Annotated in this window: 108 protein-coding genes, 20 tRNA genes, 3 rRNA genes, 2 pseudogenes and 5 riboswitches (1 of these 138 cut by a window edge); of the genes and pseudogenes, 96 read left to right on the forward strand and 37 right to left on the reverse strand. The window is 43.4% G+C overall.

Annotated elements, in window-relative coordinates:
• Positions 1–154: 154 nt before the first annotated feature.
• The 5 genes from ACXAD1_RS00530 (at position 155) to ACXAD1_RS00550 (ending at position 4594) form a co-directional block, all read left to right on the forward strand.
• Complete coding sequence (locus ACXAD1_RS00530) at positions 155–385, forward strand: excisionase family DNA-binding protein (protein WP_035331742.1); 231 nt, start codon at positions 155–157, stop codon at positions 383–385.
• A gap of 92 nt (positions 386–477) precedes the next feature.
• Positions 478–1038 carry an FAD-dependent oxidoreductase gene (locus ACXAD1_RS00535; RefSeq protein WP_206845376.1) on the forward strand — a complete coding sequence of 187 codons (561 nt, stop codon included), beginning with the start codon at positions 478–480 and terminating at the stop codon, positions 1036–1038.
• Positions 1039–1235: 197 nt separating this feature from the next.
• Positions 1236–2636 (forward strand): M28 family peptidase, encoded by a 1401-nt coding sequence (locus ACXAD1_RS00540; protein ID WP_474909170.1) that lies wholly within the window; start codon positions 1236–1238, stop codon positions 2634–2636.
• A gap of 198 nt (positions 2637–2834) precedes the next feature.
• Positions 2835–3803 carry a DMT family transporter gene (locus ACXAD1_RS00545; protein WP_206845422.1) on the forward strand — a complete coding sequence of 323 codons (969 nt, stop codon included), beginning with the start codon at positions 2835–2837 and terminating at the stop codon, positions 3801–3803.
• A 113-nt stretch (positions 3804–3916) separates the two neighbouring features.
• The gene (locus tag ACXAD1_RS00550; protein WP_206845372.1) at positions 3917–4594 is read left to right on the forward strand and encodes a DUF421 domain-containing protein; all 678 of its coding nucleotides are present in this window, start codon (positions 3917–3919) and stop codon (positions 4592–4594) included.
• A 29-nt stretch (positions 4595–4623) separates the two neighbouring features.
• Here the strand turns inward: ACXAD1_RS00550 and ACXAD1_RS00555 are convergent, their stop codons facing one another.
• The 4 genes from ACXAD1_RS00555 to ACXAD1_RS00570 all read right to left on the reverse strand — a co-directional run bounded on the left by ACXAD1_RS00555 (position 4624) and on the right by ACXAD1_RS00570 (position 8712).
• Positions 4624–5586, reverse strand: a complete 963-nt coding sequence (locus tag ACXAD1_RS00555; protein WP_474909171.1) for a D-2-hydroxyacid dehydrogenase — start codon at positions 5584–5586, stop codon at positions 4624–4626.
• A gap of 195 nt (positions 5587–5781) precedes the next feature.
• On the reverse strand, positions 5782–6129 hold the full coding sequence (locus tag ACXAD1_RS00560; RefSeq protein WP_009335932.1) for a hypothetical protein: 348 nt from the start codon (positions 6127–6129) through the stop codon (positions 5782–5784).
• 110 nt (positions 6130–6239) lie between these two features.
• On the reverse strand, positions 6240–7058 hold the full coding sequence (locus ACXAD1_RS00565; protein ID WP_474911266.1) for an MBL fold metallo-hydrolase: 819 nt from the start codon (positions 7056–7058) through the stop codon (positions 6240–6242).
• 187 nt (positions 7059–7245) lie between these two features.
• On the reverse strand, positions 7246–8712 hold the full coding sequence (locus tag ACXAD1_RS00570) for a TerD family protein (RefSeq protein ID WP_206845362.1): 1467 nt from the start codon (positions 8710–8712) through the stop codon (positions 7246–7248).
• Positions 8713–8910: 198 nt separating this feature from the next.
• Between ACXAD1_RS00570 and ACXAD1_RS00575 the strand changes: the two genes are divergently transcribed.
• Positions 8911–9630, forward strand: a complete 720-nt coding sequence (locus tag ACXAD1_RS00575; RefSeq protein WP_206845359.1) for a glycerophosphodiester phosphodiesterase — start codon at positions 8911–8913, stop codon at positions 9628–9630.
• Between the two features lie 223 nt (positions 9631–9853).
• Here the strand turns inward: ACXAD1_RS00575 and ACXAD1_RS00580 are convergent, their stop codons facing one another.
• The 3 genes from ACXAD1_RS00580 to ACXAD1_RS00590 form a co-directional block, all read right to left on the reverse strand.
• A complete protein-coding gene (locus tag ACXAD1_RS00580) occupies positions 9854–10294 on the reverse strand; it encodes a hypothetical protein (RefSeq protein ID WP_474909172.1) in 441 nt (146 codons plus the stop codon).
• Between the two features lie 9 nt (positions 10295–10303).
• Positions 10304–10654: an ASCH domain-containing protein gene (locus tag ACXAD1_RS00585; protein ID WP_206845352.1), complete on the reverse strand. Its 351-nt coding sequence runs from the start codon at positions 10652–10654 to the stop codon at positions 10304–10306.
• 127 nt (positions 10655–10781) lie between these two features.
• Positions 10782–12473 (reverse strand): glutamine--tRNA ligase/YqeY domain fusion protein, encoded by a 1692-nt coding sequence (locus ACXAD1_RS00590; protein WP_206845349.1) that lies wholly within the window; start codon positions 12471–12473, stop codon positions 10782–10784.
• A 302-nt stretch (positions 12474–12775) separates the two neighbouring features.
• Between ACXAD1_RS00590 and ACXAD1_RS00595 the strand changes: the two genes are divergently transcribed.
• The 5 genes from ACXAD1_RS00595 to ACXAD1_RS00615 all read left to right on the forward strand — a co-directional run bounded on the left by ACXAD1_RS00595 (position 12776) and on the right by ACXAD1_RS00615 (position 21884).
• Positions 12776–13537 carry an alpha/beta hydrolase gene (locus ACXAD1_RS00595; RefSeq protein WP_206845348.1) on the forward strand — a complete coding sequence of 254 codons (762 nt, stop codon included), beginning with the start codon at positions 12776–12778 and terminating at the stop codon, positions 13535–13537.
• 183 nt (positions 13538–13720) lie between these two features.
• Positions 13721–14923, forward strand: a complete 1203-nt coding sequence (locus tag ACXAD1_RS00600; RefSeq protein WP_474909173.1) for an MFS transporter — start codon at positions 13721–13723, stop codon at positions 14921–14923.
• A 340-nt stretch (positions 14924–15263) separates the two neighbouring features.
• On the forward strand, positions 15264–18011 hold the full coding sequence (locus ACXAD1_RS00605) for a dynamin family protein (protein WP_206845346.1): 2748 nt from the start codon (positions 15264–15266) through the stop codon (positions 18009–18011).
• Positions 18012–18191: 180 nt separating this feature from the next.
• Positions 18192–20987: a response regulator gene (locus ACXAD1_RS00610; protein ID WP_206845345.1), complete on the forward strand. Its 2796-nt coding sequence runs from the start codon at positions 18192–18194 to the stop codon at positions 20985–20987.
• Between the two features lie 81 nt (positions 20988–21068).
• Positions 21069–21884, forward strand: a complete 816-nt coding sequence (locus tag ACXAD1_RS00615; protein ID WP_370223507.1) for a CheR family methyltransferase — start codon at positions 21069–21071, stop codon at positions 21882–21884.
• A gap of 65 nt (positions 21885–21949) precedes the next feature.
• Here the strand turns inward: ACXAD1_RS00615 and ACXAD1_RS00620 are convergent, their stop codons facing one another.
• Positions 21950–23092 carry a SpoIIE family protein phosphatase gene (locus ACXAD1_RS00620; protein WP_206845343.1) on the reverse strand — a complete coding sequence of 381 codons (1143 nt, stop codon included), beginning with the start codon at positions 23090–23092 and terminating at the stop codon, positions 21950–21952.
• A 348-nt stretch (positions 23093–23440) separates the two neighbouring features.
• Here ACXAD1_RS00620 and ACXAD1_RS00625 point away from each other — a divergent pair, with 348 nt between their 5' ends.
• From ACXAD1_RS00625 to ACXAD1_RS00645, 5 genes and pseudogenes are all read left to right on the forward strand, one after another.
• Entirely contained in the window at positions 23441–24805 is a 1365-nt protein-coding gene (locus ACXAD1_RS00625; protein WP_474909174.1) for an aspartate kinase, read from the forward strand.
• Between the two features lie 297 nt (positions 24806–25102).
• Positions 25103–25741: a glycosyltransferase gene (locus ACXAD1_RS00630; RefSeq protein WP_474909175.1), complete on the forward strand. Its 639-nt coding sequence runs from the start codon at positions 25103–25105 to the stop codon at positions 25739–25741.
• A 135-nt stretch (positions 25742–25876) separates the two neighbouring features.
• Positions 25877–27065, forward strand: a pseudogene (locus ACXAD1_RS00635) (MFS transporter).
• A 189-nt stretch (positions 27066–27254) separates the two neighbouring features.
• Positions 27255–27354, forward strand: a riboswitch (glycine riboswitch).
• Positions 27355–27501: 147 nt separating this feature from the next.
• Positions 27502–28368, forward strand: coding sequence for a formyltetrahydrofolate deformylase (purU, locus tag ACXAD1_RS00640; protein ID WP_474909176.1), 867 nt, complete (start codon positions 27502–27504; stop codon positions 28366–28368).
• Between the two features lie 81 nt (positions 28369–28449).
• Complete coding sequence (locus ACXAD1_RS00645; protein ID WP_019380090.1) at positions 28450–28575, forward strand: FbpB family small basic protein; 126 nt, start codon at positions 28450–28452, stop codon at positions 28573–28575.
• Between the two features lie 558 nt (positions 28576–29133).
• On the opposite strand, the gene ACXAD1_RS00650 is transcribed toward ACXAD1_RS00645, so the two are convergent.
• Entirely contained in the window at positions 29134–29445 is a 312-nt protein-coding gene (locus ACXAD1_RS00650) for a hypothetical protein (protein WP_370223511.1), read from the reverse strand.
• Between the two features lie 324 nt (positions 29446–29769).
• On the opposite strand from ACXAD1_RS00650, the gene ACXAD1_RS00655 reads away from it, so the two are divergent.
• From ACXAD1_RS00655 to ACXAD1_RS00675, 5 genes are all read left to right on the forward strand, one after another.
• A complete protein-coding gene (locus ACXAD1_RS00655) occupies positions 29770–31524 on the forward strand; it encodes an alkaline phosphatase D family protein (protein ID WP_474909177.1) in 1755 nt (584 codons plus the stop codon).
• 15 nt (positions 31525–31539) lie between these two features.
• On the forward strand, positions 31540–31746 hold the full coding sequence (locus ACXAD1_RS00660) for a twin-arginine translocase TatA/TatE family subunit (protein ID WP_206845324.1): 207 nt from the start codon (positions 31540–31542) through the stop codon (positions 31744–31746).
• A gap of 166 nt (positions 31747–31912) precedes the next feature.
• On the forward strand, positions 31913–32908 hold the full coding sequence (locus tag ACXAD1_RS00665; protein WP_206845323.1) for a hypothetical protein: 996 nt from the start codon (positions 31913–31915) through the stop codon (positions 32906–32908).
• Positions 32909–33226: 318 nt separating this feature from the next.
• Entirely contained in the window at positions 33227–33352 is a 126-nt protein-coding gene (locus tag ACXAD1_RS00670) for an FbpB family small basic protein (protein ID WP_197204417.1), read from the forward strand.
• Between the two features lie 14 nt (positions 33353–33366).
• A complete protein-coding gene (locus tag ACXAD1_RS00675; RefSeq protein ID WP_206845320.1) occupies positions 33367–34149 on the forward strand; it encodes a TerC family protein in 783 nt (260 codons plus the stop codon).
• 55 nt (positions 34150–34204) lie between these two features.
• Here ACXAD1_RS00675 and ACXAD1_RS00680 read toward each other — a convergent pair whose 3' ends face one another.
• Both ACXAD1_RS00680 and ACXAD1_RS00685 read right to left on the reverse strand, forming a co-directional pair.
• Complete coding sequence (locus ACXAD1_RS00680) at positions 34205–34753, reverse strand: GNAT family N-acetyltransferase (RefSeq protein WP_206845317.1); 549 nt, start codon at positions 34751–34753, stop codon at positions 34205–34207.
• A gap of 78 nt (positions 34754–34831) precedes the next feature.
• Positions 34832–35323, reverse strand: a complete 492-nt coding sequence (locus ACXAD1_RS00685; RefSeq protein WP_244671319.1) for a DUF2269 family protein — start codon at positions 35321–35323, stop codon at positions 34832–34834.
• A gap of 323 nt (positions 35324–35646) precedes the next feature.
• Between ACXAD1_RS00685 and ACXAD1_RS00690 the strand changes: the two genes are divergently transcribed.
• Both ACXAD1_RS00690 and ACXAD1_RS00695 read left to right on the forward strand, forming a co-directional pair.
• Entirely contained in the window at positions 35647–35784 is a 138-nt protein-coding gene (locus ACXAD1_RS00690) for a hypothetical protein (protein ID WP_206845312.1), read from the forward strand.
• Positions 35785–35914: 130 nt separating this feature from the next.
• Complete coding sequence (locus ACXAD1_RS00695) at positions 35915–36760, forward strand: TVP38/TMEM64 family protein (protein ID WP_370223500.1); 846 nt, start codon at positions 35915–35917, stop codon at positions 36758–36760.
• A 62-nt stretch (positions 36761–36822) separates the two neighbouring features.
• Here ACXAD1_RS00695 and ACXAD1_RS00700 read toward each other — a convergent pair whose 3' ends face one another.
• Positions 36823–37194, reverse strand: a complete 372-nt coding sequence (locus tag ACXAD1_RS00700) for a PaaI family thioesterase (protein ID WP_206845308.1) — start codon at positions 37192–37194, stop codon at positions 36823–36825.
• A gap of 188 nt (positions 37195–37382) precedes the next feature.
• Here ACXAD1_RS00700 and ACXAD1_RS00705 point away from each other — a divergent pair, with 188 nt between their 5' ends.
• The 3 genes from ACXAD1_RS00705 to tenA all read left to right on the forward strand — a co-directional run bounded on the left by ACXAD1_RS00705 (position 37383) and on the right by tenA (position 40344).
• Positions 37383–38492, forward strand: coding sequence for an alpha-hydroxy-acid oxidizing protein (locus ACXAD1_RS00705; protein WP_206845306.1), 1110 nt, complete (start codon positions 37383–37385; stop codon positions 38490–38492).
• 124 nt (positions 38493–38616) lie between these two features.
• A riboswitch (TPP riboswitch) is annotated at positions 38617–38733 on the forward strand.
• A 112-nt stretch (positions 38734–38845) separates the two neighbouring features.
• Positions 38846–39334 carry an energy coupling factor transporter S component ThiW gene (gene thiW / locus ACXAD1_RS00710; protein WP_206845303.1) on the forward strand — a complete coding sequence of 163 codons (489 nt, stop codon included), beginning with the start codon at positions 38846–38848 and terminating at the stop codon, positions 39332–39334.
• Positions 39335–39493: 159 nt separating this feature from the next.
• Positions 39494–39595: riboswitch (TPP riboswitch) on the forward strand.
• Positions 39596–39654: 59 nt separating this feature from the next.
• Positions 39655–40344: a thiaminase II gene (gene tenA, locus ACXAD1_RS00715; protein WP_474909178.1), complete on the forward strand. Its 690-nt coding sequence runs from the start codon at positions 39655–39657 to the stop codon at positions 40342–40344.
• A 20-nt stretch (positions 40345–40364) separates the two neighbouring features.
• Here tenA and ACXAD1_RS00720 read toward each other — a convergent pair whose 3' ends face one another.
• On the reverse strand, positions 40365–41072 hold the full coding sequence (locus ACXAD1_RS00720) for a DUF1287 domain-containing protein (RefSeq protein ID WP_474909179.1): 708 nt from the start codon (positions 41070–41072) through the stop codon (positions 40365–40367).
• A gap of 105 nt (positions 41073–41177) precedes the next feature.
• On the opposite strand from ACXAD1_RS00720, the gene ACXAD1_RS00725 reads away from it, so the two are divergent.
• On the forward strand, positions 41178–42011 hold the full coding sequence (locus tag ACXAD1_RS00725) for a TIM barrel protein (protein WP_474909180.1): 834 nt from the start codon (positions 41178–41180) through the stop codon (positions 42009–42011).
• 135 nt (positions 42012–42146) lie between these two features.
• Entirely contained in the window at positions 42147–42983 is an 837-nt protein-coding gene (locus ACXAD1_RS00730) for a DUF6843 domain-containing protein (RefSeq protein WP_474909181.1), read from the forward strand.
• 80 nt (positions 42984–43063) lie between these two features.
• On the opposite strand, the gene ACXAD1_RS00735 is transcribed toward ACXAD1_RS00730, so the two are convergent.
• The 8 genes and pseudogenes from ACXAD1_RS00735 to ACXAD1_RS00770 form a co-directional block, all read right to left on the reverse strand.
• Positions 43064–44209: an MGDG synthase family glycosyltransferase gene (locus ACXAD1_RS00735; RefSeq protein WP_370223496.1), complete on the reverse strand. Its 1146-nt coding sequence runs from the start codon at positions 44207–44209 to the stop codon at positions 43064–43066.
• A 16-nt stretch (positions 44210–44225) separates the two neighbouring features.
• On the reverse strand, positions 44226–44813 hold the full coding sequence (locus tag ACXAD1_RS00740) for a DedA family protein (protein ID WP_206845291.1): 588 nt from the start codon (positions 44811–44813) through the stop codon (positions 44226–44228).
• Positions 44810–45516 (reverse strand): annotated as a pseudogene (locus tag ACXAD1_RS00745) (polysaccharide deacetylase family protein). The gene ACXAD1_RS00740 and the pseudogene ACXAD1_RS00745 overlap by 4 nt, the downstream one beginning before the upstream one ends.
• A 277-nt stretch (positions 45517–45793) precedes the next feature.
• Positions 45794–46615: a manganese catalase gene (locus tag ACXAD1_RS00750; RefSeq protein ID WP_474909182.1), complete on the reverse strand. Its 822-nt coding sequence runs from the start codon at positions 46613–46615 to the stop codon at positions 45794–45796.
• A gap of 149 nt (positions 46616–46764) precedes the next feature.
• Positions 46765–47772, reverse strand: coding sequence for a FecCD family ABC transporter permease (locus tag ACXAD1_RS00755; protein WP_206845285.1), 1008 nt, complete (start codon positions 47770–47772; stop codon positions 46765–46767).
• A complete protein-coding gene (locus ACXAD1_RS00760; protein ID WP_206845284.1) occupies positions 47769–48779 on the reverse strand; it encodes a FecCD family ABC transporter permease in 1011 nt (336 codons plus the stop codon). Before ACXAD1_RS00760 ends, ACXAD1_RS00755 begins: the two co-directional genes overlap by 4 nt.
• A 188-nt stretch (positions 48780–48967) precedes the next feature.
• Positions 48968–49894, reverse strand: a complete 927-nt coding sequence (locus tag ACXAD1_RS00765; protein WP_206845283.1) for an iron-hydroxamate ABC transporter substrate-binding protein — start codon at positions 49892–49894, stop codon at positions 48968–48970.
• Positions 49845–50690, reverse strand: a complete 846-nt coding sequence (locus ACXAD1_RS00770) for an ABC transporter ATP-binding protein (protein WP_206845279.1) — start codon at positions 50688–50690, stop codon at positions 49845–49847. Before ACXAD1_RS00770 ends, ACXAD1_RS00765 begins: the two co-directional genes overlap by 50 nt.
• Positions 50691–50901: 211 nt before the next feature.
• Between ACXAD1_RS00770 and ACXAD1_RS00775 the strand changes: the two genes are divergently transcribed.
• Positions 50902–51951, forward strand: a complete 1050-nt coding sequence (locus ACXAD1_RS00775; RefSeq protein WP_474909183.1) for an NAD(P)/FAD-dependent oxidoreductase — start codon at positions 50902–50904, stop codon at positions 51949–51951.
• A 177-nt stretch (positions 51952–52128) separates the two neighbouring features.
• Here ACXAD1_RS00775 and ACXAD1_RS00780 read toward each other — a convergent pair whose 3' ends face one another.
• Complete coding sequence (locus ACXAD1_RS00780) at positions 52129–53343, reverse strand: MFS transporter (RefSeq protein WP_206845275.1); 1215 nt, start codon at positions 53341–53343, stop codon at positions 52129–52131.
• A gap of 141 nt (positions 53344–53484) precedes the next feature.
• On the opposite strand from ACXAD1_RS00780, the gene ACXAD1_RS00785 reads away from it, so the two are divergent.
• Positions 53485–53820 carry an antibiotic biosynthesis monooxygenase family protein gene (locus ACXAD1_RS00785; protein WP_474909184.1) on the forward strand — a complete coding sequence of 112 codons (336 nt, stop codon included), beginning with the start codon at positions 53485–53487 and terminating at the stop codon, positions 53818–53820.
• A gap of 61 nt (positions 53821–53881) precedes the next feature.
• On the opposite strand, the gene ACXAD1_RS00790 is transcribed toward ACXAD1_RS00785, so the two are convergent.
• Positions 53882–54913, reverse strand: coding sequence for a FecCD family ABC transporter permease (locus tag ACXAD1_RS00790; protein WP_474909185.1), 1032 nt, complete (start codon positions 54911–54913; stop codon positions 53882–53884).
• Complete coding sequence (locus ACXAD1_RS00795) at positions 54914–55948, reverse strand: FecCD family ABC transporter permease (RefSeq protein WP_474909186.1); 1035 nt, start codon at positions 55946–55948, stop codon at positions 54914–54916.
• Between the two features lie 139 nt (positions 55949–56087).
• Here ACXAD1_RS00795 and ACXAD1_RS00800 point away from each other — a divergent pair, with 139 nt between their 5' ends.
• The 8 genes from ACXAD1_RS00800 (at position 56088) to ACXAD1_RS00835 (ending at position 65936) form a co-directional block, all read left to right on the forward strand.
• Positions 56088–57635 carry a helix-turn-helix domain-containing protein gene (locus tag ACXAD1_RS00800; protein ID WP_474909187.1) on the forward strand — a complete coding sequence of 516 codons (1548 nt, stop codon included), beginning with the start codon at positions 56088–56090 and terminating at the stop codon, positions 57633–57635.
• Positions 57636–57803: 168 nt separating this feature from the next.
• Positions 57804–58751, forward strand: coding sequence for an ABC transporter substrate-binding protein (locus tag ACXAD1_RS00805; protein WP_370223487.1), 948 nt, complete (start codon positions 57804–57806; stop codon positions 58749–58751).
• A gap of 139 nt (positions 58752–58890) precedes the next feature.
• Positions 58891–60717, forward strand: coding sequence for an IucA/IucC family protein (locus tag ACXAD1_RS00810; RefSeq protein ID WP_474909188.1), 1827 nt, complete (start codon positions 58891–58893; stop codon positions 60715–60717).
• Entirely contained in the window at positions 60689–62410 is a 1722-nt protein-coding gene (locus tag ACXAD1_RS00815) for an IucA/IucC family protein (protein ID WP_474909189.1), read from the forward strand. The genes ACXAD1_RS00810 and ACXAD1_RS00815 overlap by 29 nt, the downstream gene beginning before the upstream one ends.
• A gap of 215 nt (positions 62411–62625) precedes the next feature.
• Entirely contained in the window at positions 62626–63861 is a 1236-nt protein-coding gene (locus ACXAD1_RS00820) for an AMP-binding protein (RefSeq protein WP_474909190.1), read from the forward strand.
• Complete coding sequence (gene asbD, locus ACXAD1_RS00825; protein ID WP_370223482.1) at positions 63858–64136, forward strand: petrobactin biosynthesis protein AsbD; 279 nt, start codon at positions 63858–63860, stop codon at positions 64134–64136. The genes ACXAD1_RS00820 and asbD overlap by 4 nt, the downstream gene beginning before the upstream one ends.
• Positions 64129–65112, forward strand: a complete 984-nt coding sequence (locus ACXAD1_RS00830) for a DUF6005 family protein (protein WP_370223481.1) — start codon at positions 64129–64131, stop codon at positions 65110–65112. The genes asbD and ACXAD1_RS00830 overlap by 8 nt, the downstream gene beginning before the upstream one ends.
• A complete protein-coding gene (locus ACXAD1_RS00835; RefSeq protein ID WP_474909191.1) occupies positions 65109–65936 on the forward strand; it encodes a sugar phosphate isomerase/epimerase family protein in 828 nt (275 codons plus the stop codon). The genes ACXAD1_RS00830 and ACXAD1_RS00835 overlap by 4 nt, the downstream gene beginning before the upstream one ends.
• 134 nt (positions 65937–66070) lie before the next feature.
• On the opposite strand, the gene ACXAD1_RS00840 is transcribed toward ACXAD1_RS00835, so the two are convergent.
• Together ACXAD1_RS00840 and ACXAD1_RS00845 are read right to left on the reverse strand one after the other, a co-directional pair.
• Entirely contained in the window at positions 66071–66289 is a 219-nt protein-coding gene (locus tag ACXAD1_RS00840; RefSeq protein WP_206845272.1) for a hypothetical protein, read from the reverse strand.
• A gap of 178 nt (positions 66290–66467) precedes the next feature.
• Positions 66468–68201 (reverse strand): ABC transporter ATP-binding protein, encoded by a 1734-nt coding sequence (locus ACXAD1_RS00845; protein ID WP_206845269.1) that lies wholly within the window; start codon positions 68199–68201, stop codon positions 66468–66470.
• A 125-nt stretch (positions 68202–68326) separates the two neighbouring features.
• On the opposite strand from ACXAD1_RS00845, the gene ACXAD1_RS00850 reads away from it, so the two are divergent.
• Positions 68327–68944: a DUF3298 and DUF4163 domain-containing protein gene (locus tag ACXAD1_RS00850; RefSeq protein WP_474909192.1), complete on the forward strand. Its 618-nt coding sequence runs from the start codon at positions 68327–68329 to the stop codon at positions 68942–68944.
• Between the two features lie 407 nt (positions 68945–69351).
• Here the strand turns inward: ACXAD1_RS00850 and ahpF are convergent, their stop codons facing one another.
• Together ahpF and ahpC are read right to left on the reverse strand one after the other, a co-directional pair.
• On the reverse strand, positions 69352–70881 hold the full coding sequence (ahpF, locus tag ACXAD1_RS00855) for an alkyl hydroperoxide reductase subunit F (RefSeq protein ID WP_370223477.1): 1530 nt from the start codon (positions 70879–70881) through the stop codon (positions 69352–69354).
• Positions 70882–70895: 14 nt separating this feature from the next.
• Positions 70896–71459, reverse strand: coding sequence for an alkyl hydroperoxide reductase subunit C (ahpC, locus tag ACXAD1_RS00860; RefSeq protein ID WP_009335870.1), 564 nt, complete (start codon positions 71457–71459; stop codon positions 70896–70898).
• Positions 71460–72066: 607 nt separating this feature from the next.
• On the opposite strand from ahpC, the gene ACXAD1_RS00865 reads away from it, so the two are divergent.
• From ACXAD1_RS00865 to ACXAD1_RS00880, 4 genes are all read left to right on the forward strand, one after another.
• Positions 72067–72396 (forward strand): PadR family transcriptional regulator, encoded by a 330-nt coding sequence (locus tag ACXAD1_RS00865; protein ID WP_474909193.1) that lies wholly within the window; start codon positions 72067–72069, stop codon positions 72394–72396.
• A gap of 3 nt (positions 72397–72399) precedes the next feature.
• Positions 72400–73182 carry a hypothetical protein gene (locus tag ACXAD1_RS00870; RefSeq protein ID WP_474909194.1) on the forward strand — a complete coding sequence of 261 codons (783 nt, stop codon included), beginning with the start codon at positions 72400–72402 and terminating at the stop codon, positions 73180–73182.
• Entirely contained in the window at positions 73175–73516 is a 342-nt protein-coding gene (locus tag ACXAD1_RS00875; RefSeq protein ID WP_206845261.1) for a zinc ribbon domain-containing protein YjdM, read from the forward strand. The genes ACXAD1_RS00870 and ACXAD1_RS00875 overlap by 8 nt, the downstream gene beginning before the upstream one ends.
• Positions 73517–73670: 154 nt before the next feature.
• Positions 73671–75299, forward strand: a complete 1629-nt coding sequence (locus tag ACXAD1_RS00880; protein WP_474909195.1) for an ATP-binding protein — start codon at positions 73671–73673, stop codon at positions 75297–75299.
• Positions 75300–75330: 31 nt separating this feature from the next.
• On the opposite strand, the gene ACXAD1_RS00885 is transcribed toward ACXAD1_RS00880, so the two are convergent.
• From ACXAD1_RS00885 to ACXAD1_RS00895, 3 genes are all read right to left on the reverse strand, one after another.
• Positions 75331–75843 (reverse strand): hypothetical protein, encoded by a 513-nt coding sequence (locus ACXAD1_RS00885; protein ID WP_474909196.1) that lies wholly within the window; start codon positions 75841–75843, stop codon positions 75331–75333.
• A gap of 620 nt (positions 75844–76463) precedes the next feature.
• Positions 76464–77297 carry an aldo/keto reductase gene (locus ACXAD1_RS00890; protein ID WP_474909197.1) on the reverse strand — a complete coding sequence of 278 codons (834 nt, stop codon included), beginning with the start codon at positions 77295–77297 and terminating at the stop codon, positions 76464–76466.
• Between the two features lie 20 nt (positions 77298–77317).
• The gene (locus ACXAD1_RS00895) at positions 77318–78517 is read right to left on the reverse strand and encodes an MFS transporter (protein ID WP_474909198.1); all 1200 of its coding nucleotides are present in this window, start codon (positions 78515–78517) and stop codon (positions 77318–77320) included.
• 288 nt (positions 78518–78805) lie between these two features.
• Here ACXAD1_RS00895 and ACXAD1_RS00900 point away from each other — a divergent pair, with 288 nt between their 5' ends.
• Positions 78806–79135, forward strand: coding sequence for a winged helix-turn-helix transcriptional regulator (locus ACXAD1_RS00900; protein WP_009335863.1), 330 nt, complete (start codon positions 78806–78808; stop codon positions 79133–79135).
• A 53-nt stretch (positions 79136–79188) separates the two neighbouring features.
• Here the strand turns inward: ACXAD1_RS00900 and ACXAD1_RS00905 are convergent, their stop codons facing one another.
• Entirely contained in the window at positions 79189–79512 is a 324-nt protein-coding gene (locus ACXAD1_RS00905) for a hypothetical protein (protein ID WP_370223471.1), read from the reverse strand.
• Positions 79513–79641: 129 nt separating this feature from the next.
• On the opposite strand from ACXAD1_RS00905, the gene ACXAD1_RS00910 reads away from it, so the two are divergent.
• The 31 genes from ACXAD1_RS00910 to ACXAD1_RS01060 all read left to right on the forward strand — a co-directional run bounded on the left by ACXAD1_RS00910 (position 79642) and on the right by ACXAD1_RS01060 (position 94190).
• Positions 79642–80580: an alpha/beta hydrolase gene (locus ACXAD1_RS00910; protein ID WP_474909199.1), complete on the forward strand. Its 939-nt coding sequence runs from the start codon at positions 79642–79644 to the stop codon at positions 80578–80580.
• A 350-nt stretch (positions 80581–80930) separates the two neighbouring features.
• Positions 80931–82480, forward strand: a 16S ribosomal RNA gene (locus ACXAD1_RS00915).
• Positions 82481–82685: 205 nt separating this feature from the next.
• Positions 82686–85621 (forward strand): 23S ribosomal RNA (locus ACXAD1_RS00920).
• 202 nt (positions 85622–85823) lie between these two features.
• Positions 85824–85940: ribosomal RNA gene (rrf, locus tag ACXAD1_RS00925) — 5S ribosomal RNA — on the forward strand.
• The 16S, 23S and 5S rRNA genes sit together here with 20 tRNA genes alongside, the layout of an rRNA operon.
• A 23-nt stretch (positions 85941–85963) precedes the next feature.
• Positions 85964–86038 (forward strand) — tRNA-Glu (locus ACXAD1_RS00930).
• Positions 86039–86042: 4 nt separating this feature from the next.
• A tRNA-Val gene (locus ACXAD1_RS00935) sits at positions 86043–86118 on the forward strand.
• A gap of 174 nt (positions 86119–86292) precedes the next feature.
• Positions 86293–86368: transfer RNA gene (locus ACXAD1_RS00940), tRNA-Lys, on the forward strand.
• A gap of 15 nt (positions 86369–86383) precedes the next feature.
• Positions 86384–86468, forward strand: a tRNA-Leu gene (locus tag ACXAD1_RS00945).
• A gap of 8 nt (positions 86469–86476) precedes the next feature.
• Positions 86477–86551: transfer RNA gene (locus ACXAD1_RS00950), tRNA-Gly, on the forward strand.
• A gap of 7 nt (positions 86552–86558) precedes the next feature.
• Positions 86559–86635: transfer RNA gene (locus ACXAD1_RS00955), tRNA-Arg, on the forward strand.
• 5 nt (positions 86636–86640) lie between these two features.
• Positions 86641–86717 (forward strand) — tRNA-Pro (locus tag ACXAD1_RS00960).
• Positions 86718–86738: 21 nt separating this feature from the next.
• Positions 86739–86814 (forward strand) — tRNA-Ala (locus ACXAD1_RS00965).
• Between the two features lie 18 nt (positions 86815–86832).
• A tRNA-Met gene (locus tag ACXAD1_RS00970) sits at positions 86833–86909 on the forward strand.
• A gap of 23 nt (positions 86910–86932) precedes the next feature.
• Positions 86933–87025 (forward strand) — tRNA-Ser (locus ACXAD1_RS00975).
• Between the two features lie 185 nt (positions 87026–87210).
• Positions 87211–87284, forward strand: a tRNA-Met gene (locus tag ACXAD1_RS00980).
• A gap of 3 nt (positions 87285–87287) precedes the next feature.
• Positions 87288–87364, forward strand: a tRNA-Asp gene (locus ACXAD1_RS00985).
• Positions 87365–87534: 170 nt separating this feature from the next.
• Positions 87535–87610 (forward strand) — tRNA-Phe (locus tag ACXAD1_RS00990).
• Between the two features lie 22 nt (positions 87611–87632).
• Positions 87633–87716, forward strand: a tRNA-Tyr gene (locus ACXAD1_RS00995).
• Between the two features lie 7 nt (positions 87717–87723).
• A tRNA-Trp gene (locus ACXAD1_RS01000) sits at positions 87724–87797 on the forward strand.
• An 11-nt stretch (positions 87798–87808) separates the two neighbouring features.
• Positions 87809–87884 (forward strand) — tRNA-His (locus ACXAD1_RS01005).
• Positions 87885–87912: 28 nt separating this feature from the next.
• A tRNA-Gln gene (locus ACXAD1_RS01010) sits at positions 87913–87987 on the forward strand.
• Between the two features lie 7 nt (positions 87988–87994).
• A tRNA-Cys gene (locus ACXAD1_RS01015) sits at positions 87995–88068 on the forward strand.
• 14 nt (positions 88069–88082) lie between these two features.
• A tRNA-Gly gene (locus ACXAD1_RS01020) sits at positions 88083–88156 on the forward strand.
• A gap of 6 nt (positions 88157–88162) precedes the next feature.
• Positions 88163–88239, forward strand: a tRNA-Ile gene (locus tag ACXAD1_RS01025).
• Positions 88240–88593: 354 nt separating this feature from the next.
• The gene (locus tag ACXAD1_RS01030) at positions 88594–88734 is read left to right on the forward strand and encodes a cytochrome c oxidase subunit 2A (RefSeq protein WP_206845226.1); all 141 of its coding nucleotides are present in this window, start codon (positions 88594–88596) and stop codon (positions 88732–88734) included.
• 12 nt (positions 88735–88746) lie between these two features.
• On the forward strand, positions 88747–89211 hold the full coding sequence (locus ACXAD1_RS01035; protein ID WP_474909200.1) for a cytochrome c oxidase subunit II: 465 nt from the start codon (positions 88747–88749) through the stop codon (positions 89209–89211).
• A gap of 11 nt (positions 89212–89222) precedes the next feature.
• The gene (locus tag ACXAD1_RS01040) at positions 89223–90920 is read left to right on the forward strand and encodes a cbb3-type cytochrome c oxidase subunit I (RefSeq protein WP_474909201.1); all 1698 of its coding nucleotides are present in this window, start codon (positions 89223–89225) and stop codon (positions 90918–90920) included.
• 59 nt (positions 90921–90979) lie between these two features.
• Positions 90980–91612, forward strand: coding sequence for an SCO family protein (locus ACXAD1_RS01045; protein WP_474909202.1), 633 nt, complete (start codon positions 90980–90982; stop codon positions 91610–91612).
• Entirely contained in the window at positions 91609–92169 is a 561-nt protein-coding gene (locus ACXAD1_RS01050) for a hypothetical protein (protein ID WP_206845216.1), read from the forward strand. Before ACXAD1_RS01045 ends, ACXAD1_RS01050 begins: the two co-directional genes overlap by 4 nt.
• Before the next feature lie 131 nt (positions 92170–92300).
• Complete coding sequence (locus ACXAD1_RS01055; protein ID WP_206845213.1) at positions 92301–93089, forward strand: DUF2935 domain-containing protein; 789 nt, start codon at positions 92301–92303, stop codon at positions 93087–93089.
• Positions 93090–93320: 231 nt separating this feature from the next.
• On the forward strand, positions 93321–94190 hold the full coding sequence (locus tag ACXAD1_RS01060) for a cation diffusion facilitator family transporter (RefSeq protein ID WP_474909203.1): 870 nt from the start codon (positions 93321–93323) through the stop codon (positions 94188–94190).
• Positions 94191–94228: 38 nt separating this feature from the next.
• Here ACXAD1_RS01060 and ACXAD1_RS01065 read toward each other — a convergent pair whose 3' ends face one another.
• Positions 94229–94648 carry a hypothetical protein gene (locus ACXAD1_RS01065; protein WP_474909204.1) on the reverse strand — a complete coding sequence of 140 codons (420 nt, stop codon included), beginning with the start codon at positions 94646–94648 and terminating at the stop codon, positions 94229–94231.
• A 228-nt stretch (positions 94649–94876) separates the two neighbouring features.
• On the opposite strand from ACXAD1_RS01065, the gene ACXAD1_RS01070 reads away from it, so the two are divergent.
• Positions 94877–95413, forward strand: coding sequence for a DUF3267 domain-containing protein (locus ACXAD1_RS01070; RefSeq protein WP_474909205.1), 537 nt, complete (start codon positions 94877–94879; stop codon positions 95411–95413).
• Positions 95414–95771: 358 nt separating this feature from the next.
• On the opposite strand, the gene ACXAD1_RS01075 is transcribed toward ACXAD1_RS01070, so the two are convergent.
• The gene (locus ACXAD1_RS01075) at positions 95772–97406 is read right to left on the reverse strand and encodes a bifunctional metallophosphatase/5'-nucleotidase (protein WP_206845205.1); all 1635 of its coding nucleotides are present in this window, start codon (positions 97404–97406) and stop codon (positions 95772–95774) included.
• A 153-nt stretch (positions 97407–97559) separates the two neighbouring features.
• Here ACXAD1_RS01075 and ACXAD1_RS01080 point away from each other — a divergent pair, with 153 nt between their 5' ends.
• The 8 genes from ACXAD1_RS01080 to ACXAD1_RS01115 all read left to right on the forward strand — a co-directional run bounded on the left by ACXAD1_RS01080 (position 97560) and on the right by ACXAD1_RS01115 (position 104628).
• On the forward strand, positions 97560–97844 hold the full coding sequence (locus ACXAD1_RS01080) for a hypothetical protein (protein ID WP_474909206.1): 285 nt from the start codon (positions 97560–97562) through the stop codon (positions 97842–97844).
• Positions 97845–98032: 188 nt separating this feature from the next.
• A riboswitch (TPP riboswitch) is annotated at positions 98033–98147 on the forward strand.
• Positions 98148–98274: 127 nt separating this feature from the next.
• On the forward strand, positions 98275–100059 hold the full coding sequence (gene thiC / locus ACXAD1_RS01085) for a phosphomethylpyrimidine synthase ThiC (RefSeq protein ID WP_474909207.1): 1785 nt from the start codon (positions 98275–98277) through the stop codon (positions 100057–100059).
• A 23-nt stretch (positions 100060–100082) separates the two neighbouring features.
• Positions 100083–100189, forward strand: a riboswitch (TPP riboswitch).
• 88 nt (positions 100190–100277) lie between these two features.
• The gene (locus ACXAD1_RS01090; protein WP_474909208.1) at positions 100278–100886 is read left to right on the forward strand and encodes a thiamine phosphate synthase; all 609 of its coding nucleotides are present in this window, start codon (positions 100278–100280) and stop codon (positions 100884–100886) included.
• Positions 100886–102025 (forward strand): glycine oxidase ThiO, encoded by a 1140-nt coding sequence (thiO, locus tag ACXAD1_RS01095; RefSeq protein ID WP_474909209.1) that lies wholly within the window; start codon positions 100886–100888, stop codon positions 102023–102025. The genes ACXAD1_RS01090 and thiO overlap by 1 nt, the downstream gene beginning before the upstream one ends.
• Positions 102022–102225 (forward strand): sulfur carrier protein ThiS, encoded by a 204-nt coding sequence (thiS, locus tag ACXAD1_RS01100; protein ID WP_206845199.1) that lies wholly within the window; start codon positions 102022–102024, stop codon positions 102223–102225. Before thiO ends, thiS begins: the two co-directional genes overlap by 4 nt.
• Position 102226: 1 nt before the next feature.
• Positions 102227–102994, forward strand: coding sequence for a thiazole synthase (locus tag ACXAD1_RS01105; protein ID WP_206845197.1), 768 nt, complete (start codon positions 102227–102229; stop codon positions 102992–102994).
• Positions 102991–104010 (forward strand): MoeB/ThiF family adenylyltransferase, encoded by a 1020-nt coding sequence (locus ACXAD1_RS01110; protein WP_474909210.1) that lies wholly within the window; start codon positions 102991–102993, stop codon positions 104008–104010. Before ACXAD1_RS01105 ends, ACXAD1_RS01110 begins: the two co-directional genes overlap by 4 nt.
• Positions 104011–104124: 114 nt before the next feature.
• A complete protein-coding gene (locus ACXAD1_RS01115; protein ID WP_206845192.1) occupies positions 104125–104628 on the forward strand; it encodes a VOC family protein in 504 nt (167 codons plus the stop codon).
• A gap of 50 nt (positions 104629–104678) precedes the next feature.
• On the opposite strand, the gene ACXAD1_RS01120 is transcribed toward ACXAD1_RS01115, so the two are convergent.
• Positions 104679–105056 carry a VOC family protein gene (locus ACXAD1_RS01120; RefSeq protein ID WP_206845189.1) on the reverse strand — a complete coding sequence of 126 codons (378 nt, stop codon included), beginning with the start codon at positions 105054–105056 and terminating at the stop codon, positions 104679–104681.
• Between the two features lie 142 nt (positions 105057–105198).
• Between ACXAD1_RS01120 and ACXAD1_RS01125 the strand changes: the two genes are divergently transcribed.
• On the forward strand, positions 105199–105558 hold the full coding sequence (locus ACXAD1_RS01125) for a hypothetical protein (RefSeq protein ID WP_474909211.1): 360 nt from the start codon (positions 105199–105201) through the stop codon (positions 105556–105558).
• Positions 105559–105583: 25 nt separating this feature from the next.
• Here ACXAD1_RS01125 and ACXAD1_RS01130 read toward each other — a convergent pair whose 3' ends face one another.
• Positions 105584–105715 (reverse strand): hypothetical protein, encoded by a 132-nt coding sequence (locus tag ACXAD1_RS01130; protein ID WP_280516127.1) that lies wholly within the window; start codon positions 105713–105715, stop codon positions 105584–105586.
• Positions 105716–105961: 246 nt separating this feature from the next.
• Here ACXAD1_RS01130 and ACXAD1_RS01135 point away from each other — a divergent pair, with 246 nt between their 5' ends.
• Positions 105962–106777 carry a serine hydrolase gene (locus tag ACXAD1_RS01135; protein ID WP_474911267.1) on the forward strand — a complete coding sequence of 272 codons (816 nt, stop codon included), beginning with the start codon at positions 105962–105964 and terminating at the stop codon, positions 106775–106777.
• Between the two features lie 25 nt (positions 106778–106802).
• Positions 106803–106973, forward strand: a complete 171-nt coding sequence (locus tag ACXAD1_RS01140) for a hypothetical protein (RefSeq protein WP_474909212.1) — start codon at positions 106803–106805, stop codon at positions 106971–106973.
• A 158-nt stretch (positions 106974–107131) separates the two neighbouring features.
• Here the strand turns inward: ACXAD1_RS01140 and ACXAD1_RS01145 are convergent, their stop codons facing one another.
• Positions 107132–107326 (reverse strand): hypothetical protein, encoded by a 195-nt coding sequence (locus ACXAD1_RS01145; protein WP_206845178.1) that lies wholly within the window; start codon positions 107324–107326, stop codon positions 107132–107134.
• Positions 107327–107559: 233 nt separating this feature from the next.
• Between ACXAD1_RS01145 and ACXAD1_RS01150 the strand changes: the two genes are divergently transcribed.
• The 9 genes from ACXAD1_RS01150 to ACXAD1_RS01190 all read left to right on the forward strand — a co-directional run.
• Complete coding sequence (locus tag ACXAD1_RS01150) at positions 107560–108228, forward strand: response regulator transcription factor (RefSeq protein WP_370221423.1); 669 nt, start codon at positions 107560–107562, stop codon at positions 108226–108228.
• A complete protein-coding gene (locus tag ACXAD1_RS01155; protein WP_474909213.1) occupies positions 108225–109586 on the forward strand; it encodes a sensor histidine kinase in 1362 nt (453 codons plus the stop codon). The genes ACXAD1_RS01150 and ACXAD1_RS01155 overlap by 4 nt, the downstream gene beginning before the upstream one ends.
• Before the next feature lie 324 nt (positions 109587–109910).
• Complete coding sequence (locus ACXAD1_RS01160) at positions 109911–110822, forward strand: ABC transporter ATP-binding protein (protein ID WP_206845174.1); 912 nt, start codon at positions 109911–109913, stop codon at positions 110820–110822.
• Positions 110819–111529 carry an ABC transporter permease gene (locus ACXAD1_RS01165; protein WP_206845173.1) on the forward strand — a complete coding sequence of 237 codons (711 nt, stop codon included), beginning with the start codon at positions 110819–110821 and terminating at the stop codon, positions 111527–111529. The genes ACXAD1_RS01160 and ACXAD1_RS01165 overlap by 4 nt, the downstream gene beginning before the upstream one ends.
• Positions 111530–112261 carry an ABC transporter permease gene (locus ACXAD1_RS01170; protein WP_206845172.1) on the forward strand — a complete coding sequence of 244 codons (732 nt, stop codon included), beginning with the start codon at positions 111530–111532 and terminating at the stop codon, positions 112259–112261.
• Positions 112262–112385: 124 nt separating this feature from the next.
• Positions 112386–113051, forward strand: coding sequence for a YknW family membrane protein (gene yknW / locus ACXAD1_RS01175; protein ID WP_206845170.1), 666 nt, complete (start codon positions 112386–112388; stop codon positions 113049–113051).
• Positions 113052–114170, forward strand: coding sequence for an efflux RND transporter periplasmic adaptor subunit (locus tag ACXAD1_RS01180; protein WP_474909214.1), 1119 nt, complete (start codon positions 113052–113054; stop codon positions 114168–114170).
• On the forward strand, positions 114167–114859 hold the full coding sequence (locus ACXAD1_RS01185; RefSeq protein ID WP_206845166.1) for an ABC transporter ATP-binding protein: 693 nt from the start codon (positions 114167–114169) through the stop codon (positions 114857–114859). Before ACXAD1_RS01180 ends, ACXAD1_RS01185 begins: the two co-directional genes overlap by 4 nt.
• Positions 114856–115343 carry the 5' end (the start) of an ABC transporter permease gene (locus ACXAD1_RS01190; RefSeq protein WP_206845164.1) on the forward strand. It continues 706 nt past the right edge of the window, so 488 of the gene's 1194 nt are visible here — the first part of the coding sequence; the start codon lies at positions 114856–114858; its stop codon lies beyond the right edge, outside the window. The genes ACXAD1_RS01185 and ACXAD1_RS01190 overlap by 4 nt, the downstream gene beginning before the upstream one ends.

Here is a 115343-nt window from a genome sequence, read left to right on the forward strand (position 1 = left end):
GTCAAATAAGTATTTTTTCGCTGTATAATAAAAGAATATAAGTTGCATATACAAATTATTTACAGTTTCTATTCTATATGATTTTAGTAGAGTCTTCTAGTGCCTAGAAATTAGTAAAACCATATTATAAGGAATTAGAAAGGGAAGAACAAGCATGTATCTTACTATTAAAGAAACCGCAGAATATTTATCTTACCCTGAATCATATGTAGAAAGCTTGATTCAGCAAAAGAAAATACGTGCCATATATGACGGAGAACAGTACTTAATATACAAGGAACAGTTTAATGCTCATTTGAAGCAGGTGGAAAAATACAGGGAGCTGGTGGAAGAAATTCTAAATGAGCCGATACCGGAGGATCGGGATATCAAAGATGAGGACTAAATTGGACAATTTTCCTTAAATCACATTATTTTACAATTATTATCAGTTTGGATAAACTATAAGTAAATAATGTGTTAAAGGAGGAAGTATGGATGTTTGATATCTTAATTGTGGGTGCAGGCCCTGCTGGTGCAAGTGCTGCGCTATTTGCTGCAAAAGCCGGCAAGAAGGTAGTGGTTGTGGATAATGATAAAAGCATGACTAAACGGGCGTGGGTTGAAAATCATTATGGAGTTATGGAAATTACTGGACCGGATTTAATCGAGACTGGCAAAAAGCAAGCCGCTAAGTTCGGGGCAGAGATTGTAGAGGCAACAGTTGAAAACATTGAAAAAGCTGATGAGAGTTTTAGTGTAACAGCGGGAGAAAAAACCTATTCAGCAAAGCAAGTGATTATAGCAGCTGGCGTATCTACCGATTTAGCAGAAAAAGCCGGTTTGAAGATCAAAGCAGGTACTGAGCCGCGCATTAAAACGGTTCTGGATGTTGAATCCGACGGAAAGACGAATGTCGATGGCATTTGGGCAGCCGGAACAATTGCAGGAGTCAGCGTCCATACAATCATTACAGCCGGAGACGGTGCAAAAGTTGCCATTAACGTAATCAGCGAATTAAACGGCGAGCGCTATGTGGACCATGATATAATGAAATAGTAGGGAAAGAAGGCTAACCGGGGGTAGCCTTCTTTTTTTTGTCTATTTTTCCTATTAGGTATTTACTAATATTAACAATTTAACCAAAATATAGATGGTTGTACCTAGTGTACTCTAGTATCTTGTACCCTTATAAGAGATTTCGAAACATTATAAAATTTAATGAGCGGAATCTATTATTCTATTGGAGGTACTAGATGAGAAAACCAATTATAAAAGTGGCATTGGCTTCGACTCTTATCTTTGGAGCTATTGGGACACAGGCAGTTTTTGCACATCCAGCAGACGTTAAACAGACTCAGCCGTTAAATGTATTCGACAAGAAGGTAGTCAATAAAATTAATGCAGAAAATATTTATAATAATATTGATTATCTTTCACAAACCCCGCGTGTAGCCGGTACGGAATCGGAGTATAATGCGGTTCAGTATATTAAAAGCCAATTCGAATCCTATGGCTATGAAACAGAGATTCAGCCATTCACGTTTTATGGATATACTCCTCCGAGCAGTATGGAAGTGACCATTGATGGCTATGAAGGAGACCTGCAGCCAAGATCCTTTACCTATTCAGTCAATGGGGATGTAAGCGGGGAGCTCGCATTTGCTGGGCTAGGCACACCGGAAGAACTGGAAGGCGTTGATCTCACAGGCAAAATTGCTCTTATCCAGCGCGGTTCCATTTCTTTTGGCGAGAAAGTTTTAAATGCAGCAGAAAAAGGGGCTGCCGGAGTAATTATTTTTAATAATGCAGAGGGTCCATTAAGCGGCACGCTTGGAGCTCATAATGAAGAATATGTTCCGGCGTTAGCCCTGTCAAAAGCAGAAGGTGAGGCAATTCTTGCATTGATGGAGAGCGGTGAAACTTTAACAGCTTCCCTATCCATTGAAGGTGCGGATGCAGGAGAAAAAGTTTCCCACAACGTGATTGCCACAAAGAAACCAACTAAAAAAAAGAAAGCAAACGACGACATAATTGTGGTTGGCGCACACCATGATTCTGTAGCAGGGGCTCCCGGAGCGAATGATGATGCTTCCGGAACAGCGATGACATTAGAGCTGGCACGCGTATTTAAGGATATTCCGACCGATACAGAGATTCGCTTTGCAACATTCGGAGCAGAAGAGCTGGGATTGATTGGGTCTTACCATTATGTTGACAGTCTTTCCGACGACGAGATCAGCAGAACCATTGCAAACTTTAATCTTGATATGGTGGGAAGCAAGGATGCAGGCGATTTAGTAATGATGACTTTGGATGGAGAAGAAAATCTTGTAACGGAACTTTCTCAAGCATCCAGTGAAAGGCTGAACGGTGAGCCGACCCCAGTATATCAGGGAGGCAGAAGTGACCATGTGCCTTTTGCGGAAGCAGGCATTGCAGCCGCTTTATTCATTCACAGCCCAACTGAACCATGGTACCATTCTCCAGAAGACACGATTGATAAAATCAGCAAAGAAAAGCTTCAGGATACAGCGGAAATTGTGGGAGCTGCCGTTTATGATAAGGCGCGTTTTGATAACATGGGCCAAAAGCCGAAAAAGCAGCATAAAATGAAAGCAGCACCTGAGATGGTTCACGAGTTAGATGTAAAATAAGCAGAAGAGCAGCCGTTCCTTTGATGGGAGGCTGCTCTTGCTATTATACAGTTTCTTTGCTTTTTTTCACGGTTATTCATCCGCCGAAAAACCCTGGTTTGCCTATAGGCCAGCAGGAAAAGGTTCAGAAGGTTCATGCCCGCCACTTACATATTTTAAAGCTTTAAAAAGACATATTACCATTTGAAATATGATAAAATGATACAAATTATGAACTTGGATTTTCTGGAAAGAAGGATCGATGTGAATAATATAAAAACATACATTCTCCTCACTTTCATCATGGCTTCATGGGGATTGAATGTGAGCATTATAAAAATACTTGTCAGTTATTTTCCTCCGGTATCGATTACTTCTTTGCGAATACTAACTGCAGGTATAACTGTATTTTTGATATTAAGCATAATGGGAAAAGTGAGAAAGCCGAGCTTGAGGGAACTCTCGTACATAGTATTTGGCGGCCTTTTAAGTGTTGTCAGCCACCATCTTTTTCTGGCCATAGGCCTAACGGGAACAAGCGCGGTGAATGGAGGACTTATATTAGGTGCCGGTCCGCTCTTGACAGCCATCCTGTCTTCTATTTTGCTGCGTCATAAGCCTACAGGCATTCAGGTGCTTGGTTTTCTGCTTGGCGGTTCAGGCGTGACTTTTATTGTCCTTTCAGGGAATAAAGGGATATCGAGCTTAACTCCGGGAGATTTCTTTGTGTTCCTTTCCATTCTTTCACAGGCTCTTAGCTTCATTATAATCAGCAAGGCTTCGAAAACGCTAGATCCGCGATTGCTGACAGGCTATATGCTGGTTTTTGGAGGAGTGATCCTGTTTGTAATGGGCAGCATAATGGAACCTGGCGGACTTAAGGGTATAATCGAAGCCCCAGCCTATGTTTGGGCTGCGTTTGCCGCATCTGCCGTATTGGCAACAGCTATCGGCCATATGGTTTATAACACAGCCATCCGTAATATCGGGCCAGCAGAAGCAAGTATCTTTTTGAACCTGAATACCTTTTTCTCATTGGCAGGCTCAGCGTTCATACTTGGTGAAGTAATTTCTGTAAACCATATGCTCGGGCTGGTTCTTATTGTGGGAGGTGTCCTTTCAGGCTCTGGGGCATTGGAGGATTTAGTATTCAGGAAGCGGAGAAAAGAGAAAAGCCAGTATATGTAAAGTGATCTCTTGACATAGAGATCATTTTTTTTGCAAAAAGTGGAATAGTGGAAAAGGTGTATTTAAAGACCGCTAAGGGGAATAGAGAGGCTATAGAGAGAGGAGGAGCATTGATGTATTTATCAATAACAGTAAAAATGGCTGTTGGACTGGTAACGCTGTTAGCTGTAACCCGTATTCTTGGAAAGAAGGAGCTTTCACAGGTCACCCCTTTTGATTTTGTCTATGCAGTTGTACTTGGAGGGATTATTGAGGAAACCATTTATGATGACAAAGTAACAGCGCTGCAAGTGATCTATTCGGCTTTATTATGGGGAGCATTTATTTACATTATTGAAATTCTGGCAAAAAAGAAAAATATATTCAGGGCGATTTTAAAGGGAAGGGAGTCGATCCTTGTCAAGGATGGCAAGCTGAATGTAAAGGAGATGGAGAAGAACCATCTTGAAATGGAACAGCTGAGAACCATGCTGCGCCAAAAAGGAATATTCAGTATGAATGAAGTTAAATATGCTTACCTTGAGACCAATGGGGGCTTAAGTGTAATGAAATACCAAAAACAAGAGCCTGTCACTCCTGAAATGATGAAACTTGAGGTAAAAGAAAAGAAACCTTCAACTTTATTGATTGATGAAGGAGAAGTAGTAGAAGGCGGACTGAAATTACTGGGGAAAGATGGAAATTGGCTAAGGGAATCTATTAAAACGGAAGGCTGGCAAAATATCAAAGATATTTTCTGTGCAGAGTGGTCGGAAGAAGAAGGGTTTTATATCGTAGCGTATAAAAAATGAGCCTTGCGAATGCTGCAAGGCCCTCTTTATTAATATCCCTTTATATAATCTACTTGATTAATGCCGGGAGTACCGCTGTTAATGTACTCCTTTAAATTAGGTATGAATATATCTTCAATTACACGCTTGGTATAGTATTCCGTGGAGCCGGCTGTATGCGGAGTAATGATGACATTATCATGTTCCCATAACGGGCTGTCTTCAGAAAGCGGCTCCTTTTCAAATACATCCAGGCCTGCACCGGCAATCTGCCCGTTCTGCAGTGCGGCAATCAAATCTGTTTCTTTTACAATTTCACCCCGGCCGATATTGATGAAGAAAGCAGAATTCTTCATGCGGGAAAACTGTTCGGCTCCGAATAACTGCCGTGTTTCCTGTGTAAGCGGAAGTGTGACGACAACATAGTCACAAAGAGGAAGCACCTCATTCAGCTGGCCGGAAGTGTACATTTCATCTATATACTCTTCGGGTTTTCCGAAGTGCCGAACTCCAATCACCTTCATGCCGAATGCTTTGGCAATCCTGGCGGTTTCCTTCCCGATAGCGCCTGTGCCTATCAAGCCGATGGTTTTATTATGAATTTCAAGCTTCATTCCAGAATGATGCCATACCTTGGCTTGCTGATTTTTTACATATGTATGGATTTTGCGTGTGAGCCCAAGCATTAAGGCGAAAATCGTTTCTGAAATGGGGTTTGCATGTACGCCATTTGCGCTGGTAATCTGGATGCCCTGTGATTCCATTTCTGCCAGGGGCAGGGAATCAACCCCGGCACTCCAGGACTGGAACCAGCGGAGGCTGCTGCTTCCCTCAAGGACCATCTCTTTTAAATCCTTTTTCCAGCCGGCGATCACTTCGGCTTCTTTCATCTCATTGTACCAGTTTGCTGGATCTTTTCCGGAAATGAGCTCCCAATCGGGGATGACTTCTTTAATTTTATCAATCTGTGAGGGTTCCAGATCATGTGTGACAATACAGGTTCTTTTTGACATATGTGTTCCTCCGGTTTTTATTTTTTTGAAAAGTCGGTAAATATATCATAGTCTATAAAACAATAAATGTGAACTTTTCTGATGAAATGAAAAATAGCATAGAATAGCAATGATACGATAAACAAGTTAGTTTATGCTGATCGATACGAAAACAAAAGAGCCCCCGGACGCTGGAACCGGGGGCTAAACTATCTATTAAGAGGGCTGAAAACCTATTAATTTTGCTTTCTTATCAACGCCGAGTGTCTGTTTATCCGGGAAGGTAATGACAGAACTGATATAATCCCATCGGATTAAAAAATGGGTGACGCAATCCTCTTCCTTTTGCTGCTCTTCCGGGATGTCGGTACCGTCTTCCTCTTTGACCATAGTACGTTTGAAGCAAGGATTCTCAACCCAGATTCCCATGCTTTCTGTCTTGATCAGTTTAACAAGATACCATTCATCGGGCTGATAAATGCCTGTGATGGACCCGACGAGATCATTTGGAAAGTTCTTGAATTTTATTTGGATTTTTTGTCCTGTAAAATTTTCAAGATGCATATATGAACCTCCTGAACTATTAGAATTCGTTTTTATACTCTTCCTTTTTTGGATTGTTTTAAACATCAAAAAAGCAAGATTCACACGATTTGGTGAACCTTGCTTTTTTTCTAACGTTCTCCGTCTACATATTTTCCATGGTCAGGGACGGCAATTTCATCAAATTCATTTACGAGCCTGGCGAGGCTTTCCTTTAATACAGCGGCAGCCATTGGAATGCCATGGCCAGTGATGGCTACATCTGGCTGAAGGGCTTCAAGTTTCTGTACAGAAGTCCGGGCAGCATCCCAATCAGTTGTCAGGTAGCGGGGCGGGCCGCTGATTTCCTGTTCCTGGGTGAGCACACTGTATAAGGACTCCTGCTTCACTGTTACAAAAGCATCTCCTGCAATCAGCACGCGATCCGACTCTCTGAATAGGGAGACATGGCCGGGAGTATGACCTGGTGTGTGAATCCACTTCCATCCTTCCATTAAGGGAACATTTCCGTCATCAGGTAATGGCTGAACATGGGTTCCGAGATCAATGCCTTCATGCGGAAAAGTGGGGGACATCTTTGCGACAAGTCCGCCTTCAACACTCGCATCAGGCTTTGGATAATTCTGCTGTCCCGTTAAGAATGGCATTTCCAGTGTATGAGCGTATACAGGAACCTGCCAGCGCTCAACCAAATCGATAATTGCACCAACATGATCAAAGTGGCCATGTGTAAGAATAATGGCTTTCGGTTTGGCATTCTCTCCAAAGAGTTCTTCCGCCGCATCCATGATTTTCTCTGCAGATTTTGGCATGCCTGCGTCAACCAGAACCCAGTCGCCAGGCTTCTCTGATGTTCGAACAAAACAAACATTCACAATCTGTACTGTAAGGCAGTAGACTCCATCCGCTTCATTAACAATCATTCCGCTCGTGGAGGAAGTCATGGGCATATATCGTTCCGTAGACGAACTTTCCTTCAAGGATATTACCTCCTTAGTAATTTTAGAAATAACAGGGCCTTTATCTTTTTGAGTATACCCGCAGGTGAACTATGTATGCGGCATATTCAGGAGGAGAAGGGAATAAATACAAAAAAAAGCTCTGCCGCATTTTGACAGAGCTGAGGAATTTCACATATTAAGATAGGAATTCATGAGGGTTTAATCCGAGTTCCATGCAGATCTCTGTAACAGCCTGTTTTTCATTTTGATCAAAGTTCCCATCAGCATAACCGATCGCGATGCAATAACGGGCTACAAGGCGGGCAATCTCAGGCTTATTTCTTACCCGGCCAACTGCTTTGAAGGCTTCGGCCCGGCCGATGATCGGATCCATCTCAATCCGCTGGACGAACATATTGAATTGCTGTATCACTTTTTGCGTATCAAATACTTTTAATTCCTGGCTGCTGTTTACAAACTCGACCATCTTTTGGCGTTCAGATGGATCAAGCCTGCCATCTGCCATGCCGACAAGAGCACATGAAGCTACAACGGCGTCCATGACATCCTGGCTCTTGAATCGTGTAAACAGCTCCTGGGCACGCCGCTTTTGATCATTTGCCCACTGTGCGTAATCTGTCTGATTAGGCGACCATGAATTGCCGCAGGAATTACAGGTGAGCTTCAGCTGATTTTTTCCAATAAAGCCGCCAAGAAGTCCTACAGGCCCAAGGATGAGTCCTCCAATCGCCGCTTTTCCAAGGCCAAATCCTTTTTGGCCGGTGCGGATGTTAGTGGATCCACAGCGGGTGCAGGCAATATTTCCATCAGTATAGGATTGAGCCTGAACCGGCTGCCCAATACCTGTCTGCCCTCCAAATGAAGATGGCTGCGAAGGTGGAGTGTTATAAGAAGCCTGATTGTAGGCAGGCTGGCCAAAGGACGACGGGCTGTAGCCTGATTGTGCCTGCTGGCTATATGGCTGCTGGTTTTGCTGTGGACTGAATCCTTGAGCTGGCTGTCCAAAATGGGCTTGCTGCTGATATTGACTCTGGCTGAATGACGCCTGCGGACTTGAAGCGGGCTCATCATCTACGGAAACGCCGAAATTGCGGCAAAGAGCAGCTAATCCGCCCTGGAATCCGCTTGCAATGGCATTGAATTTCCACTCGCCATTGTGACGGTAAAGCTCCGCAGCGACGATGGCTGTTTCAACAGTAAAATCGCGCCCAAGGTCGAAGCGGATAAGCTCTTCGTTTGTCATGGCATTAAAAATTCTCACATAGGCATTGGAAACTTGTCCAAAGTTCTGACCTTTCATCTGGGCATCATGAATGGTAATAGTAAAAGCAATTCGATGGATATGCTGCGGCACCTTATTTAACTCGATGCGGATTTGCTCATCATCCCCTGCACCGGCACCAGTTCTGTTATCACTGCTGTAAAGGATCGATCCGTTTCCGCCGGATGGATTATTATAAAACACAAAGTCACTATCACTTTGCACTTTGCCGGATCCACCTGTTAAAAATGCTGAAGCGTCCAGGTCATATTGCGATTGATTATGGCTGACATCCCAGCCCAATCCTGCCACCACAACCTGCAAACCAGGATTAGTTTTGGTCAAATCTACTTTTTGTCCCTTGCTCAATCGAACTCCCACAGATTTCACTCCTAATTCGTTTTTATGTATGAATATCTTGTAATACGTTCTGAGAAGAAAGAAGTTTCATAGTTTTCATTATAAGGGAATTGGATGCGAAGTGAAACTTGAGCGGCTATTCTGAGGATGAAAAAATGGTTTTGGGGCAGGCCGTAGAATAGAATATATATAAATGTTGTTGATATAGGAGGAGATAATTTGAATAAAAGAGCAAAAGTCTTTGCACACCGCGGCGCCAGTGGACATTTTCCGGAAAATACGATGGCCGCATTCCAGGCTGCTTTGGAGGCAGGAGCAGATGGCATTGAATTGGATGTGCAGATGGCGAAGGATGGTACGCTTGTGATCATTCATGACGAAAAGGTGGACAGAACGACGGGCGGAACCGGTTATATTAAGGACATGATCTTTGAAGAAATCCTTCAGCTTGATGTCTGGTTTGCGGATGTGAACGCCGGAGAAACAATCCCCGATCTGGAGAAATTTTTAAAATGGGCAGTGATGGAGGGCAACGAACTGCTGATTAATATTGAATTGAAAAATGATTTGATTGAATATCCCGGGATGGAAGAAAAGGTAATTGACCTTATCCTTAAATATGGATTGGAAAAGCGTGTCATAATATCATCTTTCAATGCAGAGAGTCTGAAGAGAGTCCGGAACTTGCATGCCACTTTGCAGACAGGCTATTTGATTGAAGGCATCCCTGAAAACATACTCGAAATCGCAAAAAGCATCGGGGCAAACAGCATTCATTGTGAAGAGGGATTTGCTTTATCAGAGTTTGGCAGAGAAGCAAAAGAAGCGGGTTTTCCTTTGCGGGTATATACCGTAAATGATGAAACCCGCAGCGGATTGTTAAATAATGCCGGAGTCGAAGTGATTATGACAGACTTTCCGGAAAGGTTTTTGAAATAATAAGTTAGTTGCATGTGGAAATTCTGATTATCGGCACAGAGTTCGTATAATGCTATTTTATAGACACCGCATCTTCAGCAAAAGGCAAAAGAAGCGGCATCAAAGCACATGATAGTTACCACATCTTCAGCAAAGGTCAAAAAAGCTGCATAAAACCGTGAAAATATGGATTTATCCATGCATAAAAAAACAAGCGCACATCCTGAGCGCTTGTTTTTTATCCTTACCAAAGCACAGGCTTGGCCACCATGAACCAGAGCATGAGCATTAATAGAAAAAGATATATCCAGACGGAGCGGGTAAGCTTCCTGACAAGAAACTGCTGATCTGCTCCAGGCTGATCAAATTTCTTCAGAACGGGAGAGAAGGCCCGGGCGAGAAAAAAGACGGAACCTCCCATTACAGCCAGTGTCGCAACGATCCAGGATGTCGTCCAAGCCCAGTGGCTGTACACGATAAGAAGGACACCCGAGCCTACAAGTACATGTCCTGCATGTTTGACAAGGCGCACGGATGTCCTGAAGATGCTTATGTATGCCTGCTGAACCCCGGGCTCGGCCGATTCCAATTTATTGACGATTGGAATCAGAACAAAAAATGGCCCAACAGAAAGTATGGCACTGCTGACATGGAGGTACAGCAGTATGCGGTACATTATGTCCATCCCGGCAGATTACTTCTTCACTGCGCTGAATTCATGAACCCATACACGCATCTGCGGAAGCCACGGCATTCCCGGATGCATGGAAAGAATGGATTGTTTGTAGTCTTCCAAGCTTTCGAAACCTTCCTGGCGGGCATGATCGTCTGTTAACTCACCAAGGGATTGGGAATAAACTTTATCTACAACAAAGTCCTGGCCTTCAAGTGTCATGATTTCCCCGATATCAGCGTATCTGCCATTACGGCGTGTGGCTGTTTTTTTTCCTGCAAGAACCTTCTCAACATCCTCTTTAACTGTGACCATTCGGTCTACGGAACATGTTTTTGGCGGTAATGTATTTGGATCATGCTGATTTGCCATTTTGCTATTCCTCCTTATGTAAATGCTTACCTTTTAAACCTTACCACATTTTCAAGCCGGAAGGTAGCTGTGTATAAGAGCAGTGTTTACAAAAAAAGCTTGAGGAAACCTTCCTCAAGCTTAGAAATTATTTTAACTTAAATGAACTCTTCAGCGATACAATCCTGTTAAAAACAGGTTTTTCTGCTGATGTGTGTTTCGGGTCGACATTGAAATAGCCATGACGGAAGAATTGGAATTTATCCTGGGCTTTTACATCCTTCATGTTAGGTTCAATGAAACCATGAACAATTTCAAGTGAGTTCGGGTTCACATAGTCAAGGAACGTTTTCCCTTCCGCATCGTTTTCAGCAGCATCATCTGTGTCTGCCTCAGCATTCTGATCGGCATCTTCGTCAAGAATCAATGGCTCGTATAAACGGAATTCAGCCGGAATGGCACTCTTTGCATCCACCCAGTGAAGCGTACCCTTTACTTTTCGGCCGGTAAAACCTGTTCCGCTCTTCGTTTCAGGGTCATATGTGCACTGCAGCTCAACAACATTGCCATCCTCATCCTTGATGACATCGTTGCACTTGATGAAGTATGCATGCTTTAAGCGTACTTCATTGCCAGGGAAGAGGCGGAAATATTTTTTCGGCGGATCTTCCATGAAATCGTCCTGCTCAACATAAATCTCCCTCGAGAAAGGAATTTGGCGCATGCCCATCTCAGGATTTTCCGGATTGATTTCCGCATCAAGCATTTCAGTTTGATCTTCCGGGTAGTTTGTGATCACAACCTTTAATGGGCGAAGCACACCCATTGTGCGAGGGGCTTTCAATTTCAGGTCTTCGCGGACATAATGCTCAAGCATGGCCTCATCCACTACACCGGACCCTTTTGAAACACCCGTTTCTTTTACGAACTCTCGGATTGCTTCCGGAGTATAGCCCTTGCGTCTTAGACCGGAAATCGTCGGCATGCGCGGGTCATCCCAGCCATCTACATAATTTTCTTCCACAAGCTGCTTCAATTTTCTTTTGCTCATAACTGTATTAGAAATATTCAGGCGGCCAAACTCAATTTGCTGCGGCGTGCTTTCCATTTCACACTCTGCGACAACCCAGTTATATAGCGGGCGCTGATCTTCAAACTCGGTTGTACATAAGGAATGGGTAACTCCTTCGATTGCATCCTCAAGCGGGTGGGCAAATGCATACATCGGATAGATGCACCACGTATCCCCCGTATTGTGGTGAGTTGCATGTGAAACACGATAGATAACCGGATCGCGCAAGTTCAGGTTCGGTGATGACATGTCGATCTTTGCTCTGAGAACCTTTGCTCCGTTTTCAAATTCACCTTTACGCATGCGTTCAAATAAATCAAGATTCTCTTCAGCTGAACGGCTTCGGTATGGGCTTTCTTTCCCAGGCTCTGTCAGCGTTCCGCGGTATTGACGGATCTCTTCCTGGCTTAAGTCATCCACATATGCTTTTCCTTTCTTGATTAAAAGAACTGCACGGTTGTACATTTCCTCGAAGTAATTCGATGCAAAATGAAGCTCCTCCCATTCGTAGCCAAGCCATTTAACATCCTCTTTAATGGCATCCACAAATTCCTGATCTTCCTTTAGCGGATTCGTATCATCAAAACGGAGGTTTGTCTTGCCATTAAAATCATCTGCCAGGCCGAAGTTGATGACTATCGATTTGGCATGTCCGATATGAAGATAACCGTTCGGCTCAGGCGGGAAACGAGTAATGACCTCTTTGCGCTTTCCTGATTCCAGATCCTCTTTAATAATCGTTCGTATAAAATTTGAATTGTTTTCCAAACCGGTATCAGCCTTTCTGTTTATGTAGTTAGTACTTATTTTAATAATATCGGGAAGGAAAATAAAGCGAAACTTCCCTTAGCTGCGCTCCTAATGCCTGCTTTTTTGTTTATAGGGCAATGCTGCTAATTTCTATATTCATTCTATCTATTATAAACAAGTCGATGCTGGAAAAAAAGTTTTTCTGAAGACTGGATGCGAAGTTTTACAAAAATGTTAAATGCTTTCAAATAAGGAGGGATAGAGGAATAGTAAAAGAATATCTCTTAATAGGAAATAACCTATTGAATGGAGGAAGGAACATGCCTGAGAAGTATCCTATTTTAGAAGGCGCAGAACCTTTTTATTATGAAGGAAATGAGATTGGGATTTTGGTATCGCATGGCTTTACGGGCTCAACACAAAGCATGCGTCCGCTAGGGGAAGCTTATGCAAATGCAGGGTATACGGTCTGCGGCCCAAGGCTGCGGGGACACGGCACTCATTATGAAGAAATGGAAACAACGACCTATCAGGATTGGATTCATTCTGTTGAAGAAGGCTATCAGTGGCTGAAAGAGCGCTGCAGTACGATATTTGTTACAGGTCTGTCGATGGGCGGTACCCTGACATTGTATATGGCCGAGAAATATCCGGAGATTAAGGGGATTATCCCGATTAATGCAGCTATTGAGATTTCTGATATGGCTGAAGCAGCCAGCCTGGATGTCCGCTTCCTTGATGCAATTGGTTCAGACATTAAAAACCCTGATATAAAAGAGCTTGCCTATGAAAGGACACCGGTTAAATCGCTTGGTGAAATAACAGAATTGATGAAGAAGGTCAAAGCCGATTTAGGAAAAGTGACTTGTCCTGCGCTGATTTTTGTCTCAAAAGAAGATCATGTAGTTCCGCCTTCCAATTCGCAGGAAATATACAGCAGCATTAAATCAGCTGCAAAGGAATTGGTCACCCTGGACAACAGCTATCATGTGGCAACACTGGATAACGATCAGGACATCATTATCGAAAGAACACTGCATTTTTTGCAGCGGGTACTGGAAACAAGCAGTCTGCAGGGGTGACGGGGGAGCTTAATCTGGCTCCCTTTTTTATGTACTGCATATAGAAGGTTTTCATTGTTTCAATAAAGTTCTGCACCTTGATGTGATGCTAAATTCCCGTTCCTTTTTTCAATCAGTTATGGTAGTATTTAGTGATGCGAAATAATTAACTGATTTATTCTGGAGATAAAAAGAAAGCGGGGGATGCAGTTGATAAAGGCTGTTAAAGAGACTTTGTGGACAAAGTCTTTCATTATGCTGATGGTCGGAAATTTATTTGTCTTTATGTCGTTTCAGATGCTGATTCCGACACTGCCTCCATATATAAAGTCCATAGGAGCAACTGGTCTTGAAATTGGGCTTGTTACGGCACTGTTTTCGATTGGAGCCGTTTTGAGCAGACCTTTCATCGGATTCATGCTTGAATATAGAGCAAGGAAGCAGCTGGTGCTGATTGGGGCAGCGGCGCTTCTGGCCATAACGGTTATATATCCGCTGTCAAGCGTGGTGATGATTTTTCTGCTGTTCCGATTCATCCACGGGCTCGCTTGGGGATGGTCAACAACTGTGAATGGGACGGCTGCTGTAGATGTAGTGCCTAATTCCCGTCTTGGAGAGGGAATGGGTTACTATGGCCTCAGCGTTACGATCGGGATGATCATCGCTCCGAGTCTTGGAATCTATCTATATCAGATTACTTCTTTTACCAACCTTATTTATATCTCGAGTGTACTTGGTGTAATTGCCATCGGCCTCCTATCCATTGTTCGCTACGAAACGCCTGCAGCTGTTCTGGAAACAAGGAAAGAGGATCTGAAATTTTCTTACTTAGGCTCATTAATCGAAAAATCCAGCTGGTTTCCTGCCTTTATTACGATTATTGTGACATTTGGGTATGGTTCCATCGTAACGTTCATCGTAATTTTTGGAGAAGAGCGCGGCATTGATCAGATTTTCCTTTTCTACCTGTTCAATGCGATCATGGCATCGCTTTCGAGGCCAATTGCCGGAAAGTGGTTTGACCAGCGTGGGCCAAAGGGACTTGTACTGCTTTGCACGTTCTTGACCTTTATTGGCATGTGGGTACTTTCTTTCGCTCATTCGAATTTGTTTATTATCATAAGCGGAATTTTGTTCGGGATTGGCTTTGGATCGTTGATTCCTACTCTGCAGTCATGGACGCTGTCGATGACACCACCCAACCGCCGGGGTGTGGCAAATGGAATGTTCTTCTCATCCATCGACCTTGGCATTGGACTAAGCGGCCTTGTGTTTGGGGTGCTTGCACAGTTTGTGGAAACGGCAGCACTGTTCCAAATATCAAGTGTGTTCCTGATTCTTGGCATGGCTGTTACAGTCCTTTATGGCAGACGGCGCTCAGCCGCCCGCCCGCAGCAAGCCTCTTAATGAAGAATGAAAACTGGCAGACAGGAATATATATTTCTGTCTGCCAGTTTTTATTTTGATTTGGGGTGGTATTAATAAAGTAAAGATGGTTCCAATCATTAAGAATATTACACAGGAATACAGCAATGTTTCAAAAATGATAGAGAAATGAAATTTTTTGCAGAAAAATTTTTGCTACAATATAAGGATAAAGGATGAAAATTGGCGCATTATGCGTTTTTTATAAAAGCATGCTGATAAAGCCCTATGATATTAGGAAATCAGCAGGCTGTTCAATAAACTCTTTTAAAAGCCGGTGCCTCTAGGCACACTTTTAATAATAGCACTGCGGGGGATCAAGATGACTTTAGAGAAGCAGCTAATCAGCAAAACCTTTTACGAGACCTTCATGGGATCTAATGAAAATGTGCATCCGATCAGGGTTTTGGGTGAACTGTATGTGGCTGAGCAGCAGAACGAAGTGCCCGATTTAACCAATATCCGTTTCGCCCAGGGTGAGGTGTATTTCCTTAACAAGGATTATGAAGCGGCCATTTTTAAATGGGAGAGCATCCCGAATGAATTGGGGCCATGGGCACAGAAAAATATGGCTGATGCCTATTTTGAATTGGATTTGCTTTCAAATGCGGAGGACTTTTACAAATCGATTGAAACAGATTCAGAGGTGTTGAAAACCGAAGTGCTCCTTCAGCTGTTTTCACTTTACATACAGCGAGGCAAGCTTGAACTTGCTGTAGAAGCCATTAAAGATGCGGTTCGATTAAATCCGGATTATCCGGATGTGACCGATCTGGCACGCGGATTCTTTGAAGAACACAGCGATTGGGGAAATGCAGTGGAGCTGGCTGTCAATGAAGCAATCAGGACGGAATCCATATCCTGGTTTGAAGTTCTTCACTCGTATGTGGAGCAGGGGCGGACAGTTAAAACGGAGCCGAACTATTTCAGTGAGGCGCTTGCGGTATTATACCGTGTGGACGAGGCTCATTTTGAAAGTTTATCAGCGGCTCTATGGAATAGCTACAAGAAATCAGATCTGTATTTCTCATGGCTGAAAGAATTTAACCATCTTCTCCTGAATATGGAGCCAGGGCGCTCACATACATGGAGCCTGCTTTCCGAGCTTTACAAGGATACTTATTTTGAATTAATCAGCGGTAAGCATCTAATCCGGGACTTATCACACCTGATACCGAATCATATAACTAACTGGGTGAAAATAGCTGCACCTTCGCATTCCCTTGTTTCGGCTTCGGCAGTGCTGGCGTGGAGCGAAATTTTCCCGTCCAACATTGATTCATCAGCTGTCAGCGAGGCAGAGGGCCTTGTGAATCGCTCTGTTCGCTTTCAGGATAGCTTGGAGGAAAGCTTCAAGCTATTTGAAAATGTCATGAAATGGGCGAAGGAAAAGGGCGTGCTAATGGGGGAACGCTTTGAATGGATGGTCCGTGAGCTCCTTGATTTGGATGCCGGGCATTTGCTGATTGCCGGTGCGGCTTCAAATGGGAAATCCTCGTTTGTCAACACTCTTCTCGGTGAAGAGCTGATGGGAGATTCCACTTCTGCTTCAGTGCTGTTCAAGGATAGTGATGAAGCGGAAATTCATGCCGTTACGGACGAGGAAGTGCGGAGTATTTCTGATCTGGAGGACTTTAGGCAAAGCGCAGAAAAAAGCCAGCAGACGCTTATACGATGCAAAATGCCATTCGGCTTTTTACAGAATAATAGACTTGCTGTCATTGATACGCCTGGTCTTGCGGGGCAAAGCAAGTTCAGAAATGGTGTGTTCCAATATCTGCATTTCGCAGACAGCATGCTGTTTGTCCTGAATGCGGATTCGCCTCTGACAGATAAAGAGCTGGATCTTGCTGTGAGAATGAGAGAGCAGGCTCCGGAATTGCCTATTCATTTCCTTCTCAGTAAAATGGACCGGATTCCAGACAGCCAGGATGCCATGGATCTTCTTGATGAAACTCAGTCCCGTGTGCATACCTACTTTCCAAAAGCAAAGGTGTTTGCTTTCTCCGCGTATTATGAAAGCGAAAGCCAGCTGAAAGATTTAGCAGTCTTTATCAAGTCGATGGTGGATCGAGGGGACCGGAAAGAAGAGCGTACAGCAAAGGTTCTTTACTATGTTAAAAAATCGATCAAATTCCTTCTTGAAAAACGCGTAGAGATGGAAAACAGCTTGATTGATACTATTAAATGGAACGAAGAAATGGTAACAAAACTTAAGGGTGCCAACAATCAGCTGAGTGATATGGAAGAAGAAAAGGTCCGGACAATTAAAAAGTCCTACAGCCAAATTAAAGATAAAATGAGACAGGATCTTGAGAAAAAGATTCCGGAACTGCTTCGGAATTGTTCTGAAATGGTGACAGAGGACAGTGATTTTGGAAAAATCCACACAGAACTCAATGACGAAATGAATAATCGGGTACATGAATATATTGAAGAGACGGTTTTGCCGGATTTCCATGTTTCCATTCAGGAGTGGATTGCTGAAAGTGAAGGAGAGTTCAGAAGCAGCCAGGCATATCTGGATGAAATGAGCGAAAGCTTCAATGAGCTATATGGCGAGGAGAAAATCTCGCTTGGCTGTGACTTTAGGGTTCTGGATGACTGGCGCCGCGACGCGGATCGAATGACACGGGGAAGTGTTCAGCTGGAAAAGGCGAACATTCTAAACCGCTTTTCGCCATCGCAGTTCCTGCTGAAGAGTGCAGGCAAGCTGCTTGGTGCGATCCAGCAGAATAAAGCCATGCTCCATAATAAATATAAACAGTTCATTGAACATGAAGACTATAGTGAGATCGCAGAATCCATCACCAATAAATTCATGCAGCAATTCGAGCTTTTCGAGAAATCGCTTGAACGGGATATTAAAATGTTTTTCAGAAATCCGTTTGATGTATTGAATCATACGGTTGAAGAGACCTATACCGACATTGCAGATAATAAAGAAGCTTTAAGCGATATGCGCAAAAATCCTGAGATTTACCAGGATCCCCTGACACTATTTGACCTGAAGCTGCGCCAGTTTGAATGGATGACTTCAGCAGGGGGAAAAGTTAAGGAATATCGTTGAAAATTAGGGGGGAGTTTTCCTTCCTTTTTTTTATGAAAAAAATAGAAAAAACAGGTTTGATTTATAACGAATAAGGGTAAAGAAGCTAGTCTATTAAAATCTTAAACTCATAAACGTGAACATGAACTTGAAATCGGAAACAAAGATAAAGAAAAATTGGGGGAAAGAAGGAGAGAACAGGTGAGTTTTAAGGGAAAGCAAATAATGGGTTTGGGCCTAACCGTATTTTTTATGTTTATTCTAATGTTTGTCATTCTGTCTATGGTGAATGGAATGAAGGCGAACATGCTGGAAATTGTGGAGGATCGCTATTATAAGGTAAACCAGGCTACAGAGATCAGACAGCTTTTTTACCAGACAGATCAGCAGCTGCTGAGTGTGCTCACCGACATAGAATCGGCAGATCCAGCCATGACGGCTGAATTGATTGAGGCAAACCATGAAGGGATACAAACCCGGATTTTGAAATTGGAAAATGAATTAAATAGACAGAAATCGAGCCTGCTATTAAAGGAAGTAGAACAGGCATATGAATCATATGCCCAAATGCAAAACAGCTTCATTGGATTAATGGGAGGCGGAGATCTGGATTCCCTGGAAGATCTGTACAGGGAAGAAAGGGAAAACCGAAACTCTCTTCTGGTTAAGCTGGCTGAATTTAAAGAATATCAGGAATCCATCATGGCTGATTCCCTGGAAAGTGCAAATGAAACGTATAATCAGTTAGTATCGACTTTGGTTGCTGCGGTTGCAATAGCTATTATTTTAATCGTCGGAGTGACGGTTTGGGTGATTAGAAGTACAGGCAGAAGCATCAGCTTAATTACAAAGGGAATTAAGGATATTGATTATCAAGACCTTTCTTCCATTTCAAGGCTGAATATCGAAACAAAAGATGAGATCGGTGAAATCGCGATAGCCTTCAACTCTATGGCTGATTCACTGGAGAATTATTACGAAAAAGAACAGCGCTATTCGGCTGAAATCAGTGAGCAGAACTGGATTCAAAGCCAGTCTGCTGCATTAGTAAGCATCTATAGCCAGCATGTGGCCATAGGGAATTTGGCAGATGATTTTATTTCTAGGGTGGCACCTGCTGCCGGAGCCAATCTCGGAGTAATTTATGTGAAGGATGACAGCGGAAGCAAACCTGTATTTAAAAAACAAGCTGCTTATGCCGATGGAGCGGAAGATGCAGGAAGAGACTTTTTCTTTGCCGGAGAAGGAATAGCAGGGCAAACAGTCAGGGATAAGAAAACAATATTACTTCAAGATGTTCCGGAGGATTACAAGGTCCTATCAACCGGTTTGGGAGATGTCAGGCCGAAAAGCATCATGATGGCACCTGTCATGCTCAAAGATGAGGTCGTTGCAGTTGTGGAATTGGCAAGTTTGAGGCAATTCACTGATGCACAGATCAAGCTCCTGGAAAAAGTAATTGATACATTAGGAATAGCCATTACCAATATTTCAGGAAGAATGGAGATCGAACGCTTATTGGCAGAATCTCAGGCACAGACAGAGGAACTTCAGGCACAGGCTGAAGAGCTGCAGTCCCAGTCGGAGGAACTGCAGGCCCAATCTGAAGAAATGCAGAGTCAATCCGAAGAGCTGCGCATGATTAATGAACAGCTTGAAGAGCGCTCCAGAGATGCGGAAATGAAATCCGAAGAACTTCAGGCTGCCAAGGAAGAGCTGGAGGAAAAAGCAAAGCAGCTGAGTTTAAGCTCAAAATACAAGTCAGAATTCCTGGCAAATATGTCGCATGAGCTGCGCACGCCGCTTAACAGCATATTGCTTTTATCAGAGATGCTGGCAGAAGATCCGGATCAAATCCTCACTGAGGAACAGAAGGAGTTTTCCAAGGTTATTCATACATCCGGACAGGATTTGCTTACCCTGATCAATGATATTCTGGACCTTTCAAAAGTAGAAGTAGGAAAACTGGAGATAAGCTTTGAGGAAGTCAATATGGGTGAAATGTCGCAGCGTATGAAGCAGCATTTTACACAAGTGGCAAAGCATAAAAACCTTGAGTTTACTGTAAGCTCTTCAGAAGAAGTGCCGCCTGTATTCAATACCGATGAGCAGCGGCTCCAGCAAATTGTGAAAAATCTCCTGTCAAATGCATTTAAATTTACGGAAGAAGGTTCAGTAGCAGTCACTTTTGAAAAAGCCGCACAGAGCGATTTCTTTGGTTTGCCGCTATCCACCTATACAGATGACTGGCTTAAAGTAACAGTGCTGGATACAGGTATTGGCATTCCAGCGGAAAAGCAGCAGCTGATTTTTGAAGCCTTCCAGCAGGCTGATGGAGCCACGATGAGAAGATATGGCGGAACGGGCCTGGGATTGTCCATCTCCAAGGAATTTGCCCAGCTGCTCGGCGGCATTTGCAAAGTGGAGAGTGAAGAAGGAAAAGGAAGCCGCTTTACACTGGTCATTCCTAATCTGCCAAACGGCATGCCTGATATAGAGGCAGGTTCGCTTGCTTTAGAAGAAGCAGCTGTAACCGCTGAACCTCTGGAGGAAGTGTCTGAGGCAGCAGAACCCCCAGCTGCTGAAGGAATTAGTGAAGCAGAGCATCAGCATACAGGTACTGAGCTTAAAGATAAAACAGTCATAGTCGTAGATGATGATCACAGAAATATTTATGCGCTGAAAAATGCTTTAAATAAAGAAGGCATGAATGTCCTTACAGCAGAAAACGGGATGCAGTGCCTGGATTTAATAATGGGTACAGAAAAGATTGATATTGTGCTGATGGATATTATGATGCCGGTTATGGATGGTTATGAAACCATGAAGAGGCTTCGCGGGCTGGACAGGCATCAGGATGTTCCAATCATTGCCCTTACTGCCAAGGCAATGAAAGGCGATAGGGAAAAGTGCATGGAAGCTGGTGCAACAGATTATATCAGCAAGCCGTTAAAACTGGACCAGCTGCTGTCCGTAATGAGGGTGTGGCTTTCATAGAAGGAACCCGGGGGGCACCAGTCCTGACATACGGACACTGTCACCATAATTTTATTCTCGAAAGTTGAGGAATGGATAGAATTGAAAAAGGAAGAATTAGAGATAGATTTACTTTTAAAGGCCATTTACGGTTTATCCGGGTATGATTTCCGGCAATATATGCGCTCTTCTATTGCGAGGAGGATACAAAATCGCATTAGCAGGGATCGGCTGCCCAGCATAACAAGCCTCACAGAGAAGGTTATACATGAAGATGGATATCTGCAAAAGGTCCTGAGCGATTTTTCAATTAATGTTACCGAAATGTTCCGGGACCCTTCGTTTTTTAAAGCTTTTCGAAATGAGGCTGTCCCGATGCTCAGAGAATTGCCTGAGATCAGAATTTGGCATGCAGGCTGTTCGACTGGAGAGGAAGCCTATTCCATGTCTATTTTGATGGAGGAGGAAGGTCTGGGGGAACGAACTAAAATTTATGCCACAGACATCAATGAAAAGGTGCTGAAAAAGGCTGAGAGCGGAATGATCCCTCTGCAAAAAATGCAGCTCTACACAAAGAATTACATTATGGCAGGCGGAAAAAAATCATTTTCTGAATACTACACTACCGATTGTGAAGCAGCTTATTTGAATTCATCCCTGCTTGATAGAATGGTTTTTGCACAGCATAATCTGGTGACCGATGGTTCTTTTAATGAATTTCATGTGATTATATGCCGCAATGTCATGATTTATTTTAACACTGATCTGCAAAGCCATGTTTTTAATCTTTTCAATGAAAGCCTTAGCATGGGAGGTTTTCTGGGACTTGGAAGCAAGGAAGCGCTGAGGATGGAAGTGCCCGTATTTGAAGAAATCAACCTGCAGGAAAAGATTTTCAGGAAGACCGCTCAAGCATAAGAAAAACAGAGTGCGGGCCCTATTTGAGGGACTGCACTCTGTTTTTTTGCAAAAATATTATGTAACTAATTTGCCTGAACCAGAACAACACACATATCATCATCGGCGCTTGCCTGCTGCTCTTTAGTCAAAATCATATCTATTGGTTCTGCTGTTCGGGCTGCATTCCAATGGAAGGATGCGAAGCGCTGAAGATATTCACAAGGGTTAAGATTATTCTGTTCCACTGCTTCTTCTACTCCGTCCGTAAACAGGAGCAGCTGGATGGAGTCTATATAGGGAATTGTTTCTTTTTGGATCGTAATATCTTCAAAAAAGCCTACTGCACACATATTGCTGGTTAAACTGACCATTTCCTTTTTATCTGTGAGTGCATATCCGGTTGGATGTCCGGCATTTACATACTCGACGGTTTTGTCTTTTTTATTAAGGACGAGATAAATGGCTGTAAAATAATATGGAATCCGCTGATTGCGCTGATTAAGGGAGTTCATCCACCGATTTAGTTCCTTCATGACGTATTCAGGATCGCTGCATGTTCTGATAGCATCCCTTAGTACAGAAGAGATAAACATGCATACAAGGGATGCTGAAATTCCGTGGCCCATCATATCCAGCTGGATGGCAGCAAAGCGGTGTTCATCTATTTGGTGCCAGTAATACATATCCCCTGCAAGTTTGTTGGCCGGCAGGTAGGAAGCCTTTAACAGTGTATGTTCATGATAAATCGGCTCACTCAGCATGCTGGTCTGAACCTGCATGGATAAATCCAATTCATTCTTGATTTTATTTTCCTGCTCCTTATGCCAGTCCTTTTCATATTTAAGTCTTAAAGCAGCACGAATCCGGGCAAGCAGTTCCGTTTTATTTATGGGCTTCATAACATAATCAGTTCCGCCCGCATCTAGTGCCTCAGCTACTTTATTTGAATCTTCCAATGCAGTTACAAAAATCACCGGAATATCCTTTAAATGCGGAATCTGCTGAAGCCGCCGGCATGCTTCAATTCCATCCATCTCCGGCATCATAATATCCATTAAGATAATGTCTGCTTTTATATCAGCTGAGAAAGGTGAATATCCCTGAAGATGCTGAAACATATCCTTTGCAGAAGAAAACGTTAAATGGTCTTTATATCCGGCGCGTTTTAATATATGCTGAATGACAAACAAATTGGCTTGATTATCGTCCACAACTAGGATTCCCATAGACTTTTTCCCTTCCCGTGTTTTTACGATTGAATTCTTTATATAAATATCCTTAACATATACCCCGTTTTGGAATGGGGAAAACCATAATATTAATAGTTTTTTGCTTTAGGCAATTCAGCAGAACGGCATAAAATAAACTATATATTGTAAGCGTTTTCTTTTATTTTTCTAAAATAATAATATTAAGCGATATAATCACGCGAATTAATCATATTTAATATATCTACATACCTTTGTGTATTTTTATGGTGAACATCTGTGTTTTTCAGATAGAATTTTCTCTTGATTTCTTTGCGGATAAGAGTAAAATAAAGATTAAATTTTCAGAGATTAGGAGATGTCAGAATGAAAGTCGTGAAGTTCGGAGGATCTTCTTTAGCATCCGGAAAGCAAATCGAGAAGGTTTTCAATATTGTAAATGCAGATCCAGAGCGGAAGATAATAGTCGTCTCGGCTCCTGGTAAGCGATTTTCAGCAGACAATAAGGTTACTGATTTATTAATCGCATGTGCAGAAAAACGGAATCAGGGGGAGGCAGCTGATGACTTGGCTGAAGCTGTATTGGATCGGTATGGCCAAATAGCTGATGAATTGGAGCTTGATCCAAAAATTAAAGATATAATTAGGGAGGATCTTTTTACAAGGCTCTCCAGCGATACAGATGATCCTGAAGTTTTTATGGATCTGATTAAGGCGAGCGGCGAGGATAATAACGCTAAGCTTGTTGCAGCATATTTTCAGCAGCAGGGAGTAGAAGCAAGGTATGTGAACCCGAATGAAGCGGGATTGCTTGTAAGCCCTGAGCCCGGAAATGCACAGGTTCTTCCTGAGGCATATGAGAATCTATATTCCTTAAGGGAACAGGACGGGATTATCATTTTTCCAGGTTTCTTTGGATATAGCAGGGAAGGGCAGGTGTTCACATTTTCAAGAAGCGGATCGGATGTAACAGGTTCCATTTTGGCTGGGGCAGCCAAAGCGGACTTGTATGAAAACTTTACAGATGTGGATGCTGTATTTTCGGTAAATCCATTTATTGTGGAAAGTCCTAAAGAAATCAAAGAATTGACATACCGCGAAATGCGGGAGCTCTCCTATGCAGGTTTTACCGTCCTGCATGATGAAGCACTTGTGCCGGCATTCAGGGCTGGTATTCCTGTGCAGATTAAAAATACGAATAATCCATCTGCTCCTGGCACCAGGATTGTGAACAAGCGCGCTAACACAAACGGACCTGTGATCGGGATTGCCAGTGATCAGGGATTCTGCAGCATATACGTCGGCAAATACTTAATGAACAGGGAAGTAGGCTTCGGGAGGAAGCTGCTGACCATTTTGGAAGAGTATGGCCTCAGCTATGAGCATACGCCGTCAGGAATTGATGACATCTCCATTATTCTTCGGGAAAACCAATTTACTGATGGTATGGAGGAAGAGATTCTGAGCCGTATTCAACGTGAACTTCACGCGGATGAGGTGAAAATCCAGCACAGCCTGTCGCTTATCATGGTAGTTGGTGAGGGGATGCGCCAAAACATCGGAACAATGGCCCGCGCCTCCAAAGCCCTCGCTAAAGCGAAAGTCAATATGGAAATGATCAATCAGGGCTCATCTGAAGTGAGCATGATGTTTGGCGTACAGGCAGTGGATGAAAAACGCGCGGTACAGGCGCTTTATAATGAGTTTTTTGCTGCGGTGGCAGCTGTGTGATCATTATCCGAAAGTAAATCTGTTTAAACGAAAGTAAAATGATTTATCTGAAAGTAAAATGATTTATCCGAAAGTAAATCTGTTTATCTGAAAGTAAAATGATTTATCCGAAAGTAAATCTGTTTAAACGAAAGTAAAATGATTTATCTGAAAGTAAATAGGCTTTATATGCAAATAAATCAAACGTTTGATTGAAAAAGCTTGGGGCATTAGCCTCGAGCTTTATTTTATGGAATGAAAAATCTTAAGATAATCAAAATAAGAAGGAACTTTTTCAATCTGGAAGGAGAAAAGGATATGAAGAAATTACTGATACTGGGAATAATGCTGATGATGCCGCTGAATATGCTGGCAGCTCCAGGCAATGCAGCTGCACAGAAACCGTGTATCACACAATCAGAGGTTAAGTTTGAAAATGAATTCCGCAGATTATGGATCGACCATGTATTATGGACAAGCAATTATATTACAAGTGCTACAACAGCCGGGGCGGAGGATCAGAAACAGGTTCTGGCAAGGCTCTTGAAAAACCAGGAGGATATCGGCAATTCGATAAAGCCCTATTATGGAGATGCTGCAGGAAATAAGCTTACAGAACTGCTTAAGGAGCATATAGTTATTGCAGGAGATATTGTGGAAGCTGCCAAGAGCGGGCAAGGCGCAAAAGTGAATCAGCTGAACAAAGAATGGCATCGCAATGCCGATGATATGGCTGCTTTTATAAGCAATGCCAATCCTAATCTGAAAAATGAAGATGTTAAAAAGTTGCTGTACACGCATCTCGAATTAGTGACGGATGATTTAACAGCGAGCCTTGTTAAGGATTGGGATGCCAGAATTGTTTCTATTGATGACGGGGTGACACATATTATCATGATGGCAGATGCCATTTCAGATGCAGTTGTGAGGCAATTCCCGGACAAATTCAAAGGGTGAATATAAGAGGCTTCAGCACATGCTGGAGCTTCTCTTATTTTTCCTTTGACAAAGCAGCCTGTCTCATTATAAGCTATTTAGCGTGCCGAAAAAAATAATGTAAATTTTTCACATATAGAAGGAGGGATATCCGCTATGTCTGGGGATCAAAAGAAAAAGATGATCATATTGATGATCAATATGTTTATTGCGATTGGAAGCTTTGGGATTATTATTCCGATTTTGCCGGCTTATTTGGAATCCATTAATCAGGGGGGAACGGCAGACAGGCCTGATGATTGCCATTTTTGCGGGTGCCCAGCTGATTTTTTCTCCCATTGCTGGAAAATGGGCTGACCAGTATGGCCGCAGAAAGATGATTATTTACGGGTTAGCTGGTTTGACACTATCCATGCTTGTCTTTTATGCAGTAGATTCCATTTGGCTGCTTTACTTTTCACGTGTCATTGGAGGCATAGGGGCAGCCTTGCTGATTCCAGCAATTTTTGCTTACATTGCTGATATTACTACCATGGAGCAGCGTGCAAAGGGGAATGGCCTTGTCTCAGCTGCGATGTCACTTGGAATTGTGGTTGGGCCTGGAATTGGCGGATTTTTGGCAGATTTCGGCTTGAAAATGCCATTTCTGATTTCAGCGCTTGTATCTCTAGTGGCTGTTATTTTTTCAATTGTGCTCCTCGAAGAAAGCAGCACATTGCAGACGGTGCCAGGAGAGATGCCTGAAGAGGAACCGATGGTCAAGAAGCTGGCAATGTCTGTTAAGAAGCCATATTTTATTCCGCTTGTTATTACATTGGTGATGAGCTTTGGGCTAATGGCGTATGAATCTGTGCTGGGGCTGTACCTTGATAATGAGTTTGCTGCTACTCCACAGGAAATTGCCATTATGGTGACTTCAACGGGGGTCATTAGTGTTATTGTTCAGTTATTTGTAGTCGATCGGGTGGTTAATAAATTCGGAGAAGGCAAGGTATTGAATATCTTTTTAGCTGTTGCAGCGTCAGGATTCCTTGTCTCACTGTTTGCAGGCAGCTATGCGCTTTTCTTCGTTATTTCACTGATCATTTTCCTTGCTACTTCCATCCTGCGTCCCGTTTTAACCACGCTAATCTCAAAAATGGCCGGCAATGAGCAGGGATTTGCGATGGGTATGAACAATGCTTATATGAGTATTGGAAACGTGCTTGGGCCAACGATTGCAGGTGTACTTTACGATGTCCGGATAACCTATCCGTTTGTTCTCGGTCTGGCCTTATTGATCGTTACATTGTTTATCACGATTGCCTGGCAGAAAAAGGAGCCGAAACCGAAAGCGGCTGTATAGAAACGGCTTGGAGACTTTGTCTTCAAGCTTTTTTTTGTTTTTTCTGCCATTTATTCAAGACCAAATTATAAATCGGCATTGAAAGAATCATAATTGGCTTTAATTGTGGCAATTTTGTGAAAGAAACGCAGTTCGATTGACATAGTGCAAATAATGTATTATTCTGAAAATAACAAAAATATTGAGCGAATGACGGCTGCGGGAGAGAGCATTCAGTAGCCACCGAAGGAGCAAGCTTCAAAAATACCCTTGAAGCCAATCTCTCAGGTAGACAGATCGCAGTCAGACGCATCTCTGGAGAGCGCGCAGGAATCCTGCGACACCAAAGGGGTTAAACTCTCAGGTAAAAGGACAGGGAAGGGGGATAAAGAAGCCGCCTTTTTCTGTCCTTTTTATATGGATGGCAGCTTCGGGAAAAGCAGATGGAGGAATCTATATGAATACAAATATCAATGCAAACAGGGCGACATTGCTGATATCCTGTCCTGAGAGGCCAGGCATTATCTCCACAGTCTCCAATTTCCTGCTGGAGCATAAGGCTAACATTGTCCATTTTGACCAGCACACAACCGATCCGCTGGCAGGCATCTTCTTTATGAGGATTGAATTCGATATGAACCATTTTGATGAGTCCTTTTCAAAACTGAAAGAGGATCTTCCTGAAATGGCCAGGGAATATTCAATGGAGTGGAAGCTAAGCGGCAAAGGCGAGCGCAAGCGGATGGCCATATTTGTTTCTAAGATGGATCACTGTCTGCTGGAGCTGCTATGGCGCTGGAAATCGAAGGAGCTTGAAGTGGATATTCCCTTGGTGATCAGTAATCATCCCGACATGAGGGAAGTGGTGGAGGGTTTCGGAATACCTTATCATCATGTTCCGATTACGCCTGACACTAAAGCTGAAGCCGAGCAAAAGACGGTGGAGCTGCTGGATGGAAAAGTAGATTTCATTGTACTGGCAAGATATATGCAGATCCTTTCGCCCAGCTTTATTTCCAAATATCCAAACAGGATTATCAATATCCATCATAGCTTTCTGCCAGCCTTCGTGGGAGCCAATCCTTATGCACGGGCGTTTAACCGCGGAGTCAAGCTGATTGGGGCAACAGCTCATTATGTAACGAATGATTTGGATGAAGGCCCGATCATTGAGCAGGATGTCCAGCGGGTTAACCACCGACACACTGCACAGGATCTCAAAATTGCAGGACGGCATGTGGAAAGACAGGTCCTCGCTCAGGCAGTCGCCTGGCATGTGGAAGACAAAGTCATTGTGCATGGAAATAAGACGATTGTATTTTAGGTGACAGACACCATGCACTGTCAAAAAAAATAGATCCAGCATCCAGGAGATTACAGACATCATGAGAGAAGGTGAGCAGAAATGAAAAAGAAAAAATTATCAATGCTTGAAATGATTAAGGCAAATAAAGAGGAGCTTTTAAAAGATAGCCGGGAGCTTGAAAAAATTGAAAAGAAAATAGACGATAAATATGCAAAAGCACAGTAAGAGTGTACACCCGGCCTGGGAGTAAAAATGGCCGGGTGTTTTTTTATGGAGCTGAGTTACGAAGTGAAAATGGCACGAGATGCTATTGAGGATTAGTGTCTGCGGGAAGAGCATGAAATGAACGAAGGGAGCTAATGAGGGAGAATAGCGTCTTTGAGGAGAGGTATGAGGAGTGAAGGGAACTAATAAGGATGAATAGGGCCTTTGGGGAGAGATAAGCGGGAGTGAGGGGAACTGATAAAGGATGAATAGTGCCTTTGAGAAGAGGCAAGCCGGAGTGAAGGGATCTAATAAGAATGAGCAGTGCCCCAGAAGAAGTGAAAAGGGACGAAAAAAACTAATGCAGAAAGGTAGGTTCCCCATGATAGAAGCATTAAAAACACCCAGGGACTCCCTGGGTGCCAAATTCTTATTTTTGTCTAAAGAAATCTGTGAAAGCATGATACATTTCCATTCCCTGATAAAAGAACAGGCTGGAAGCTGTTAATGAAAATAACCCAATCATTAAGAATCGAATCCACATTATTCGTTTCCTCCTTTAATTGTTTTGTTGGACAATTAAGGAGTGTGGATTACATAATTCGCCTCGTAGAAGATGGGATTATAGAATATCTTCTTCCTGCGGGCGATGATGTGCAGGGCACTGTATATAAAAAGGATAATGGTTAGGATTGTGATGGCTAAAGAAATTATACCCTGTATGAAAATATGTTTTTTAGGATCATCTTTTATTAGAAAGCTCTCGGAAAAGTCCGAAACAGTTACCGCTTTGCTTTGGTCCATTGGTATATCATTAAAATGGACCCCAGGGTACTGGGTGATGAGGAAGGTTAAAAATACAGACAGCATTAAAAATGGCATTAACTTCATTTTTTTCACTTCCCTCACCCCTTTTCAAGATTATAACTATCATCATAACCACTATTTATAGATTAGTAAACTAAAAGATTTTGACAGGATTCGTTAATATTCTATGTATATATTGTAAAAATAGTTGGGACAAATGTTACAGAGGTACAAAGGTATTTTGACCGCAAGTCTAGAATATCGGTTGAATAAATATCCATATCCTTACAAAAGTCCTGTTAAAATTGGCAGAGATATTGTCATCCTCCTTTACATATCTTCATATTGCTTTAAAAAAAGCCTCTTATAATCAATTGTGAATCCAGTTTGAATTAAGAGGTGAAGAAAATGAACAATGATAGGTCGATTGATGATTTAATCAAGAAGTTTAATGAAGAGAACTTGAAGAGGGACATTGACCGCCGGAGCTTTCTATCTGGTGCAGGGAAAATTGCCGGTTTTTCTCTTGCCTTGGCTATGGCGCAATCATTAGGTGTGGGTAATCTAACAGTTGAGGCTTCTCCTAAGTTCAGCAAATATCCTTTTACCCTCGGTGTGGCATCAGGAGATCCTCTTTCGGACAGTGTGGTTTTATGGACAAGGCTTGCACCAGAACCGCTTAATGGAGGAGGGATGCCTTCTCATGCTGTGCCAGTTAAATGGGAACTTGCTGCAGATGAACATTTCCGAAAAGTTGTTAAACGCGGGACAGAAATTGCAGTGCCTGATTTGGCGCATTCTGTGCATGTGGAGGCAGAAGGCTTAATGCCGGACACTGTATATTATTATCGTTTTAAATGTGGAAATGAACTAAGCCCAATCGGCAAAACAAAGACACTTCCTGCTGCGGGTGCCAAAGTATCAGGGCTATCATTTGCATTTGCTTCATGCCAGCAGTATGAACATGGATTTTTTACTGCCTATCAGCATATGGCAAAGGAAAATTTGGATTTTGTCATTCACCTTGGCGACTACATATATGAATATGGACCAAATGAATATATTTCACCAACAGGAAATGTCCGCCACCATAGCGGACCGGAAATTATCTCTATTGAAGATTATCGGAACCGCCATGCTCAGTACAAATCTGATCCGCATCTGAGAGAAGCTCATGCTGCTTTCCCTTGGGTGGTAACTTGGGATGACCATGAAGTGGAAAATAACTATGCAGCAGGGATTCCGGAAAAAGGCCAGTCAGCTGAAGCATTTATAAAACGCCGTGCAGCCGCTTATCAGGCATATTATGAGCACATGCCTCTCCGGTTATCTTCCATGCCAAATGGTGATGGTATGCAGCTGTATAGGGAATTCAGCTATGGCAGCCTGGCATCATTCCTTGTGCTTGATTCCCGGCAATATCGTGATGATCAGGCAAATGGTGATGGCAGCAAGCCGCATACGCCGGAGTCCCTTGATCCAAACCGCACTCTTCTCGGCAATGACCAGGAAAAATGGGTTGAAAGCAATCTTGCCAGTTCCAATGCGCATTGGAATGTCCTTGCACAGCAGGTGTTCTTTGCCCAGAGAAACTTCGGGACTATGGCTTCGCCGAAGTTCAGCATGGATGCATGGGATGGTTACCCTGCTGCCCGGCAGCGTTTGGCTGATTTTGCTGTTTCAAACAATATCGGAAACCTAATTGTTCTGACTGGAGATGTACATGCAAGCTGGGCTTCCAATATTCTAACAGACTATAATGATCCAAATGCAAAGCTGATTGGGGCCGAATTTGTCGGAACCTCTATCACATCAGGAGGAAACGGATCAGATGTGAGAGCGGATACGGAAAAGACGCTTGCAGAAAATCCGCATATTAAATTCTTTAATAATTATAGAGGCTATGTCCGCTGCCGGGTAACACCAGAGCAATGGCGTACAGATTATCGGGTGCTTCCTTTTGTAACAGAGCCTGGGGCGGATATATCAACGAGAGCATCCTTAGTCTTTGAAAAAGACCGGGCTGGCTTGAAGCAGGTTTCGGCTACAGCTGTCCCTCAGGGAGTTCGAATATCTGCTGAGGTGGAGGAAGATCGCCATCACGCTCATTCAAGGGCACATGAAAAGCAGCTTAAGAAAAAGCGAGAAAAGGTATTACATTAATGGGACGGTGAGAAGATGATTTCCAACATTGGCATTCCAGGCTTAATTCTTGTTCTTGTCATTGCATTGATCATATTTGGGCCATCCAAGCTTCCTGAAATCGGGCGGGCATTTGGGCGGACCTTAACGGAGTTTAAAAGTGCGGCAAAGGATTTGGTATCAGATGAGGAAAAGAAGGAAGAGAAAAAGCCGGTACTTTCAGCCTTGAAAAAAGAAAAGTAGGAGAGTAAATGCAGGCGATATGTTCGTCTGTATTTTTTTACGTATCATATGTGAAATATTTCACATAAAATTCACTTTTGAATAATCCTCTGGAATGAAAAGTATAATATATTAATACTGTACTTATATTGTTTACCTAAAATGCCATCAGGGAGGCAAGATCATCATGAAAAAAATATTCCAGTTTTTATTTATAGCAGGTTTTGCCATGACGCCTTTTTTTGCGAGCGCACATGTGAAATGGTTCACGAATGTGACGCCTCAAAAGGAAACGATTGAAAATATATTATCACCTTTATTTATGGGACTGGCACTGACAGCTGCGATTGTACTTGCGATGCTGACATTGATTATCCCAAGGACAGCGGAATGGGGCAAAGTTAAAATGATGGATGACTGGCTCTCAGGATTCCGCAAATACAGCAGGTATATCCTTAAGTATGGTACAGCTGCAGCATTAATAATTCAGGTGACGAATGGAACTATATTTGCCCCTGAATTTCATTTAACCAATACGATTGCAATGATTCTAACTTGGGCAGTTATTGGCTTTCTGCTTATTCCCCATCACATCTCTACAAAGGCCGGAGCCGTTATTTTATTGGGGCTATTTGTGTACGTTACCCTACAGAATGGCATTTTCCATATGCTTGATTATGGATATTATGTTGCCATTATAGGAGTCTTGCTGGTCGGCAGTACAAAGCTTGAGCAGGTTGGATTTCCATTTCTGTATTTAGGTACAGGGTTATCTTTATGCTGGGTTGCTGTTGAAAAATGGGTATATCCAAGCATGTCTCTCGATATTGTAGCCAATCATGGAGTTCCCACATTCGGCTTTGCACCGGCTGCATTCGTTGTTATGGCTGCTTTCATTGAGTTTGTTGTCGGTTACCTTCTGGTGGTAGGGATCCTTAACCGGGCAGTTGGCTTCGTGGTGACGGTTATTTTTATTACAACCACGATGCTCTTTGGAATGACAGAAGTAATTGGCCATTTTATGATTCATATTGTGCTGATTATCTTCATCATTGAAGGAGTGTCTTTCTATAACCCGCCTATTAAGCTTCATAAAACCAAGGCTGATCAATTTGTATTTGTTTTCCTGAACTTTATTTTCATCCTTGCGACATTCATTCTGATTTATTACAGATTTGCATAAGGGTTGACACCTTTAGTGAAATAGAATATGATTAACGTATAGTTGAATAGTTTCTCCTAAAGGGGAGTAGCTTTTACAGCAGAGTCGTCATTTCGGAGTTAAGAGCTCCCGGCTTTGTTGGCAACCTTAACGTTGTTAGCAAGACCTTTGCCTGTTTCGGGTAAAGGTCTTTTTGTTTTTTAAAACCTTTACCGCTTGCTGGTAGAGGTTTTTTTATTGCCTGATATAGCCTGGCAATGGAAATCCTCAATCGACATAACTGCAGGGAAACAGTGCGAAGCTTTCAATACTTAAAAAATAGAAGGAAAGGAGACCAAGATGAAAAAAGCAAAAGTATCATTTGCAGAATTAATTAAGAAAAACAAAGAAGAGCTGCTGAGAGATCAGGAATTGCTGGCTAAAATTGAAAAACGTTTAGACGAAAAATACACAAAGGTGAAATAAGGGAGGGTGTTTAGATGGAATTATCACTCATACTTGAGTATGGATGGGTATTGCTGCTGCTTGTGGCGCTGGAGGGTTTATTGGCTGCTGATAACGCGCTGGTCCTGGCGATTATGGTTAAACACCTTCCTGAGGAGCAGAGGAAGAAGGCTTTATTTTACGGGTTGGCTGGAGCGTTTGTTTTCCGCTTTGGATCGTTATTTGCGATTTCATATTTAGTAGATGTATGGCAGGTTCAAGCCATTGGAGCGCTATACCTTCTGTTTATCGCGGCTAATCACATATTAAGAAAGTTCCTTGTGAAAAAAGGCGAGGAAGAGGCAGAAATAACGAAGGAAAAGAAACAATCTGGTTTTTGGCTGACAGTTTTTAAAGTTGAACTGGCTGATATAGCATTCGCTGTAGATTCCATTCTGGCAGCGGTCGCTCTGGCCGTGGCTCTTCCGGATTCAGGACTTGGCCATGTAGGGGGGCTTGATGGCGGAAAGTTCTTTGTCATCTTTGCCGGCGGTATGATCGGATTGATCATTATGCGTTTTGCTGCAAACCTCTTTGTAGATCTGCTTCACAGGAGGCCAGGACTTGAGGTTGCAGCATTTGGTATTGTCGGCTGGGTTGGTGTTAAACTGGCTGTCTATACAATGTCCCATCCGGCGCTGGCGATCCTGCCTGAAGGATTTGCCAAGTCGACCGAATGGAAAGTTACTTTCTATGTAGTCTTAATTGGAATAGCACTAGCTGGATGGTTCCTCTCCAAGGAAAAACAGGAAGTGCCAGCTGAAGAAAAAGCAAGCTAAATCAAGCAGGGCGGAGTATATCCGCCCTGTTTTTTTTATGTAGAGGATAATTCAATCAAACGTTTGATTGAATACCCCTGAGCCCGGCGCTGGCCTGCCATTCAGCTTTCAGGATGCTCATTTCTATCAAGTTCCAATAATCATTTCTAACTCTATTGGTCTGCCTGAGAAGTCCTTCTTTTTGGAAACCTGCCTGCTCGTAAATCTTAATAGCAGGCAGGTTAAAATCGAAAACCCCAAGACTGATTCTATTTAATTTCAGCTCTTGGAACGCTAAGTTCAGGATTTGATGAATCATTTCTGAAGCATACCCTTTCCCCCGTGCTGCGGGGCAGATGAAAACCTTGCCAATCCTAGCAGTTTCGTTGACACGGTCAACTCTGCCAAGGGAAATATGACCGACGATTTCATCGTTTGCCATAACTTTGTAGATATATTCCGTGCTGGATTCCAGATTCGCTGAGCTTATATACTTAGCAAGCTGCTCATGATCAAGCGGGAATTTGAAATGGGCACCGCTCCACTGAACCATTAATTCCTGTGTGCTGATCCAGCTGATGAGCAAATCGAAATCTTTTTCTGTAAAAGGTTCTAATTTTACCATGGGAATCTCCTTCTTATTAATTAAGCGTATGATTGAAATGCTTGGTTTAAAAATGATAGTCGGGATGGACTGCCAGCTTTATTTTTGCCTTTTCTTTTTCCACGGACGCAAGACGGATATTGCAAAAATGAAAAGGGTGACTGCAATTTGAAAGTAGACGGCATACTGGCGAACAGTATGATTATCTATGAAAACAGGATTTGTCAGCGCCTTACTGCCTTCTGCCTCAAGCAGGGCCAGATTTTCCACCATTAATTCATCAACAATTGTAATGCCGACAATAGTTTGGATAATAAATAAAATCCATTTAATTGTTAGCCATCTGTGCTTGAAAAACCCCCAATTTGTAAAACAGCCATAAATAATGCCCACTAGTAATGTGCCGACAGCACCAGTGCGCACAATGTAGTCGCTGATAGCCACCACGTTTTGGTACATGTCCAATGTTTGATCATAAGCAGCTAACTTCATGTTGAAATTCAAAACGAGTGAGCTCATGATCCCTCCGAAAAATAAGGAAGCCAGAACGATATGAAGAATTTTTAGCCATCTGGCTGCTTTTGTTCCCATCTTTTTCAACCTTTTTCCCTCCTTGTTAAATCACTTTATAAGTGTAGCAAGGGAAAAAGGCGGTCCCTATCAGCTTGAGCAGTAAATTGGGATAGGGCTTGGGGCTTAGTTTTCTTATTAACTTTTATTAATCACGTTGTATGCACCCAGTAGTTTTCCATTAGGATCCAATCTTGTTTTATGGGATTTCAACATATTAGTCCTTCCTTTCAATTGATGTTTTACCTATTTTACAAAGGGCCTGAAAAATCCTTCTATATATGCGTGAAATGCAAGGATTGGTACATATTAATTTAGAGAACTATAAGGAAGGAGCAAGTGAATTGACCAGAAAAGATGAGCAAAATAAAGAACAGACACAAGGCCCAAAGGAAGAGAGGGAACTTGTCAATGAGTTTGGAAAATATAAAGGGGAACAGCCGGTTCCGCAGCCTAAGGATTATGATGAGATAGAGTATTAAAAAAGCAGGATCAGTCCTGCTTTTTTTATATTTAAGTCTCTGGCCTTAGAATATTTTAATGCTAAGGGAGCTTTAACCTCCTTGTATTCTTTTCTACACTATAGTTAAGAAAAGCAAGAGGGGAAAATGTATGAATGGAAAAATTGAGGTTGGTTTTCATGGACTTATCATTTTAATAGCATCGCATATATTGCTTAATTTAATGCCGACACTTTTGCCCGTTTATAAATGGGTTATGATTGCAGGCATGGCTGCCATATTAGTGATGGATTTTTACTTTTTTGCTGCAGGCAAGTTCTCACGATTGAAATACAGCAGACTGGCACTGATTTATATGTTCAGTCTGCTGTTAATAGTTTTTATTACCTTTTATTTAACAAAGATAGTTGTTCTGACTGATGCATATGGGTTCGAGAGAATGCTTAGGGAATATGAAGCCGAGGGCAAGTTCATCTTTTTCTTGGTTTGCTTTTTACAGCCCATTCTTTTGCCGCTTCCTGAAGCCGTAACACTTCCTGCCGGAAGTGCCGTTTTCGGTCCGGCTGCAGCTGCCTTTCTTGGATTCACAGGTACACTATCAGGGATTATTGTTATGTTCTTGACTGCAAGGATAGGAGGATTAAAGCTTGTATCCCGGTTTATAAAGGAGCGGCATCTGATCAAATACCAAAAATACATGGAGAAAAATGAAAACACCATACTAATGCTGCTGTTTGTTATTCCGATATTGCCAGATGAGATCATTTGTGTTGGAGCAGGAATGGGTGGTGTTTCATTTAAAAAGTTCCTGGGAATTGCGTCTATTTCCAAAATGGCAACATCCTTGCTGCTGGCTTACTCTCTTTCATTGGCCAATGCATTATCTTTATCTGGCTCACAGCTTTTATTAGTCGTTTCGGTTGTGATAGGGGTATTTTACAGTGTATTTCACTTTTATAAAAAGAAGAAGAAAAGAAACTACAAGGATTGTCCGTAAGCTTTAAATGGTTCCTCCTATCGCTGTCAGTGAAACTATTCAGGCAACGATAGGATAATCACTCAGATAGATGCGAAGATTCCCGATGCTTTGGCAACCAGCTGATCCCGGTCGTTATAAATCAGGCAGTCTGTGTGGTTAAGGGTGCGCCCTCTTTTCACAAGGTGAGCATTGGCGAGAAGAAATTCACCTGTCGCCCCCTTTAGGAAAGTGACCTTTAAATCAGCTGTCACCACGGATTGCATCTGGTTTTCATCCGGCTCGAAAATATTCCCCATCGCTACATCCGCAAGAGTGGAAATGATGCCTCCATGAACCAGCCCCGCGCTGTTAATAAAGAGCGGCTGGATTGGCAAAGTCACTTTCATATTGCTTTCACTGATTCTTTCGTAATGGAATTTCAGAAATTCATCAAAAGGCTGTTTGATTAGCATTTTGCACACTCCAATTTCATTAAGGTTAAAATGTTTATTCACGATTTTTAATTAAATCCCTGCTTATTGCAGCTAATTTATATAGGAAAGGCTGCATTCCTGTGAATCTATGATTTTATTAGATGGTTTCTTAAAATCCAAAAAAGTGTTATTATTTTCAATAAATTCAAAAAAGGCGGGGCTGGAATATGGCAAAAGTAGAGAATATTAGTTTCGCGGAAAACTTTCCTATTTCATTTAAGGAACTGGAAGAAGAAGCAGAGAAAGTAATGGGAGCTGGCGGATTTGGCTATGTCCAATCAGGAGCCGGCGGAGAAGAAACGCTGAAAAAGAATATAGAATCCTTTGCAAAATACTCAATTGTACCGAGAATGCTGAGGGATGTTTCAGTGCCGGATATAAGTGTGAATTTATATGGAAGAACGTATCCTTATCCAGTTTTCCTGGCACCGATTGGAATGCAGCGCCTTGAACACAGTGAGGGAGAGCTTGCATCTGCCCGGGCGGCAGCTGCGTTTGGAATTCCTTTTATCCAAAGCACTGTATCCAGTTATTCCATTGAAGAAATCGCTAATGCAACAGGCGCGAGCCCAAAATGGTTCCAATTATATTGGTCCAATTATGAAGATGCTGCGTTCAGTATGGTGCGGCGAGCGGAGGAATCCGGCTATGAAGCCATTGTGTTAACTGTTGATACGGTGATGATGGGATGGAGGGAAGCGGATCTAAGAAACAATTTTTCACCGTTAAAGCTTGGCTATGGAAAAGCAAACTATGAGAGCGACCCAGTCTTTATGGCCTCTCTCCATGACGGGGATGTAGTTCAGGGAATCCTTGATAATATCCATCATCCGACATTGAGCTGGGAGCATATTGCAAGGCTAAAAGAGAAAACAAGTCTGCCGATTCTATTAAAGGGCATTCTCCATCCGGAAGATGCCAGGCTGGCTGTTGAAAAAGGGATAGACGGAATCATCGTTTCCAATCATGGCGGAAGGCAGCTTGATGGAGTGATTGCAGCGATTGATGCGCTTGGACCGATCGTGAAGGAAGTCAAGGGGCGGATTCCAGTATTGTTTGACAGCGGCATTCGCCGAGGATCCGATGTGGTCAAAGCACTGGCATTAGGAGCCGACGCAGTTTGCCTGGGGCGGCCATATGTGTACGGATTGGCCATTGGCGGGCAGGCTGGGGTTGAAAAGGTGATTGCCAACTTTATAGAAGAAACGAAAGTATCGCTTTCTCTGGCAGGGGTGGGGAGCCTAAAGGAGGTAGCGGGTCTGCAGCTGGTTCGATAGTTTCGGAGCATAAATTGAAGAGTTCTTAATACATTGCATCAAAAAAAGTATTTAAGCAAAAAGATTGATGACAGTGCCGGAATAATTTGATAAGCTTGAGATAGCTTATCAAACTAAATATCTATGCAACTACTAGGGGTGCCCCGAATGTGCGGGCTGAGAGGAAAGCGCGTTATAGCTTTCTGACTCTTATGGACCTGATCTGGTTAATGCCAGCGGAGGGAAGTAGGATTTGACTATATGTCAATTCATATACTTAAACCAAGCCAGGTCCTTATGGGAATCTGGCTTTTTTGTATACATACTTCTCATCCTGATAAGCAATCAGGCGGCCCTTTAGAAAGGAGGTTTAGATGAACAGAACCCGATTGTTAACTACGATGGCTTTATTTGTGGCAATTGGGACACTGGGTTCCCATTTGCTCTGGTTTCCGGCAGGCATAGCAAAGGCCTATCCGGTGCAGCATGCGGTGAATGTATTGGCAGCGGTGACGCTTGGACCCCTGCCTGCAGCAGCTGTGGCATTTATGATTGGCCTGCTTCGTAATTTGCTTGGATTCGGGACGCTGCTTGCGTTTCCAGGAGGCATGATCGGTGCGTTTTTGGCAGGTGTGCTTTATTTGAAGTTCGGCCGGAAAATATGGGCTGCTGTAGGAGAAGTGGTAGGTACCGGCTTAATTGGTGCATTGTTTGCAGTACCTTTTGCAAAGGTTCTCATGGGGAGCTCAGCTGGGGCATTCTTCTTTGTGCCGCCATTCCTGGTCAGCAGCATTGCCGGTGCGTCCATAGGCTGGATGGTTTTGGCAAAGGTTAAAGAGAAGAACTTGGTTCAGAATATGTGATGATTTTGGGCTGGCGAAGCTAGTTGAGTAAGCAGATAAGCGGAGTGCAGCATAGCAATCTGACTTTATGAGCGATTTTTAAGAGTTATGGGCGAAATCCAAAATTTATGAGCGAAAAACGTCAAGTTAGAAAATCGGTAAAAAACAATTAGAATGTTAGAAAACTGCTAGGGGCGCTACGGCTGAGATAAGGAGCTTTTCCTTTGTCCCTTGGAACCTGATCTGGATAATGCCAGCGCAGGGAAGCAGTGAGGACCTCGTTATATATCCTCATGCTTTTTCCCCGGCAGCTTCTGTAATGAATAAGGAGGCTATTTTTTATGACTTTTTCAGAGATTCTGCGCAAAGAAAATGAAGATTTGTTTCAGCTGATATTTGAGCACCCGTTTGTCCAGGGTATCGGGAGAGGGGACGTGCCGAAAGAGGCGCTGGCCCATTACATTAAAGCGGACTTTGAGTATCTGAATGCGTTCATGCATATTTATGGGATTGCCATTTCAAAGTCTGCAGAGCGTAAGGATATTTCTTATTTTAATCAGCAAATAGAATTTGTATTGAACAGCGAAGTACATCCCCACCATAATTTTTGCCAGCAGATTGGGGTGGATTACGAAGCATTGCAGGGCTATCCGCTCCCTCCAACAGCTGATCATTATGTTAAGCATATGATGTATCATGCCCACACAGGCGGCATGGGTGAGATCCTTGCTGCATTATTGCCTTGTCCATGGACTTATTGGGAGATTGGGCTTGAACTCATGAAGCAATATGAGCCAGATGAGAACCATCCGTTTTATCCATGGATCTCTTTTTATGCAAATTTAAGGGTCGAAGCTGTGACCATGAATATGAGGAACCGTTTGGATGAGCTTGCTGATGCGGCATCACCGGAAGAAAGGCAGCGAATGAAGGATGCTTTCCGAAAAAGCTGCCAGCTGGAGCTTGGCTTCTGGGAGATGGCTTATACCTGCGAAGAGTGGCCGGCGGGCAATCCTGCAGCAGTCAGATAAGAAAAACGCCTGCATCTGCTTTATGGCAGTGCAGGCGTTTTTTCAAAATCCCATCTGTAATGAGCGGTAATGGGAGTCTTAAAAGAAGATAGTTTTACTTCTGCTGCAAATGGTGTGGAGTTATGTATAACATATGGAATGCCATCTTTCGTCCGTTTGTCAGATATGATTGCCACATGGTTGAATTTAGGAGAAAGGAAAACCACAATGTCACCCGGCTGCCATTGCTGAAGGTTCTTACCATCTCCTGGATTCAGTTCAGTTGTTAATGACTTTGCGAAGCGGCTAAAGAAGACATTCTGGTTTGGCACCCTTCTAAAATCAATGTTCGGATCAGGCTTGCCCTGCACTCTTGAATACAAGTCCGTATTCTCGGCGATATCCTGATCAATAAGATCCTTTAAGGTTACATCAGCCCCCTGGAATCCCCTCCAAATCACATCTGTACAGACACCTTCGCCATCGGGCGGATAGCCTCCCGCATAGTAGGCACTTTTATATGGCGTGCGCTGGTCTACTTCTTTTCTGGCTGTCAGGACCATATCTAGCGGATCGGCAATGCCGTTTAGATTTGAATCGGCCTGTGAATATTCAGAAGGCACTGCTATTTTCTTTGCAAAAGGACTTTCGAAATGAATGCCGATGGAATCCAGAATAATTCCATTTCGGAAAAAAAGAATGAATAAGAACAGTATTCCGATTATGAAAGCAAACACTTTTTTTATCATAAAAAGTCTCCTCATGTATTTTAATGATTAGACGGCATTATTTTCCAATGAGTTACATGAAGATATGATAAGATTGTTATAAAGATGCATAAAAGAGGGGATATTATGGCTCATCATATAGGGATATCGGGAAGTGTCATTTTGTCTGACAGCAAGCTGTTTCATGAACTTTTTAAACGTCATTTGCCGCATATAGAGATAGGCGAATTTCAAGATGAGGAAGCCTTTCGCTGCTTTATTGAAATGCTGGGTAAAACAAACAAAAGCTTTGGTCTTCATTCGCCTCTTTTCCGGGGGAAAAGCAAATATGATTTGCTGGAAAAGTTCAGTATGAATCCGGAGGAAGCCTGGATTCAGTTTGAGGAGGAAGTGGAAAGGATGTCCCGGCTTAGGGCTGAATACATATTGGTGCACTTCCCTTACTTTAAAAAGGAAACCAGCAGGAATCCGGCAGAGGTCATTGAGGAGGGACTAAAGAAACTTAGTGTTCTCCAGAGGAAATATGGGATTTTGATTGTGTGTGAACCTAAATTGGGATTCAAACAATCGCCAGCAGGAATTCAATATCTTGACCGTTTTTCTGTAGAGACATGGAGGAAATACGGACTCGGACTTTGTGTTGATATCGGGGATTATATATTGGCCGCTGGCGAGAAGGCCATAAAATATATAGAAAAATGGACCGAGTTCGTGAGAGTCGTTCATTTACATAATGTTGAATACCAGGGCGATAAATATATTTGGGTACCTGTGCATCCATCTCATGAGAATGATGGCAGTCATCATAAAATTAAGAAACTGATGGATTTTTTAGCAAAGGAATGTGAGGAAGTATTTTTTGTCATGGAGTACACTCCACACACGAACCCTCCGGAAAAAATGGCAGAAGAAGGTATCAGGTGGGCAATAGAGGTGATTGAAGAAGGATCTGCTAGTTAGGCAGCAGGCCCTCCTAGCAGAATTTTGTGCAGGTTGAAAATGAAAGGTTATCATAGTGAGTATGGGAATAACCATGTATATATGCTATGATATATGTGAAGCTTTTCACAAAAAAGAGGAGGTTAATTAATTCTTATGCTGGGATTAAAACTAAAAACGGCCCTACAGGCTTCCATTCTTTTTACTTTTGGTTTTTGGCTTCTCTTTTTCTTTTCTGAAGGGGGATTGTTTTCCTTCTTCCTGGTTATGGTTTTTTTATACTGCTTTTTCGGAAATGTGATATACGGTGTTCCAGTTTCGCTGCTTTCTGAGTTTCTTACTAGAAATCTAGCAGTTTGGCGGTTTCCGTCTGCTGCATTTATACATACCTTTTTGGCTGCAGTCACTTATTTTATTATGGAAGGGTTTGCTTTCTACGCATTTATTGCTGCGGTGCTTTTCTTTTTAATAGATGAGTGGAGGAAGTGGGACCGCGAGATGCCAGGGGGCAGGAAGGTTACCTTGAATGCAGCAGGTTTCCTTGCCGCTTGCCTCCTGCCGATAGTGTTCTTTTGGATGCTCCAGCAGGCAGATCTGGAAGAAAAAACTCATGACCTTTATCTGATTCCAAAAGGGTATGCTGGTCAGGTGAGAATTGTTCATGAAATAGAGAATGCTCCTGTTCCAGAGACAGAAGGGGAGTACGATGTATTTCGGGTGAATGATAGAGGATATGCCATTACCTCTTTACCGCAAAGTGAAGGGTATATTGACGATTTGTACTATTATGCCGATGAAAAAGGGAAGCGTGAAGCAATACCAGAAAGCTGTATTTCACATGGTGGATCAGGCGGTGTACAGGGAGAAGGATATGAATATTCGTATACCTATTTTTCAGTTGGCTGCGAGAAGGACATGGCTGATCAAGGGTATGTTCCTGGTATTGAGGAGATTCTTTATGAAGAAGGATTGATAAATCAAACGTTTGATTGAAATGGAAAACAGCCTGGAGATTCCAGGCTGTAAATTATTTATCGGGTCATACTGCCGCCAAAGCCCCGCTGGTCGAAGTGTCACTTTAAAGTTGGGATGGCTCTAATAGAATGAACAGTTTCAGGCGTACTTCTGCCGGTGCTTTTAATCGAAATGAAGATGGCATAATCCAATGGGCAAGTGACCTTTGCGAGATAAGAATCGATGTGTTTTCTTAGATTAAGTATAGCTTCTTCATTATTTAGCTGTTCAGCAATATGCTTTTCATAAATGACAGTCACCAGGTTTTTCTCAAGCAAATAGTCCAAATTGATTTCCTCTTGTCCGGGGAGTGAGGTATGGACCAGAATCGGAAGTTTTTTTTGCAGTGCTTCACTAATAGTAACTCCACCTGGTTTGGTCAAAATAGCATCTGCTTTATTATATAGCTGATTCATTTCATATGGGTCTTCAATATATCCAATGGGCTCGATCTGCTTTAAATTCAGTGTCTTGAGTGATCTATATAATTCGTCATTATTTCCGCAAAGAACCAGAAATCGAATATGAGGAGCCTTCTGCATAGCTTCAAGAATATCACAGTTTACTAAGCCGCTGTTTCCGCCAGCAACCAGGATATGACGTATCCGGTTTTCTTTCTTAAATGGAACCGGAAGGTGATAGACAGAATGAACAGGAATGCCTGTTACAAAAATTTGCTCAGCAGGAATATGATGCTTTTTTATAAGCTTTTCCTTCGCCTCGGGATGAGGAACGAAATGAAAATCAATTCCCCGTTTTCCCCAAATATCATTTATAAAAAAATCCGTGTAAACATTCACCGCAGTAATGTCCCGGTATCGTCCCTTTTGTTTTAGAGAACTGATGATTCCAGATGGAAAAGAATGAGTGCAAAATATCAAATCCGGATTTTCCTCATCAAGGAACTTCTGCATTTTTCTTTCAAAATAATAGGATAGAACCTGTAAATCAGGCTGCAATTTAAAAGGATGCTGCTTATACATAATGGTGTAATATAATGCCCTGTAAAGGAAAGGGGCACCCAGGAAACCTTTTAAATAAATTCCTGAGACCAGCTTCTCAAGCTTATCACTGCAATAAGAAAGAAAGTCGACTATTTTGATTTCCGCATCAGGATATTGACTTCGAATACGGTCTTGAAGCGTTTTGGCAACTTCTGAATGTCCAGTGGGGAATTGAAATAATGGGAGCAGCAGAACTTTCATAATACCCTCCTTTCTGTCACTTTGATTTATTTTTTGCATACTTAAAGAGCATGTAGATTGCGAATACAATTAATAACACAATCCCTAGATAGGGCACATATTCAGGATTAATATCGAATAAGCTTCCAGCAAAGTATCCCGCGGCAATTATAGGGAGCACCCAGCTAAGGGAGCCTGCTGCAGAATATAGAAGGTACTGATGAAAAGGAACTTTTGAAATGCCGGCAAAGTAAGGACTTATCTGTCGTATTCCCGGCATATAAAAACCCGCAAAAATCATAAAGCGATGATTTTCCAAGTATTTTTTCTGGGCGGTATTCCATCTCTTGTCCGTGATCCCAATGTATCTGCCATATTTTTTGAGAAAGGGCGTACCTGCTTTTTTACCGATCCAATACGCGGAAAGCATTCCAAGCAGCACACCTGCTTCCGCACAGACAGCAGATTCGGCAAAGCTTAATTTATGATTTCCAATTAACACGCCAATTAGGAATAATAGCGATTCTTCGGGAGCGGGAATGCCGACAATCCCGAAAAATAAAAATAAAAAGATGATCCAGTAACCGTAGGACGAAATAAATTCAATAATTGTTTCAGTACTCATGTGCGATGCCCCTGATATCCATCTTTTAAAGAAACAAAATGGATTCCTTCTAGTTTTGCCTGCTGCAAATATTGGTCCAGATGGCCAATCATACATTCAGGTGCACTGGAGTCAGCGCCAAGAGTTTCACCGCTGTCATGGAGAAGGAAAATCCGGCCAGGCACGGTTTCTTTTGCCAGCGAATCTGAAAGGGTGTCCCTGATATACTTAATCTTCCAATCCTTGAAAATGCCTGACCACATAATAATCTTATACTTCCTTGCCATCCAGAGGGTAAATAAATTGAAGTGTCCCCATGGAGGACGATAGTAATAGACTTCTTCATTAATCGCTTCTTCAATAATTTTTTTTGTTTGCTCAAGCTGCTTTTTTAAAGATCCTGGTGAAAGGATCCAGCTTGAGATATGCCGATAATGATGGATGCCAATTGTATGGCCTTCCGCCTGCATCCTTTTTAGCAGCAATGGATGCTTGGCTGCTTTTTCCCGACAACGAAAAAGGCTGCCTTTGCTTCATGCTTTTTTAAGACATCCAGAAGCCTCGCTGTATATTGGGGATCCGGGCCATCATCAAAGGTTAAAGCAATGGAATTTGTTTCGGTTATTTCTTTTACAATCCCCCAATTCAGCGATCGTATGAGTACAGTGGGCAGAACTGCGTAACTAATAAATAAAATCAGTGCGGCGGTAAAAAAATAAATCATGCAAACTAGATCCTTTCCGGCGGTATATCACTTATTTTCATTCCCCTTTTATTGTGAGGGTAACCTTAATGTTCAGAGTGAATGTAAGGAAAATAAAATTTAGATTTATTATTCCATTCATGATCTAATGGTGAGATGGTTTTATCATATAAAAAATTTGAAGGAAGTCAATGGAGAGGATGGAAATTAAAGAAGAAAACGTTGTCCAATTCAATCAAACGTTTGATTGAACTAACAAAACAGGCTGATGCTTCAGCCTGTTTTGTCAGATCTATTATTAATCCATTGGTAAAGTGTTATGAAGATTTGGAGGTGCAGGCTTGAGCATAGGCTTGTCCCCTTCAGGCTTTGGATTGCTTACATATTTGTATTCTCCCTGGCCATCCAGAGCAGGGCCCTGTGCCCATCTGCCTGTGCTGCTTTCTTCGCCTGTTGATAGGTTGTAGAGTGTGTAAGAGATATCTGTGCGTTCTTTCTCACGAGGGAAGGTGCTAGGGACGAGCAGGCCTTCTTTTTCTTCAAGCTCCGCAATCGCAGCAGCCCATTGGTTTTGGTGGTAGGCATCTCTGGCAATCAGAACTGAAAGCAGCTCTTTAATGCCCTTATCATCAGTCATTTCATAGAGACGTGCAGCCTGCAGCCGGCCCTGTGACTCTGCATTCAAGTTTGAACGAAAGTCTGCTAATAGGTTTCCGCTGGCTGTAATATAGGTACCCATCCAAGGGTTTCCTACACTGTCAGTCGGACGTGCACCAAGTCCGGAGACAATGGCATGCTGCGGATTCATTCCGCCTATAATCGCTCCAACCACTGGGTCCTTTGCTGCTTCTTCCTGCTGATTAACAGGGGCGTCGTCCATTAGTCTGGCAACCATTGTTGCGAGCATTTCCACATGTCCGATTTCTTCAGTCCCAATATCCAGCAGAAGGTCGCGATACTTTTCATTCCCACGAGTTGCCCATCCCTGAAACATGTACTGCATGGCAACCGTCATTTCACCATATTGGCCGCCAATCAATTCCTGAAGCTTTTTGGCAAAAACGGGATCCGGACGTTCCGGCTTAGCTTCGAATTGCAATTCCTTTACATGAAAAAACATTTAAATTCCTCCTATGCTATAGATTTCCAAATATACACTGTATCTATTGCCCTGAAAAAAGTATGAAGAAACATGTTTGTAAGAAATTAATATATTTATATTACATTCCAAAAAGAAAAAAAGACGTGCGAACACGTCTTTTTAATCGGCTATTTTTTTAGCAGTAAATACATGAAATAAGGAGCACCGATCAGTGCAACCATAATGCCGGCTGGCAGGCCGTCAGGATCAACCAGGTTCCGGCCAAGCGTATCGGCGAATAAGAGAAGCCATCCTCCTAAAAGGATAGCAATCGGAATGAAAAGCTGATTCCGCGGTCCAACCAGCGCTTTAGCCATGTGCGGTGCAATTAAGCCGATAAAAGCAATTCCGCCGGTTACCGACACAGCTGAAGCGGCCAATGCAACGGCTGTAAGCAGAAGGACGATCCGTTCTTTTTCAATGGATACCCCTATCCCGATGGCGACAGGCTCGCTTAAGCTTAATAGATTCAAGCGATTTGCTTTATATAAAGTAAATGGAATCAGCAGAAGAAGCCAGGGGAGGAGTGCCCAAATGAACGGCCAATCCGTTCCCCAGATATTCCCTGATAGCCATTTAGCTATAAAATCGACTTTCTCTCTTTCCGCTGAAGAAATCAGGACAATCATGACACCGGAAAGCGCCATGGAAAATCCGACCCCGACCAGCACCATCTTAACAGGCTGAAGCCCCTCGCTTTTTTTATAGGAAAAACCATAGATGAGGATTGCAGTAAGTAAAGCGCCGAAAAATGCGCATAAAGGCAGCATGTATATGAAAGTGCCAGCTTCAATCGGAAAGAACAGAAAGAAAACCGCTATAGCAACTCCGGCACCGGAGTTTATGCCAATGATGCCTGGATCTGCCAGGTCATTGCGTGTAATCCCTTGTAAAATGGCACCGGATAATGCAAGTGCCATGCCGGCCAAGACAGTGATAAATACCCGCGGCAGCCGAATGGAAAATAACACAAATTCTTCTTTAAATGTGCCCTGTCCCATAATAGTCGGGAGCAATCGGTCATATGAAAGGGAGGCATAGCCTAATCCCATTCCAATCACAATGGTAACAATAATGAGTGCTGATAACACGGCCATTAAAATTCGCTGTTTTTTTACTAACTCTGGCTGAATCATGAGAACGCCTTACCTCCTTTATGAACAATAAACAGGAAGAAAGGAAGCCCCATAACGGCGATAATAGCAGCTGCCGGTGTTTCGTAAGGAGCGTTGATGGTTCTCCCTAGTGTATCGGCCAGAAGCATAAATGTGGCTCCTGTAAGTGCGGACATGGGAAGAATAAAACGGTAGTCTGTACCTACAATAGCACGGACAATATGAGGCACCATCAGCCCGAGAAAAGCCATATTTCCGACCAGTGCAACTGATGCGCCTGCAAGCAGGGTCACTAAGATGAAAAGTATGGTCTTAACCTGAGTTGTATTTTGCCCCAGCCCTACTGCCACTTCCTCATTTAAGCTTAAGATAGTCAGCTGCTTGGACAGAAAAAGAGAAAAAAGAATGCCAATGGAAATAACAGGGACAATCACTTGCAGCTGGCTCCAGGATGTACCGATGATTCCCCCTGCAGTCCACATGCTGACATCTTTTGAAATTTTAAAATAGATTCCGACTCCTTCGGCTATTGCGAAAAGGAAGGCGGAAACCGCGGCTCCTGCTAATACAATCCGAATAGGAGAAAAACCTCCTTTTTTCATGGCGCCAATGCCGAAAACCAGCCCAGCACCGACCGCTGCACCAATAAAACAGGCGACCAGAATCCCTATGTAATTTGCTGAGGGAATGAGGACAAGAGTTAATGCAAGTGCGGCATTTGCTCCAGCAGTCAAACCGAGCAGGCCTGGATCTGCAAGAGGGTTTCTTGTCATTCCCTGCATAATGGCCCCGGAAATGCTAAGCGCGGCTCCAACGAAGATAGCAGCAATTTCACGCGGCAGACGGATTTCACGAATAATCGAAATTTTTTCTCCGGAAGCATTGGAAGTAAGGGCCAGCCAAACATCTCTGACCGTGACATCCGCAGCTCCAAACACACACGCAGCCACAAACATGCCGGCAAAAATAACAAAGCCTGCAGCGAGTTTATAGATAAATGGAATGAAGGGTTGAGCATCTTTTGTCATTGTACTCTCATCTTTCTTTATGGGATCAGATCTGACTTACACTATGAAAACTGTCTAGTTCCAGCTGTCAGGCGGGAGCCTTGCGCTGTTCTAATAATAACAGAATTGATTCATTTCTGGGGCAAGGTGCTGCCGTTTTTCTAAATAGGAAAGAGGAATTCTCAAATAAAAGAATCCCTCCTGCGTTATTACTTTCCTAAAAATGATTCTTTAAAGAATTCCAGCTGTGCATCAAGTGTAATTGGATCACTAAAGGAAGCACCATTGCCTTCCATTTCAAAGACGCGATCATTTTTTACAGCAGGGATATTTTTGTAGGTATCAGTTTCCTGGAACGAATGGTCAGCTTCAGCGTATTTGCTCAGCACAATGTAATCCCCGGCATACTCTGGAAGGACTTCTGCAGAAATAGCGTAATAGCCATCTTTTAGAGCCATTTCCTTAACTTTTTCAGGCATTTTTAAGTCCATTGCCTGGTACAGGATTTCAGTACCGCGTGCCCAGTTATCGCCAAACACATAAAGCTGTTTATCAAAGATTTCGAATACAGAAACTGTTGCATCTTCTCCGATTTTTGCACGGATGTCTTCCCCAGCTGTTTCAGCGCGCTGTTTGAAGTCGGCCACCCATTTCTTTGCTTCGTCTTCTTTATTAAGAAGCTTTCCGATTTCCTCATGCTGTGCCAGATAATCTAATTTGCCCCATGTATACGTTACAGTTGGTGCAATTTCTTTCAGCTTATCGTAGTTTTTAACAGTAGATAATGCAATGATCAAGTCTGGCTCTAATTCAATTATTTTTTCCAGGTTATCTTCAGATACTTCCTCAGCATCCTTCAATTCTTCTTCGAAACGAGGGTTATTCTTGGACCATGTGTCCACACCGACGATATTTACGCCTAATTGCATTACATTTCCTGTAAAGCCGGAAAGGAGGACAACTCTCTTAGGGTCAGCCGGAACTTCAACCGGCCCAGTTTCAGATTCATAAGTAAAGGTGCCTGATTTTTTGTCTTCTTTTGGTTCAGCCTCTTTGGATTCTCCTTGCTCTGTATTGCCGCAGGCGCTAATAAGCAGAAGCAGCAAGATCGTAAACGGGATCAATAGTTTCTTCATGTTGATTTTCTCCTTTTAATAAATTATAAGTAATACACATTGGCTTGTTAGTGCGGGGATCGCGTCCGATGACAGCATCAATATTGAACACTTTCCTTAAGACATCCTGTGTAATGACTTCTTCGTAGCTTCCTGATTTAACAATTTCGCCATCCTTTAATGCAACGATATGGTCAGCAAAACGGGCTGCCTGGTTTAAATCATGAAGGACCATCACAATGGTGCGCTCCTGTTCTTGATTTAGCTTTTGGAGAAGTTCGAGAACTTCAAGCTGATGGGCCATATCCAAGTAAGTGGTCGGTTCATCAAGGAAAATGATGTCTGTTTCCTGTGCAAGAGCCATCGCGATCCAGACTCTCTGTCGCTGGCCGCCGGAAAGGGCGTCAACCGGGCGAAATTTGAAATCCTTCGTTCCAGTAACATCAAGAGCCCAATCAATGACTTCATAGTCCTTTTTCGTTAGTCTGCCAAAGCCTTTCTGATAAGGAAAGCGGCCGTATGAAACCAGTTCGCCAACTGTTAAACCGCTTGCACTTTCAGGTGTTTGCGGCAAAATAGCCATTTTTTTGGCGAGGATCTTTGTATTTTCCTTTGAAATATTCTCCCCATCCAAAATGACAGTGCCTGATTGATGAGAAATAATTCTTGTAATCGCTTTTAAAAGGGTTGATTTTCCGCAGCCATTCGGGCCGATTATGGTAGTGATCTTCTTATCGGGAATCTGGACACTAAGATCTTTCACAATCAAGCGTTCACTATATCCAATGTTCAAGCCATCTGTATATAGGCGGACCATTATGTAACCTCCGTTTAGTTGAGAATATATTTTAGTGATAATGATTATCAGTATCGGTTCTTTTTTACTATAAGTCTATCTGATTTTTATGTCAATAGTATTTAAAGGAAAAGTATTCAGAAAAAAATTTCATTGTCAAAGGAGAAGAAAGGTCGTATAGTTGAAGTGAGAATGATAATCAATAGTAATTGGTTATAGGAGTGAACGGTAAATGAAAAAAGCTGAAGTGTTTGATGTGACGGTTATTGGAGGGGGGCCTGCGGGTCTTTATTCCACTTTCTACAGCGGATTAAGGAAAATGAAAACAAAGCTGATTGAGTTTCAGCCAATGCTGGGCGGTAAAATTCATGTATATCCGGAGAAAATGATCTGGGATGTTGGCGGCCTGATTCCGACTCCGGGAGCTAAGCTGATCGAACAGCTGGTGGAGCAGGGACTAACGTTTAATCCAACGGTTGTTCTTAATGAAAAGGTAGAATCCATTGCCAAAAATGAAGATGGTCTATTTGTCTTAAAAGGCTCTTCTGGAGAAAAGCACTATTCGAAAACCGTTATTGTCGCAGTTGGCAGCGGAATCTTAAAGCCGCAGAAACTGAAGATAGAAGGGGCAGAGCGTTTTGAAGTTTCCAATCTGAATTATACAGTCAAATCGCTTAAACATTTTAAAGATAAGACTGTAATTGTTTCCGGCGGAGGAAATTCTGCAGTAGACTGGGCTAATGAATTGGAGCCCGTTGCCAGGCAAGTATTCATTACTTGCAGGAGAGAGGCTTTGACTGGCCATGAAGCTCAGGTTTCACAGCTGATGAATAGTTCCGTTATCTGCATTAACCATACGTCCATCACAAAATTAATCGCCGGAGGAAATCACGAGGAAATTGAACAGGTGGAATTGACCAATAATGAAACGGGCGAAGTTTCATATATGAAAGTTGATGAAGTAGTAATTAATCATGGCTATGAACAGGATACGGAACTCTTAAAGAATAGCAATCTTAATATTGATATGCTTGACGATTTCTATATTGCAGGCAACGCAAACAGCGAAACGTCGGTTGATGGGCTATATGCTGCAGGGGATATCCTAAAGCATGACGGCAAACTTCACTTAATTGCCGGGGCATTCCAGGATGCTGCCAATGCAGTAAACAAAGCGAAGCAGTACATTGAACCGGATGCTGCAGCAGCTGCGATGGTTTCCTCCCATAATGACGTCTTTAAAAAACGGAATCGGGAATTGGTGAAGCAGCTGGTGCACTAGGGTAAGAATGGCTAAGCGCACATAAATTTTTTTATGCGCACATAAAATTGGGTTATGCGCACAGAAAAAATTTTATCCGCACATAAAATAAGGCAATCCGCACATAAACTGCAAAAACGCCTGGAATTAAGGCGAAACAGCAGCGAAAAACCGGCCCACACGATGTGGACCGGTTTTTTACGTACTTATTTTTTCTTTTATCTGAACTTCTGTCCTAATTTGCTTGAATTTAGCAAAGAATGCTGCCGTCATGATCAGCGACAGTATTCCAAAGATCACGACCATTTTCTGAAGGCCGACTGCATCCAGCAGGAATCCAGTCAGAAGCAGGACAATTTGAAAAGTTACACGATCAAGCATATTTCGGAAGGAGAAGAATCTTCCGTGAAATTCCTTTGGCACTCTTGTTTGGAAAATGGTGGCGGCAGTCGGGAAGAAACAACCGACGGCAAACCCAAAAATAAAGAAAGCCAAGATAGATAAAACAGGCACATCTGCAAAGTACAGAAGCAGCTGTGATAAACCAATGATGAAGGAGAAGAAAAACAGGATCGCATAAGGCGAACGTTTTTGGCTGATTTGTTTAACAATGAATGCGCCAAGCATGAAGCCGAGTCCTTCTGCTGTATAGATCAAGCCTTTAATGGATGAGCTGTCCTGAAGCTCGCTGATATTAATGACCATTAAGTTAAATCCGCCAAGAAACAGAAGCGGGACCAAGGTAAGGATTAATGTCATAAACACAATGGGAAGACCTTTAATAATCGGGAATACTTCCTTGAATCCCCCGTTGCCTCTGCTTGAGTTTCTTCCTGTGCTTTCCTTTGAGAAGGATTCTTCAAAATCCATAAAAAAGGTGATCATAAAGAGAATCAGATAGGCGACAAGCGAAGCGATATAAAGCATTGATAATGGCAAGATAACTAACAAAACGCCAGCTAAAGCAGTACCTAATATTCTGGAAAGAGTGGACACATTCATATGGACTCCATTCAGCTGCAGCAGGTCCTTATCTTCCACAACCAGCGGAATCGCTGCCTGCAGAGCTGGAAAATAGAAGGCTGCAGAAATTTGCAGGAATACCAGAAAAATAACCATCCACCAGACTGACCCGGTTTGTATGGCAATTAACATAAAAACAACGCTCAATGCCCGGGCGAAGCCAGATGCCAGCATGACCGTCTTCTTGCTGATTTGGTCAGTTATTCTTCCTGCCCATGGTCCAACAGCAATTCCAGCCAGCAATCCGCCTGCCAAAATAAGCGACTTTAGAAAATCTGAAGGAACCTTTTCCTGCATAAATTCGAGATTCCCTATTATACCGAGCCACAAGCCCAGCCCTGCTATAAACTCCCCAGTTAATAAAATCCATACATTTTTATTTTTCCACATAATTGAGCCTCATTTTCTGATTAGTTCGATAATCTAAACATACTATAAATTAATAAAATAATGAATCTATTTTTTAAAATAGTTGAAAATGAAAATCGTTATCAATTATAATAACAGAAAAGAAGCAGGGGAGGAACAGGTATGTTTATTCAATTAAAAGCGATTACGGTGAAAGAAGGCCATTCCAATAATTTAGTCGAGCGCTTTGCAGGGGAAGGAATAATCGAAGAGCAGCCTGGATTCATTGATTTGAATGTTTTAAAGAAGAAACAGCGCAGCGGGGATGAAGAAGTGGCAGTCATGATTCGCTGGGAATCGGAAGAAGCCTGGAAGGCGTGGGAAACAAGTGATGTACATATTGCCGGGCACAAGGCAAACCGCGGCAAGCCGAAGCCGGAATATATTATTGATAGCCGTCAGGATGTCTATCATTCATTGGGCCGGAAGCAATACCGTGAGCCAGCAGAAATTAAATAAGTTGCAATGCCCATTCATAAAGGGATTTTTGAATGGGCATTTTTTATGTGATTGCTATCTATTAAGCTTTCAGTCCTGTGCCTTTCCGGGTGAGAAGCATGAAAATCAGATAGGGAGCTCCAATGACTGAGATGACGATTCCAACTGGAATATCAGCAGGTGCAAGGAGATTTTTCCCTATCATATCTGCAATGAGAACAAGCGCCGCCCCTATTAATGCAGATAAAGGCAAATTGCTGAAGTAGTTGGGGCCGCAAAGGCGGCGTGCCAGATGTGGCGCCAGGAGTCCAATGAAAGCAATTCCGCCGCCAGCTGCTACACATGCTCCGGCAAGAGCCGCTGAAAGACAGAGAAGCAGCCGGCGTTCTGATTCGACTTTTAAGCCGAGTGCAACAGAAACTTCCTGTTTGAATTGAAGGATATTCATTGTTCTTGCCTTTATAAAGGCGACTGGCATCAGAACAAGAATCCAGGGAAGGAGTGCCCATACATAGGGCCATTGAATACCCCAGATGCTGCCAGTCAGCCAAATAGCTGCCTGCTGAAAATCCTTTGGATCCATTTTCAGCTGCAGGATCAGAAGCAAGGCACCGCATAGTGCATTAAATCCAAGGCCAACGAGGAGAAGCCGTTCCGGGTCTATACCGCCTTTCCACGAAAATCGGTAGATCAGTGCTGAAATGGCAAGTGCTCCAGCGAAAGCAAATACGGGAAGGAAGAACGGCTTAGCCAGAATGCTTCCGCCCGATTGCCCGAACAGGTAGATTGAGAGAACGACTGCTAATCCCGCACCGGCATTAATGCCAAGAATACCGGGGTCAGCCAGGGAATTCCGGGATAGCCCCTGGAGGATGCTGCCGGAAAGAGCAAGACCTGCTCCGATTAGAAGGGCAATGATCATTCTTGGCAATCTCAGCTGAAGCAGCACCAGCTCCTGCTTCGGAGTACCGCTGCCTGAAAGAACAGCCAAAATTTCATTCATTCCCACTGGCATCACTCCAGTTGAGAGACTTAGCACAAAGGTAACAAGGATAAGGAATATAAAGGCTGCCATCCAGCCCCTCGATTGGAGTAAAGCCTGTTTCCAATCCATTTACATATACCCCCTTTTCCTTCTGGACAAATATAAGAAAAATGGAACTCCGATTAGTGCAGTAACAGCACTGACGGGAGTCTCAAACGGCGGGTTGATCATCCGTGCCCCAATATCTGCCAATACAAGAAGCAGGGCACCTGCAATAGCACTAAGCGGGATGAGCCAGCGGTAGTCAGATCCAATCAAAAGCCTGACCATATGGGGAACCACCAGTCCGATAAAGCCTATAGCTCCTGCAATGGAAACGGCCGCGCCCGATAATAGTATAACCGCTGCAAGCCCGATCCAGCGGACCTTCTGATGAGATTGCCCAAGCCCTGCAGCCACTTCTTCTCCCAGGGCCAGGATTGTCAGGGAGCGGCTGATCCAAAGGGATAGAAGCAAGCCTAAAAAAACGGAGGGAAGCAATATATACACATGGCGCCATTGTGTACCTGAAAGACCTCCCGCAAACCAGAAGCTCAGGTCCTGTGCAGTTTGAAAGTAAAGGGCGATGCCGGTTGAAAGAGCGCTGAACAGGGTGCTTAATGCTGCGCCTGCCAGTGTCAAAGTGACAGGTGAGATCCGCTCTTTTGAAAGCATGGAGAAAGATAATACAAGCAAGGCTCCAGCAGCGGAACCTGCAAATGACCAGATGAGCAGAACCCAGTATGATCCGCCGGAAAGAAAGGCAAGTGCAATTGCGATGGCCAGGCCCGCTCCATGTGTAATGCCGATTATGGAGGGATCTGCCAGCGGGTTGCGTGTAATTCCCTGCATAATGGTGCCGGCTACAGCCAGTGCTGCGCCAATAAGTGCCCCGGCCAGCGCCCGGGGAAGCCTGACTTCTCTGATAAGCTGATGTTCAATTTGGCCTCCCTGAAAGGAGACAAATGACTCCCAAACCACAGAAGGGGGAATCCAGATTGCGCCCAGCCCAATCGATGCAAGCAGCCCGCCAAGCACCAGCACAATACCTGCCAGGCCCCATTTAATAGATTTTTGGTGTACAGGCTGCATGTGCTCTGTTATGTCAGCTGCAGTTCTGGCCATTACATTCAGTCCTTTTCTATGTAAATTTTAAGTGAAAATGATAATCGTTATCGTTCTAAATAATCGTAATTAATCTACTATCCTTTCACAGCTTTTGTCAATTCTTATTTAAGGAAAAAGAAGGGAGTATTTTTTGTATATGCTGAGCGGCAAACAATTTGAACCGTATAAAATTGCAGTATCAAGCTTAAGAGAGGGATTGTCGAAAACCATCAATGAAAATCGCAATGATTTTACACTTATTTATATTTCATCGGGGAGAGGCACAATCGAAACTCAAAACCGCCAGCTGAAGATAGAGGCAGGGAAGAGCTGCTTTCTTTCTGATTCTGGCATAATTACCTCCGCATCAGCAGACCCGTTAACGGTTTATATACTCACCTGGGCAAAGGATAAAGATGTGCTTTCCAGATTTCTCTCCGGGATACTGGCTAATCAGGAGCCACCAAAGATGGTGCCCTTGTGGGATGAGCTGAGGAAATGGAACAAAGAAAAATCGATATCTGCTGAGTGCAGATTTCAGTCCCAGCTATGGAATATGATGTCTATTCTGACAGACAAGACAGAAGTAGACGGGATTGAAGAGGCAGTGGACCTGATAAGAAATAATCTGTCCCAGCCGGTTACTGTGGCAGAGCTGGCATCTAAAGCAAACATGAGCCCAGTTTCGTTTACCAGGGCCTTTCGGAAACGAACCGGGATGGCGCCGAAGGAATTCCTGAATGGTGAAAGAATGAGAGCAGCCAAACAGCTGATGCTGCAGAAGAAAGGGATTACGGCAAAAGAAGTAGCCCTGCAAATCGGAATGCAGGATGAATTTTATTTCAGCCGTCTTTTTAAAATGAAAGCAGGCTTGCCGCCATCTGTATTTATGAAAAGGGCTAAGGAAAGAATTGCGGTGGTCAGTCAGCTCTTTTTGCAGGACCATCTCCTTTCGCTGGGTGTACAGCCTGTTGCAGCGCCATCCTATCCAACTGTTTATCCTGCCAGCAATGGAGTGCCAAGATATCTTCAAAAAGAGTTGGAGGGCACCATGCTCCTTAATGCAGAAAAGACCTTTCAGCCAGAGGATATTCTCTTAACTCAGCCTGATCGAATCATAAAGACGCCTTTACATAATTATCAGCTGCAAAATGTGCTTCTCTCACAGCAGGGGAAGGTCCATCATATGCAGCTGCAGCCGGACTGGCGGCAGTATCTTTACGAAATTGCTTCTATGGTAGGATGTACAAGCCGGGCAGAATGCATAGAAGAAGAAATCCGCTGCCTTGAATGTAAAGTAAGGGATAAGCTATGTCCATTAACGAAAAAAGGCAGATGGGCAGTCCTTTGGATCCGGCCGGATGAAATCCGTCTTTACGGACAGGGCGGGCATGCTCTGCTCAGTCTGCTCTTTCAGAATTTGGGTTTTGAGCCTCATCCTGATTTGCATTTTGAAGGATATAGGATTGCCGGCCTGAATGATGTGGCTGATCTCAATCCTGATAAGCTTCTCATCTTATGGAGTCATGAAAGAGATGTTTGGAGAGCTGCACATACTCCCGAATGGAATAAGATCCGTGCAGTCCAAACAGGTGAAGTATACTATCCTGCCAGCCATGAGTGGGATCCTTGGGGACCGCTAGGCAGAAAAAAAATGCTGGAGGAATTTTCGGACGATTTGATGAAAGCAAAACTTAAGGCTTGATTAATGCGAACACGGGTCCAGCTGTTTTTTCAGCTGGCCCATTTTTATAATGGAATAGAAGGTTTGTGCGTTTTGTCCATGTAAGAAGTTGTAAAAGTCCATGTTAAGCTAATGTGATAATGATTATCATTGAGAATGAATTTCATTATTGCTTAGGAGGAATTATCCATGAAGAAGTTTTGTGCTCCATTGAGCATTGTTTTCATGTTATTTTTATTAATTGTAACAGGATGCGGTAAAGGTGAAGAGGCCTCTACAGAAGCAGCTGAAAAGAAAGAGAAAGAACAGGCAGAGGAAACCAGAACGGTTGAACATCTTTTCGGTAAAACAGAAGTGCCCGCAAAACCGAAAAAAGTAGTTTTGCTTTCACATGTTTCCTGGGAAGGATCGCTTGTATCAGTAGGGGTAAAGCCCTATGCGGTAATGGCATATGATAATGAGTTCCCGCCGCATTTAACGAAGGAGCTCGAAGGTGTTAAGGCGCTCCCATATGCCGATGAAATGAATTCAGAAGAAATTGTGAAGCTTGATCCAGATCTTCTTATCATCAGCGATCGCTATAAGCCGCTCTATGATCAGCTTTCTGAAACCATCCCAACAGTTGTTGTTGAAGTGGGCGGTGACTGGAAGGAAGATCACCTGAAAGTTGCAGAATCTGTAGGCAAGCTTGAAGAAGGAAAGAAAGTCATTGAAGACCTGGAGAAGGAAGCAGAGGATATCGGAAAGCGTGTCCGTGAGAAAACAGGAGAAGAAACTTTCATGGCCGTCGCAATCAATAAAAAAGATATTCGTGTTTTTGGCCTGACAAACCACGCAACCAACTCATTATTATTTGATGATTTGAAATTAACACCTGCTGAGAACCTTCCAGAAGATTTTGGCGAGAATATCTCAATCGAAGGGCTAGCAAAATATAATCCTGACAATATTATTGACCTTACTTTCTTTAACAGCGGTGAATTCTACGATTCAGTCACACAGGGTGAAGTTTGGAAAAGCCTGAAGGCTGTTCAGAACGACAAAGTACATACTATGTCCACTACATGGGGATTCTGGGATCCGATTGAGCGTCAAAAAGGTTTGAAAGAAATGGAATCGCTTCTATTAAGCGAATAATTTTGGAGGCCGGGATTTACTTTGCACGCGTCCTCTCTATTAACTTGATTCTTTTCATCGAGAAGAATCAAATTTTTTAATTTCTATTGAGAATGGTTATCAATTACTAGGTCTAAAGACTCGGTGAAAGGATGGAATTATGCATCATTCAGCCAAACAGATTGCAGAAAATGCAACGTTTCAAGCTTTTATTAATAGTTATTTGCGGGAAGTGGACAGCGGGCATTGGATAGAAAGCAGGGAGTGGATTCAGGAACAGCAGCTATCCATCCCTCTTTCAGGGGAGTTGGTAGCAGAAATAGAATTATCTGGTCAATCCGTTAAATTTGCTGTCGAAGTCCTTTACCGTTCACGAACAGGAAGACATGTAATCGGCCATGCACTTAAATATTGTTCTAATCGGCGGGAATGGATTCTTCAGGATAGACTGCCGATGATGATTACACTTATCCACGAGATGCATTTAATGGCCAAAGCTACTGGCTGCCATGAGCTTGCATCCCATTTTGATGAACTTGTGCTAAGGATAATTGAGAGCTACCAGACAATGGCGGCATATATTGAAGCGAGAATGAATGATGAGGATAGCCTTTATTCAGAAGATTGCACTTTCATTGAAGCAGAACAATCGCTCCTGTTTGGGCACTGGCTTCACCCTACACCGAAAAGCAGACAAGGGATGACTGGATGGCAGCAGACAAGATATGCGCCAGAATTAAAGGGGCAGTTCCAGCTCCACTATTTCCAAATTGAACGTGAGATGGTAAAAGAATCCTCTAATGACCAGAAAAGTGCAAGTCAAATTATCCTCCAAACGATAAGAAAATCACTGCCGCACCTTACTGTTCCGGAAAAGGAATGCCTCATTCCAATGCACCCTCTTCAGGCCCAATGGCTTCTGCAGCAGGACTATGTCAGAGAGGCAATAGAGAAGGACCTTATAAAGGACCTTGGCAGTATGGGGCCATATTATTCAGCTACTTCTTCCATCAGGACTGTTTACAATCCTGAAGAGGAGTGGATGTATAAGTTTTCGGTCCCGGTAAAAATCACAAATTCGCTAAGGAAGAACCGCTTCCATGAGCTAAGGGCAGGCACCGCCATGGCGGAGTTAATAAAAAAAATCCGATTTACAGAAAAACATCCTGTTTTCCGGATGATCGATGATCCAGCCTATATTACTGCCTTATTTCCTGGTCAGCAGGAATCAGGCTTTGAAGTTATTTTGCGATCCAATCCATTTCAGGAAGAAAAACTGTGGGGGGTAACTTCCATTGCTGCATTAGTTCAGGATCCTTTGCCTGGCATTCGTTCAAGGCTGCACCGGACCATTGAGAGGATTGCATTGGAAGAATCCTGTAATATCCAAGATGTCAGCATGGAATGGTTCCGGAAATATTGGGAATGTGCTGTGGAGCCGCTCATCCGTTTATATGATGAACATGGGCTGGCTTTGGAGGCACATCAGCAAAATAGCGTTCTGGACCTTTCTTCTGGTTACCCGGAGGCTTATTATTACCGGGATAATCAAGGATATTATCTATCAAATCTTCATAGAGAGACTTTATGTGAACTGCTGCCTGTACTGGAAGAATGTCAGGAATTATTCTATGAAGATGCTCTCATTCAGGAAAGGTTTACGTATTATCTGTTTATGAATCAGCTTTTTTCAGTCATTTCAAGACTTGGGCAGGATGGTCTCATCAGTGAGGATCGTTTAATCCAATGGTGCCGAAACCAGCTTTGCTCTCTGGACAAAGAGCTGTCTGGACAGGGGAAAGATTTCATTCGGCATGTTCTTCAATCTGAGAAATTATCGTATAAAGCCAATCTTTTAACCCGCTTTCATGATGTTGATGAGCTGATGGCAAAGAACGAACAAGCGGTTTACACTTATTTGCCAAATCCATTGGCCACCATGAAGAAGGAGGAAACCTATGCTGAAGCTGCATCCGCCGTTGTCTAAAACTTTTGAGAAGAGGGTGATCAGGCAGCTCATGGAGGCCATTATTTTTGAAGGTTTAATGGATTATGCCAAGTCAGCTGACCGGCCAGAAGATCCGCACTTACATTTTACGATTTTCGGAAACGAGCGAACATACTGCTGTGAGGGAAAAATTGCTTCGTTTGACCGTGTGAGATTAATGGAAGGAAGCATTCGCACAGTCCACCATGATGGCTCCCGAACAGAAACCACAATAGAGGAATTGGCTGAAGACCTTATTGCCGATCCGGAAAAAAGGAAACAGCTTATTAATGAGCTGGAACAAACCATTCTGCTGAGTGAGTGGAATGAAACCCATCTAATGCATTCTATTTCCAGGAGAAGTCTCAGCTATGAAGAACTGGAATCAGAGATATGGGAAGGGCATCCCTACCATCCCTGCTATAAGGCGCGGAGCGGATTTACACTTGGGGATCATGCGGCATATGGGCCGGAAGCAAGGCAGTCATTTGAGCTGCAATGGGCAGCTGTCAGACGTATGAATGCCAGAATAGAATTGCTTGAAGATGAAAAAATCTTCTGGGAGCGGGAACTTGGCCCTTCCATGTTTGGGCAACTGCTTGCTGAATTGCAGCATATCGGCAAAACCTTTGAAGAATACACATTTTTGCCCATTCATCCCTGGCAGATGAAGTTTGCCAATGCTGAAGCTGATATAGTGCTTCTGGGAAGCAGCGGAGATTTTTATCGGTCAACACAGTCCGTCCGTACTCTATGGAATATGACAAATCCTGAAAAAGCTCATGTGAAACTTTCGATGAATATGGTCAACACATCATCGCTAAGAACTCTGGACACACACGCGGTTTGTGCCGCACCCCATATTTCCAAATGGATAGCAGATACAGTGAAAGGTGATCCATTTTTAAAAGATGAAGCTTCATTGGTCATTCTTAAGGAATACGCCGGGATTGCCTACCATCCCGAGGAGGAAGAACCTTGTACTAAGTTTGGAGCTATATGGAGAGAGAGCATCCGGCTTTATATGGAAGAAGGCGAAGCGGCGGTGCCTTGTACGGCACTGCCATTAATGGAGAGGGATGGATTTCCGTTTATTGACGAATGGCTGAAGCGCTATGGAATTGAAAAATGGCTGAAAAGGCTTGTGGAGGTATGTGTGGTTCCTGTCTGGCATTTACTGTCCGCGCATGGAATTGCTGTTGAGGCGCATGCCCAGAATATGATTCTTCTTCATAAGGACGGCTGGCCAACACGTGTTGCTCTGAGGGATTTCCATGACAGTGTTGAGTATTGCCATGACTTTTTGGAGGAGCCAAGCTGTATTCCAGACTTTGCGGGCATTCATGACCAATTTACAAAAGGCAGGGAAGATCAGTATTATTGGATGTCTTCTATTGAATCGCTTAGAGAACTGGCAATGGATACATTATTTGTTTTTCATCTGTCTGAACTGTCCTATGTACTTGAAGAGCAATATGGCTTCAGCGAGCAGCGCTTTTGGAAGCTGACAGGAGAAGCTTTAACGGAGCATCTGAGCTGTTATCCTGAATTGATATTCCGAAACTATTTGCTGCAGCATACTGCACCTGTAATTTACGCGGAGTCATTGCTGAAGAGAAAAGGTCAAAAAGAAGAGGCAGGCGGTTTTCGCCATTATGTTAAAAACTCTTTATCGCAGTCTAACGGGCAGTAAGACTCCCTCTTTAAGACTTAGAGGAATCGAAGGGTGATAATTGGGAGTCCAACTGCCCGTAAAGGCCCGAAAGAAGAACAAAGACTAAGGACACCACATCCTGTGGCAACGTCTTTGTGACCCACTTCCTGTGGGCCTCAACTAACAATCAGTGGGGGAAGGCATCCCACTGATTGAAGTTTCACTTTAAGATAATCATCAAAAGGAGAATTTAGATGTTTTTTGTAAATGATCAATACTATACATTGGATAATCTTGAGCAGCAATATTCAGAATTTGAAAACACTCCTCATTTAAGAGATTGCGGGAATAGAAGATTAGCTGTTTGTATGCCGGATGTGTTTCAATGGCTCGCTCTTTGTTTATTTGTACGCAGAAAAGGGGGATCCATTGTTCCGATTCATCCCTCCGTGCCGAAAGAAGGGGCAATCCGAATGGCTTCATCGGCTGGAAGCCATATCTTGCTTTACGGAAATATTCATTCACCGGTCGAACTGTCAGAACAAAAAAATGTCCGTGAAGGTGTTCTGGTCCAAATGAGTTCGGGTACGACCGGTGCACCTAAGTGCATTGAACGCAGCTGGGATTCCATCGAGTTAGAACTGGAAAGCTATGTGTCTGTATTGCCGGCAGATCATCAGACAACATCTATTGTTGCCTGTCCGGTTACTCATTCATATGGGTTGATCTGCGGTGTATTTGCAAGCTTAAGGCGCGGTGCAGAGCCGGTCATTCTGTCAAATATGAACCCTAAGTATGTGCTAAAAAAAATAAAGGAACATCCGAAGCATATTCTCTATGGAGCTCCCGCGCTTTTGCATGCATTAACTCTTTTGATTGGGGATGGCGCGCGATTCGATTGTGTGATGACATCGGGCACCCTAATGCCATCTGGCTGGCTGGAATCCTTAAAGAATATTTCAAACAGGGTTTTTCAGCAGTATGGATGTTCTGAGGCAGGGTGTGTGGCCATTCACCCGGATGTAAGTGACCCCCGTGAAATGGGCTATCCGCTTCCTCATGTTAATGTGGAAGCTGGAAGCAGAGAATACCCTGGTGAAATTATCATCCGTGATTCTGAAAAAACCATCTTTACTAAGGACCTTGGCTATGTGGAAGACGGTGTCCTGTCATTTCTTGCAAGAATGGATGACACCATTAATGTAGCGGGATTGAACGTATATCCGCAAGAGGTGGAAGATGTTCTGATGGCAGAGCCAAGAATTGCCGAAGCAGTGGTTTATAAAAAAATCCATCCGCTTTCCGGAGAAAGAGTCTGTGCACAGTATATATGCACCCAGCCTATAGAGGAGCAGGAACTGCGGGAGTGGTGCAGGGAATATCTCGCTCCTTACCAAATCCCGATGGAATTTATCCAAACAGAAGAAATCGAAAAGCTCCCGAATGGCAAAATCAGCAGGAAAAGGCTGGGAGAAGGAGTGCTGGCATGACAAGAGAAGAAATTTTACAGGCCTTATACGATATTATGCTGCATCAATTAGAACTGCCGTCGATGGCTGCCTTTCATGAGGATGCCCGTTTAAATGAAGATTTATATATGGATTCCATCATGATCCTGCAGCTTATTCTTCATTTGGAAGTGGATCTTGGCTTTGATATCCCGGATGAAATGCTGGTGCCTAAAGATTTCAGAACCGCAGGAAGCCTGGCCGACTTTCTGAATCGCCTGCAGAAGCCTGTCACAGCGGAGGCTTCTTATGATTAAAGTCCATTGTTTTGTGAGCTGTGTATGCGAGGCAGTCAAAAAGACGGAAGGGGCCGATCACAGACCTTATTATTTCGGAGTATGGGATGCTGATTTCGATGTATTGGATAATGGAGTTCTGACCTATCATTCCAAACGGATTGACCATGATTTTTTCCACCAGTGGTATGAAATGCTGTATGGAATTAAGCTTTATAGATGGTATGACGAGAAACGCAGCAAACAGGAAAATATAAATAAGCTTCTAAGCCTGCTTGAGAACAAGAAGCACCAACAGTATGTGATGGTGATGCTGGATTTGTCAAAGCTGCCTGAAAGGGAGAATAAGTTTCATCAAAGCCCATTTCCTCATTATGTGATGCTGGAATTGACAGGGAACGAAGAGGAATGGTTTATGTATGATCCGGACTTCCGCTGGGAAGGGATTCTGCCGAAGGAGAGGATTTTGGCAGCTATTGAGGATCCTTCTGCTGAAGGGGGATATTTCTTTGATGCAGCCGATATCATTCCCCCATCTGCAGAAACAGTGGAGGCATATTTTAATACATGCATTAAGCTTGACTGCAACCCAATGACTGATGCTGTTGGAAGGATTGTCGACCTATATACATCCGGATGCGAAAACCATCCTCTATCAGGATTGACATTCGCATTAAGGGAACTCCCAGTCCTTTCCATCCGAAAATATGCCTATGAACATGCATTTGCGTTTTTCTGGGATTCACTTGGGTATGATGAGGAAGGCTTTGAAGCCTGGTGTAATGAAATTGAGAAGCTGGTAAAGGGATATACCGTTATCCAATATCGGGCGATGAAGCTTGCCATGACAGGAAACCTGAGTTTGAAAAATGAAATCTCTTTAAAATTGGATGAATTGAATATCCTGGAGTTTAAAATCAAGCAGGGATTGCAGAAAAGCTTTGAAGCCTGGATTAAAATGCAGCGATCCACAAATATGAAGGAGGCAATTCTATGAAGCTATCTCTCTGCACCATCTCATTCCGGCATCATCTTCAGTCCATTGACCAAATCGCACACTATGCCCAGACAAATGGATTCCAGGGGATAGAACTATGGGGTGTACATGCCAAAAACCTGGCGGAAGATATTCATTATGGCAGTGAGTGGCTAAGTTCCTATAATCTTGAAACGACCATGCTGAGCGACTATTTGCCTCTTGATGCGCCTCTTCCGGTTTTAATGACAGAAATGCAAAGATTATGTGCACTGGCGCATAGGTGGGGAACGAAGAAAGTAAGGACGTTTGCCGGGACAAAAGGCAGTGCGGATATCAGCAGGCTGGAAAGAATCGAATTGGTTTCACGTATGAAAATGCTCTGCAAAATGGCTGAAGCCGAGGGGCAGATGCTTCTGGTTGAAACTCATCCTAATACCCTGACAGACAACCCATCCTCTACGCTTCAGCTCATTGAGGAAACGGACCATTCAGCGCTAAGGGTTAATTTTGATGTGCTTCATATATGGGAATCAGGAGTGGACCCGCTCTTTGCACTAAAACAGCTGCGGCCATATATTTCGCACTTTCATTTTAAGAATATTCAGTCCCGCTCCCAGCTGGGCGTGTTTGCCCCTAATAATGTCTATGCAGCAGCGGGCAGCAGGGAAGGCATGGTTTCATTATTTGAAGGAGCGGTAGATTACAGGGTGTTCTTAAGAGAGGCTTCGAATTTGATAGAAATGGATGCTTCCCTGGAATGGTTTGGACCAAATGTGAAAGACATACTGACAAAAGACAGTAAGGAAATTATGAGAGTTCTTCAGGCAGAGAATGCCTTATAACAGGCAGTAAAAAATCAATCAAACGTTTGATTGATTTAGGCTGCAGTACGATTTCCCCTTAAATGAAAAGGTGCAGGGAGTAGTATCCTGCATCTCGAAAATTACATGGAAGAGAACAATCAAAAAAGCTTTAATCACCTTAAAGCTTTTTCGATTGCTTCTGCCGCTGACTCAATGTGGCGGAAATTTTTCTTTATATTCGTTTCTGTGTAGGTAATTTCAAAAGAATGATTGTTTTTCAAATAACAGACTGATAAAACCTGCTGTTTGTCATTTGAAAAGGTCTGAGTGATTTGAGAGTCACAATAATATTTCAAGGTTTCAAGCATGTTAAGTGTGTGATCTGTTGACATAGTCTTTAGCCTCCTTTTGGATTGGCATGACTAACTGAGATCTTAATTCCATTATAAGGAATTCATCTTCTTGTTTATATGGATAATTTGTCACATTTTATCATAAGATTTCGGTTTTAATAGGGTCAGAATCAAGATTTGCAGTAAAAAGGCCAGTCTTTGATAGACTGGCCACATCTTATGCAAGCTGCTGCTCGGCAAATTCACGATATAGATCATGTGATTGTGTCAATTCGGAATGTGTGCCGATGCCTGTGACATGACCTTTTTCGATGAAAACAATCCGGTCTGCGTCGACAATTGTGGAAAGGCGGTGGGCGATGACGAAAGTTGTCCGGCCTTCCATTAGGCGGGTAAGTGCCTGCTGGACGATGCCTTCAGATTGGCTGTCCAGGCTGGCGGTAGCTTCGTCCATCATCAATATTTTAGGGTCGCGCAGGAATGCCCGCGCTATAGCAATACGCTGCCTTTGTCCTCCGGAAAGCTTCACACCCCGCTCACCAACTTCAGTATCAAGCCCCTTTGGAAAATCGGCAATGAATTGATCGGCGTATGCCATTTTCGCAACTTCCCATAATTCCTCATCTGTGATGCTTTTGGAATTTTCCAGCCCATAGCATAAATTCTCACGGATTGTACCTGCCATCATGGCACTTTCCTGTGAAACATAGCCAATTTGGCTGCGCCAGGATTTAAGGGATATCTCCTGGATGGGTGTATCGCCAATTTTAATTTCTCCATCCGTTGGCTCGTAAAATCGTTCAAGCAAACCAAACAGGGTGGTTTTTCCGCTTCCGCTTGGACCTGCCAGTGCAATCATCTGACCCGGCTGGGCTTCCAGTGAGATATTTTCCAGAACACTCTCTTCTGCGCTATAGGAGAATGAGACGTTATCGATTAAAATCGGCTTGCTGCTGATATCCATTTCGATGCCGTCTTGGCCATCTTCTAACGGCTCCTCCAAAATTTCTATGATCCGTTCTGTGGCGCCTTTTGCCTTTTGCAGCTGAGTAAAAAACATCGCAAATGAGGTGATTGGCATAATAATCTGGAATAAGTACAGCAAAAAGGCTACAAGAGAACCCGTTGACATCGTTCCGCTGGCCACACGCATGCCTCCATAGGCGATGATCATGACGATAACAACCATCATGATCAGGTACATAGTCGGGCCAATCATCGCAAAAATGCGGGCTTCCCGCAAACCGTATCCAAGAAGTTTGTCGATGCCATCCAATCCTTTTTCTTCTTCATTTTGTTCTGCAGTAGAAGACTTCATTAAGCGAATTTCACCGAGTGTTTGGGTAATGTTTCCGGTAAAGATGGCAGTTTCATCTTGAAGGCCCCGAGATATTTTTGCCATCTTTCGGCCAAGTGGAATCATAATTGCCAGTGTAATAGGAACTGAAGTGAGCATCAGCAGTGTCATTTTCCAGTCCATCACAAGCAGGATAATAATTGCACCGATAATACTGATAATCCCGGTGATAAATTGCGGGAAGTGATTGGTAATCAGCTCCCTGACTATGCTAGTATCATTAACTACACGGCTGACAGTCTGTCCGCTGGATTGCTTATCGAAGTAACTGACCGGCAGCCTTATGAGCTTCATCCACATCCGGTCCCGAAGGCGTGCCACCACTTTTTGGCCGACATAGCTGAGCAGGTAGATGGAGATTCCGCTGATGATGGCCTGGACAATAAAGGCTGCCCCAATTCCGATTATGAGCGGAACGCTTAAAGATTCAACAGAAAAACCATCCACCAGATTTTTGGTCAGCAACGGTACGAGAAGGCCAGTCAAGGTGGTTAAAATGCTGGCTGTTAAACCAATGATGAGGGCAGTCTTTGGAATTTTTGTTGATAGTATGAGTGAAATGAATGGTTTAAGGCTTTTTTGCTTTTTATCCATTTTATGTGCTCCTGTCTCTTATATATCGATTTCATTCTATAACATTGAAACTTCCATTACCTGTTATGCACCTTAGCGCCTATCCGATGAATAGGATGTTTTAAAACCAAAAAGGATGGATAGCCGTGGCAATCAACTTTCCGGTAGGCATCAAAACGATGACAATCAGCACCGGGCCGACTAAAGTCGTTTATTATCCCCGTGTAACAAGAATGCAAAATAAGCAGCTTCAGCATGTTATCAACAGTGCTATTGTTCGTGAAAACCAGCAGCTCATTAATGAGCAAACAGGCAATATGGATACAACCGTGGTTGATTTGTATGGATACTATGAGATTAAAAATAATCAGCGAGACGTCCTGAGCTTGTCTTTATCCAATTACGTGTATCATTATCATGCGGCACATGGTATGACAGTTATAAAATCTTTGACGTTTGATCTGCAAAAAGGGAAGCAGGTTTCCTTAAAGGATTTATTTAAGCCGGGCAGTGATTATGTAAAACGCCTGTCTGAGCTGATCTCAATTCAAATTAAACAGCGTGACATTCCGCTGCTTGTAGACTTTAAAGCCATCAGGCCTGACCAGGACTTTTATATAGCAGACAAAGCACTGATCATCTATTTCCAGCTCTATGAAATAACGCCATATGCCTATGGATTCCCTATGTTTCCGATTTCCGTTTATGATTTGCAGAATATTATTGAAGAAAATGGTCCGCTGGGGAGGATGGCGGTGAATTAAAGTCAAAAGGAATGCTGCTTTAAGGCGGCATTCCTTTTTTGCTGTAGAAAGGTAAATACTTTGGCCAGCACTTGAGAAGAAATATTAAGAAGGCTTATTGGTACACTGATAAGAATGAAGGGGCACAGGCTATATCTGTGCTCTTTTTCTATTTCAATCAAACGTTTGATAGAAATAGGTGGAAGTGGTTATAGGCAGTGCTTTTCAACTTAGTGGTGTTCATTCAGACAGGAGTAGGAGAAAACCGAGGCAGTGAGTCCGAACAGTGCTCATTCGGACAGGGGAAGGAGAACTAAGAAAGAATGAGTCCGAACAAATGTCTCCTGGTGTTCAATACAATAATTAAGAGTAAATAACGAAATAAAAAAACCGCTCCTGCCAAATGCAGTAAGCGGTAAGGTTGAAAATTAATTGCGGATCAAGTAGTCAAACGCACCAAGAGCTGCAGTAGCACCGGATCCCATGGAGATAATGATTTGCTTGTAGGCACTGTCTGTACAGTCTCCTGCAGCAAATACACCAGGGATGTTTGTTGCACCGCGCTTGTCCACAACGATTTCGCCGAAGCGGGTACGCTCGATCTGGTCGCCTAACCAATCTGTGTTAGGAACCAGGCCGATTTGGACAAATACACCTTGCAGTTCAACATGGTGCTGTTTTTCTGTCTCACGATCCATATATGAAATACCGTTTACTTTGTCAGTTCCGGTAATTTCAGTTGTCTGAGCATTTGTGACAACCGTAACGTTTGGAAGGCTATTCAGACGTTCCTGCAGAACGGCATCTGCTTTCAATTCAGGATTGAATTCGATAACCGTTACATGGTTAACAATCCCTGCAAGGTCAATGGCTGCTTCAACACCGGAGTTGCCTCCGCCGATAACAGCTACGTCTTTGCCTTCAAATAATGGGCCATCACAGTGAGGGCAGTAAGCAACCCCTTTGTTTTTGAACTCTGCTTCACCTGGCACGTTGACATTTCTCCAGCGTGCACCAGTTGAAAGGATGACTGATTTACTTTTCAGTACAGCACCGTTTTCAAGTTCGACTTCAACAAGGTCCTTCTTTTCAAGGCTCTTTGCACGCTGCAGATTCATGACATCGATGCCATAATCTTTCACGTGTTCTTCGAGGCTTGCAACAAGCTTAGGGCCTTCTGTGTGCTTCACACTGATAAAGTTTTCGATGCCTAAAGTATCCATTACCTGGCCGCCAAAGCGTTCAGCAACGATGCCGGTGCGGATTCCTTTGCGTGCAGCATAGATTGCCGCGCTTGATCCCGCAGGGCCGCCGCCAATGACAAGCACATCATAAGGATCCTTATCTGCAAATTCTGATGCGTCAGGGCCTGTCCCCATTTTCGCTAGAATTTCTTCAAGGGACATACGGCCGCTGCCGAATGATTCGCCATTTAGATGAACTGTCGGCACTGCCATGATTTCTTTAGCATCTACTTCTTCTTTGTAAGCAGCACCATCGATCATTGTGTGTGAGATATTAGGGTTAAGAACACTCATGACGTTAAGAGCCTGTACTACATCAGGGCAGTTGTGGCAGCTTAAGCTGACATAAGTTTCAAAACGATATTCGCCCTCAATCTTCTTCACCTGGTCGATGACTTTCTGATCAACCTTAGGTGCCCTTCCGCTAACTTGAAGCAGAGCAAGCACTAAGGAAGTAAATTCATGTCCAAGAGGAATGCCGGCAAAGGTAATGCCAGTATCCTCACCTGGACGATTTACACTAAAGCTTGGCGTCCTTTGTAATTCAGTGCGCTCAACTTTAATGTGGGAGGACATATTGGCTAGCTCATCTACTAAAGCCAGCATGTCGCTGGATACTTTATCTGATCCAGCGCTGACTTTTAGAAGGATTTCGCCCTCCATCATCTGAAGATATTGAGCTAATTGTGCTTTTATATCTGCATCAAGTAACATGATTATCGTGCTCCTTAGATTTTACCTACTAGATCAAGGCTTGGCTTAAGTGTTTCAGATCCTTCTTTCCACTTAGCCGGGCAAACTTCACCTGGGTTGTTGCGTACATATTGAGCTGCTTTAAGCTTGCTTACAACCTGGCTTGCGTCACGGCCAATTCCGCCAGCGTTGATTTCAACAGTTTGGATGATGCCATCTGGATCGATGATGAATGTTCCGCGTTCAGCCAGTCCATCTTCTTCGTTCAGAACTTCGAAGTTGCGGGAAATTCTTTGGTTAGGATCACCAATCATAACGTATTCAATCTTGTTGATTGTTTCTGAGTTATCGTGCCATGCTTTATGAGTGAAGTGAGTATCAGTTGATACAGAATAAACTTCTGCACCCATATCTTTTAAAGTTGCATATTCATTTTGAAGGTCTTCTAATTCAGTAGGGCATACGAATGTGAAGTCTGCTGGGTAGAAGCATACTACGCTCCACTTTCCTTTGAAGTTTTCTTCAGTAACATCGATGAAATCACCGTTATGGTAAGCTTTTGCTGCGAATGGTAGTACTTCTGAACCGATTAATGCCATGATTAAATTCCTCCTTAAATGGTTGAGTGATATGATTATTAATTAAATAGCGAACTATTTAATAATAATTCTAATTCGGTAATAATTATCATATACGGTATATTTTTTGTCAAGGGATAAGCTGTGAAAATTTGCTCCTTTTCGGTTAGAGGGCGGAAACTATAAATGACCCAATAAGACTCCAATGTTTAATTCTGCTTTTTCTTGGGTGGAATCAGTACGAAATGGAACTTTCAAAACGGCATTGAGCTCGTTAATAACAGTATAACTCTTTCTTCTATTAATTACCCTTTTTTTGCCTGCATCAATCTCAACTAATATGAGATTTAAGTTTATAATTGAGAATGTGTTTAAAAACGGCGGCCAATGATCAGGAACTGGTCCACATTAACTTATTATCCCCTCTTCGGCTAAAAACAATCGATATGGCATTAAAAATAGTTCAATCAAATGTTTGATTGATTAGAGTAATAAATTACCTGGTTTTTACAAAAATACCTTGCATTACAACAAAGTGAGAGTTAAAGTAAGTGTATATCTTGTATTGCAAGGTATTTAACTGCAGATAAATATCTTGCAATACAAGGTAGTGGGAGGAGCAAGGTCAATGTCAGATACCACGCAAATGTTAAAAGGAATTCTGGACGGATGTTTATTAGCCATAATTAAAGAAGGGCAGATATATGGGTATGAATTGGCGGCGAAATTAGAGTCATATGGATTTCGTTCATTGAGCGAGGGCACCATTTATCCGCTTCTTCTGCGTATGCAAAAGGAAGGACTGATCAGTGCTACTTTGCGAAAATCAACAGCTGGACCTAAACGAAAATATTACACATTAACTGAAAAAGGCGAGCAGGAGCTGGAGCTATTTATTGGGCGCTGGGAACAGGTTAGTTCATCTGTTGGCAATGTATTGAATAAAAAGGGGGTATGAAGAATGGTCTCAAAAGAGTCTGAACAGTTTTTGACAGAGCTTCGTTTTTATCTCATGTCAAAAGGGAAAAATGATGAAGAAATAAATGAAATAACAGAAGAGCTTGAAGTGCATTTAATTGAAGCTGAAGCCGATGGGAAAGATGTGTCTCATATTATTGGAGATAGCCCAAAGCAATATATGAAAAGCATCGGAGAATCAATGAGTACCGATTATCGTCAGATGGCGGGGCTGCTGCCGCTGATGATCCTTTTGCTGGGTGCTTATATCAGCGTAGGTCCTGCAATTGAAGGGAACTTTTCATTATCCAAAGGTACACTTTGGATCGCTGTTATCGCAGGATCAATTGCAGTTGGAGCTTATAGCCTTCTGATCTTCAGAGTGCTGCCTAAATTTCTTCATTCCAAGTGGAGTGCAGTTCTTCTATTAGGAGCCAGCGTGGCTGTGACAGGCTTAATGGTTATGGTTTTACTTTGGAATCAGAAACAGGGGTTTGAGCCGGTTTTTACAGCAACGCCCTTTCAGAATAATGTAATTGTGGCAGTTTGTGCGGTCATATTTATTGTTTCTGCCATTTATACAAGAACATGGTTTACAATTATAATTCCCCTGTTTTTGTCTGCGGGCCCTATTGCCAATCGGTTTATTCCACAGGATGTGAATGAAGATCCAACATATATTTTATATACTGTTTTAGCATTCGTTATTATTGCGGCAATCATGATATTCATATTCATGGCTAAACGGAAAAAAATGCTGAGTAATGGAGGAAAACGAAATGTCTAGCTTGCCTAATTGCCCGAAATGCAGTTCAGAGTATACATACGAGGACGGGCTGCTCTTTGTATGCCCGGTATGTGCACATGAGTGGACAGCTGAATCAGAAATCACCAGTCTTGAGGACGAAAAGGTGATTAAGGATTCAAATGGGAATGTACTTACTGATGGAGATACGGTATCAGTCATTAAAGATCTTAAAGTGAAAGGCACTTCTTCTGTAATTAAGATTGGAACCAAGGTTAAAAATATTCGCATCGTTGATGGGGATCATGATATTGAATGTAAAATCGATGGCTTTGGCGCCATGAAGCTGAAGTCGGAGTTTGTGAAGAAAGTGTAACGAAAAAGGGCCTATCCTTCCATGGATTGGCCCTTTTTAAATCAGTTCCAGCATATCCTTTAGAGGCTCCTAAAATAGTAGTGGAAAGGTCATCACCTCTGGTTTATGATAAAGAAAGAATATTAAGAATTTCTCAAAATAGGTGGGAGCCTCATTGATACTATTAGACTACATTGTTAATCTCTCCATTTTTTCATTATTGGTCAGTGTGCCTTTAATTCTCCGCTCGTTTATCAATCATAAACCGCTTAAGGACCTGCATCTTTTGGGCGGCCTGTATGCAGGAATTATTTCTGCCATTCTTGTGGGTTTATCTTTTAACGAGCAGGGTTATTCCTATGATATTCGTTACGCCATTCTGATTTTGGCATTTTCCTATTTGGGGCCAGGGGCAGGGTTTATTACCGGAATAATTGCCCTTGTATCAAGGCTTGCAGTCAGTGAGAATTGGCTACCAGCCATCATAGGATTATCCCTTATTTTGATTGCTTTTGCAGTCATACATAGATATAGCCGCCACCTAAAGGCGGTTAGAAAAACGGCCATATTATATGGTGTATATTGTGTCATTTATATTATAACGGTGCCGATCATTTTTAACGTTTTTAGGGACAAGCCTATTTTTCATCTGCAATATATTCTGTTTGTGGGTCTTGGTGTCATTGTTGGGAGTTTACTGATTGAATCCTATGAAAGATTGATACGAATCATCACAGAAAAAAAACGGATGGAAAAGACACTGGAAGAAAGTGAGTCTAAATACCGGCTGATCGCTGAAAATACATCAGACTTAATTGCGGTAATGGACAGGGATCGCAGTTTGAGTTATCTGTCACCATCACATGAGTTTGTTTTAGGATATGAAGTGCCGGAGCTGCAAAAGCTGGAAGTGGATGTTGTTATTCATCCGGATGAAGCGGATAATTTTCAGGCTGGCATGCAAAGGATATTCGAAAATAATGAGCGCATGGCTATGGAGTTCCGCCTAAAACACAGAGAGGGCTATTGGATTGAATTTGAATCACGCTGTATGCCGGTTGAAGGTGAAAAGGGTGTAATCGAGCATGTTGTTATGATCAGCAGAGATATTTCCGAGCGGAAAAAAGCAGAGGAATTTCTTTTGCAGTCTGAGAAATTATCGATAGTCGGAGAGCTCGCAGCCGGGGTAGCCCATGAAATCCGAAACCCGCTTACAACCATCAAAGGGTTCCTGCAGCTTTATAGGAGCGACAATAGCCAAATTAATGAATTGCTGCTTAGCGAATTGGAACGCATTGAAAATATCACCACTGAAATGCTTTCGCTTGGAAAGCCGCAGGCCATACAAATGGACACCGCTGATTTAACAGATATTATAGAGAATACAGTAGAGTTATTATCCCCTCAGGCGAATATGAACGGTATCCAGTTCAAGCTGAATTTTGCAGATGGTGATTTTTTAATTTCATGTGAAAAAAATCAAATAAAGCAGGTTTTTTTGAATATCTTAAAAAACGCAATGGAGGCTATGGATAATGGAGGGGATATTGAAATTTCCCTCACAGTTAATAATGACGGGGGATGTCTTGTCTCCTTTCAGGACCAGGGCTGTGGAATCCCTGACGAATTTCTCCCGAGACTTGGTGAACCTTTTTATACATTAAAAGAAAAAGGGACTGGCCTGGGACTTATGATTTGCCATAAGATCATTAAGCAGCATCATGGAAGCATCGTTTATAAAAGCAAGATTGGTGAAGGTACATTAATAGAGATTACATTGCCGCTTTTAAAAACAACTAAATAAATTGAAAAGAGCAGGGGCATTCCTTGCTTTTTTAATTTATTTTGGAAGACGCTTCAAGCTCGGGATCCATAAGTCTCTTTTTTGCAAAGCGAAACACAATAATGAGCAAGACAGCCGCTGCCGGATAAACCGGGATTGAATAGACCAGTTTCCATCCTGTATAGGTCAGTACATGATTTTTAACAGTAAGCCATTCAAAGACTATGGAAAATGCACTCCAGCCCAGTATGTACCAAATAGACCTCTTGCCATAGAGTTCCCAGCGGTCATAGCCAAATAAAAAAATCAGAGCGGAACAGGGATACATGAAAAAATGAAAAAGGGCTCCCGATAGTTCATAAGTAGGGTTGTCACCAAATATATACATCTGAAAAGGGGTGGCCAGCAGAAAGTAATCAATGGTCGCAACCAATGCAAGGTTATAAACCCATATGATTATAACTAATACTGGAGGAAAGTACTTTCGGATCGGCAGAAATAAGAGTATGACAATTGCAGAAGTCAAAATAAAGAACCCTTCATTCCAATCAAATGTTACATTCATACAGCCTAGACTCCTCTATATAGTATCTTCCGGAAAAAATTCATAAAGCCGATTAAAATAAGCAGTGACAGCAGCCAAAAAGTAGATGACCACCAAATTTTCCAATGAATATGGATCAGCACTCCTGTTTTATGCCCAAGCCACTCCAGTCCCCCTAAGATCAAGATAAAAAAGGTTATTAAGAGGAGCTTTCTCTTGTATGCTTTCTGGATAAGAAAATAGTTCAAAAAAAGGACCATGAAGGCAGGGAATAGCAAAATTCGGTTAAGGAAATGGGAGAATTCATAGCTTAGTTGTTCTGGAATGATGAGAGTTTTGAAGTTCATATAGCAAAGGGCTGAAAAATTTTGAAAGAGATAGGAGCTCAACATCCAATAGACGAAGGTTTCCAATATATGCAGATGTTTCTTTAGTTTAATAAAAAGAAACAATACGAACATATTGATCACGAGGTAAATAAAAAAAATCATTGTGCAGGAACCCCCTTTGTCTCACTGGATTTTTCTCAAATAACTTAACTTGTTTCTTCTTATCTTGTTCATTAGGGGCTGTTTTATTTAGTAACCTGATCATGTTAATAAGAAAAGACGAGGAGCCTGAGGCACCTCGTCTCCTTATATTTAGAAATCAAAATTGTCGGGATCTGGTCCAACACGTAAATGTGCATCTAAGGAATCAATCAATTCCATCTCTTGCTGAGAAAGTTCAAAATCAAATAAATCTGCATTTTCTTTGATGCGATGAGGTTTTGTTGACTTAGGGATGATGATAATGCCGTTTTGCAGGTGCCACCTTAGGACAATTTGTGCAACGGATTTTCCATGTTTTGCAGCCAGTTCATGCAGGACCCCGTTTTCGAATAATCCGCCTTGCATTAGTGGGGCCCACGCTTCAATGTGCATATCATGTTTGGCAGCAAAATCACGAAGTTCAGTTTGTGCCAATTTCGGGTGCAATTCAATTTGATTAATCATTGGTTTGATTTCAGCTGTTTTCAATAGATTTTCTAAATGGCTGATCTGAAAGTTGCTGACGCCAATCGCTTTGATTTTACCTTCTTTATATAAATCTTCCAGTGCTCTCCAAGTTTCTGTGTATTTTCCCTCAACAGGCCAATGGATTAAATAAAGGTCAAGATATTCAAGTCCCATTTTTTTCAATGAGGTGTTAAACGCCTTAAGGGTTGCTTCATAGCCCTGGTCAGAGTTCCACACTTTTGAAGTGATAAAAAGTTCCTCTCTACTAAAGCCAGACTGGCGGATGGCTTCTCCCACCCACTCCTCGTTTCCGTAGATGGAAGCTGTGTCGATGCTTCTATAGCCAATTTCAATTGCTGCTTTAACAGCGGTCAATAGTTCTTCTTCCTTTTCCACTTTAAATACACCAAGGCCAATCCTGGGCATTTTAACTCCATTTGCAAGTGCTGCAGTACTTGATAAAGATAGTTTATTCATATAAGACACTCCTTAATTAATTAGTTAGTTTGTTTTTCAAGTTTTTTTAGCCATCCCGTCAGAATTACAGCCCCAAGCACCATTATTCCGCCAATCCACGGTGTGTGAATTAAGCCGATAGAATCGACGATCAGTCCCCCGGCAAATGAGCCGATGGCAATTCCGATGTTAAAAGCTGCAATATTTAAAGCGGAAGCAACATTGACAGCAGAAGGAACATATTTCTCAGCCAGGTTTACCACCAGAATTTGAAGGCCTGGCACATTCATGAAAGCAAATAAGCCCATTAGAAAAATAGCAATAAGCCCAATAATTTTAAAAGGTGCTGCAAAGGTTAGCAGGCCCAGAATAATGGCTTGCAGAGCAAACATCCAAAACAATGCCTTTAATGGATCTTTGTCAGAAGCTTTTCCGCCAAGAACATTGCCGATTGCCACGGCCACTCCGTAAGCAAGCAGAATGATGCTCACCCATTTTGCGCTAAAACCTGTTACATCTTCGAGAAGCGGAGTCAGGTAGGTAAAAGCAACGAAGGTTCCGCCATATCCCAATGCGGTAATGCTAAAAGCTAAAAGCAGTTTTCCGCTGCTTAGAATTTTCAGCTGTTCACTGAATCTGGAAGCCGGTGCTTGCTTTAGGTCTTTTGGAACAAGAATGGCACTGGCGATAATTCCAATTACCCCAAGCAGCGCCACTCCCCAGAAAGTAGCTCTCCAGCCAAATGTCTGCCCGATAAACGTTCCGAGCGGTACACCTGTCACGGTTGCGACAGTTAAACCAGTGAACATAAAGGCAATCGCACTGGCGCGTTTGTTCTCAGGAACTAAATCAGCGGCAATGGTCGAGCCGATTGAAAAAAAGATGCCGTGTGAAAAAGCTGTAATGAAACGTGCAGCCAGCAAAAGGGCAAAAGAGGTGGAGACGGCTGCGACGGAATTTCCGATGATAAACAAAATCATTAATCCCATGAGCAGTGACTTTCTGTTCATTTTACTGGTCAAAGCAGTTAGTACAGGTGCTCCAATGGCAACTCCCATGGCATAGCCGGAAATTAATAAACCAGCCAATGTTATGGAAATTCCCAAATCACCTGAAATGGTCGACAGCAGCCCAACAGGAACAAACTCTGTGGTTCCAATTCCGAATGCACTAATTGCGAGTGCAAGCAGGGCAGGAGTGCCGCCTTTTTCTTTTTGTGTATCTATAGCAATAGAACTCATTGGCAATGAATCCCCCTTATATTTAAAGTTTGGGATGGAGCAAAGACATCATAGCCAGGCGCCTTGGCCATACAGTCTTGATGAAAGATATTATGGAGCATGGCAAACATGGTGAACAGTACGTACTTTAAAGTAATGCAGGCACTAAAAAGTAACCTATGGTCAATTTCACCATTTTGTTTTAAGCTTCCTTATGCTATTATGGATGGCATGATTCTATATGAACAGTACGCACTTTAAAGTAATGTAGGTACTTTTTAGTGCCTGTCAAACAGAGGGGGAAGGAAGTTGGCATACAATATTCCGGTAGAAGCTACATTAGATGTGATTGGCGGGAAGTGGAAAGTTGTAATTATGTGCCATTTAATTAAAGGTGAAAAGCGAACTAGCGAGCTTAAACGGCTTATGCCTGGGATTACACAAAAAATGCTGACTCAGCAGCTGCGCGAGCTTGAAGCGGATGGTGTTGTTAACCGTGCTGTTTTTGATCAAGTCCCTCCTAAGGTTGTCTATTCGTTAACAGATTATGGATGGTCACTTCGCCCGATCCTGGATGCAATGTGCAACTGGGGGGAAGGGCATATTGAATTAACAGGCGGAGAGCTTGTGGAACAATAAAAAAACCAGGACTCGTATGCTTTAGGCAAACGAGTCTTTTTTATGTGGCTGAGCTATTTACTCTTTATTTGTTCGCGGATACTCTCGAGCTCCTCCAGCGATAAAGAGCCAAGCGATTTTTTTATTTCTTCCTCGATTTGTTTCTTATTATTTTCCCTGTATCGGTCCCACCATTCCCGGAGGCCTTCGGTATTTGCAAGCAGATATTCGATATCGATTTCTTCCACCTCATCATCCGATAGATAATTTAAAACAGCAGCTAACATCCGATTCAGCTTGCTGACTTCATTTTCACTTTTTTCCTTTGAGTTTGATGATCCTGCAGTATCTAATTTGGTCTCCTCGCCGCTGCCTGCTGAAGCTGTTTTCTTTGGCATGAAATCAATCCTTTCTGCTGCAAATAAGATTTACTTTTAGTATTGCCTCAAAAAAACTTATAAAAAAACTGAACTTTATTTATTAGTAAGCGTCTTATACGTAAAGTCGCTGCATAGGGGTGATTGATAATGAAAGAACGTGAGATTGATTTCAATTCAGATGTAAATCTAAAGGGAACAGTGAGCTTTCCGAAAGAGTCAGAAGGAAAGCTTCCTCTTGTTGTTATATTTCACGGCTCAGGCCCAGTTGACAGGGATGGCAATGCAAAGGTTATGCAGATGAATGCTTATAAGATGCTTGCTGATTTTTTTTCATCCATTGGGGTGGCGGTTCTAAGATATGACAAGCGGGGAGCAGGTGCGAGCAACGGTGATTTTTATGAAACAGGAATGTGGGATTTAGTTAACGATGGGATAGCCGCTGTGAAGACGGCGCGAGAACTGCCGGGAATCGACCCTGAAAGAATTTTTCTGCTGGGTCATAGCGAAGGATGCTCTTTAATTCCTCCTATTAATAGGCAGGTGGATGCTGCAGGAATTATCCTGCTGGCCGGTCAGGCGGATAATATAAGAAAAGCTTCCGAATTACAAGCAAGACTGCTGGAAGAGGAAGTTAAAGAGATGAAGGGAGTTAATGGCGTCCTTCTTCGTGCTTTAAAAGTTCATAAAACAGCTGCCTCCAAACAAAAAAAGGTTTTTGATGAGATGATGGGATCTGAAGAGACGGTGATGAAGAAAGGATTTACAAAGATTAATGCAAAATGGGCACGTGAGCATTTTCAATATAATATGAAAGAAGATTTGGCCGCGATTACATGTCCCGTTCTTGCAATTACCGGGAAGAAGGATGTTCAAGTAAACCCTGATCATGTGCATCATTTTGCTGAAAAAGTGAATGGGCCAGCTGAGAGCTATAATGTGCTGAAGATGAACCATCTCCTTAGGGACCAGGAAGAAGAAACTTCTATGATAAAGCTGAAGTCAATTTATAAAGGGAGTCTTTCAAAGCCATTGAGCGCTGAAATGCTATACATTATGGAAAACTGGGCTAAAAGGTATATTCTTTAAAGAAGTAAAGCTGTATGCACGCAGGAATTGTAAAAAAAATATTGAGCATGCATTTTTTTATTTAAGGTATTGACTACTGGGTCTATATTATTGTAAGATAGTTTTTGTCGCTTAGAGGTATTCGCTGAGCGGAGGCAACAAATAGAAGCTTTCAAAACTGTTTGGACATCAAACAGAAAAAAGTAAAAAAAGATTGTTGACTTCCCTATGAGAAGATGATAAGATAAATTTCGTTGTCACTTCGAAAGAAGTTAGCGCATTAGTTCTTTGAAAACTAAACAAAACAGAAACGTCAACGTTAATTCTTTAGTCTTTATTTGAAAAGACAACTTATGAGCTTAATCAACTCTTATATGGAGAGTTTGATCCTGGCTCAGGACGAACGCTGGCGGCGTGCCTAATACATGCAAGTCGAGCGGACAGATGGGAGCTTGCTCCCTGAAGTCAGCGGCGGACGGGTGAGTAACACGTGGGCAACCTGCCTGTAAGACTGGGATAACTCCGGGAAACCGGGGCTAATACCGGATGATTCTTTCCCTCACATGAGGGAAAGCTGAAAGATGGTTTCGGCTATCACTTACAGATGGGCCCGCGGCGCATTAGCTAGTTGGTGAGGTAACGGCTCACCAAGGCGACGATGCGTAGCCGACCTGAGAGGGTGATCGGCCACACTGGGACTGAGACACGGCCCAGACTCCTACGGGAGGCAGCAGTAGGGAATCTTCCGCAATGGACGAAAGTCTGACGGAGCAACGCCGCGTGAGTGATGAAGGTTTTCGGATCGTAAAACTCTGTTGTTAGGGAAGAACAAGTACCGGAGTAACTGCCGGTACCTTGACGGTACCTAACCAGAAAGCCACGGCTAACTACGTGCCAGCAGCCGCGGTAATACGTAGGTGGCAAGCGTTGTCCGGAATTATTGGGCGTAAAGCGCGCGCAGGCGGTTCCTTAAGTCTGATGTGAAAGCCCCCGGCTCAACCGGGGAGGGTCATTGGAAACTGGGGAACTTGAGTGCAGAAGAGAAGAGTGGAATTCCACGTGTAGCGGTGAAATGCGTAGAGATGTGGAGGAACACCAGTGGCGAAGGCGACTCTTTGGTCTGTAACTGACGCTGAGGCGCGAAAGCGTGGGGAGCAAACAGGATTAGATACCCTGGTAGTCCACGCCGTAAACGATGAGTGCTAAGTGTTAGAGGGTTTCCGCCCTTTAGTGCTGCAGCAAACGCATTAAGCACTCCGCCTGGGGAGTACGGCCGCAAGGCTGAAACTCAAAGGAATTGACGGGGGCCCGCACAAGCGGTGGAGCATGTGGTTTAATTCGAAGCAACGCGAAGAACCTTACCAGGTCTTGACATCTCCTGACAACCCTAGAGATAGGGCGTTCCCCTTCGGGGGACAGGATGACAGGTGGTGCATGGTTGTCGTCAGCTCGTGTCGTGAGATGTTGGGTTAAGTCCCGCAACGAGCGCAACCCTTGATCTTAGTTGCCAGCATTCAGTTGGGCACTCTAAGGTGACTGCCGGTGACAAACCGGAGGAAGGTGGGGATGACGTCAAATCATCATGCCCCTTATGACCTGGGCTACACACGTGCTACAATGGATGGTACAAAGGGCTGCGAGACCGCGAGGTTAAGCGAATCCCATAAAACCATTCTCAGTTCGGATTGCAGGCTGCAACTCGCCTGCATGAAGCCGGAATCGCTAGTAATCGCGGATCAGCATGCCGCGGTGAATACGTTCCCGGGCCTTGTACACACCGCCCGTCACACCACGAGAGTTTGTAACACCCGAAGTCGGTGGGGTAACCTTTTGGAGCCAGCCGCCTAAGGTGGGACAGATGATTGGGGTGAAGTCGTAACAAGGTAGCCGTATCGGAAGGTGCGGCTGGATCACCTCCTTTCTAAGGATATTTACATGAAACGTGACGCTTTCTGTTTTTGTTTAGTTTTGAGGGAACTAATCTCTCAGAATTTCGTTCTTTGAAAACTAGATAATGTTAATGAAGAAGCAATAACCGAGTAATCGCCATTTTAGTTAATTCTCTCTATGTTAAATAGAGTTAAAAACCTTTGGTCTTGTTCATCTTCGATGAACCTGTCAAATACGGTTAAGTTATGAAGGGCGCACGGTGAATGCCTTGGCACTAGGAGCCGATGAAGGACGGTACTAACACCGATATGCTTCGGGGAGCTGTAAGTAAGCTTTGATCCGGAGATTTCCGAATGGGGAAACCCCCTATCCGTAATGGGATAGGATCTTTACCTGAATACATAGGGTATTGAAGGCAGACCCGGGGAACTGAAACATCTAAGTACCCGGAGGAAGAGAAAGCAAACGCGATTCCCTGAGTAGCGGCGAGCGAAACGGGATTAGCCCAAACCAGGAGGCTTGCCTCCTGGGGTTGTAGGACACTCTACACGGAGTTACAAAGGAACGAGGTAAATGAACAGGTCTGGAAAGGCCGGCCAGAGAAGGTAAAAGCCCTGTAGTTGAAACTTCGTTCCCTCCAGAGTGGATCCTGAGTACGGCGGGACACGAGAAATTCCGTCGGAAGCAGGGAGGACCATCTCCCAAGGCTAAATACTCCCTAGTGACCGATAGTGAACCAGTACCGTGAGGGAAAGGTGAAAAGCACCCCGGAAGGGGAGTGAAAGAGATCCTGAAACCGTGTGCCTACAAGTAGTTAGAGCCCGTTAATGGGTGATAGCGTGCCTTTTGTAGAATGAACCGGCGAGTTACGATTACATGCGAGGTTAAGTTGAAGAGACGGAGCCGCAGCGAAAGCGAGTCTGAATAGGGCGAATGAGTATGTGGTCGTAGACCCGAAACCAGGTGATCTACCCATGTCCAGGGTGAAGTCCAGGTAACACTGGATGGAGGCCCGAACCCACGCACGTTGAAAAGTGCGGGGATGAGGTGTGGGTAGCGGAGAAATTCCAATCGAACTTGGAGATAGCTGGTTCTCTCCGAAATAGCTTTAGGGCTAGCCTCATGTAGTAAGAGTCTTGGAGGTAGAGCACTGTTTGGACTAGGGGCCCCCATCGGGTTACCGAATTCAGACAAACTCCGAATGCCAAAGACTTATCCATGGGAGTCAGACTGCGAGTGATAAGATCCGTAGTCAAGAGGGAAACAGCCCAGACCACCAGCTAAGGTCCCAAAGTATACGTTAAGTGGAAAAGGATGTGGAGTTGCTTAGACAACCAGGATGTTGGCTTAGAAGCAGCCACCATTTAAAGAGTGCGTAATAGCTCACTGGTCGAGTGACTCCGCGCCGAAAATGTACCGGGGCTAAACGTATCACCGAAGCTGTGGATTGACATCTTTCGATGTCAGTGGTAGGAGAGCGTTCTAAGGGCGTTGAAGCCAGACCGCAAGGACTGGTGGAGCGCTTAGAAGTGAGAATGCCGGTATGAGTAGCGAAAGATGGGTGAGAATCCCATCCACCGAATGCCTAAGGTTTCCTGAGGAAGGCTCGTCCGCTCAGGGTTAGTCGGGACCTAAGCCGAGGCTGAAAAGCGTAGGCGATGGACAACAGGTTGATATTCCTGTACCACCTCTTTACCGTTTGAGCAATGGGGGGACGCAGGAGGATAGGGTAAGCGCGCTGCTGGATTAGCGCGTCCAAGCAGTTAGGCCGGTAACGAGGCAAATCCCGTTACCACACAGGCTGAGCTGTGACGGCGAGGGAAATTTAGTACCGAAGTTCCTGATTCCACACTGCCAAGAAAAGCCTCTAGCGAGGGAAAAGGTGCCCGTACCGCAAACCGACACAGGTAGGCGAGGAGAGAATCCTAAGGTGAGCGAGAGAACTCTCGTTAAGGAACTCGGCAAAATGACCCCGTAACTTCGGGAGAAGGGGTGCTCATTAGGGTGCATAGCCCTGATGAGCCGCAGTGAATAGGCCCAGGCGACTGTTTAGCAAAAACACAGGTCTCTGCGAAGCCGCAAGGCGAAGTATAGGGGCTGACGCCTGCCCGGTGCTGGAAGGTTAAGAGGAGAGGTTAGCGCAAGCGAAGCTTTGAATCGAAGCCCCAGTAAACGGCGGCCGTAACTATAACGGTCCTAAGGTAGCGAAATTCCTTGTCGGGTAAGTTCCGACCCGCACGAAAGGCGTAACGATCTGGGCACTGTCTCAACGAGAGACTCGGTGAAATTATAGTACCTGTGAAGATGCAGGTTACCCGCGACAGGACGGAAAGACCCCGTGGAGCTTTACTGTAGCCTGATATTGAATTTTGGTACAGCTTGTACAGGATAGGTAGGAGCCTGAGAAGCCGGAGCGCCAGCTTCGGTGGAGGCGTCGGTGGGATACTACCCTGGCTGTATTGAAATTCTAACCCGCGCCCCTGATCGGGGCGGGAGACAGTGTCAGGTGGGCAGTTTGACTGGGGCGGTCGCCTCCTAAAAAGTAACGGAGGCGCCCAAAGGTTCCCTCAGAATGGTTGGAAATCATTCGCAGAGTGTAAAGGCACAAGGGAGCTTGACTGCGAGACCTACAAGTCGAGCAGGGACGAAAGTCGGGCTTAGTGATCCGGTGGTTCCGCATGGAAGGGCCATCGCTCAACGGATAAAAGCTACCCCGGGGATAACAGGCTTATCTCCCCCAAGAGTCCACATCGACGGGGAGGTTTGGCACCTCGATGTCGGCTCATCGCATCCTGGGGCTGTAGTCGGTCCCAAGGGTTGGGCTGTTCGCCCATTAAAGCGGTACGCGAGCTGGGTTCAGAACGTCGTGAGACAGTTCGGTCCCTATCCGTCGTGGGCGCAGGAAATTTGAGAGGAGCTGTCCTTAGTACGAGAGGACCGGGATGGACGCACCGCTGGTGTACCAGTTGTCTTGCCAAAGGCATCGCTGGGTAGCTATGTGCGGAAGGGATAAGTGCTGAAAGCATCTAAGCATGAAGCCCCCCTCGAGATGAGATTTCCCATAGCGTCAAGCTAGTAAGATCCCTGAAAGATGATCAGGTTGATAGGTCAGAGGTGGAAGCGTGGCGACATGTGGAGCTGACTGATACTAATCGATCGAGGACTTAACCAAAACGAAAAGCGGAGGCGACTGTTCAACTTCGAAAGACGTTGGAGAGCCGGCCATTCAAATCCTGGTTTTGGGATTTGGAGGGACGGATCGAAACGGCCGAGAAGTTAGGAGCCGAAGCTAGACAAGTCATTGGTGAATACTCGGCAATACTTCTTCATGCATTATCTAGTTTTGAGGGAACGAAGTTTCTTCAATCAAATAGTCCGGTGGCGATAGCGAGAAGGTCACACCCGTTCCCATACCGAACACGGAAGTTAAGCTTCTCAGCGCCGATGGTAGTTGGGGGCTGTCCCCCTGTGAGAGTAGGACGCTGCCGGGCACCCTAATTGGGTAATTATATATGGCCCCTTGGTCAAGCGGTTAAGACACCGCCCTTTCACGGCGGTAACACGGGTTCGAATCCCGTAGGGGTCACCATTTTGGAGGATTAGCTCAGCTGGGAGAGCATCTGCCTTACAAGCAGAGGGTCGGCGGTTCGATCCCGTCATCCTCCACCATTACTTTTGGACGAGCGATTTTCTCCTCTTAAGGTATGAGCCATTAGCTCAGTCGGTAGAGCAGATTGCAGCATCAGTGAGACTCTTCACACGAGTAGCAATCTGTGACAAAGCGGTTTAGCTTTGGAACATCTGACTGCACGTATCAGGCTTTAGGAAATCTCATAAAAGTATGAGCCATTAGCTCAGTCGGTAGAGCATCTGACTTTTAATCAGAGGGTCGAAGGTTCGAGTCCTTCATGGCTCACCATTTTAATTTCATATTGCGGGTGTGGCGGAATTGGCAGACGCACCAGACTTAGGATCTGGCGCCGCAAGGCGTGGGGGTTCGACTCCCTTCACCCGCACCATTCTTTAAGCGGAAGTAGTTCAGTGGTAGAACATCACCTTGCCAAGGTGGGGGTCGCGGGTTCGAATCCCGTCTTCCGCTCCATTATTTTGCGCCCGTAGCTCAATTGGATAGAGCGTTTGACTACGGATCAAAAGGTTAGGGGTTCGACTCCTCTCGGGCGCGCCATATTACGGGGAGTAGCTCAGCTTGGTAGAGCACTTGGTTTGGGACCAAGGGGTCGCAGGTTCGAATCCTGTCTTCCCGACCAGAGACACTTCTATTATTACATGGGGCCTTAGCTCAGCTGGGAGAGCGCCTGCTTTGCACGCAGGAGGTCAGCGGTTCGATCCCGCTAGGCTCCACCATAAATATATAATCATTTCGGCGGTGTAGCTCAGCTGGCTAGAGCGTACGGTTCATACCCGTGAGGTCGGGGGTTCGATCCCCTCCGCCGCTACCAATATGATTATTTTTTATTACATCGGAGGAATACCCAAGTCCGGCTGAAGGGATCGGTCTTGAAAACCGACAGGCGGGTCAAACCGCGCAGGGGTTCGAATCCCCTTTCCTCCTCCATATTTCATTTAATAATACTATCGCGGGGTGGAGCACGCCCGAATAAACTTCGAAGGAATTACTTCAGCGCACCGATTGAGCTGCTGCTTGAATAATCTTTCTGAAATCGGGGCGGTACTTCATTGAATAAGCTGCGAGATAAAATGCTAGATGTGAGCATGGGAAAATCACATTAATAATACTATCGCGGGGTGGAGCAGTCCGGTAGCTCGTCGGGCTCATAACCCGAAGGTCGCAGGTTCAAATCCTGCCCCCGCAATCTGGTCCGGTAGTTCAGTTGGTTAGAATGCCTGCCTGTCACGCAGGAGGTCGCGGGTTCGAGTCCCGTCCGGACCGCCATTTTTAAAAAATTAATAATATATTGCTCAGTAGCTCAGTCGGTAGAGGATTTTAAAAGAATGAAGCTGCGAAGCTTCAACATCATCGAATAGCATGCTTTTAAAATCTGCAACAAAGAACGCAGGGCTTTGAAGCACATGTATTTAGCTTTAGGGGAAAAAATATTATATGGCTCAGTAGCTCAGTCGGTAGAGCAAAGGACTGAAAATCCTTGTGTCGGCGGTTCGATTCCGTCCTGAGCCACCATTTCCTAAGTCTTTTCAGACTTGGAGGGGTAGCGAAGTGGCTAAACGCGGCGGACTGTAAATCCGCTCCTTCGGGTTCGGCAGTTCGAATCTGCCCCCCTCCACCATTTATATAGGGGTATAGTTTAATGGTAAAACGAAGGTCTCCAAAACCTTTGATGTGGGTTCGATTCCTACTACCCCTGCCAGTAGGATAGTGGCGGTTGTGGCGAAGTGGTTAACGCATCGGATTGTGGCTCCGACACTCGTGGGTTCGATTCCCATCAATCGCCCCATTATTCTTTTGACAGCATTATTTATTATTGGGCTATAGCCAAGCGGTAAGGCACCGGACTTTGACTCCGTCACTCGCAGGTTCGAATCCTGCTAGCCCAGCCATTTTTAAGGCAGCATAGCCAAGTGGTAAGGCAGAGGTCTGCAAAACCTCCATCCCCGGTTCAAATCCGGGTGTTGCCTCCAAACCATATTCATATGCGGGTGTAGTTTAGTGGTAAAACCTCAGCCTTCCAAGCTGATGATGAGGGTTCGATTCCCTTCACCCGCTCCAACATATGGGCCTATAGCTCAGCTGGTTAGAGCGCACGCCTGATAAGCGTGAGGTCGATGGTTCGAGTCCATTTAGGCCCACCATTATACATACCATTTTCAAACTAATTCCAATAGGAATTAGTTTTTTTTGTGTTTGATAACCCCTTTATAGAACCGTTATTGGATCAATTTATATATATTACCTTTATATCTTTAAAGCCAGATTTAAGAGGATTGCGTGATTTTCTAAATCAGGTGAGTTTATGTGAACTATTTGTGAATCGTTATGCTTGCCAGTACAGAATTCAATGGAAGAAAGCCTTGATATTACTATGTTTTTGCTAGTATTTCAGCATTTTGCCTGCGAGATATTTAAAAAAAGTGTGATTCATTTCACTTTTATGAAAACCCTTCTCAACTATGATGTAGGTAACAAAGCTAAGGAGCTGATGGAAGGTGGAAACGCGAAAAGTGGGCCAAAGCAGTTTAAAGGAACATAACTCTCTAAGGGGTACGTTCTTTTCAGTTACAGTTGTGGGACTTGGGATCTTTGTTACTTATTTAATTGTGTATGGTCTTTACATGGCCAGATTATAGGGGGGATAAAAAATGATGCATCGGTCGGAGAAGATATGGCTGATATTAAGCTTTGGAATGATTATTGGATTCATGCTGATTACGGGCTATCAGACATTCGCCCTGGAGATGGGGCCGCCAAGCTATGGAGAGCGAATTGATCCTCAAAAAGTGGATGAGACAGAGCCGTTTAATATTCCCGGGATTAAGAAGATAGGCGACAATGAGTATGAAGTGGTTATGACCCTTCAGGTATTCAGCTTTACCCCAAATGAAATTGAAGTGCCTGCAGGATCAACGGTTCATTTTACTATGACATCAAAAGATGTCGTGCATGGCTTTCAGGTTGCCGACACGAACTTAAATGCAATGGTTGTGCCTGGCTATGTACAAAAGATCACTCAGAAATTTGATAAGCCAGGTGAATATTTGGTTCTTTGCAATGAGTACTGCGGTGCGGGCCATCAGATGATGAGCACCACCATTACGGTGAAATAAAGGGGGGATAGATGGTGGAAACTGTTATTAAGCAAACAGGAAAAACACAAGCTTTTAAGGATAAAGCAAATAAAGTTATGGGAATTAGCCTGGAGGATGCAAAAATAACGAAATCATATTTATCTGTTGCTTTCTTAGCCATCCTGCTGGGGGGAATACTTGGACTTTTGCAAGGGCTGAACCGGGCTGGAATGCTGGAATTGCCGGCATGGCTGAACTATTATCAGGTTCTTACAGCTCACGGTCTGCTTCTGGTAGTCGTACTGTCGGCTTTCTTCACAATTGGTTACTTTTATGCTGGATTATCGCATACGCTGGGAGGACTGCTTCCTAAGGTAAGAATGATGGCCTGGATTGGCTTCTGGATGAAGATTTTCGGATTTGTCCTAGCTGTGATTCCGATTTTAATGAATGAAGCATCTGTTATGTATACTTTTTATCCGCCAATGGCTGCTTCACCTATTTTCTATATCGGCTTAGTCTTCATTGTATTGGGTGTATGGATGTGCGCCTTTGGTGCCTTTATTAATGTGGCTAGCTGGCGAAAGAGGAATCCCGGCCAGCATGTCCCTATTCTTTCTTTCTTTGCTACCGGTGTTTTTGTTCTCTTATTCTTTGGCAGCATACCTGTAGCCATTGAGGTGTTTACCATTATCCCTTGGGCTTTTGGATGGATGGAGACAATAAATGTCATGGTTGCACGCACGCTGTTCTGGGCGTTCGGCCATACGCTGGTTAACATCTGGTATTTAACCGCGGTCTCTGCCTGGTATGTCATAGTGCCGAAGGTTATTGGCGGCCGAAGATGGAATGACCTTTTAACAAGAATTGTAGTTATTGCACTAGTAATTATGAATATTACCGGCGGTTTCCATCATCAGATTATTGATCCTGGTATTTCTGAACCTGTGAAATACATGCACGTGTTTATGAGTTTGGCGATTGGTTTTCCTTCATTAATGACTGCTTATGCTATGTTTGCGGTATTTGAGCGTACAGCGAGAAAGAAAGGAGGAAGAGGTCTTGTCGGCTGGTATAAGAAACTTCCATGGGGAGATGTTCGGTTTCTCGCGCCATTTATCGCGATGGCTGCTTTTATTCCTGCCGGAGCGGGTGGAATAGTACAAAGCACAAACCAATTGAACCAGGTTGTTCATAACACAATGTGGATTGTCGGTCATTTCCACTTAACGCTTGGCATGTCTGTGGTCATGACGTTCTTCGGCATCAGCTACTGGCTCATTCCTTATGTATCAAAAAGAGTGCTTACACCGCAGATCAATAAACTTGGGGTTATACAAACGATCATATGGACGCTCGGTATGATCATCATGTCCGGAGCGATGCATTGGGTGGGTCTGCTGGGTTCTCCAAGAAGAACTTCCTATTCAACATACTTTGACAATGCGACTGCTTTAAGCTGGGATCCTTATCTGTTCTTCCTGGCTATCGGTGGTAGCCTTCTTATGATCGGTGTACTTATGCAGGTATATGCTGTATTCTACCTCATGTTCTTTGCACCAAAAGGAAACACAGAATTCCCTCTTGCGGAAGTGGAAGAGGATGAAGCGCCAACACCTAGATGGACAGAGCGCTGGGGATTATGGATTGTGTGTATGTTTGTCCTTGTCGGCATGGCTTACGTCATTCCATTGGTCGATTTTATAGTCAATGCACCTCCAGGTTCACCTCCATATAAAACCTGGTAAGGGTAGAGAGATAGCTCGGCTGCTGGGCTGTCTCTTTCTTTAAAAGGAAGTGAAGAATCATGTTTCCAAAAAATAGAACGGTGCTTTCAAGCTTGCTGATACTGGTGTTTGGTGTGGTCCTGTTTTACATTGGCACAGATGGGTTTCAGGCTTTCACTGCCGAAACAGCCAGAATTAATCAGTTAATGGATGATAAGCCTCAATTCCCGGATGTAACACTTGAAGATAATAACGGGAGGATCTTTTCTTTCTCAGAATTCGAAGAGAAATATGTGTTTATTACCTTTTTATATACTTCATGCGGTACTGTTTGTCCTGAACTGGAGGTTAATATGTCTGAAGTATATAAACGGATTCCGGAAGAGTACATCGGAAATGATATTCAGTTTCTGAGCATCAGTTTTGATCCGGAGCGGGATGATCCGGAAACATTGGATACTTACCGGAAGGCCTTTGGAAGTGACGGAGAAACCTGGAGAATGGCCAGGATTCCGGATCAGCAGGAACTTAAGTCTTTACTGGACGGATTTGGAGTCGTTGTCATTCCAGATGAATACGGCAATTTTGCACATAACTCGGCTTTTTATCTGGTGAATCCAAAAGGACAGTTAGTCGAAGTTATGGATTACACACTGATTGAAGAGGCGGCTGATCGGGTAACAGAGATTCTGCAAAGTGGAGGGGAAAAATGATGAAGCCATCAGTATATGGATTCCTGCTGCTTCTAACACTGATTCTCCCGCCAGTAGCTAATTTGCTGGAGTCCATTATGATTACCCATATGCATATGCAAATGCCTCTACTGGTGATCTCGGGTTTATTCATGGCGAAATTCTTTCAAAATCGCTTTCAGAAATTCTTTTCAAATTGGAATGAAAATGGAGTCCCTGGTATTTTGCTGTTTTCGATCATTATGGTTTATTGGTCTCTGCCCAGGACAATGGATGAAGCCTTGACGCTTACAAGTATTGAAGCTTTTAAATTTATTTCGCTTCCTTTTTTGGCTGGGGTTCCATTGCGGGACAGCTGGCCAAAGCTAAGTCCATTTTGGAAGCATGCTCTCATTATTTTCTTTACTATCTTATTTTTAGCCCTGGGATGGCTATATATCTGGTCCCCTGTACAGCTTTGCAATAATTATTTGGTCATCGAGCAGATTACGCTGGGATGGGGGTTTATCTCAACCGCGTTTGCAATGGTTATTTACTTGATTTATAGCTATTTCATGGATTTTTCAAAATATGAGTAATAGAATGACTGCTGCCGTCTTGGAAGCAGTTCGTACAATTTCAGCTGGTTTACCTGCTTCAATAAAATAGAATAAAGGCAGAAGATCATAAATATATATGAGAAGGAGTGAGTAATTGGGGAGGGGATGACATGGCGGATCCAATAGTCGTTAGATCGCTGGATGAAATTAAATTTTGGTCCAGGATTATGAAAGAACATGCACTATTTTTAAGTTTAGGGTTTACCTATGAACAAAAACAATTAATCGCCGAAGCACAGCAATTTATCGCTCTATTTGAAAGAATCGAGGAAAAGCTGGCCAGATTTACAATCAACTCAGAACTAAGCCAGGTTCGAGCATTTAATAACGAGGTTTATCAAGCAGCTGCTGCCATCTGGAGCTATAAGAGGAAAGTGCTGGGGCTGACACTAAGATGCGAAATCCGTTCAAATAATTTTCCATTATTGATTGACCATATCAGCAGAGAAGCTGCATACTTTGCAAATCGATTAAAAGACCTAAACTCAGGGATACTCGCACCAAAACCTGAAGCCATTATAGAAGAAAATGTATTCTTTCTCAGGATCATGGCAGATCATGCTAAGTTTATTGGCCATTTACTAGATCCTTCGGAAAGAAAGCTGGTAGAACAGGCAAGAGAGTTTAGTCATGATTTTGACCAATTGGTCTTTCAAGCTGTTGATCTTGACTCTATGCAGCCTGAATCAGAAACGAAACCAATACTTAGCCATTTTTTAAATGAGAATAAGGTATCAGTTGCTTCATTAAGGGACTTTAAGAAAACAGCCAGAGAATTAATAGAGGCGTGCCGGATCAAAAGCAATATTCATCCTCTTCTGGCAGACCATACGTTTAGAGAAGCAGAGAGATTTTTGGAAATTATCGATTTGTTTGAAGCGAGTCTTAAGAGGGCTTAGATTTTCTTGGAAGAAGGGCCGTTTCTTTCAGGTTGTTCAAATTTCTGTTATTCCCTTATGCACATTAAAATGAACAAATCAAGCCAGCCTATTTCAGGGCTGGCTTAAATTTTCACTAGTCCAACTTAATTGCACTTTGCTTATTTATTTAATAATAGACAAAAAGATTGCTCTAGACCCACCCGAATTCCGCTTGGTAATATAAGCAAGGGTAAAGTAGGAGGCTAGGGCATGGAAGAGGAAAAGTATCAAAACCTTAAGTTGGGTGAGCGTGCTGCGTTTATTAGTATTGCAGCTTATATATGTCTTTCTGTACTAAAATTAACAATTGGATATGTGAGTGATTCTGCTGCTTTGAAAGCGGATGGATTGAATAATACAACGGATATTATTGCTTCAATTGCAGTGCTTATAGGTCTTAGGATTTCCCAGCGTCCGCCGGATAAAAATCATGGGTATGGCCATTGGAAAAGTGAAACCATCGCTTCCATGGTAGCGTCCTTTATTATGGCTGCTGTGGGCATTCAAGTTCTGCTGAATGCTGTTTCATCTATGTTTGAAGGAGTTAATGAATCTCCTGATATCATTGCGGCATATACGGGAGTTTTTTCTGGAGCGGCAATGTACTTTGTGTACCGCTACAACAAAAAATTAGCCATTAAAATTAACAGCAAGGCCGTTATGGCAACGGCTAAGGATAATATCTCAGACGCCTGGGTGAGTTTAGGCACAGCCATCGGAATTTTTGGATCACAACTGAACATGCCATGGCTTGATCCGTTAACAGCCATTATTGTCGGGATATTAATATGTAAAACGGCATGGGATATTTTTGTACAAGCCTCCCATGAGCTTTCAGATGGATTTGATGAAAAAAAGATTAATCATTATCAGGATGTCATCAAAAAAGTAGATGGGGTAAAAGGCATAAAAGATATTAAAGGCAGAAGCTATGGAAACAATGAAGTGATCGATGTGGTCATTCTCGTTAATTCCACACTGGATATTAAGGAAGCCCATGATATTGCGACACATGTTGAGAAAGTGATGATGCAGGATTATGGGGTATATGATGTTCATGTCCATGTGGAGCCGAATTAAAAAAGAAATGCGTCTCTTGATGAGGCGCATTTTTTTTTCTAGCTGAACATTTTATCCAATTCCCGTAAATGATCATAGGCATTTACGAGGTATTCAGGAACTATTTTTCTTCCATAATCCCAGGAGTTTTTTTCTATTTCAGACATGAGCTGTTCTTTCTCGTCATCTTCTCCATACATTAGGGTTCTTATATCATGTTTGTTTTTCTTGAAATCCAGATAATAGCCTATTTCATGGTATAGCATCAATTTCAACAGGTTCTCATCGGTTTCTTTAATTTTAAAGTTGATTTTGGCTATGTAGCCGTTCACTTTCAGATAGTTAAACTTAATTGTATTCGTTGAGACGTTGTAGCTCATAGGCGCAGTAAGTGTATTGCTGAACTCGTAATTTATATTGAGGCGGTGTTCGTTTAATGTATGTAAAATAATCTTTTCAATATCCCAGATATATAGCACTTCCCTTATCACAGTCCTTTCACAGTGTTCTTGAATTGATTATACAAGGCTATTGATGCCGGTAACAGTGTTTTCGGGTACATTAGGTCCATTTGGGCACAATCGGTAAAAGTGAGAATTTGAGAATGAGGCAAAAGAAGGAGAGTAAAAGAATGGAAACATCTGAAACTTTTTAATTTTTTCTCCGTACATTTGTATATGGTCTTATTTCTTGAGGGGATGAGAAAGTTGGATAATAGAAAACAAACGGTTGTTTCCATTTCAATGATGAAATTGCAGATTTATTTATTCATTGCAACGATTGTGCTGGTATTTGGGGTGCTCTTTTTACATGCAGTGATTTATGGCGGAGGGGAAATGTCTTTTGATCTTATCGGTATGCTATTATTTTTAGCTGGTATGGTTGTTATAGTTGTTTTGCATGAAGCCATCCATCTGGCAGGTTTTCGCTATATTGGCGGTGTTCCATGGAGCGAAATGTCCTGGGGAGTCAATTTGAAATTGGGTGTGACTTATGCTCATGCCAAACAGCCAGTGACTGTTCAGCAAATGAAAAAGGTTTTAATGCTGCCATTCATTCCGACTGGCTTGTTGCCCCTTGTTCTTGGAATTGTACTGAATATGCCCGGATTATCGATATTAGGGGCGATATTGACTGTTGGATGTTTTGGAGATCTTGTTTTGTATAAAAAGCTCTTAAAATTTTCAAATGATGCTCTAGTCATTGACCATCCGACTAAACCGCAATTTACAGTTTATGAATAGGCTGCAATTCCATATGTCTAAGAACTTTTATGTTTGTTGTCCCAGCCAATAAATATTTGGGTGAAAAAAAAAGCAACCAGGGCCGCCAGTGATGATATGAGGAGGTTTCTCATTGAATCCAGTCCATAAAGCCGGATCCCTATCAATTTGGATGTATTTGTACACAATCTCCAGTTTTCAAAAACAATGGCTGTTTTATGGAAAAATGGAAAAAAGACGCCGAACAGCATGAGAAAATAAATATACTTTTTCATTATCCTATTCCTTTCTTTCTGATCCTAATAGAAGAATATGATGTCCGTCCTTCTATTAGTATTAAATGGACAAGAAAAAAGGACAGTCACGGGGCTGTCCTTTTTCAGTCTATTCTCTTTATGCGTCCATCAATCGCGGAGCTGAATGGCTGTGCTAAATTCTGTATATAGTCCACTAGTGCATCTATATCACTTGGACCGGTCACTCTGTTTGTCCCTTTTCGGAATACTGTAAAATTGTCTCCTCCATCAGCGAGATAAGTATTTACAGCGACCGAATAGTTTTTGCTCGGATCAAGTAATGTTCCGTCAGACAGATATATATCATTTATTTTTTCACCTCTAGGCTTGCTGTCATCCCAAGTATAAGTGAGTCCAGAGATCTGAAGAATTCTTGTTGTATTTGGCTTCCATTGCTGTTTGAGGACATCACGAATTTGGCTGCCTGTCAGGTTCATTTTGACCAGTTGATTGCTGAAGGGAAGGACGACAAATAAGTTTCCCCAAGTAACACGGCCGGCGTCAATGTCTGCCCGGATTCCTCCTGGATTGATGAAAGCCAAATCTGTGTTCATCGCTGTCCGCTGGGAATTGGCAATAAGATTGCCCAGGGCTGATTCACCGCTTCTGTTTTGTTCGGCTGTGATTGAGATTGCGGCAGTGCCGATATATCTGTTCACAGTGGATTCTACTTTTCTTTCATAGCGCTCGATCATCCTGGTTATGTCGCTTGCGGGCTGGATATTCTCTTGAAAAACATTTACAATTTCAGCGTGCTTGCGGACAATATCCTTTGTCTGGGGATCTATTTCTATATCTACATCAGAAAAGGCAGTGCCATATGAGTAGGCCTGTACAAGAAGCTTTCCATCCACCACACTGTTCAGATAGTCATGACTATGGCCTCCGAACATAATATCCACTTCGTCATCCACCTGATGGGCTAACTCTATTAACTGGCCTCTGGCATGCTCCCCATTGAGTTTTGATTTTCCAGGGACATGCGCCAGTACCACAATGGCTCTTACTCCTTGTTTTTTAAGTTCTCGGGCATACTTGTTGATGGCTTCAGCTTCATCGATAAAGATCAGTTCTTTCATACTGTCAGGTGCTGAAAGAGCCGGTGTTTCTTTCATGATGACTCCGATAAATCCAATTGGGATTCCGCTGACGTTTACTATTTTATATGGAGGAAGGAAGGGCTTGCCTGACTTTTGGCTGATTACATTGGACGCAATCCATGGGAATTGGGATCCGGAATAATCTTTTGCTGCTGAAGGGCTGCTGCCACTTAGCAGGCGAAGCAGTTCTTCAGATCCCCGGTCAAATTCATGATTGCCGATAGTGCCAATATCAAACCCCATCTTATTCAAAAATTCAATAGTCGGTTCATCCCGCAGAAGAGCGGATACTGGCGGACTGGCTCCAATCATGTCTCCAGCATGAAGCATAATGGTGTTTTCATTTTCAGAAGCACGCTGCCGCAAATAGGCAGCGAGGTAATCTGCGCGTCCTGCTGGTCTGCCGTTAACCTGCCGAGTGACATTCAGCTGTCCATGGAAATCATTAATGCCCAGCAATTGAATTTGCTTGTATGGTGCTTCTGTACGTTCTTCAACATGGCCGTGATATTCTTCAGAAAGACCCTGCTGATCCCATTGTTCTTTTTCTGCAGGCTGTCCGCCGTATAGAGGCATTCCCAGAAAGCTAAATAATATAAGGGAGAAAAGTATTTTCATAATTCATCCTCCAGTAATTGTGGCAGGGATAGTATTTGCAGATACTAGGGATTTAATCGGGTGATGGGCTATTAGAGATCAGAAAAGTTTGGCCTCCTGCCAAAAGGGTAAGGTCTTAAAGAAACATAATACTGCAAAAGGAGATGACAATACATGAATTATAAGAAGCTATGGCTATCAGTTCCATTGAGTGCAGGATTATTGTTGGCAGGATGCGGAACGGATGAACAGGATCCGCCTCCGGAAACGGAAGATGTGGAATTGGAAGATAATCAGATGGAAGAAAACAATAATGAAGATAGTGAAATGCAGGATCCTGGCACATCAGAAGAATCTGATATGGAGGAGCCCGGCATGAATGAAGAATCACCGCAAATTGAAGAGAGTATGGATCAAAGTGATATGGATATGAATGATGAGGAATCTGACGGGAACTAACCTTCATTAAATTACTTAAAACGGCTGCCGCTGGCAGGCGTTTTTGATGTTCATTCACAAGTAAAAAGCCTGAATTAAGGAAAACGAGTTTAGGAGCAAAATAAAGACAACATTTTTTATCTGGCAGAATTCTGAAAAAATTCCTTTCCTTTGTTACCGCAATTCTGTATACTAAAATTGAATTTAATAGCAATAACTAGGGGTGCCCAATAGCTTGGGCTGAGAAAGAAACGCGCTAAGGTTTCTTGACTCTTTGGACCTGATCTGGATCATACCAGCGTGGGGAAGTTAGAATGTGCAAAAGTTTCTTTGTGCAAAGACATCTGCGGTTAAGCCGGTCCATCTTTATGTGGACCGGCTTTTTTACATATATGGCACTTCCTTGGTTCCAGGTCTCGTCCTTACATTTTTAATAAGGGAGAGATGATTAATGACTGCAAGTTCTTTAAATCATGAGAGTATTTCTATTATGTCAAGCTTTACTGGCAGCAAAAAAGTATATGTGAAGGGTTCCAGGGCTGATATAAAGGTTCCGGTGCGAGAGATAGAATTAAGCCCCACTGCCGGAACGTTTGGTGAAGAGGTCAATGAGCCGGTTCGTGTATATGATACGAGCGGACCATATACGGATCCTCAATATACGGCAGATCTAAAGAAAGGGCTTCCCGCTCTGAGAAGCCGGTGGATTCAGGAACGAGCGGATGTAGAAGAATATGATGGGCGGAAAGTAAAGCCCGAGGACAATGGCTACCTCAATGAAGGTGATCCGCGTGCCAATCATAAAGTCTTTCCTGGCTTAAACCGCAAGCCATTGATAGCGAAAATAGGGAAGAATGTCACCCAGCTTCACTATGCCAAAAAGGGGATCATTACCCCGGAGATGGAGTTTATAGCTATTCGGGAAAATATGGAACCGGAATTTGTGCGGTCTGAAGTAGCAAGAGGGCGGGCGATAATTCCTTCCAATATCAATCATCCTGAGACAGAGCCAATGATTATCGGAAGAAATTTCCATGTAAAAATTAATGCGAATATTGGTAACTCGGCTGTTTCATCCTCAATTGAAGAAGAGGTAGAGAAAATGACCTGGGCTACCCGATGGGGAGCGGATACAATTATGGATCTGTCTACAGGCAAAAATATTCATACTACACGCGAATGGATTATCAGAAACTCTGCCGTTCCGGTCGGTACTGTTCCCATTTATCAGGCCCTTGAAAAGGTTAATGGCATTGCCGAGGATCTTACGTGGGAAGTATACAGGGATACCCTAATCGAACAAGCAGAGCAGGGGGTTGACTATTTTACCATTCATGCAGGTGTCCTTTTGAGGTATGTGCCGCTGTCGGCAAAACGCTTGACCGGAATTGTGTCGAGAGGCGGATCCATTATGGCTCAATGGTGCCTGCATCATCATAAAGAGAACTTTTTATATACGCACTTTGAAGAAATTTGCGAGATCATGAAAGCTTATGATGTGGCCTTCTCCCTGGGGGATGGACTGAGGCCGGGATCGATTGCAGATGCAAATGACGAGGCTCAATTTGCAGAGCTCGAAACACTTGGAGAGCTGACGAAAATTGCCTGGGAACATGATGTCCAGGTAATGGTCGAGGGACCTGGCCATGTTCCAATGCATTTAATCAAAGAGAATATGGATAAACAATTGGAAATCTGTAAAGAAGCACCATTCTACACACTCGGACCCCTTACGACTGATATAGCTCCGGGCTATGACCATATTACCTCTGCAATCGGGGCTGCCATGATAGGCTGGTATGGTACGGCAATGCTTTGCTATGTTACACCTAAAGAACATTTGGGTTTGCCAAATAGAAACGATGTGCGCGAGGGTGTCATCACGTATAAAATTGCCGCTCATGCTGCAGATCTGGCAAAGGGACATCCTGGAGCGCAAAAAAGGGATGATGCCCTGTCAAAAGCCCGTTTTGAATTTCGCTGGAGAGATCAATTTAATCTTTCTTTGGATCCTGAGCGTGCTTTGGAATTTCATGATGAAACACTGCCGGCTGAAGGTGCAAAAACAGCTCATTTTTGTTCCATGTGCGGGCCAAAGTTTTGCAGTATGAGAATTTCTCAGGATATCCGGAATTATGCAAAAGAACATCAGCTTGAAACAAATGAAGCGATAAAGAAGGGACTGGAAGAAAAAGCTGAGGAATTTAATAAAGCCGGGGGAAACATTTATCAGTAGTCTTTTTATAGTTTAATAGAAATTAAATCCGCTGGGGGTGCCTGTTTGCAGGCTGAGATTAAAGCAAAAGCTTTAAGACCCTTGGAACCTGATCTGGCATGCCAGCGTAGGGAAGTGGAGTATCGGGTCTGAATTCCAAGGCCCCATACCGCCGCTTTCTATTTAGAAGGTGGTTTTTTATTTGCACAAAATCTAAAAATAGCACGGGAGCATCCGCAATGAAAAAACAGCTGCATGTTATATCAGATGGAAAGCTTTCTCTAGAGGCCTTTGCTGAAATAGCAGGTGAAGTGGAACCCTTTGCAGATAAGTTCCACTTGAGGGAAAAACATCGAACCGCAAGGGAGCTATATGAAGGAATTGAGCTGCTTTGTAATGAGGGAGTCCCCATTCATAAAATTGTTATAAATGATCGGGTGGATGTTGCATGGACATGTAAGGCAGGTGTACATCTTGCTTTTCACAGCCTTCCAGTCCATGTTGTCAAAATGAATTTTCCAGATATACCCATCGGATGTTCCGTACATTCTCTTGAAGAAGCAGAAGAGGCTGCAAAACAGGGAGCTGGTTATATCCTGTTTGGACACATATTTGAAACCGATTCTAAGAAGGGAGCTCCGCCAAGGGGCACTGGGTCACTGGAGGCTCTCAAAAAGGCAGTAGAAATTCCGGTATTGGCAATTGGAGGCATTAAACCAGAAAAAGTCCCAGAGGTTTTGGAGGCGGGGGCAGATGGCATTGCTGTAATGTCAGGGATTTTGCAGGCAAAGGACCCTGCAGAGGCAGCAAAGCTCTTTTTAAATAAGTTAGATGAGGAGGGGAAATGATGAGGAAAATATTTGACGCCGTTATAGTTGGCGGCGGCATTAACGGTAGCTCCATTGCTTTTCAACTGGCTAAAAGAGGGTATAAAGTGGCCGTTTTGGATAAGGGAAAAATAGCCGGCAAGGCTTCCGGAGCGGCAGCTGGAATTTTAGGAGCCCAAACGGAACTGACAGAAGACGGCCCGCTATTCCAGCTGGCATGCAAAAGCCGCTCCATGTATCAGAGCCTGATTCCTGAACTGGAAGATTTATCTCAAGTGCATATTGGCTATCAAAATAAGGGTGTATATAAAGTGGCGGCTAATAAAGAAGAGGAGCTGGCATTAAAAAGCTTGATAGAAAGCCAGCAAAAAGCGGGTGAGCAGGCCGAATGGTTTTCGATCGATGACCTGATCAAACGTGAACCATTCGTATCAAATAAATTGAGGGGGGCCATGTATATACCGAATGACGGACAAGTACAGGCATATGAATTGTCCCTTGCCTTTGCAAAAGCTTCAATAGCCCTCGGCGCAGAAATATATGAGTATACACATGTATCAGATTTTATTTTAAAAGATAAAAAGGTTTATGGAGTCAGAACCAGCCTGGGAGAACTTCTGGCAGATTCCGTTATTGTTGCTTCCGGGGTCTGGAGCAGGGAGCTTCTTGAAAGAACGGGCCTTTCGCTGCCCATTATTCCGGTTAAAGGCGAGTGCTTCTCGGTCAAGGTTGAAAAACCGCTTGTACAGGGGACGATCTTTTCACATGGATGCTATATCGTTCCAAAGCAATCCGGGAGGCTGGTAGTTGGAGCGACGGTTAAGGTAAATTCATTTGATGAGAAGGTGACCTTTGAGGGAATATCCTTGCTGATGGAAAAGGCTCAAAACCTGGTTCCTGTCATCGCGAATGCGGAATGGGAAGGCGCCTGGACAGGAATTCGTCCGCAATCGGCTGATGGGCAGCCTTTTTTGGGACAACATCCAGCATGTGAAGGGTTATACATTGCAGCTGGGCATTTTCGGAATGGGATCCTCCTTGCCCCGGCAACAGGAGAACTGATGGCAGACATCATGGAAGGCAAAACGGAGCAGCCTAATCCATTTGAGCTGTCCCGCCTTGAATGTTTAGTCCATTCGTCAAAAGGGGTGCTTTTATGAATATTGTCATTAACGGAGATGCTATTGTGCTACCGGAAACAGTTAATTCTGTTTCACGCCTGCTCGAGCACTTTCATTTGGAGCAAAAGGTAGTCATTGTCGAGCTAAACCAGAACATTTTGGATAATTCCACACATGCTGAAACCATACTGACAGACGGGGATCGAATCGAAATTGTACACTTTGTAGGAGGCGGATGATTTGTTGAAAATTGGACCCTATGAATTTAATTCACGGCTGCTGCTCGGAACAGGAAAATATCCAAGCTTTGATGTGCAAAGGGAAGCTGTAGAAGCTTCGGAAGCAGAGGTGCTTACGTTTGCAGTACGCCGTATGAACATTTTTGAAGCGAACCAGCCCAACTTTTTGGAAAAGCTGGATTTAAAGAAATATAAATTACTCCCAAATACGGCAGGAGCAAGTACAGCTGAGGAGGCTGTTCGAATAGCAAGGCTATCCAAAGCTTCCGGGCTCTGCGACATGATTAAGGTTGAGGTTATTGGATGCAGCAAAACACTTCTTCCCGATCCAATAGAAACAATAAAAGCAGCGGAGATTCTATTAGACGAGGGATTTATTGTTCTTCCTTATACCTCTGATGATGTCGTCCTTGCCCGAAAACTAGAAGAAATAGGCTGCCATGCGGTCATGCCATGTGCTTCGCCAATTGGTTCAGGGCAGGGAATCATTAATCCTATTAATCTTCAATTTATTACAGAGCAGGCTGCTGTTCCGATTATTGTGGATGCTGGAATTGGGAGCCCGGCAGATGCGGCATTGGCAATGGAGCTGGGAGCAGATGGTGTGTTATTAAATACGGCTGTCTCCTCTGCCGATGATCCTGTTAAAATGGCAAAAGCAATGAAACTCGCCATTGAAGCAGGAAGGCTGGGCTATGAAGCTGGCCGGATGCCCCAAAAGCGTTATGCATCAGCAAGCAGCCCGGCGGAAGGAATGGTTTTTAGTTGAATCAGCGATACTCCCGCCAGATATTATTTCCTGCGATTGGCAAAGAAGGACAGAAAAAGCTGAGGGAAAAACACGCTTTGATTGTAGGGGCTGGTGCATTAGGGGCTGCAAATGCAGAAACCCTCACAAGGGCAGGCATCGGCAAATTAACCATTGCCGATCGGGATTATGTGGAGTGGAGCAACCTGCAGCGCCAGCAGCTTTATAGTGAAGAAGACGCTGTTCGTAAAGCTCCAAAAGCGATAGCAGCGGCTAAACGCCTGAAAGCCATCAATTCAGAGGTTCAAGTTATTGCCCGTATAATGGATGTAGGAGTACAGGAGATTGAAGAGCTGATTGAGGGTGTTGATTTAATCATTGACTCAACAGATAATTTTGACATTCGCTTTCTTATCAATGATATAACTCAAAAGCACCGGATTCCCTGGATATATGGAGGGTGTGTGGGGAGCTATGGTTTAAGCTATACCATCTTGCCTGGGGTGTCACCGTGCCTGAATTGCCTGATGGACAAATTGCCATTGGGAGGTGCCACTTGCGATACGGGAGGTGTTATTCAGCCGGCTATTCAAATGGTTGCGGCTTACCAGTCCGCTGAAGCATTAAAGATATTGGCAGAAGACTTGGAATCCTTACGCGGGACATTTGTTTCTTTTGATGTATGGAAAAATCATTTTAGTTCTGTTAATGTTACTTCCTTAAAGAATCCGCAGTGCTTATCGTGTGGGACTAATCCAGTTTATCCCTTCCTGGACTACAGAAATCAGACAAAAACAGCACTGCTTTGCGGGAGGGATACTGTTCAAATCAGGCCTTCAGCCCTTCAGGACATGGATGTTGCTTTTTTGGAAAAATCCCTGGTCTCTCAAGGAATCATGGTAGAGAGCAATCCTTATTTGCTCTCATTTTCGATCGATGAGGCAAGAGTGGTTGTATTTAAGGATGGAAGAGTGCTGGTGCATGGGGTAAGAGACATTCTCCAGGCAAAGAACCTGTATCATCGTTTCCTGGGATAATGAGTTTTGCCTGTCGCTAAGTGTGACAGGATTTATTGACTAATAAGCATTAAATATCAAACTCAAAATTAGGCTAAAATGAAGATGAAGAGCATCTAAACAGGAGTTGATATCATGAAAAATAAAATCCAAAAAATCACACCAAACTTATGGTTCAATACAGAAGCTGAAGAGGCAGCAAACTTTTATACTTCGATTTTTAAGGACTCAGCTATCAGCAAGATTACCCGCTATGGGAATGAAAGGCACGAACTTAGCGACATGCCAGAGGGAAAGGTTATGACTGTGAAATTTCAGCTGGAAGGGCAGGAGTTTACTGCCCTGAATGGCGGACCAAAATTTAAGTTTAATGAGGCAATTTCATTTATTGTTAATTGCGAGAATCAAGAAGAAATAGACTATTATTGGGAAAAGCTCTCTGAAGGCGGGGATGAGAAGGCACAGGCATGCGGCTGGCTGAAGGATCAGTTTGGCGTATCCTGGCAAATCGTACCTGCAGAGTTAAGCGAAATGATCAGCAGCCATGATTCTGAAAAAACCGAGCGAGTAATGAAGGCATTGCTCCAAATGGAGAAAAAGATTGATTTGAATACTTTGAAGAAAGCATTTGAAGGCTAAGAGAAAAAAGACCTGTCCACTCAGCATTTGAAGGACAGGTCTTCTTGGAATTATTTATCCTCTCTTAATAAATAGTTATTTCCATCCTGGTCTTTAAACGTAAACATGGTTCCAAAAGGCATTTTTAGCATATCCTCAACTTCCACGCCATTTTGTTTCATTTGTTCATAAGCAGCTTCAATATCAGATGTGCTGAAAAGGATGGACGGGTGGGCAACTGCAGATGGATTTTGCTGTTCCATGGCTGCCTTTGAATAGAGAACTAAAGTTGTAAATTCATCATTGCTTGGACCAACTTCAATCCAGGCAGCATTTTGTCCCATAGGCTGTTCGAACTTTAGAACAAACCCCATTTTATTCAGCCAGAACTCTTTTGCCTGTTCCTGGTCCTCAACGTATACTGTGATTTTTCCGATTTTATTGATCATATTAAGTTCTCCTTTGATTTCATTCTTATAAAAAGGATTTTATCAGTCCATGGCGGCAAAAACAATTTCAGTATTGGAAAGGTTCGCGTGAATTCACTCCTAATTGGAGATAATTACTGTAACCATTGAGAGGAGAGGGATTATGTACATAGAATCCATACGGTTCACCGATTCTCCTGTCCATCATCAATTTCCGACATTATATGAGAATTTGGGTCTTCCCGAGGTTTCTTCCTTTATTGAGCAAAAATATGAATTTGGTTTCACTGCAGGAAAAACAAAAAGAACTGGGCATGGAAGCATTCGAATGTATAAGCAATATGGAGAGCTTAAGGTGATAATCTCTGAAAAAATGACCGGATTCGGACCAAAAAGGCTTGAAAAGCTGGAGAGTCTGCTTATGGAGGAGGTTAAAGAACGATTTATCAGCAATATTGAAGCCGAAACTAAAACACGAAAAGTGTACCACATGCATTTTGGCCGTAATGACAGGGGTAAATAGGGACAGTTTAACTGTCCCATATGGCTTACTTGGTGTTGTCTCTTTGGGCTTTTAAAGCGATTCTTTCAAGACCATTTTCTCTGTCATCCGCATATTCTGTTTCTTTTGGAAGTGCATTATTCTTATGATCTGATTGGCTTTTCTTTTTCTTTGCCATAATTTTCACCTCCTTTATAGTGATTAAGGCATCTGCGTTTTTAGTTTGCATTCTTTTTATTAGGCTATGCCTTAAGTTTTTGAACCCCCAAAAATTCAATCAAACGTTTGAGTGAAAGGTATGCCAGCTCATCTTGCGCTGTACTGAAGTGCGAATTAATAGGATTTTTTCTATATGATGAAACCTCCATGATTACCTTTCGTATTTAAATAGTACAGCGTAATCATGGAGGTTTTCTTTTTGAAAATGATGTGGTTAATCACTGGAATAGTTCTTATTTTGGCAGCAGCAGCTTTGGCCCTATTCATGTATCTAAAGGGGAAAAACAGCGGTGATCCTGAGTCAGTCATCGGGTATGTGCAGGAACACAGGCATACAGACAATATGGCCTTGGTTATTCGGCATAATGATGAAGAGTGGGTTAAAATCAATGAGGATGTGCCGCTTCCTTTAGCCAGCACGGTTAAAATTATGGTGGCAATTGAATATGCGCGTCAGGCAGCGGAGGGAGAAATAGACCCAAAGGAAAAAGTCGATTTAAAGACCTTGGAAACGTATTATGTTCCTAAAACAGATGGAGGAGCCCACCAGGCGTGGATTGATAGCCTTTCAGAAGAGGTGGAGAGTGTTCCTCTAAGTGAAGTGACAAATGGGATGATCGCTTACAGTTCGAATGCAAACACCGATTACCTGCTGAATGTCCTGGGAATTGAAAATGTAAATAGACTTGCTGAAGATTTGAAGCTTGCCAGTCATGAAAAGATGTATCCGATTGTCAGTGCCCTTTTTATCCCGATGGAGCTGATGGAGGAAAAGGGTTTCACAAAAGAAGAGGCGCTTAAGGAATTGAAGGGCATGAGTCTTGATGAGTATCGAAGCAGAGCTATAGACATTCATCAAAAATGGGACAGCCATCCGCCACTCGAAAAAGGTAAGAAGGAACTATTGAAGGTTCTCGATATGGATTTTCAAAGAATATGGTCTGACAGGCTTCCGCGTGCTACTGCTGGTGATTATGCAGAGCTGATGAGCCTATTAAACAGGAAACTATTTTTCCAATAAAATCCATTCTTATCTTGACCCGGTTATGGAGCAGCTGCTGAAAAATCCCCGCAACCGGGAGTGGCTTCAGCATGCAGGGCAAAAGGGAGGATCAACAGCCTTTGTTTTTACCATCAGCATGTATGCAACCGATAAAGAGGGCAATCGTACAGAAATGGCTTTCCTTGCAAATGATCTGAGCAATGCGCAGTTTTAGGAGCTTTCAAGGAATATGAACAGTTTTCAGCTTCAATTTCTGACAAACAGCGAATTCCGGAACTCTGTAAGGGAGGAGCTGAATTAAGAGTTCGAAAAAGCATTCGCTGTTAATGGCGAATGTTTTTTACATAGTAAAAACCCCGCTAAAGAGCGGGGCTAGGTAATGCTTTCTCTCCTCTGGCCGACCCACCAGTCGATGTGATCCAGGTTGAAGACATACAAATTTCCGTAAGGTCTAAGATGCGGGATGTCCTTATTCTGAATCAGATGATGGATTTTTTCCTCTGTGAGAGGATAGCCAATAGATGCTAAATAAGCGAGCAATTCCTCAATTCGGTAAACTTTTCTCACTTCATCACCTCCCGCTAAAACTCTTTTTGGAAGAATACTTAGTGGCAGGCAATAAGGTATTGAAAAGCTTAGTTAGTATGTACCCTGTTTATAGAGAAGTAATCATGGCGGGAAAAATGAATCCTATCAATAATAAGTATCGTAGAATAGCAGGAAGTATTTGTTAGATTCGGGAACTTATAAGATGATGTTCAAAAGCAGATTCGTAAAAGATTAATTAAAGGGTGGAGAGTATGGTTCGAATTTTATACATAGAAGACGAAAGTGATATTGGCAGCTGGCTGAAAAATGATTTAGAGGAAAGAGGCTATGAGGTGATCTGGCTGCAGTCTGGAGAAGGTATGGAAAATTATCTTTCTGATGCCGATATTGCCATTTTAGATGTGATGCTTCCGGGGCTTGACGGGTTTTCGCTTGGGAAGCGGATTAAGAAAGTAAAGAGTGACATGCCAGTACTTATGCTATCGGCAAGGACGGCGGTAGAGGATAAGCTGGAGGGCCTGAGCTTTGCTGATGATTATCTTACAAAGCCTTTCCAGCCGGATGAGCTCGCTGCGAGGATTGAAGTGCTGTTAAGGCGATTTCAAAAGAATGATCAGGTGCTGGAGCTTCACCACTTACAGGTACATACAAAGGACCTGAGGATTATTGATCGGGATGCAGACGATGAAATTCAATTGACAGGCAAGCAGTATCAGCTGTTTCAGCACTTCATTCGCCATCTGAATCAGATACTGACAAAAGAGCAGCTTTATGAAGGCGTCTGGGGAGAACAATATATGGAGGGCGACAAAACCCTGATGGTTCATATCCGCTATCTTCGTGAAAAACTCGAGAAGAACCCTTCGCGTCCTGAAATCATTGAGACCATTCGCGGAATCGGCTACAGGGTGAAGATATGAAAAGGTTTTTCCAATCGCTGCAGGCGAAGTATATGGCGATTATTCTGGTTGCCTTATTTCTGTTTCAGGCAGCTTATTTACTTGTGGCTATGCTGGCTATGGGTCTCCAAGAGGACATTTCAGGAGAAAAAAACAAGAATGAATCCGATCCCAGTCATATTGAAGAAAAATGGCATGCGGATGCAGCAGAAGTGGAGAATGCCTCAAGTGAAAGCATTCATAAGCTTTTTTCGAAATGGAAAAAGGACTATCCTGAAGCCTCAATGTTTTGGGTGGATGAAAAGGGAAATGTACTGGAGCAGCTGGATGTGAAGGGGGACCTGCCTGCTAATTGGACTCCTGCCTTTACAGCGAAGTTTATTAAGGAACGGTATGGCGGCGATCCGTTTACAGTTATAAGTTTTATTGGCGGGGATGAAAAGAACGGTTTTATCGTTCTTGAAATACCGAGGAATTTATTTCTTCCGCCGATTGTGGAGGTAACAGAGAAATATGGACTTTTCTTAGGAGCCGGTCTGCTTTTGATCATTTCCCTGTTTATTATCGTCTCTTTTTTATTTTTCCGTGGCATCCGCAAAAGACTGCTTCAACTCCAGGAGGCGATGGAAAGACGGGATATGGATAATCTCCCGATCGGCATTGATGTGCAAAACAATGATGAAATCGGCCAGCTGGAACGGACTTTTAATGAGATGATCCTTGAGCTCAAGGAAAGCAAGCAACGCGAGCAGGAGGAAGAACAGCTGCGGAGGGAGCTGATCGCCAATCTGTCCCATGACCTGCGGACGCCTTTAACGAAAATCAATGCGCAAACATACTCGATTGCAAAGGAAAATCTGTCTCCAGCAGGAAAACAGGCGGTCAAAGCGCTGGAAACTTCGATTGTCAATATTGATAGACTGATTGAGAACTTAATGAGCTACACGCTTTTGATGGCGAGCAAGCATAAGCAGGAGCTGATCGAGCTGGATGCTGTCCGGTTTGTTCGTGAAAGTTTGGCATCCTGGTATCCGGTTTTTGAGAAAGAAAGTTTTGAGGTGAACATCGAGTTAGAGCCGTTTGAAGTGAAATGGCTGACCGATCCAATGTGGCTGGGCCGTATTTTTGATAACATTCTGCAAAATATACTGCGGCATGCGAAGGATGGACTTTACCTTAAAGTGGCGACTGAATCCACCGATGAGTACGATGCGATTGTTGTTATCGATCATGGAAAGGGGCTTAAAAACAGCTCCAATGAAAAAGGAGCCGGAATCGGTTTATCCATCGTTGATATGATGGTGAAGGGCATGAAACTGGAGTGGGATATCGATTCCGGTGACGAGGGCACAATCATAAAAATCTTAAGAAAACATTAGGAGCTGCCTTATCAGGAGCTCCTTTTTTGTTTTAAATTCCATAATGCTATCAATTGGTAAATGCCAAAGAGGACTGCCAGAATAACGAGGATAACCCAGGCATAAGTGTGTGGAATAAAAAAATATACGAGTAAACAGGCAAGCAGGAATACAGCGTAGCCAATGTTAAAAAGCCTTTTAAACGTCATAAGGTTTTCCCCTTCCCAAGGTGCTTACTGTATTAGACGATTTAGGAGGAAAAAAGTGTCATTTAAACAAATTTTAAACTTCCCCCTACCTTTGTTTTAACCTTGCCTGGCTAAGATGGAAAGTGAGGTGAGAGGAATGGAGTATGTCGTAAGAACGGAAAATTTATCAAAGCATTTTGGTCAGGAGAAAGCGGTGTCAGGTCTGGAAATGAAAATACCCAAAGGGGAAATCTACGGATTTCTGGGTCCGAATGGTGCAGGGAAAACGACAACGATCCGGATGCTTTTGGGGCTGATGAAGCCTGATTCCGGCAGGATTGAAATTTTTCAAAAAGATTTAAAGAAAGAAAGACTAAATATATTAGGACGGGTAGGCTCGCTTGTAGAATCACCTTCATATTACCCGCATTTAACGGCAAAAGAAAATCTTGAAGCAATGAGAAAAATACTTGGTGTGCCAAAACAGAGAATCGCTGAGGTGCTGGAGATTGTCCGGCTGACTGATGCTGGTGATAAGAAAGTAAAGGGCTTCTCACTCGGCATGAAGCAGCGGCTTGGAATTGCTGCTTCGCTGCTGAATAACCCGGAATTGCTGATTCTGGATGAGCCGACAAACGGATTAGATCCTTCAGGTATTATTGAGATCCGCAATTTAATTAAAAGCCTGCCATCTGAATGCGGGATGACCGTGTTAATTTCCAGTCATTTGCTTTCAGAGATTGATCAGATGGCGACAACAGTAGGTATTGTCACGAAAGGGAAAATGATTTTTCAGGATTCAATTGAATCGATGCGCATGTTTGCACAGCAATCCGTTTTATTAAAGGTCAGCGAGAGCGACAAAGCCTGGCGCTCCCTGCTGGGAAGAGGAATGAAGGCTGGTTTGGATAGCGGCATCATTTCGCTGCCGCAGCAATCGGATGAGCAAGTGGCTGAGGCTGTGCGCGGACTTGTAGCAGATGGATTTTCCGTTTACCGGGTGGAAGAAGAAAAGCGATCATTGGAAGACATTTTCCTTCAGATGACGAGCGAGGAGCAGGCCGGATGATGGAGAAATTACTGGCAGCTGAATTTATGAAGATTAAGCGGAAAGGAATCTGGTTCCTGACCGTACTGGGTCCAATTGGGGTAGTAGCCATGCAGATGGTCAATTACGGGGTGCGCAAGGATTATTTGTTCGGACAGAATGATGACCGGTGGGGGTATTATTTGGATAATATCCATTCGTTCACACCGCTGGCGATTGTGCTGGGCATCGTAATTCTGACGTCATTTATGTCAAGTATTGAAAATGAAACGAACGCCTGGAAACAGCTGATTGCATTGCCAGTTTCGAAAATGAGCGTGTATTTAACGAAGTTCACGGTGCTGTCGATTCTGCTTCTAACTTCTTCTGTGCTTTTGATGCTATTCGCGCTTGCTTTTGGATTGTTTCTTGATTTGGGCGGGGAGATTCCGTATAAGGGTCTGCTGGAATACAGCTTTTATCCTTTTTTTGCGGCTTTGCCAGTTTTGGCGCTGCAGCTTTGGATAGCGACTGTGAGTATAAATCAGGGTGTGCCAATCACTCTGGGAATTCTGGGAGTGATTCTGACATATGCTGGCTTTACTTTGCCGGATTGGCTGATTTGGAAATGGCCGCTGCTGCTGAATGAGTGGAATGAACCGCTTATCAACGTCCTGCTTGGAATTGGAGCCGGCTTTTTACTATACACAGCCGGCATGATTGATTTTGCGAGAAGGGATGTGAAATAGATGCTGTCTATCTTGAAGTCGGAGTGGTTTAAGCTGCGTAAATCAAAGATCTTCGGCATTCTTTTAGTGGGACCGCTGATTGGGCTGGGCGCAGGGATTGGGGCGAATACAGCTGAAACGGCGGGGGTGATGAACGAATGGTACCTGCTTTTGATTTATATGAATTTGCCTTATTCGGTACTCTTTTTGCCGTTAGTCACAGGGGTTCTGGCAAGCCTTGTCTGCCGGTATGAGCATCAGGCCGGGGGCTGGAAGCAGCTTTTGGCGCTGCCTGTCACAAGGGGAAAAGTGTTTGCAGCTAAGTATGCGCTGATCCTGCTATTGGTTTTGCTTATCCAATTATTCTATTTAGCTGCCATTTTTGGTGCAGGATTGTATAAAGGTGTAACCGATCCATTTCCGGCAGCGATTGTCTGGAAAAGCATATTGGGAGGCTGGGTCGCGACTTTCCCATTAGTCGCTCTGCAGCTGTGGATGTCCGTCTGGTTCAAAAGTTTTGCGGCACCTTTTGCGGTCAACGTCGTTTTTACGCTGCCATCCATACTGGCGATGAATTCCGAGAAAGTGGGCCCTTATTATCCTTGGGCACAGCCCTTTGCAATGATGTATCCAGCGACAGACACTGGCGATATATTCTTTATCCCGTGGGAACAGCTTTTGACTGTTATCGGCGGATTCTTTTTATTGTTTTATCTTGGCGGCTATTTTTATTTTCAGCGGAAGGCTGTGTAGACAGGATACCAGGGGAGTAATCTTCTGGTATTTTCAATGGGTCAATTGTAATTATTTGAAACTTTTTCTATATTATTCCGTAAAGCTATAGTGGAATCATTTTAATAGAATAGGAGTGTTCTTAATGGAACAAGAAGTAAAAACAAGCAGCGCAAAACCGAGTATGCTTGGGATGATTTGGAGTCCTGGAGAGCAGTTTGACCGCATCCGAAAAAACCCTAAGATTTGGGTGCCGCTGATTTTAATCAGTATTCTGTATGCCGTGGGCATGTTCCTGATGGCAATGTCTATGGATGCATCTTACCTTGGGCTTGATGGCATGAGTGAGGCCGAGGCAGAGATGGTAATGATGTTTTCGAGAGTTGGTGTGGCAATAACAGGAATTTTCACACCTGTAGTGGTTGCCCTCATTTCCGGTGGCATTTATATGATTTTCATTAAAATTGCTGGATCAGATGCAACGTTCAAACAGATATTTTCCATGAATATTTATATTCTTGTTATTGGCGGGATCGGCCTTGTGGTCAATATGGCATTAAGAGCAGCTATTGGAGGAAATCCGGAAATATTTATTACTAGTTTAGCAGGATTGATGAACAGCGAGAAACCAGGGGTCCTGGGTTCTTTCGAGTTATTCAGCATCTGGCAGTCTGTTGTAACGGCAATTGGCCTTCATCGGGTTGGAGGATTATCAAAAGGCTGGGCCTGGGGCATTGCGATTGCCTTCTTCATCATCGGCATTGTCTTCACTTTAATCAGCAATACCCTTTCAGGAATGACTGGTGTCTAAATGAAAAAGAAAGTTTGGATAGCACTCGGGGTTACGGCTGTGTTTTTGCTGCTGGCTGGCGTTAGCGTCTACAGGCAGGCGTTTGCGAAAGGGCCTGAAGTAAAAACCGCCCATCCGGTTCAGGAAGAAATTAAAGAGCAGATCATGATTCCAGGAACGGCAGAGCTGGTGAATGAGCAGAAAATATATACATCTCCTGAAAAAGGCGAAATAAAGGAATTCCTGGTAGAAGAAGGGGATTCTGTTAAAAAAGGAGAGGTGCTGGCCAAATTTGATGGCCAGGCATTGGAGCTTGAATGGGAAAAGGTCAAACTTCAGGCTGAATCAGGCTATATAAAAATCAGCCAGCTGGAAAAAGAGGAAGACCAGCTGGGGGATAAGGAAAAAGAGCTGCGCAAACAGGCTGGTGATAAGGAAGCTGATAAACAGATACAGCCTGAAAGGGATCAGTTGAAACTGGAAAAGCGATTGGCGAATCTGGAATTAAGCCAGGTGCTTTTACAGAAGAAAGATATTGAAAAGCGCCTTGGAGAATTAGAGGTTAAAAGCACAATAGATGGAGTGGTGCTTCAGGTGAACAAGGGAGCCTCCTCTGATCCGGCTTCGGCAGGAAAACCTGTCATTTATGTTGGCGATTTAAAAGCAATCGGCGCATCAGGCTTACTTTCAGAATTCGATTCATTAAAGGTAAAAGAGGGGCAAAAGGTGACTCTCCTGTCCGATGCAATTCCTGAAAAGGAATGGAAAGGCGAAGTCAGCGAAGTAGCAGATATGCCAGAAGAGAATCAGGGAATGAATCCTGCCGAAAATAGTGCGCCACAGTATCGGGTGGAGGTCACGGTGAAGGAAATGTCCCTGAGGTCAGGCTTTCAGCTCATAATGGAAATCGAAACAGATAAGAAGAAGGCGCTGACTGTACCGGCCAACTCGGTTATAACTGGAGACAGCAGCGTATATGTATTCGTGGTCAGGGATCAGAAAAGCTATAAACAGGAAGTAGAGACAGGTGTCGCTTCCGGGAATAAAATCGAGATAACAAGCGGCCTCAATGAGCAGGATTTGATTATTACTAATCCATCAGATCAGCTGAAAGACGGCATGGAAGTGGATGTGAAATGATTGATCTTAAAGGCATAACCAAGTCTTATCAGGCGGGAAAAGAAAGAATTGAAGTATTAAAAGGGATTAATCTGAGCATTGAGCAAGGGGATTCTGTGGCGATTATGGGGCCATCCGGATCGGGAAAGTCCACGCTTATGAATATTATTGGATGTCTCGATCTGCCGACAGAAGGAATATATGAATTGGATGGTGAGAACATATCCAATTACTCGGAAGCAGAGCTGGCAAAGGTCAGAAATCAATCGATCGGGTTTGTGTTTCAGCAGTTTCACCTGCTTCCGAGACTGACGGCCATTCAAAATGTTGAGCTGCCTATGATTTATAGCGGCCTTGCAAAAAAGGAAAGATTGGAACGGGCAGAAGCAGCACTGGTTAAAGTGGGCTTGGCCGATCGGGTGGAGTATCTGCCAAATGCTTTATCAGGAGGGCAGAAGCAGCGGGTTGCCATCGCCAGAGCGATTGTGAACGAACCGAAAATCATATTGGCGGATGAGCCGACAGGTGCTCTTGATACGAAAACAAGCGCCTCTATTATGGAACTGTTCAGGGAGCTGAACCATGAAGGGTCAACGATTGTAATGGTTACACATGAACCAGAGGTTGCAGAATATGCCCATCACACGATTATGGTGAGGGATGGGCTGATTGTGCCCGCAGACCTTTCCCGCAGGGGGGCGCCTACATGAGTTTTTTAGAAAATATCAAAATGGCGCTTAGTTCATTGAAGGCGCATAAAATGAGATCGATTTTAACGATGATTGGGATCATTATTGGTGTTGGGGCTGTCATTATTGTTGTCGCAATCGGCCAGGGCGGAGAAGCAATGCTGAAGACGCAGCTGACAGGTCCCGGCAATACAGTGGAGCTGTTTTATCAGCCCTCTGATGAGGAAATTCAGGCAAACCCGAACATATTTAATGAAGCTCCTTTTGATGGGGAAGATATCAAAGCACTGGAGCAGATTCCAGAGATTAAAAGAGTAGTTGCTTCAAGCTCACAGTTCTCACAGGCTTCATTTGGAGAACAGACAGCTGAAACATCCACAACAGGAGTAGGCCCTGCTTATTTTGAGCTCAACAATGTTGAACTGGAAAAAGGGCGATCGTTTACGGCTGCGGATTTTCTTGGGGGACGCAGGGTAGGGCTTGTCAGCTTTTCCATGCAGGAGGA

It is taken from the genome of Cytobacillus sp. ABV4_503, assembly GCF_056158445.1.

Coding starts and splice junctions, on each gene's coding strand:
- ACXAD1_RS00835 (WP_474909191.1), top strand. CDS start 65,109: ATGAAGCTATCTCTCTGCACCATCTCATTCCGGCATCATCTTCAGTCC.
- ACXAD1_RS01080 (WP_474909206.1), top strand. CDS start 97,560: ATGAATTATAAGAAGCTATGGCTATCAGTTCCATTGAGTGCAGGATTA.
- thiW (WP_206845303.1), top strand. CDS start 38,846: ATGAACAGAACCCGATTGTTAACTACGATGGCTTTATTTGTGGCAATT.
- ACXAD1_RS01170 (WP_206845172.1), top strand. CDS start 111,530: ATGCTGTCTATCTTGAAGTCGGAGTGGTTTAAGCTGCGTAAATCAAAG.
- ACXAD1_RS00770 (WP_206845279.1), bottom strand. CDS start 50,690: ATGGTCCGCCTATATACAGATGGCTTGAACATTGGATATAGTGAACGC.
- asbD (WP_370223482.1), top strand. CDS start 63,858: ATGACAAGAGAAGAAATTTTACAGGCCTTATACGATATTATGCTGCAT.
- ACXAD1_RS00540 (WP_474909170.1), top strand. CDS start 1,236: ATGAGAAAACCAATTATAAAAGTGGCATTGGCTTCGACTCTTATCTTT.
- thiC (WP_474909207.1), top strand. CDS start 98,275: ATGACTGCAAGTTCTTTAAATCATGAGAGTATTTCTATTATGTCAAGC.
- ACXAD1_RS01045 (WP_474909202.1), top strand. CDS start 90,980: ATGTTTCCAAAAAATAGAACGGTGCTTTCAAGCTTGCTGATACTGGTG.
- ACXAD1_RS00670 (WP_197204417.1), top strand. CDS start 33,227: ATGAAAAAAGCAAAAGTATCATTTGCAGAATTAATTAAGAAAAACAAA.
- ACXAD1_RS00870 (WP_474909194.1), top strand. CDS start 72,400: ATGGTCTCAAAAGAGTCTGAACAGTTTTTGACAGAGCTTCGTTTTTAT.
- ACXAD1_RS00530 (WP_035331742.1), top strand. CDS start 155: ATGTATCTTACTATTAAAGAAACCGCAGAATATTTATCTTACCCTGAA.
- ACXAD1_RS01040 (WP_474909201.1), top strand. CDS start 89,223: ATGGTGGAAACTGTTATTAAGCAAACAGGAAAAACACAAGCTTTTAAG.
- ACXAD1_RS01160 (WP_206845174.1), top strand. CDS start 109,911: ATGGAGTATGTCGTAAGAACGGAAAATTTATCAAAGCATTTTGGTCAG.
- thiO (WP_474909209.1), top strand. CDS start 100,886: ATGAGGAAAATATTTGACGCCGTTATAGTTGGCGGCGGCATTAACGGT.
- ACXAD1_RS00655 (WP_474909177.1), top strand. CDS start 29,770: ATGAACAATGATAGGTCGATTGATGATTTAATCAAGAAGTTTAATGAA.
- ACXAD1_RS01140 (WP_474909212.1), top strand. CDS start 106,803: ATGGAGCAGCTGCTGAAAAATCCCCGCAACCGGGAGTGGCTTCAGCAT.
- ACXAD1_RS00840 (WP_206845272.1), bottom strand. CDS start 66,289: ATGTCAACAGATCACACACTTAACATGCTTGAAACCTTGAAATATTAT.
- ACXAD1_RS00895 (WP_474909198.1), bottom strand. CDS start 78,517: ATGAGTTCTATTGCTATAGATACACAAAAAGAAAAAGGCGGCACTCCT.
- ACXAD1_RS00600 (WP_474909173.1), top strand. CDS start 13,721: ATGCAGTTGATAAAGGCTGTTAAAGAGACTTTGTGGACAAAGTCTTTC.
- purU (WP_474909176.1), top strand. CDS start 27,502: ATGAATACAAATATCAATGCAAACAGGGCGACATTGCTGATATCCTGT.
- ACXAD1_RS00555 (WP_474909171.1), bottom strand. CDS start 5,586: ATGTCAAAAAGAACCTGTATTGTCACACATGATCTGGAACCCTCACAG.
- ACXAD1_RS00910 (WP_474909199.1), top strand. CDS start 79,642: ATGAAAGAACGTGAGATTGATTTCAATTCAGATGTAAATCTAAAGGGA.
- ACXAD1_RS00685 (WP_244671319.1), bottom strand. CDS start 35,323: ATGGGAACAAAAGCAGCCAGATGGCTAAAAATTCTTCATATCGTTCTG.
- ACXAD1_RS01060 (WP_474909203.1), top strand. CDS start 93,321: ATGGAAGAGGAAAAGTATCAAAACCTTAAGTTGGGTGAGCGTGCTGCG.
- ACXAD1_RS00755 (WP_206845285.1), bottom strand. CDS start 47,772: ATGATTCAGCCAGAGTTAGTAAAAAAACAGCGAATTTTAATGGCCGTG.
- ACXAD1_RS00750 (WP_474909182.1), bottom strand. CDS start 46,615: ATGTTTTTTCATGTAAAGGAATTGCAATTCGAAGCTAAGCCGGAACGT.
- ACXAD1_RS01165 (WP_206845173.1), top strand. CDS start 110,819: ATGATGGAGAAATTACTGGCAGCTGAATTTATGAAGATTAAGCGGAAA.
- ACXAD1_RS00585 (WP_206845352.1), bottom strand. CDS start 10,654: ATGGCAAATCAGCATGATCCAAATACATTACCGCCAAAAACATGTTCC.
- ACXAD1_RS00645 (WP_019380090.1), top strand. CDS start 28,450: ATGAAAAAGAAAAAATTATCAATGCTTGAAATGATTAAGGCAAATAAA.
- ACXAD1_RS00785 (WP_474909184.1), top strand. CDS start 53,485: ATGTTTATTCAATTAAAAGCGATTACGGTGAAAGAAGGCCATTCCAAT.
- ACXAD1_RS00695 (WP_370223500.1), top strand. CDS start 35,915: ATGAATGGAAAAATTGAGGTTGGTTTTCATGGACTTATCATTTTAATA.
- ACXAD1_RS00765 (WP_206845283.1), bottom strand. CDS start 49,894: ATGAAGAAACTATTGATCCCGTTTACGATCTTGCTGCTTCTGCTTATT.
- ACXAD1_RS00740 (WP_206845291.1), bottom strand. CDS start 44,813: ATGAGTACTGAAACAATTATTGAATTTATTTCGTCCTACGGTTACTGG.
- ACXAD1_RS00580 (WP_474909172.1), bottom strand. CDS start 10,294: ATGGACATAATGTACCGCATACTGCTGTACCTCCATGTCAGCAGTGCC.
- ACXAD1_RS01185 (WP_206845166.1), top strand. CDS start 114,167: ATGATTGATCTTAAAGGCATAACCAAGTCTTATCAGGCGGGAAAAGAA.
- ACXAD1_RS00735 (WP_370223496.1), bottom strand. CDS start 44,209: ATGAAAGTTCTGCTGCTCCCATTATTTCAATTCCCCACTGGACATTCA.
- ACXAD1_RS00805 (WP_370223487.1), top strand. CDS start 57,804: ATGAAGAAGTTTTGTGCTCCATTGAGCATTGTTTTCATGTTATTTTTA.
- thiS (WP_206845199.1), top strand. CDS start 102,022: ATGAATATTGTCATTAACGGAGATGCTATTGTGCTACCGGAAACAGTT.
- ACXAD1_RS01055 (WP_206845213.1), top strand. CDS start 92,301: ATGGCGGATCCAATAGTCGTTAGATCGCTGGATGAAATTAAATTTTGG.
- ACXAD1_RS01075 (WP_206845205.1), bottom strand. CDS start 97,406: ATGAAAATACTTTTCTCCCTTATATTATTTAGCTTTCTGGGAATGCCT.
- ACXAD1_RS00905 (WP_370223471.1), bottom strand. CDS start 79,512: ATGCCAAAGAAAACAGCTTCAGCAGGCAGCGGCGAGGAGACCAAATTA.
- ahpC (WP_009335870.1), bottom strand. CDS start 71,459: ATGGCATTAATCGGTTCAGAAGTACTACCATTCGCAGCAAAAGCTTAC.
- ACXAD1_RS01180 (WP_474909214.1), top strand. CDS start 113,052: ATGAAAAAGAAAGTTTGGATAGCACTCGGGGTTACGGCTGTGTTTTTG.
- ACXAD1_RS00535 (WP_206845376.1), top strand. CDS start 478: ATGTTTGATATCTTAATTGTGGGTGCAGGCCCTGCTGGTGCAAGTGCT.
- ACXAD1_RS00720 (WP_474909179.1), bottom strand. CDS start 41,072: ATGATAAAAAAAGTGTTTGCTTTCATAATCGGAATACTGTTCTTATTC.
- ACXAD1_RS00810 (WP_474909188.1), top strand. CDS start 58,891: ATGCATCATTCAGCCAAACAGATTGCAGAAAATGCAACGTTTCAAGCT.
- ACXAD1_RS00885 (WP_474909196.1), bottom strand. CDS start 75,843: ATGAATGTAACATTTGATTGGAATGAAGGGTTCTTTATTTTGACTTCT.
- ACXAD1_RS00725 (WP_474909180.1), top strand. CDS start 41,178: ATGGCTCATCATATAGGGATATCGGGAAGTGTCATTTTGTCTGACAGC.
- ACXAD1_RS01130 (WP_280516127.1), bottom strand. CDS start 105,715: ATGGCAAAGAAAAAGAAAAGCCAATCAGATCATAAGAATAATGCACTT.
- ACXAD1_RS01035 (WP_474909200.1), top strand. CDS start 88,747: ATGATGCATCGGTCGGAGAAGATATGGCTGATATTAAGCTTTGGAATG.
- ACXAD1_RS01050 (WP_206845216.1), top strand. CDS start 91,609: ATGATGAAGCCATCAGTATATGGATTCCTGCTGCTTCTAACACTGATT.
- ACXAD1_RS00790 (WP_474909185.1), bottom strand. CDS start 54,913: ATGGATTGGAAACAGGCTTTACTCCAATCGAGGGGCTGGATGGCAGCC.
- ACXAD1_RS01125 (WP_474909211.1), top strand. CDS start 105,199: ATGTACATAGAATCCATACGGTTCACCGATTCTCCTGTCCATCATCAA.
- ACXAD1_RS00560 (WP_009335932.1), bottom strand. CDS start 6,129: ATGCATCTTGAAAATTTTACAGGACAAAAAATCCAAATAAAATTCAAG.
- ACXAD1_RS00665 (WP_206845323.1), top strand. CDS start 31,913: ATGAAAAAAATATTCCAGTTTTTATTTATAGCAGGTTTTGCCATGACG.
- ACXAD1_RS01155 (WP_474909213.1), top strand. CDS start 108,225: ATGAAAAGGTTTTTCCAATCGCTGCAGGCGAAGTATATGGCGATTATT.
- ACXAD1_RS00660 (WP_206845324.1), top strand. CDS start 31,540: ATGATTTCCAACATTGGCATTCCAGGCTTAATTCTTGTTCTTGTCATT.
- ACXAD1_RS00650 (WP_370223511.1), bottom strand. CDS start 29,445: ATGAAGTTAATGCCATTTTTAATGCTGTCTGTATTTTTAACCTTCCTC.
- ACXAD1_RS01135 (WP_474911267.1), top strand. CDS start 105,962: ATGATGTGGTTAATCACTGGAATAGTTCTTATTTTGGCAGCAGCAGCT.
- ACXAD1_RS00775 (WP_474909183.1), top strand. CDS start 50,902: ATGAAAAAAGCTGAAGTGTTTGATGTGACGGTTATTGGAGGGGGGCCT.
- ahpF (WP_370223477.1), bottom strand. CDS start 70,881: ATGTTACTTGATGCAGATATAAAAGCACAATTAGCTCAATATCTTCAG.
- ACXAD1_RS00705 (WP_206845306.1), top strand. CDS start 37,383: ATGGCAAAAGTAGAGAATATTAGTTTCGCGGAAAACTTTCCTATTTCA.
- ACXAD1_RS00700 (WP_206845308.1), bottom strand. CDS start 37,194: ATGCTAATCAAACAGCCTTTTGATGAATTTCTGAAATTCCATTACGAA.
- ACXAD1_RS00565 (WP_474911266.1), bottom strand. CDS start 7,058: ATGCCCATGACTTCCTCCACGAGCGGAATGATTGTTAATGAAGCGGAT.
- ACXAD1_RS01150 (WP_370221423.1), top strand. CDS start 107,560: ATGGTTCGAATTTTATACATAGAAGACGAAAGTGATATTGGCAGCTGG.
- ACXAD1_RS00605 (WP_206845346.1), top strand. CDS start 15,264: ATGACTTTAGAGAAGCAGCTAATCAGCAAAACCTTTTACGAGACCTTC.
- ACXAD1_RS01090 (WP_474909208.1), top strand. CDS start 100,278: ATGAAAAAACAGCTGCATGTTATATCAGATGGAAAGCTTTCTCTAGAG.
- yknW (WP_206845170.1), top strand. CDS start 112,386: ATGGAACAAGAAGTAAAAACAAGCAGCGCAAAACCGAGTATGCTTGGG.
- ACXAD1_RS00680 (WP_206845317.1), bottom strand. CDS start 34,753: ATGGTAAAATTAGAACCTTTTACAGAAAAAGATTTCGATTTGCTCATC.
- ACXAD1_RS00625 (WP_474909174.1), top strand. CDS start 23,441: ATGAAAGTCGTGAAGTTCGGAGGATCTTCTTTAGCATCCGGAAAGCAA.
- ACXAD1_RS00890 (WP_474909197.1), bottom strand. CDS start 77,297: ATGAATAAACTATCTTTATCAAGTACTGCAGCACTTGCAAATGGAGTT.
- ACXAD1_RS01120 (WP_206845189.1), bottom strand. CDS start 105,056: ATGATCAATAAAATCGGAAAAATCACAGTATACGTTGAGGACCAGGAA.
- ACXAD1_RS00675 (WP_206845320.1), top strand. CDS start 33,367: ATGGAATTATCACTCATACTTGAGTATGGATGGGTATTGCTGCTGCTT.
- ACXAD1_RS00830 (WP_370223481.1), top strand. CDS start 64,129: ATGATTAAAGTCCATTGTTTTGTGAGCTGTGTATGCGAGGCAGTCAAA.
- ACXAD1_RS00865 (WP_474909193.1), top strand. CDS start 72,067: ATGTCAGATACCACGCAAATGTTAAAAGGAATTCTGGACGGATGTTTA.
- ACXAD1_RS00795 (WP_474909186.1), bottom strand. CDS start 55,948: ATGGCCAGAACTGCAGCTGACATAACAGAGCACATGCAGCCTGTACAC.
- ACXAD1_RS00845 (WP_206845269.1), bottom strand. CDS start 68,201: ATGGATAAAAAGCAAAAAAGCCTTAAACCATTCATTTCACTCATACTA.
- ACXAD1_RS00595 (WP_206845348.1), top strand. CDS start 12,776: ATGCCTGAGAAGTATCCTATTTTAGAAGGCGCAGAACCTTTTTATTAT.
- ACXAD1_RS00630 (WP_474909175.1), top strand. CDS start 25,103: ATGAAGAAATTACTGATACTGGGAATAATGCTGATGATGCCGCTGAAT.
- ACXAD1_RS01115 (WP_206845192.1), top strand. CDS start 104,125: ATGAAAAATAAAATCCAAAAAATCACACCAAACTTATGGTTCAATACA.
- ACXAD1_RS00730 (WP_474909181.1), top strand. CDS start 42,147: ATGCTGGGATTAAAACTAAAAACGGCCCTACAGGCTTCCATTCTTTTT.
- ACXAD1_RS00815 (WP_474909189.1), top strand. CDS start 60,689: ATGCTGAAGCTGCATCCGCCGTTGTCTAAAACTTTTGAGAAGAGGGTG.
- ACXAD1_RS00760 (WP_206845284.1), bottom strand. CDS start 48,779: ATGACAAAAGATGCTCAACCCTTCATTCCATTTATCTATAAACTCGCT.
- ACXAD1_RS00875 (WP_206845261.1), top strand. CDS start 73,175: ATGTCTAGCTTGCCTAATTGCCCGAAATGCAGTTCAGAGTATACATAC.
- ACXAD1_RS00545 (WP_206845422.1), top strand. CDS start 2,835: ATGATACAAATTATGAACTTGGATTTTCTGGAAAGAAGGATCGATGTG.
- ACXAD1_RS00820 (WP_474909190.1), top strand. CDS start 62,626: ATGTTTTTTGTAAATGATCAATACTATACATTGGATAATCTTGAGCAG.
- ACXAD1_RS00780 (WP_206845275.1), bottom strand. CDS start 53,343: ATGTGGAAAAATAAAAATGTATGGATTTTATTAACTGGGGAGTTTATA.
- tenA (WP_474909178.1), top strand. CDS start 39,655: ATGACTTTTTCAGAGATTCTGCGCAAAGAAAATGAAGATTTGTTTCAG.
- ACXAD1_RS00550 (WP_206845372.1), top strand. CDS start 3,917: ATGTATTTATCAATAACAGTAAAAATGGCTGTTGGACTGGTAACGCTG.
- ACXAD1_RS00620 (WP_206845343.1), bottom strand. CDS start 23,092: ATGGGAATCCTAGTTGTGGACGATAATCAAGCCAATTTGTTTGTCATT.
- ACXAD1_RS00800 (WP_474909187.1), top strand. CDS start 56,088: ATGCTGAGCGGCAAACAATTTGAACCGTATAAAATTGCAGTATCAAGC.